General features: G+C 55.2%; 97 protein-coding genes and 2 riboswitches. Of the genes, 70 read left to right on the top strand and 27 right to left on the bottom strand.

Annotated features, from left to right (window positions below):
* Positions 1–232: 232 nt before the first annotated feature.
* From KA369_09190 to KA369_09175, 4 genes are all read right to left on the bottom strand, one after another.
* A complete protein-coding gene (locus KA369_09190) occupies positions 233–757 on the bottom strand; it encodes a hypothetical protein (GenBank protein ID MBP7736131.1) in 525 nt (174 codons plus the stop codon).
* 45 nt (positions 758–802) lie between these two features.
* Positions 803–2887, bottom strand: coding sequence for a TonB-dependent receptor (locus KA369_09185; protein ID MBP7736130.1), 2085 nt, complete (start codon positions 2885–2887; stop codon positions 803–805).
* 166 nt (positions 2888–3053) lie between these two features.
* A riboswitch (cobalamin riboswitch) is annotated at positions 3054–3178 on the bottom strand.
* 92 nt (positions 3179–3270) lie between these two features.
* Positions 3271–4128 carry a MerR family transcriptional regulator gene (locus KA369_09180; protein ID MBP7736129.1) on the bottom strand — a complete coding sequence of 286 codons (858 nt, stop codon included), beginning with the start codon at positions 4126–4128 and terminating at the stop codon, positions 3271–3273.
* Complete coding sequence (locus KA369_09175; GenBank protein MBP7736128.1) at positions 4128–4982, bottom strand: MerR family transcriptional regulator; 855 nt, start codon at positions 4980–4982, stop codon at positions 4128–4130. The genes KA369_09180 and KA369_09175 overlap by 1 nt, the downstream gene beginning before the upstream one ends.
* Before the next feature lie 387 nt (positions 4983–5369).
* Between KA369_09175 and KA369_09170 the strand changes: the two genes are divergently transcribed.
* From KA369_09170 to KA369_09060, 23 genes are all read left to right on the top strand, one after another.
* Positions 5370–6548, top strand: coding sequence for a thiolase family protein (locus KA369_09170; GenBank protein ID MBP7736127.1), 1179 nt, complete (start codon positions 5370–5372; stop codon positions 6546–6548).
* A gap of 2 nt (positions 6549–6550) precedes the next feature.
* Positions 6551–6964, top strand: coding sequence for a Zn-ribbon domain-containing OB-fold protein (locus tag KA369_09165; GenBank protein ID MBP7736126.1), 414 nt, complete (start codon positions 6551–6553; stop codon positions 6962–6964).
* A gap of 10 nt (positions 6965–6974) precedes the next feature.
* The gene (locus tag KA369_09160; GenBank protein MBP7736125.1) at positions 6975–7802 is read left to right on the top strand and encodes an enoyl-CoA hydratase/isomerase family protein; all 828 of its coding nucleotides are present in this window, start codon (positions 6975–6977) and stop codon (positions 7800–7802) included.
* A 155-nt stretch (positions 7803–7957) separates the two neighbouring features.
* Positions 7958–9121 (top strand): acyl-CoA/acyl-ACP dehydrogenase, encoded by a 1164-nt coding sequence (locus tag KA369_09155; protein MBP7736124.1) that lies wholly within the window; start codon positions 7958–7960, stop codon positions 9119–9121.
* A gap of 17 nt (positions 9122–9138) precedes the next feature.
* A complete protein-coding gene (locus KA369_09150; protein ID MBP7736123.1) occupies positions 9139–10701 on the top strand; it encodes a long-chain-fatty-acid--CoA ligase in 1563 nt (520 codons plus the stop codon).
* 119 nt (positions 10702–10820) lie between these two features.
* On the top strand, positions 10821–12221 hold the full coding sequence (locus tag KA369_09145; protein ID MBP7736122.1) for an NADH:flavin oxidoreductase: 1401 nt from the start codon (positions 10821–10823) through the stop codon (positions 12219–12221).
* Positions 12222–12259: 38 nt separating this feature from the next.
* The gene (locus tag KA369_09140) at positions 12260–13270 is read left to right on the top strand and encodes an amidohydrolase (protein MBP7736121.1); all 1011 of its coding nucleotides are present in this window, start codon (positions 12260–12262) and stop codon (positions 13268–13270) included.
* An 86-nt stretch (positions 13271–13356) separates the two neighbouring features.
* Positions 13357–14370: a CoA transferase subunit A gene (locus KA369_09135; protein ID MBP7736120.1), complete on the top strand. Its 1014-nt coding sequence runs from the start codon at positions 13357–13359 to the stop codon at positions 14368–14370.
* Positions 14371–14380: 10 nt separating this feature from the next.
* Positions 14381–15151, top strand: a complete 771-nt coding sequence (locus tag KA369_09130; protein ID MBP7736119.1) for a 3-oxoacid CoA-transferase — start codon at positions 14381–14383, stop codon at positions 15149–15151.
* 132 nt (positions 15152–15283) lie between these two features.
* Positions 15284–16132, top strand: coding sequence for a 3-oxoacyl-ACP reductase FabG (locus KA369_09125; GenBank protein ID MBP7736118.1), 849 nt, complete (start codon positions 15284–15286; stop codon positions 16130–16132).
* 96 nt (positions 16133–16228) lie between these two features.
* Positions 16229–17056, top strand: coding sequence for an SDR family oxidoreductase (locus KA369_09120; GenBank protein MBP7736117.1), 828 nt, complete (start codon positions 16229–16231; stop codon positions 17054–17056).
* Positions 17057–17111: 55 nt separating this feature from the next.
* Positions 17112–17945 (top strand): MBL fold metallo-hydrolase, encoded by an 834-nt coding sequence (locus KA369_09115; protein ID MBP7736116.1) that lies wholly within the window; start codon positions 17112–17114, stop codon positions 17943–17945.
* A 66-nt stretch (positions 17946–18011) separates the two neighbouring features.
* On the top strand, positions 18012–18161 hold the full coding sequence (locus KA369_09110) for a hypothetical protein (GenBank protein ID MBP7736115.1): 150 nt from the start codon (positions 18012–18014) through the stop codon (positions 18159–18161).
* Between the two features lie 81 nt (positions 18162–18242).
* Positions 18243–18441: riboswitch (cobalamin riboswitch) on the top strand.
* Between the two features lie 94 nt (positions 18442–18535).
* Entirely contained in the window at positions 18536–19093 is a 558-nt protein-coding gene (gene cobU, locus KA369_09105; protein ID MBP7736114.1) for a bifunctional adenosylcobinamide kinase/adenosylcobinamide-phosphate guanylyltransferase, read from the top strand.
* A 29-nt stretch (positions 19094–19122) separates the two neighbouring features.
* Positions 19123–19911 (top strand): adenosylcobinamide-GDP ribazoletransferase, encoded by a 789-nt coding sequence (cobS, locus tag KA369_09100; GenBank protein MBP7736113.1) that lies wholly within the window; start codon positions 19123–19125, stop codon positions 19909–19911.
* A gap of 204 nt (positions 19912–20115) precedes the next feature.
* A complete protein-coding gene (gene cobT / locus KA369_09095) occupies positions 20116–21156 on the top strand; it encodes a nicotinate-nucleotide--dimethylbenzimidazole phosphoribosyltransferase (protein ID MBP7736112.1) in 1041 nt (346 codons plus the stop codon).
* Positions 21157–21359: 203 nt separating this feature from the next.
* The gene (locus KA369_09090; protein ID MBP7736111.1) at positions 21360–25907 is read left to right on the top strand and encodes a PAS domain S-box protein; all 4548 of its coding nucleotides are present in this window, start codon (positions 21360–21362) and stop codon (positions 25905–25907) included.
* A 47-nt stretch (positions 25908–25954) separates the two neighbouring features.
* Positions 25955–30958, top strand: a complete 5004-nt coding sequence (locus KA369_09085; protein MBP7736110.1) for a PAS domain S-box protein — start codon at positions 25955–25957, stop codon at positions 30956–30958.
* Positions 30951–31610, top strand: a complete 660-nt coding sequence (locus tag KA369_09080) for a response regulator transcription factor (protein MBP7736109.1) — start codon at positions 30951–30953, stop codon at positions 31608–31610. Before KA369_09085 ends, KA369_09080 begins: the two co-directional genes overlap by 8 nt.
* 18 nt (positions 31611–31628) lie before the next feature.
* Positions 31629–31835: a hypothetical protein gene (locus tag KA369_09075; protein ID MBP7736108.1), complete on the top strand. Its 207-nt coding sequence runs from the start codon at positions 31629–31631 to the stop codon at positions 31833–31835.
* Positions 31836–32156: 321 nt separating this feature from the next.
* Positions 32157–33902 carry an MCP four helix bundle domain-containing protein gene (locus tag KA369_09070; GenBank protein MBP7736107.1) on the top strand — a complete coding sequence of 582 codons (1746 nt, stop codon included), beginning with the start codon at positions 32157–32159 and terminating at the stop codon, positions 33900–33902.
* A 296-nt stretch (positions 33903–34198) separates the two neighbouring features.
* Complete coding sequence (locus KA369_09065) at positions 34199–34405, top strand: hypothetical protein (protein MBP7736106.1); 207 nt, start codon at positions 34199–34201, stop codon at positions 34403–34405.
* A 44-nt stretch (positions 34406–34449) separates the two neighbouring features.
* A complete protein-coding gene (locus tag KA369_09060; GenBank protein ID MBP7736105.1) occupies positions 34450–35403 on the top strand; it encodes a sensor histidine kinase in 954 nt (317 codons plus the stop codon).
* Here the strand turns inward: KA369_09060 and KA369_09055 are convergent.
* The 7 genes from KA369_09055 to KA369_09025 form a co-directional block, all read right to left on the bottom strand.
* The gene (locus KA369_09055; protein MBP7736104.1) at positions 35390–36865 is read right to left on the bottom strand and encodes an SH3 domain-containing protein; all 1476 of its coding nucleotides are present in this window, start codon (positions 36863–36865) and stop codon (positions 35390–35392) included. The two genes, KA369_09060 and KA369_09055, sit on opposite strands and share 14 nt — an antisense overlap.
* A 325-nt stretch (positions 36866–37190) precedes the next feature.
* A complete protein-coding gene (locus KA369_09050) occupies positions 37191–38423 on the bottom strand; it encodes a cofactor-independent phosphoglycerate mutase (protein MBP7736103.1) in 1233 nt (410 codons plus the stop codon).
* Positions 38410–38826: a molybdenum cofactor biosynthesis protein MoaE gene (locus KA369_09045; GenBank protein MBP7736102.1), complete on the bottom strand. Its 417-nt coding sequence runs from the start codon at positions 38824–38826 to the stop codon at positions 38410–38412. Before KA369_09045 ends, KA369_09050 begins: the two co-directional genes overlap by 14 nt.
* Before the next feature lie 9 nt (positions 38827–38835).
* Entirely contained in the window at positions 38836–39081 is a 246-nt protein-coding gene (moaD, locus tag KA369_09040) for a molybdopterin converting factor subunit 1 (protein MBP7736101.1), read from the bottom strand.
* An 83-nt stretch (positions 39082–39164) separates the two neighbouring features.
* The gene (locus KA369_09035) at positions 39165–39503 is read right to left on the bottom strand and encodes a hypothetical protein (GenBank protein ID MBP7736100.1); all 339 of its coding nucleotides are present in this window, start codon (positions 39501–39503) and stop codon (positions 39165–39167) included.
* A 364-nt stretch (positions 39504–39867) separates the two neighbouring features.
* The gene (locus tag KA369_09030) at positions 39868–40074 is read right to left on the bottom strand and encodes a hypothetical protein (protein MBP7736099.1); all 207 of its coding nucleotides are present in this window, start codon (positions 40072–40074) and stop codon (positions 39868–39870) included.
* The gene (locus KA369_09025; protein ID MBP7736098.1) at positions 40068–40784 is read right to left on the bottom strand and encodes a hypothetical protein; all 717 of its coding nucleotides are present in this window, start codon (positions 40782–40784) and stop codon (positions 40068–40070) included. The genes KA369_09030 and KA369_09025 overlap by 7 nt, the downstream gene beginning before the upstream one ends.
* Before the next feature lie 231 nt (positions 40785–41015).
* Here KA369_09025 and KA369_09020 point away from each other — a divergent pair, with 231 nt between their 5' ends.
* Positions 41016–41399 (top strand): PilZ domain-containing protein, encoded by a 384-nt coding sequence (locus KA369_09020; GenBank protein ID MBP7736097.1) that lies wholly within the window; start codon positions 41016–41018, stop codon positions 41397–41399.
* 157 nt (positions 41400–41556) lie between these two features.
* Here KA369_09020 and KA369_09015 read toward each other — a convergent pair whose 3' ends face one another.
* The 4 genes from KA369_09015 to KA369_09000 form a co-directional block, all read right to left on the bottom strand.
* Entirely contained in the window at positions 41557–42144 is a 588-nt protein-coding gene (locus tag KA369_09015; protein MBP7736096.1) for a TetR/AcrR family transcriptional regulator, read from the bottom strand.
* Between the two features lie 402 nt (positions 42145–42546).
* Positions 42547–44415 (bottom strand): cache domain-containing protein, encoded by a 1869-nt coding sequence (locus KA369_09010; protein MBP7736095.1) that lies wholly within the window; start codon positions 44413–44415, stop codon positions 42547–42549.
* 65 nt (positions 44416–44480) lie between these two features.
* Positions 44481–45422, bottom strand: coding sequence for a hypothetical protein (locus tag KA369_09005; GenBank protein MBP7736094.1), 942 nt, complete (start codon positions 45420–45422; stop codon positions 44481–44483).
* A 393-nt stretch (positions 45423–45815) separates the two neighbouring features.
* Positions 45816–46493: a response regulator transcription factor gene (locus KA369_09000; protein ID MBP7736093.1), complete on the bottom strand. Its 678-nt coding sequence runs from the start codon at positions 46491–46493 to the stop codon at positions 45816–45818.
* 337 nt (positions 46494–46830) lie between these two features.
* Between KA369_09000 and carB the strand changes: the two genes are divergently transcribed.
* Positions 46831–50154: a carbamoyl-phosphate synthase large subunit gene (gene carB / locus KA369_08995; GenBank protein ID MBP7736092.1), complete on the top strand. Its 3324-nt coding sequence runs from the start codon at positions 46831–46833 to the stop codon at positions 50152–50154.
* A 3-nt stretch (positions 50155–50157) separates the two neighbouring features.
* Positions 50158–50697: a bifunctional pyr operon transcriptional regulator/uracil phosphoribosyltransferase PyrR gene (gene pyrR, locus KA369_08990; GenBank protein ID MBP7736091.1), complete on the top strand. Its 540-nt coding sequence runs from the start codon at positions 50158–50160 to the stop codon at positions 50695–50697.
* Between the two features lie 39 nt (positions 50698–50736).
* On the opposite strand, the gene KA369_08985 is transcribed toward pyrR, so the two are convergent.
* Entirely contained in the window at positions 50737–51927 is a 1191-nt protein-coding gene (locus KA369_08985) for a hypothetical protein (protein ID MBP7736090.1), read from the bottom strand.
* A gap of 257 nt (positions 51928–52184) precedes the next feature.
* Here KA369_08985 and KA369_08980 point away from each other — a divergent pair, with 257 nt between their 5' ends.
* Genes KA369_08980 through KA369_08970 form a run of 3 tightly spaced genes read left to right on the top strand, consistent with a single transcriptional unit; the run spans position 52185 to position 59359 of the window.
* Positions 52185–55607 (top strand): PAS domain S-box protein, encoded by a 3423-nt coding sequence (locus KA369_08980; protein MBP7736089.1) that lies wholly within the window; start codon positions 52185–52187, stop codon positions 55605–55607.
* A gap of 37 nt (positions 55608–55644) precedes the next feature.
* The gene (locus KA369_08975; GenBank protein ID MBP7736088.1) at positions 55645–58902 is read left to right on the top strand and encodes a PAS domain S-box protein; all 3258 of its coding nucleotides are present in this window, start codon (positions 55645–55647) and stop codon (positions 58900–58902) included.
* A 49-nt stretch (positions 58903–58951) separates the two neighbouring features.
* On the top strand, positions 58952–59359 hold the full coding sequence (locus KA369_08970) for a hemerythrin family protein (protein MBP7736087.1): 408 nt from the start codon (positions 58952–58954) through the stop codon (positions 59357–59359).
* A gap of 28 nt (positions 59360–59387) precedes the next feature.
* Here the strand turns inward: KA369_08970 and KA369_08965 are convergent, their stop codons facing one another.
* Positions 59388–60092, bottom strand: coding sequence for a DNA alkylation repair protein (locus KA369_08965; protein ID MBP7736086.1), 705 nt, complete (start codon positions 60090–60092; stop codon positions 59388–59390).
* 490 nt (positions 60093–60582) lie between these two features.
* Here KA369_08965 and KA369_08960 point away from each other — a divergent pair, with 490 nt between their 5' ends.
* Together KA369_08960 and KA369_08955 are read left to right on the top strand one after the other, a co-directional pair.
* Positions 60583–61245 (top strand): hypothetical protein, encoded by a 663-nt coding sequence (locus tag KA369_08960; GenBank protein MBP7736085.1) that lies wholly within the window; start codon positions 60583–60585, stop codon positions 61243–61245.
* Between the two features lie 100 nt (positions 61246–61345).
* Positions 61346–61840 (top strand): NUDIX domain-containing protein, encoded by a 495-nt coding sequence (locus KA369_08955; GenBank protein ID MBP7736084.1) that lies wholly within the window; start codon positions 61346–61348, stop codon positions 61838–61840.
* A 13-nt stretch (positions 61841–61853) separates the two neighbouring features.
* On the opposite strand, the gene KA369_08950 is transcribed toward KA369_08955, so the two are convergent.
* Positions 61854–62291, bottom strand: a complete 438-nt coding sequence (locus KA369_08950) for a hypothetical protein (protein MBP7736083.1) — start codon at positions 62289–62291, stop codon at positions 61854–61856.
* A gap of 190 nt (positions 62292–62481) precedes the next feature.
* Between KA369_08950 and KA369_08945 the strand changes: the two genes are divergently transcribed.
* From KA369_08945 to KA369_08925, 5 genes are all read left to right on the top strand, one after another.
* Entirely contained in the window at positions 62482–63018 is a 537-nt protein-coding gene (locus KA369_08945) for a hypothetical protein (protein ID MBP7736082.1), read from the top strand.
* Between the two features lie 367 nt (positions 63019–63385).
* A complete protein-coding gene (locus KA369_08940; GenBank protein MBP7736081.1) occupies positions 63386–65314 on the top strand; it encodes an N-6 DNA methylase in 1929 nt (642 codons plus the stop codon).
* 291 nt (positions 65315–65605) lie between these two features.
* Complete coding sequence (locus tag KA369_08935) at positions 65606–65950, top strand: STAS domain-containing protein (protein MBP7736080.1); 345 nt, start codon at positions 65606–65608, stop codon at positions 65948–65950.
* 24 nt (positions 65951–65974) lie between these two features.
* Positions 65975–69235, top strand: coding sequence for a PAS domain S-box protein (locus KA369_08930; protein MBP7736079.1), 3261 nt, complete (start codon positions 65975–65977; stop codon positions 69233–69235).
* A 186-nt stretch (positions 69236–69421) separates the two neighbouring features.
* Complete coding sequence (locus KA369_08925; GenBank protein ID MBP7736078.1) at positions 69422–70114, top strand: alpha/beta hydrolase; 693 nt, start codon at positions 69422–69424, stop codon at positions 70112–70114.
* Positions 70115–70212: 98 nt separating this feature from the next.
* Here KA369_08925 and KA369_08920 read toward each other — a convergent pair whose 3' ends face one another.
* Complete coding sequence (locus tag KA369_08920) at positions 70213–71511, bottom strand: aminotransferase class I/II-fold pyridoxal phosphate-dependent enzyme (GenBank protein ID MBP7736077.1); 1299 nt, start codon at positions 71509–71511, stop codon at positions 70213–70215.
* A gap of 562 nt (positions 71512–72073) precedes the next feature.
* Between KA369_08920 and KA369_08915 the strand changes: the two genes are divergently transcribed.
* The 8 genes from KA369_08915 (at position 72074) to KA369_08880 (ending at position 82752) form a co-directional block, all read left to right on the top strand.
* On the top strand, positions 72074–72676 hold the full coding sequence (locus tag KA369_08915) for a TetR/AcrR family transcriptional regulator (GenBank protein ID MBP7736076.1): 603 nt from the start codon (positions 72074–72076) through the stop codon (positions 72674–72676).
* A 142-nt stretch (positions 72677–72818) separates the two neighbouring features.
* Positions 72819–74012: an acyl-CoA dehydrogenase gene (locus KA369_08910; protein MBP7736075.1), complete on the top strand. Its 1194-nt coding sequence runs from the start codon at positions 72819–72821 to the stop codon at positions 74010–74012.
* The gene (locus tag KA369_08905; GenBank protein MBP7736074.1) at positions 74009–75358 is read left to right on the top strand and encodes an acyl-CoA/acyl-ACP dehydrogenase; all 1350 of its coding nucleotides are present in this window, start codon (positions 74009–74011) and stop codon (positions 75356–75358) included. Before KA369_08910 ends, KA369_08905 begins: the two co-directional genes overlap by 4 nt.
* A gap of 16 nt (positions 75359–75374) precedes the next feature.
* Positions 75375–76973, top strand: coding sequence for an AMP-binding protein (locus tag KA369_08900; GenBank protein MBP7736073.1), 1599 nt, complete (start codon positions 75375–75377; stop codon positions 76971–76973).
* A gap of 36 nt (positions 76974–77009) precedes the next feature.
* The gene (locus KA369_08895) at positions 77010–79445 is read left to right on the top strand and encodes a nitroreductase family protein (protein ID MBP7736072.1); all 2436 of its coding nucleotides are present in this window, start codon (positions 77010–77012) and stop codon (positions 79443–79445) included.
* A 37-nt stretch (positions 79446–79482) separates the two neighbouring features.
* Positions 79483–80733, top strand: a complete 1251-nt coding sequence (locus KA369_08890) for a thiolase family protein (GenBank protein ID MBP7736071.1) — start codon at positions 79483–79485, stop codon at positions 80731–80733.
* A 219-nt stretch (positions 80734–80952) separates the two neighbouring features.
* Positions 80953–81765, top strand: a complete 813-nt coding sequence (locus KA369_08885) for an SDR family NAD(P)-dependent oxidoreductase (GenBank protein ID MBP7736070.1) — start codon at positions 80953–80955, stop codon at positions 81763–81765.
* Positions 81766–81801: 36 nt separating this feature from the next.
* Entirely contained in the window at positions 81802–82752 is a 951-nt protein-coding gene (locus KA369_08880) for an NAD-dependent epimerase/dehydratase family protein (GenBank protein ID MBP7736069.1), read from the top strand.
* A gap of 12 nt (positions 82753–82764) precedes the next feature.
* Here the strand turns inward: KA369_08880 and KA369_08875 are convergent, their stop codons facing one another.
* Together KA369_08875 and KA369_08870 are read right to left on the bottom strand one after the other, a co-directional pair.
* Positions 82765–84789 carry a hypothetical protein gene (locus KA369_08875; protein ID MBP7736068.1) on the bottom strand — a complete coding sequence of 675 codons (2025 nt, stop codon included), beginning with the start codon at positions 84787–84789 and terminating at the stop codon, positions 82765–82767.
* 255 nt (positions 84790–85044) lie between these two features.
* Positions 85045–85500 carry a hypothetical protein gene (locus tag KA369_08870; GenBank protein MBP7736067.1) on the bottom strand — a complete coding sequence of 152 codons (456 nt, stop codon included), beginning with the start codon at positions 85498–85500 and terminating at the stop codon, positions 85045–85047.
* 132 nt (positions 85501–85632) lie between these two features.
* Here KA369_08870 and mobB point away from each other — a divergent pair, with 132 nt between their 5' ends.
* Together mobB and KA369_08860 are read left to right on the top strand one after the other, a co-directional pair.
* Positions 85633–86133, top strand: coding sequence for a molybdopterin-guanine dinucleotide biosynthesis protein B (mobB, locus tag KA369_08865; protein ID MBP7736066.1), 501 nt, complete (start codon positions 85633–85635; stop codon positions 86131–86133).
* 22 nt (positions 86134–86155) lie between these two features.
* Entirely contained in the window at positions 86156–86791 is a 636-nt protein-coding gene (locus KA369_08860) for a dephospho-CoA kinase (GenBank protein MBP7736065.1), read from the top strand.
* A gap of 119 nt (positions 86792–86910) precedes the next feature.
* On the opposite strand, the gene KA369_08855 is transcribed toward KA369_08860, so the two are convergent.
* From KA369_08855 to KA369_08840, 4 genes are all read right to left on the bottom strand, one after another.
* Entirely contained in the window at positions 86911–87126 is a 216-nt protein-coding gene (locus tag KA369_08855; GenBank protein MBP7736064.1) for a hypothetical protein, read from the bottom strand.
* A 256-nt stretch (positions 87127–87382) separates the two neighbouring features.
* Entirely contained in the window at positions 87383–88051 is a 669-nt protein-coding gene (locus KA369_08850) for a hypothetical protein (protein MBP7736063.1), read from the bottom strand.
* Between the two features lie 38 nt (positions 88052–88089).
* Positions 88090–88899, bottom strand: coding sequence for an SDR family oxidoreductase (locus KA369_08845; protein ID MBP7736062.1), 810 nt, complete (start codon positions 88897–88899; stop codon positions 88090–88092).
* Positions 88900–89080: 181 nt separating this feature from the next.
* Positions 89081–89518, bottom strand: a complete 438-nt coding sequence (locus KA369_08840) for a MarR family transcriptional regulator (protein ID MBP7736061.1) — start codon at positions 89516–89518, stop codon at positions 89081–89083.
* A gap of 233 nt (positions 89519–89751) precedes the next feature.
* Between KA369_08840 and KA369_08835 the strand changes: the two genes are divergently transcribed.
* The 5 genes from KA369_08835 (at position 89752) to KA369_08815 (ending at position 94214) form a co-directional block, all read left to right on the top strand.
* On the top strand, positions 89752–90438 hold the full coding sequence (locus KA369_08835) for a CPBP family intramembrane metalloprotease (GenBank protein MBP7736060.1): 687 nt from the start codon (positions 89752–89754) through the stop codon (positions 90436–90438).
* A gap of 7 nt (positions 90439–90445) precedes the next feature.
* Positions 90446–91549, top strand: a complete 1104-nt coding sequence (locus tag KA369_08830) for an AraC family transcriptional regulator (GenBank protein MBP7736059.1) — start codon at positions 90446–90448, stop codon at positions 91547–91549.
* Positions 91550–91664: 115 nt separating this feature from the next.
* Positions 91665–92075 (top strand): hypothetical protein, encoded by a 411-nt coding sequence (locus KA369_08825; GenBank protein MBP7736058.1) that lies wholly within the window; start codon positions 91665–91667, stop codon positions 92073–92075.
* Positions 92076–92239: 164 nt separating this feature from the next.
* On the top strand, positions 92240–92644 hold the full coding sequence (locus KA369_08820; GenBank protein MBP7736057.1) for a hypothetical protein: 405 nt from the start codon (positions 92240–92242) through the stop codon (positions 92642–92644).
* A 55-nt stretch (positions 92645–92699) separates the two neighbouring features.
* Entirely contained in the window at positions 92700–94214 is a 1515-nt protein-coding gene (locus KA369_08815; protein ID MBP7736056.1) for a GMC family oxidoreductase, read from the top strand.
* Between the two features lie 30 nt (positions 94215–94244).
* Here the strand turns inward: KA369_08815 and KA369_08810 are convergent, their stop codons facing one another.
* Together KA369_08810 and KA369_08805 are read right to left on the bottom strand one after the other, a co-directional pair.
* Positions 94245–95096 carry a type IV pili methyl-accepting chemotaxis transducer N-terminal domain-containing protein gene (locus KA369_08810; protein ID MBP7736055.1) on the bottom strand — a complete coding sequence of 284 codons (852 nt, stop codon included), beginning with the start codon at positions 95094–95096 and terminating at the stop codon, positions 94245–94247.
* A 65-nt stretch (positions 95097–95161) separates the two neighbouring features.
* Positions 95162–96016 carry an SH3 domain-containing protein gene (locus KA369_08805; GenBank protein MBP7736054.1) on the bottom strand — a complete coding sequence of 285 codons (855 nt, stop codon included), beginning with the start codon at positions 96014–96016 and terminating at the stop codon, positions 95162–95164.
* A 151-nt stretch (positions 96017–96167) separates the two neighbouring features.
* Here KA369_08805 and KA369_08800 point away from each other — a divergent pair, with 151 nt between their 5' ends.
* From KA369_08800 to KA369_08710, 19 genes are all read left to right on the top strand, one after another.
* Entirely contained in the window at positions 96168–96728 is a 561-nt protein-coding gene (locus KA369_08800) for a flavin reductase family protein (GenBank protein ID MBP7736053.1), read from the top strand.
* A gap of 158 nt (positions 96729–96886) precedes the next feature.
* On the top strand, positions 96887–97528 hold the full coding sequence (locus KA369_08795; protein MBP7736052.1) for a hypothetical protein: 642 nt from the start codon (positions 96887–96889) through the stop codon (positions 97526–97528).
* Positions 97529–97860: 332 nt separating this feature from the next.
* Entirely contained in the window at positions 97861–98409 is a 549-nt protein-coding gene (locus tag KA369_08790; GenBank protein MBP7736051.1) for a hypothetical protein, read from the top strand.
* Positions 98410–98626: 217 nt separating this feature from the next.
* A complete protein-coding gene (locus KA369_08785) occupies positions 98627–99772 on the top strand; it encodes a thiolase family protein (protein MBP7736050.1) in 1146 nt (381 codons plus the stop codon).
* Positions 99773–99784: 12 nt separating this feature from the next.
* On the top strand, positions 99785–100984 hold the full coding sequence (locus KA369_08780; GenBank protein MBP7736049.1) for a thiolase family protein: 1200 nt from the start codon (positions 99785–99787) through the stop codon (positions 100982–100984).
* A gap of 10 nt (positions 100985–100994) precedes the next feature.
* Positions 100995–102185 (top strand): SCP2 sterol-binding domain-containing protein, encoded by a 1191-nt coding sequence (locus KA369_08775; protein ID MBP7736048.1) that lies wholly within the window; start codon positions 100995–100997, stop codon positions 102183–102185.
* Positions 102186–102196: 11 nt separating this feature from the next.
* The gene (locus tag KA369_08770) at positions 102197–103624 is read left to right on the top strand and encodes a 3-keto-5-aminohexanoate cleavage protein (protein ID MBP7736047.1); all 1428 of its coding nucleotides are present in this window, start codon (positions 102197–102199) and stop codon (positions 103622–103624) included.
* A gap of 127 nt (positions 103625–103751) precedes the next feature.
* The gene (locus KA369_08765) at positions 103752–104531 is read left to right on the top strand and encodes an enoyl-CoA hydratase/isomerase family protein (protein MBP7736046.1); all 780 of its coding nucleotides are present in this window, start codon (positions 103752–103754) and stop codon (positions 104529–104531) included.
* 121 nt (positions 104532–104652) lie between these two features.
* Positions 104653–106500, top strand: a complete 1848-nt coding sequence (locus KA369_08760; protein ID MBP7736045.1) for a long-chain fatty acid--CoA ligase — start codon at positions 104653–104655, stop codon at positions 106498–106500.
* Between the two features lie 63 nt (positions 106501–106563).
* A complete protein-coding gene (locus KA369_08755) occupies positions 106564–107559 on the top strand; it encodes a CoA transferase subunit A (GenBank protein ID MBP7736044.1) in 996 nt (331 codons plus the stop codon).
* Positions 107560–107570: 11 nt separating this feature from the next.
* Positions 107571–108341 (top strand): 3-oxoacid CoA-transferase, encoded by a 771-nt coding sequence (locus KA369_08750; GenBank protein MBP7736043.1) that lies wholly within the window; start codon positions 107571–107573, stop codon positions 108339–108341.
* 221 nt (positions 108342–108562) lie between these two features.
* Positions 108563–109030, top strand: a complete 468-nt coding sequence (locus tag KA369_08745) for a Zn-ribbon domain-containing OB-fold protein (protein ID MBP7736042.1) — start codon at positions 108563–108565, stop codon at positions 109028–109030.
* Between the two features lie 15 nt (positions 109031–109045).
* The gene (locus KA369_08740; protein MBP7736041.1) at positions 109046–110191 is read left to right on the top strand and encodes a thiolase family protein; all 1146 of its coding nucleotides are present in this window, start codon (positions 109046–109048) and stop codon (positions 110189–110191) included.
* 10 nt (positions 110192–110201) lie between these two features.
* A complete protein-coding gene (locus KA369_08735) occupies positions 110202–111359 on the top strand; it encodes a thiolase family protein (GenBank protein MBP7736040.1) in 1158 nt (385 codons plus the stop codon).
* Between the two features lie 137 nt (positions 111360–111496).
* Positions 111497–111937: a Zn-ribbon domain-containing OB-fold protein gene (locus KA369_08730; protein ID MBP7736039.1), complete on the top strand. Its 441-nt coding sequence runs from the start codon at positions 111497–111499 to the stop codon at positions 111935–111937.
* Between the two features lie 107 nt (positions 111938–112044).
* Positions 112045–112902, top strand: a complete 858-nt coding sequence (locus tag KA369_08725; GenBank protein MBP7736038.1) for a hypothetical protein — start codon at positions 112045–112047, stop codon at positions 112900–112902.
* A gap of 67 nt (positions 112903–112969) precedes the next feature.
* Positions 112970–113578: a TetR/AcrR family transcriptional regulator gene (locus KA369_08720; GenBank protein MBP7736037.1), complete on the top strand. Its 609-nt coding sequence runs from the start codon at positions 112970–112972 to the stop codon at positions 113576–113578.
* Positions 113579–113735: 157 nt separating this feature from the next.
* Positions 113736–114887, top strand: coding sequence for an acyl-CoA dehydrogenase family protein (locus tag KA369_08715; protein ID MBP7736036.1), 1152 nt, complete (start codon positions 113736–113738; stop codon positions 114885–114887).
* Between the two features lie 50 nt (positions 114888–114937).
* Positions 114938–115343: acyl-CoA dehydrogenase family protein (locus KA369_08710; protein MBP7736035.1), on the top strand; the 406-nt coding region annotated here is incomplete at its 3' end.

The raw sequence follows: 115343 nt of genomic DNA, 5'->3' as shown, positions 1-115343 counted from the left end.
TGTGCCGAGGAATGTAGAATGCCGGAAAAAAAGATACTCATCGTGGAATCATTACGATAAGCTATCATGCAGGCCCCGCACTTGTTTGAATGAACCATGATGACAAATCAAACAACGGTGATAGGGCAATGGGCCCCGATATTAATTTGTTTTAAGATGATAAATGCGACTTTTCGCCAATCCATGCTGATCGGCGTGAATGAACACGGCTAAACGACAAAATTATTGCAGATCATCCGGCGGCCTTTTTTATTTGCTCGAGGATGCCCGGGGGGATGGGGATCGTCAGCATCCGCTCCTTGGCCCTGGCGCCGTAGACGAGATTGATCAGGCCCACCGTAACGGTTTTTCTTTTCATGAGCGATTGCAGTATCTCGCGGCTTTGGGAGATGGCCGCGTCAATGACCAGCCGTATCCAGTTGATGGTTCCTCCGGTCTTGAACAGCACGGATATGAGGGTCCTCCCGTCTTCTTCGGCTACGTGGACAGTGGGAACACCGGCCAGTATCTCCTGGATGACATCGTCGTTTTCAATATGAAAAAAAACATGGCCGTCTCTGGTTTTCAGCGGTATTGTTTCGCCGGCGTAGGTGAAATGGTCGTAGAAAAATGCGCATGCCCCCTCGTTGGGGATGGTTTCACCATCGGGAATCCTGGCGAATTCCCTGGCGATTTTCGTGTAGTCCTTTGAGTCGTCTTTGTTCCTGCTGAAAATGCCCATGGGACAGCATATTCCGGGGTATATGATTTTTGTCAAGATATGTTCGCGTTGCCGCGGCAGGCAACGCGAACATGGTGTTTCTCAGAATTCAGCTTTCAAACCGCCGTAGACCGAGCAGGGAGCCGCCCTGTATCCCCGGACCTCGTCGTATTTTTTGTTGAGGGCGTTCTCGACACGGACAAAGGCCTGGAGTTGGTCGATAATCCACCAGGACGCGGCGGCATCGACCTTGTAATAGGGATTCATATAACTGAAATGAGGGAATCTGTAATAATCCCTGCGCTTTCCCACGTAGGTGAATCCGATATTTATGTTTCCCTTTTTCAGGAAGGTGTAATTCACGGAGACGCCTCCCTGGTGGCGCGGACGGCGGATCATGTCGCCGGTGCGCAGAAACCTGTCATAGGAGCGGGTATAGGTGTAATATCCCTTGATAGCCAGGTCGTCGATGGGCTTCAACGATCCGATGCATTCCACGCCCCGGGCAAGGGCGTCGCTGTTCCAGTACCTGCCGCTGTTGTCGATGAAGGTGTCATAGACGACCAGGTTCTTGTAATCGATGCTGAAGTAGTTGATCTCCAGCACGATCCTGTCCTTCCACAGTGGCTGCTCGATGCCGGCGTCATAGCTGACGGTACGCTCCGGCTTCAGGTAGGCCCAGGTGAACTGGTAATACCGGTCGAATTTATTATAAAGCTGGTACAGGGACGGGATCTTGTAGCCGGTGCCCATGCTGCCTTTAAGCCTGGTTTCGGTAACCGGGATGATGAATGACCCGGACAATCCGTAATCAACGCTGTCTTGAAAATGATCGGGCCTGGTGTAGCGGACCCCGGCAATGACGAATATCCGCTTCAGCAGCTTCAGGTGGTTCTGCCCGTAGACAGCCCAGGTTCCGGCTTTTTTATCAATGGGGTCGGTGTGATCCATGGCGCCGGTGTAGAATTCGCTATAGGAAAACCAGTAGGGCATGGTGGAGGCCCATTCTTTTTCATAGGTCACGCCGCAGACGATCTCGTCATATTCCAGGATGGAGAACCTGTTTTTGAATTCTCCGGACATCATCTTGCCTTTGAAGGACATGTTGGAGTAGTTGAACGATGGATAACCGCCGCTTGTCGCATAGGAGGTCGCGTATTCATAGGCGTCGGGCCTGTTCTTGTCCCGCTGATTCTGGAACATGTATGAATAGAGGAGGGTGGATTCCCACCACTCGAACAGGGGAATGCTGTACTTGATGTTCATGGCCAGGTTCTGGTTTTCGAACGTATGGTTGATGTCTTCCTCGAAGGCTCCATTGGCGATTTTCATTTTTGAGTCGGTAAACCGGAGCGCCATTGAAAGCCAGCTGTCATGGATGGTCTTCAGGCCCAGCTGCGTGGATACCGCCGTGGTCTCGTAGCCGTCGCGACGGTTCTTCAGAAGGGATTTGCGCAGGCCCCGCCATGTGGAAGTCCGCGAGAACCCCTCCGAATCGGTCCGGGACACGCCGAAGGAATAGTAGGCCCAATCGGTGCCCCCGCTGATGCCGGCGGATTCCTTGAAGGTTTTAAAGGACCCGCCCTCGGCCTGGATGTTCACCTTCGGTTTTCCCGCGCCCTTTTTTGTGATGATGTTGATGACGCCGCCGATGGCGTCGGAGCCGTACATGACGCTCTGGGACCCGCGAACGATCTCAATCCGCTCGATATTGTCCGTGGTGAGATGGGCGAAATCGAAGCCATGACCAGGAGAGGATGGTTCATTGACTTTAACTCCATCTATAAGGACCGTCGTATGATTTGACGCGGTGCCGCGCATGTACAGGTCCGCCAACCCTCCCATGGGCGAGCTCTGTGAGACGGATATGCCCGGCGTGTTCTTGAGGATGTCCACGACTTTCATTTTTTTCGTCCGGTCGATCTCCTCAGCTGTAATAACGGTGATGGATGATCCGGTTTCTTTTTTGTTGATACCGGTCTTTGTCGCGGTGATAACGATTTCCCCGCTGGTTTTACCGTGTTTTTCTTCTTTCTCCTTGTCGTCGGGCGGGGCTTGTTCCGATTCTTTTGCGGTATCTTTCTTTGTGATGTCCGGGTCTTTTCCGGCAGGCTGACTTGACGCCTGATTGTAAAGGAAAAGAACAGCCAACAGGGTAGTAAAAAGATTTTTCCAGGTATGTTGCATGAAACGGCCTCCAGTAGTTATAGAATATTTAATTCTTTACTGCTGGATATCCGAAAGTCTGAAGAGCAATAATGATTTGTGCGAACAAAAAACGCGCCCGAGGGCGCGTTTTTTGTGTCAGACATGAACTTCTTGAAAGAAGTATGACCAACTGGCTCCCGTTCCTCGAGGATATCACAGTTATGGAAGTTCTGACTTATCCGCCGTGGCGGAATTACAGTTGCGGGACAGCGCGGGATTTGCACCCGACTTCCTCCAGGTTGTTAAAGAACAACAGGTGACATTAGAATTGCAAGGAATAATCTGTCAATAAGAATTATGGTATTGCTGGCGGAAGATGTTTTTCCTTGTCGGGTGGGACCGGCGGTTACTATAGGTTCGATTTACTGTTTTTTCCCTATACCATTGTTAATTAAGTCCCGCAATGTCATGGATATCTCTTCTGTATTGCAATCACCGTTATACGCGAGCCAGGCGGCATATTCCGTCATGCCCATGAGCATGTACGCGGCGCCGAGGCAGTCCAGATCTTTTTCTATTTTTCCTTCCACCTTTAAAGCTTCGATATCCCGCGCGATTGGCTTGATTATCTGGTCAAGGATAGCTTTAAATTTATCTTTATAAAAAGGGTTGCTGCCGATCGATGCGCGCCGGACCTGGTTCATCATATCTATCCATTTCGGATATGACTCGAAAAACGCGTCGCCTCGCTTGAACAGGTGCCTGGTCATATCGCGTTCGTCTTTGATTTCCTGCCAGACATGACTGTACATTTTATAAAATATGGAATCGGCGCACTGGAAGAACAGGTCATCCTTGTCCTTGAAGTACTTGTAGAAAGTGCCTTTTCCAATGCTTGCTTTATTTACAATATCATCAATGCTGGTTTCTCCCAGCCCATTATTGAGAAAAAGATCCACGGCAGCCGCGACGATGGCGTTTCTTTTTTCGCTGGACGCGATAACCGTATCGCCGTCGGGGGCGGACGCGTAAGGCCTTCGGTCGAGCTCCTCTTTTATCAATGCAAGGGGTTTTTGTTCATCCGTCTGCATTTTTTTAATAATCTTTAAACGTTCCAGGTGGTCGTCTGTATAATACCCCGCCGTTTTGCTTGTTTTGATGGCGGGGGGAAGAAGCCCCTCCTTTATATAAAACCGGATCGTGGGTATCGGTGTTGATGAGATCCGTGAAAGCTCTGACATCTTATAATAATTGATCGAATTCATCGCTGTTGCAGCCATTACTCATTCCGGTTAATTTCTTGATTCTGCATGATGCCATTGAGTACTACCCTTATTCCCCTATTTATAAATTGATCAATCTCATCACTGCTTTTCCCATCGCAAAAATAAATCCCGTATTCGGCAACTCCCATGAGCAGGTGGGCCACTATATGCGTGTTCATTTCCTTGAAAAAGCCCTGCCGTATGCCATCGTTCAGATCGGTGGCGATAGGGCCGGCAAGGTTTGCGATAATCCGGTTGAGCTTCAGCCTGTTTTTAGCCTCTAACCCCGAAGAAGTCCCCCGCACGAGTTGAAGCATATCTATCATGTGCCGGTGGGTTTTAATAAATAGGGAACCCCGCAAGCTCAATCGCTTGATAACGTCTTTTTCGTTGAGGAGCTCATTGAATTCCCTGTCAATATCATAGAACACTCTGTCGGCGCATTCATAAAAAAGCTCTTCCTTATCTGAAAAATGTTTATAAAAGGTGGCTTTGCTTATGCTTGATTTCTCGGCGATGTCGTTGATGCTTATATCGTCGTATCCCTTGCTTCTGAACAACTCTATTGCGGCCGTGATAATATCGTCCTTTCTGTCTAATGATTGGGATTGTCCGATAACACTATCTGCCGTGTTCAATGAGATAGAGTGATTTCTTTTAATTTCTTCAATTGATAGCTTATCTTTACTGCGCAGCTGTTTGAGCGTTTTTAACTGTTTAATATGGCCATTGTTATAATAAGCCCTGGTCTTTCCTTTTTTTTGAGGTGGTGAGATAAGACCTTCCCGCAGGTAAAACCGGATTGTTGATGTCGGGATCCCACATAAACGGGAAAGCTCTGATATGGTTATATTTTCTTTGATACTCATTTGTATTTTTATATTAACAAAAATAAATTATTGTATAGTTTGTTAATGTAGATTTTCCTATCTTTGCAATAATGGTGTCAGAGTAGGTTCATTTCCATGTCTTTTTAGTTATTTTAAGCAAAATTATGTCATTATGATAAGAATGCAACTTAAATATGGCACTGTGGGGTCTTTTTAAGGGGCTCCGCCCCATAAACCCGAAAACAACGAATTCTATAATAGACCTCTTCACTTCTTTTCTGATTTTTCCCTAAAACAAAAAAATTTAATTAATTCACTTGACGATATCAACCAGTACTTATTAGTATTGTATTGTAAAGCAATAATATGATACGGTACGGTATCGTCAATAATAATTCGATAAGTGCCGTGGAGGAGGAAATAAAAATGAGTAAAGGAAAGATAGCGATTATCGGCATTGGGGAAGTTCCCACGCGCACCATGCCGGAGCGCACACGATGGGACATCCTCTATGAAGTCTGTATGCAAGCGGTAAAGGATTCGGGTCTTCATAAGAATGATATCGAAGGCACCGTGATCGTATCGCCCCAGGCGCAGGAGCGGCTCACCGGGGAGCTCTCTTTCGGGAAGCTGCCGGAGGAACTGGGCCTCAAGGGGGTCAAGGACAGCGTGGTAATAAACGCCGGCGGCGCGTCCACTTCCAATTGCATCAGGATGGCGGAACAGTGGATAGAGAGCGGTATTGCAAAAGCCGTGCTGATTCCACACGTTACGGTCCATTCGACCATACCGCTCCCCGATGTGGTGAATTTCTTCGCCCGGGCCGGCGTCGACCTCCAGTGGGAATATCCCTACGGATCCACGTACAACATCATCATGGGAATGATGGCGAACCATTTTATGCATGAAACAGGATGCACTGAAGAGGAAATGGCCTCGGTCGTGACCGCCCTCCGCAGCTGGGCGTCAAAAGACCCGAATTCGATATTTTACGGTAAAGAAGTTCCGTCAGTCAAGAAGGTGCTGGAATCGGATCTTCTCAACACTCCTCTTCACAAACGGGAAAGCAACATCACCGCTGACGGCGGATGCGCCATGGTGGTCGTCTCCGCCGAGGACGCGAAAAAAATGAAGAGGCCCGCGGCGTACAAGCTGGGCGAATCGGTACGATACTTCAGCGGCAGTCCCATTCTCCGCGATTTCAACGGGGTTGCCGAAGGCTTCAAGGTTACCGCAAAGGAAGCCATGGCGCAGGCCGGCATCAGGAAAGAAGATGTCAGCATCTGGAACTGCTACCTGGCCTATCCCCTCGGCCATCCCATCATGGCGGAAGCGCTGGAAGTGGCTCCCAAGGGCCAGGCGGGTAAATACTTTTTACAGGGACGCATGTCCTTCGGCGGCGACATTCCCTGGTCTACGATCGGCGACGCGCCGGGAAGGGGCCATACCGGGTCCGGTGTGAGCGCGGCTACCTATGTCGAAACCGCGCGGCAGCTCATGGGCAAGGCCGGCGAGCGCCAGGTAAAGAACTGCAAATACGTATATCAGAACACGGCCGGCGGGTCCGGGTTCAACAACATAGCCACCATCTGGGGGAGGGAATAACCATGAGCTTTGACATGACAAAACCATTACCGGAAGTACAGCCCTGGTCTCAAAAATTCTGGGAAGGGACCAAACAGGGAAAGCTTCTCATACAGGTCTGCAAGGATTGCAGTTCGAAGATCTTTTATCCGCGCAAATACTGCCCCGAGTGCTGGTCGGATAAGCTGGACTGGATCGAGGCAAGCGGCAAGGGGAAGATTTTTACATTTTCCACCGCCTACAGCATGGTGGAGCCCCGGTTCATGGACGAGCTTCCCTACACGGTCGCCTATGTAGACCTGGAGGAGGGGATCAGGATGATGACCAGGATCGTCGATTGCGATCCGAAGGATATAAAGATCGGTATGGATGTGGAAGTCACCTTTTCCCAGCGGGAGAACTTCTACATGCCTTACTTCAAACCGGTGAAGAAATAAGGAGGCGGTCATGGAATCGTACACAACGATCACCTATGAAATCAAGGGTACCGTTTGTCACATCACCCTGAACCGGGTGGATAAGAAGAACGCCATCAACCGGGAAATGGCTGCTGAGCTCCTCCATGCGTTCAGGCGCGTGAGGGAAGAGAGCGGAGTCGCCGTCGTGGTCCTGTCGGGCGAGGGAAAATCCTTCTGCACCGGCGGGGACCTTTCAGTGTTCCCATCGCTCTGCGAGCACCAGAGCTCTATCAACTGGCTGGCCCATGACGGGTACGACATCAACAAGGCCATCGAGCAGTGCGAGAAAGTCGTAGTCGCCAAGATCAAAGGTTACTGCCTCGCCGGCGGCCTGGAGCTCGCCCTCATGTGTGATCTGATCTACGCGTGCGAGTCCGCGAAGCTTGGCACTACCGAGATAAATATGGGAATACTCCCGGGCTGGGGCGGCACCGTGCGCATCGCCCGCTCCATGCCGATATTCAGGGCGCGGGAGATCATCTACAGCGGCAGGAAGGACTATCCGGCCAGGGAGATGTACGAGATGGGCTTCCTCACCCGCGTGTTTCCCGATGAGACCTTTGAAAAGGATTTTGAGGCGGTGGTGGCGAACCTGGCTGCAAAAAAACCGATCGCCATCAGGATGGGCAAGGAGGTCATGGCGAAGTCCCTCGAATGCGGGAGCATCGATGCGGCCCTTGCCCTGGAGCGGAATGCGATCCAGTGGCTGGTGTATGCCCCTGACATCCAGGCGGTCATGGACAACTTCAGGAAAAAGCCCGAGGACCTGGTCAACGCCCAGAAGGCGGCGAACGTGGCGTCGGATGTTAAGAAGTAATGCCCTCACCCCCCCCCAGCCCCCTCTCCCATTTAGAAATGATGAAAGGAGAGGGGGAGTAGAGTGAGGTCCGAACTCCCCTCTCCTTTTTCCAGAGTTTAATGGGAGAGGGGCCGGGGGTGAGGGGTTTATAAGGTAAATATAGGAGAACTATCATGGATTTCGGATTAACTGAAGAACAACGGATCATTCAGGATACATTCAAGGCCTTTTGCGAAAAGGAGCTGAACTGGGAGTACGTGCGCTGGATGGACGAGAATGTTGATTTCCCCCCTGATGAACTCTGGCAAAAATTTGTTGAGATGGGTCTCTTCAGCGCCGCGATACCCGAAGAGTATGGCGGGCAGGGGCTCGGCCAGGTTGATATAATGCTCGCCTTCGAGCAGATTTGTAAAAAGTCGATGTCGATAGCGTTGGCGACCGGCGTCACCAGCGGCTTCGGCGTGCGGTTTATCGCCGAGCTCGGAACAAAGGAGCAGAAGGAGAAGTACCTGCCCCTCATAGCAGAGGGCAAGTACAAGACCTGCATGGCATTGACCGAACCGGCGGGGGGCACGGACATCCTCGGCGCCCTGTCAACAACGGCGGAAGAGAAGAGCGACCGTTTCGTGATCAACGGCCAGAAAGTGTTCATCACCGGCGCCCATGTGGCGGACGGTCTCATGACCATCTGCAAGACCGAGAAGGACGCGAAGAAAGCTAAGTCCTGGACCACCTTTATCGTGCCGGGAAAGTCAAAGGGAATAACCATCAATAAAATCGGCAAGATAAGCTGCCATCACTGCGAATCGGTGGAGATATTCTTCGATAACGTCGAGGTGCCCAAGGAGAACATGCTGGGCACCCGGGGAAATGCTTTCTACGAGATCATGACGGTGCTCAACCCGGAGCGCATCGGCGTAGCCATGATGGGCGTGGGAATCATAGCGGCCATCTACGAGGCGTGCATGAGATACGTTCAGGAGCGCGCCGCCTTCGGCGGGCCCATAGGCCGGTTCCAGATCCTGCAGAACTATATGGCGGACATGTACATCAACCTGGAGAATTCCCGGAACCTCACATACAAATCCGCCTGGCTTTGCGACAACAAGAAGCCGTATCACCTTGAAGCAACCATGGCGAAGCTTGTCGCCGCCGAGGGGGCGAGGCACGCGGGCACATTCGGTTCCGAGATATTCGGCGGATACGGCATCTGCAGCGAATACCCGGTATCCATGTTTTTGCGGGACGCATACCAGATCCAGTTCTCACCCATATCAAACGAGATGAGCCGCAATATGCTGATGCAGTTCCAGGGACTGCCCAAGTCCTGGGCATAATAACAAGGAGGCAATGTATGTATACACTAGGAGATCTTCCCAGGAATGGGGCCATATTTTTCCCTGATAGAATTGCCGTTGTATATGAAGATACGAGGCTGACGTATCGCGAATTCAACAATCGGGTCAGCCGGTTTTCTAATGCGTTGATAAAATTGGGATACGGAAAGGGCGATCGACTCTGCGTTATGGCGGATAACTGCTCGAAGTATCTGGAGGTGTATTTTGGCGCGGCCAAGATAGGGATGTGCGTGACGCCCATCAATCTCAGGCTGGGAGACCATGAGCTGGTATATATCATCAATCACTGCGAGGCGACACTCTTCGTGGTGGGCGACAGTTTCGAGGATCGCGTTGGCGGGATGAAAGGCGAGCTGAAGGGCATCAAACAGTGGATAACTCTGGATAATCCCGTCGGAGGATTTCTTAATTATGAAGAGCTTCTTGAAAAATCTTCAGATGCGGAGCCGGACCAAGACCTCTTTAACGTGCAGGAAGATGACCTGGCGGTTCTCATGTACACCGGCGGTACGACAGGCCTTCCCAAGGGTGTCATGTTGAATCACAGAAGTTGTGTATTGTCGGGTTTAACCGCGGCCATTGCCATGGCATTAACCAGACATGATTCAACCTGCTACGTGCTTCCCATATTCCATGTATCCTGGTGGCCGATCCTCGCGATATTCCTGGTTTATGGGAAGGTGTGCATCAACAGGAAGCCTAACCTGGCCAGAATTTTTGAGCTCATACAGAATGAGAAATGCACACATATAAACCTGGTCCCAACCATTTACGGGTGGATGGTTGATAACCCCGATGTGTCGAAATACGATCTTTCCAGCCTCAGGGTCTGCTCCTACGCGGGGAGTCCCTTCCCGACGGAGGTCCTCAAAAAATGCATTAAGAAATTCGGAAATAAGTTCTGCCAGGGATACGGCGCCACGGAAACTGCCGGCGCAGCCATCAGTATGCTTGATGATAAAGACCATTATCTGGAAGGGCCAAAATCAAAATATCTGACAAGCGCGGGCAATCCTTCCCCCTGCTCACGGGTGAAAATCGTGGACGATAAGGACAATACGCTGAAGCCGGGTGAGATGGGGGAGATCTGCGCAAAGGGAAAGCATATCATGATGGGGTACTGGAAGAACCCCGAGGCGAACAAGGCCGCCCTGATCGACGGCTGGTACCACACGGGGGATATCGGGTACATGGATGAGGACGGATTCATCTACATGACGGACCGGAAGGCTGACATGATCATCTCCGGCGGAGAGAACGTGTATCCGGCGGAGGTGGAGAACGTGATCTATCAGCACCCGGCAGTGTTCGAATGCTCGGTTGTATCCGCTCCCGATGAGAAATGGGGCGAGATCGTGCAGGCCGTGGTGGTGCTGAGGCCCGGAGAAAAAGCCACGGAGGAAGAGATTATCGAGCATTGCAAAAAGAGCCTCGCGGGGTATAAGTGCCCCAAGGCCGTGGCCTTCTGGGATTCGATCCCGAAGACCATTGTCGGCAAGATAATTAAGAAGGACATCAAAGCGAAGTTTTGGGAAGGAAAAGAAAAAATGATCGGCTGAAACATTCCCCTCCCTTGATGGGAGAGGTAAGGGGAGGGTGTTCCAGTATTTGATCACCCCAACCCGGCCCTCCCCCGTCGAAAGGTAGGGGGTAAAAAATATAAGGGAGGATAGACATTATGAATTTCGACAAGCTTTTTGAGCCTATTAAAATCGGATCCCTGGAATTAAAAAACCGTATCGCCATGGCGCCCATGAACATGGGGTATACCGATCCGCTGGGGTACCCGGGAGACCAGGTGCTTGCACATTACGCAACGCGCGCGCGGGGCGGGTTCGGCTTGCTCATCACCGAGGCGGTCATGATCAATCCCCATGAATGGTATGGCGGAGACACCATGAACGTTTCGCACCTGACCGATTATCGTTATTACCGGTTCTGGAGCAAGGTAGTTGAGACAGTTCATTCCTATGATAAATGTAAAATATGCATCCAGCTCAGCCCGGGCTGGGGAAGGCAGGGACATCCGCCGGTCAGCAATCCGAGCGTATACCCGGCCGCCCCTTCGGCGGTACCGCTCCATATCGATTTGAGAAACGTACTGGGGAACAAGGGATGGATGAGCCAGATAAAGAAAAATATAAAGGAAACGACAGGCGCGGATGCGAATTTTGACGAGTTATTAAAGATCCCCGATGAAGTTTATTTCTCCGAGGAATTCCAGAACAATATCAAAAAAATGGTCATGGGAACATCCGATTTTCTCTATCACAACATCTGGCGCGAGGCTCCGCGTGAAATTACCGTTGAAGAGATCAAGGAGCTGGAAGGCCGAATGGCCGCCCAGGCCGAGGCCGCATTCAGCATTGGATTTGACGCAGTGGAAATTCACAGCCCCCACGGTTATCTGATACATCAGTTTTTATCTCCAATGATGAACAAGCGGGTTGATGAATATGGCGGCACCGTGGAAAACAGGGCCCGTTTCCTCACCAATATCATACGGAAGATCCGCGCAAAGGTCGGCAATGACAGACCGGTCTGGTGCAGGCTAAGCGGCGACGATCTCCAGCCGGGAGGGGTTTCCCATGAAGACCAGTGCAAGGTTGCGGCTCTGTGCAAGGAGGCGGGGGTCGATGCCATCGACGTTTCCCAGGGTAGTTATCAGACTTCCGGAAGCACCTTCGCGTACTACGGGGAAGGCGATTTCACCCGCTGGGCAAAGGGGTTCAAGGACGCGACAGGTTTGCCGACCATCGTTCCCAATTTCGTTACACCCCATGAATGTATTAAGGCCATTACGGAACAGTCAGTGGACATCGTGTCCCTCGGCCGCCAGTCCATAGCGGACCCCTTCTGGCCGGTGAAAGTCAAGGAAGGAAGGGTCGAGGATATCGTGAAATGCAGCCGCTGCCAGCAATGCTATATGCACTTCATGCTCAATAAATGGATCACCTGTTCGGTGAACCCGACCGCGGGCAGGGAGCGTCAGTTCCCCGAGTTGTGGCTGAACGGATCGAAGCTTGAATCAAGGGTCGAAAAGTTTAAGAAAAAAGCGGCAGGCCTTCCGCAGATATAAAGGGGCCCCTTAAAATCCAGACCAGGAGGATACTATAGATGAAAGATAACTATTTCAAAATTGATCCTGAATGTCATCTCATCGGCGATATCGGCCCGGTGAACCATTTTCCCGGCGTGCAGATGTGGTGGCGGGCCATAGACAATATAAAGAGGCCCTTGATGACAGGGGCGCCGCCGAAGCTTCTCGGCAAATTTGCAGGCGGTATAGAAGCATGGGAGATGGAGAAAAATGCCACGCCGGAGAACATACTCAAAGCAATGGATAAGTACGGGGTTGATATTGCCTGTTTGCTGCCCGAGTCCATGATGGACACCACCGGGTTCACCAGCCGGTGGTGCACCAACGGCGACATGGCGAAGATCGTTGAAACGAACCCCGACCGGTTCATGTACCAGCCCAACATATCCCCGATCAAACAGCGTGGCGTGAAAAACGCCATCTGGGAGCTTGAGTACTGGGTGAAGGAGCGGGGCGCGAAGATATTCAAGTACTATTCGCCTGAAGACACGTACATGAACGACCCGGACCTCTGGCCGTTCTACGAGAAGGCGCAGGAGTTGGGAATTGTCCTCGACTTTCACACCGGCATGGTGTGGGTGCCGCCCGGAAAGAGCAAGTACTGCCACCCTGAGCAGCTCGATGATGTGGCACGGGACTTCCCGGATCTGAAGATCAACGCCTTTCACATGGGATATCCCTATGCTGACGTGCTCAACATGGTGGCCCTGGGACATCCCAATGTCTATATCTGCCTGAGCCTCCTGGTGCCCTGGGCAATAACCGCGCCACGCAAATTTGCTCGTCTCCTGGGAGAGGCGATCCGTTTCGTCGGCCCGGATAAGATTACCTGGGGTACCGATTACGCCGGCTTCGGCGCGCAGGTAATGGGAGCGGTCAAGGGCCTCCAGGAGTTCCAGATACCGGAGGATATGCAGGACGATTACGGGTATCAGCCCATCACGGATGAAGATCGCGCCAAAATTTTCGGCGGTAACCTGGGGCGGCTCATGGGGATCGATACGACGAAGCGGCGGATCAAGTCATAGATGACGCCTGCCATGCCGGCGATGCCGGATAAACAATGCCGGCATAGCAGGTATTTCTTGATAAAGGTCTGGAAGTGAGTATATAAATGAATCAAAAATTAGCGCAAGAAAATGATGTAATTCTCAAATCGGGATCCAATGAATTGTTTTCCGATCCTGATCCGGATACGGCAAGAGAGTTTTTCAGGGGGAAAACCCGCGCCATGGTGAATAAAGTAACTACGGCACGGGAGGCGGTAAAGACCCTTCTGAACGACGGCGACTATCTTGTCATAGGCGGATTCGGAGCCAATAGGATACCCACGGCAATTTTACATGAGATATGCCGCCAGGAAAAGAAGAACCTGGCCTTCGCCGGCCATACGGCGACGCACGACATGCAGATACTGGTGGGCGGCGGCTGCATAGACCGGCTCGATATCGCCTATATCATCGGCCTCGAGGCGCGGGGCCTTTCGCCAAGCTCGCGGCGCGCCGTCGAAAGCGGTGCCATCAAGCTTACCGAATGGACCAATGCCACCCTGTCATGGCGGATCAAGGCCGCAGCCATGGGTCTTTCATTTATTCCGGCCAGGAATATCATGGGCACGGATACCTTCACGTTCAGCGCCTCAAAGGAAATCCTGTGCCCCTTTACCGGGAAAAAATATGCGGCGCACCCGGCCCTGTATCCGGACTTTGCCGCGATCCATGTGCACGAATGCGACGTGTACGGCAATGCCCGGGTCTATGGCGCTTCGGTCTCAGACCAGGACCTTGCAAAAGCTGCGAAGCGAGTGGTCATTACCACCGAGCGTATTGTTCCCAACGAGGAGATCAGGCGCCAGCCGCACGCAACTTTCATCCCCTTCTGGAGCGTGGACGCGGTCATCGAGGTGCCCTATGGAAGCTACCCGGGCAACATGCCCTACGAGTATTTTTCTGACGAAGAATATCTTAAACAATGGCTTGCCATCGAAAAGGACCCTGTCGCATTCAAGGATTTCTTTAAGAAACAGATTATGGAAACATGCGACTTCTATGAATATCTCAGTCTGAACGGAGGCATTGAGAAAATGATGAAGCTGCGGGCAGTTGAAAATCTGATCGATAGTAAATAGGAAAATAATCATGGCAGATTACAATCCGATGGAACTCATGATATGCATTGCGGCCCGGAACCTTGAAGACGGCGCGACCGTCGTTGTGGGCACCGGCGCTCCCTGCGCGGCGGCCATGGTGGCGCAGAAGACCCATTCCCCGAACCTTACCATTATGTTTGAGGCCGGCGGCGTGGCGCCGATACTACCGGCGATGCCGATATCGGTGGGCGACTCCCGGACATTTCATAAGGCTATCCTGGCCAGCTCCATGCCTGACGTCATGGAGACATGCCAGCGGGGAATGGTGGACTATACCTTCCTGGGCGGAGCGCAAATCGACATGTACGGAAATATCAATTCCACCATGATCGGGGATAACCACTCGAAGCCGAAGGTGCGTTTTCCGGGGTCCGGGGGCGCCAATGACCTGGCATCCCTCTGCTGGCGTACCATGATGATGACGCCGCAGGACAACAAGCGTTTTACCGGGAAGCTGGATTTCATTACTTCGCCGGGATACCTCACCGGCGGCACATCCCGATACGATGCCGGCCTTCCCCGGGGGACCGGTCCCTACAGGATCATCACCAACATGGCAATCATGGGTTTCGATGATGAGACCAGGCGAATGAAGGTTTTGTCCGTTAACCCGGGGTATGGCAGGAAAGATATCCGGGATAATTGCGGATTCGAGCTCCTCTGGGCGGAGACGATTGCCGATACGGAACCGCCGCAAGATGAAGAGCTGCGGATTTTGAGGGAAGAGGTGGATCCGAATCGTTATATCATTGGTAGATGAGGAGGGAATATGATATTTCCGAAAGATCTGGGATTGGTGATGCCTGTTTATGCAGATTTGAATCTCATTGCAAACATGCGGAGGAATGCACTCGGAAAGATGGCTGGATAACACAAACGAGGAGTTATTATCATGCAAGGACAAAATGGATCGAGAATCCTTAATGGCAAAATAGCCCTTGTCACCGGCGCTTCAAGAGGCCTTGGCCGCGAAATATCACTTTGCCTGGGCAGGGCCGGCGCAACCGTGGTCGTAACGGACCTGCTGATCGAGGATCATAATAATGATCCGGATAAACTTGCCGAGTACAGCCCCCTCGCGGGTCATTTTGCCAGGACCAACGCCGTCAAAACAAAGCAGACTGCTCGTGAAATCTGCGAAATGTATGGCCATGCGATTGCCATGAAACTTGATGTTACTGCTACGGACAATATACAAAGTGTTGTCGAAAAAGCGGAACGGGAATACGGAGGGATAGACATCTTTGTGAGCAACGCGGCGGTGATGGACAATTTTGGAAAGCTTGAAGACCAGACGATCGAGAAATGGGAGCGGGACCTGCGCGTCAACCTCACCGGAGCCTTTAACTGCACCAAAGCGGTATGGCCCGCGATGAAGGAAAAAGGCTGGGGCAGGATCATATATATTTCTTCAATAGCCGGCCTCATGGGCGCCTGGCTCCAGCCATCCTACGGTGCCACCAAGGCGGGCCTTATCGGTCTGGCTAAATCGCTGGCCATCGAGGGCGGCAAATTCGGCATTACGGTCAACGCCGTCTGTCCCGGCTTTATCGAGACTGAAGCCGTTAAACTGCAGCCTCCTGAAACAACTGAAAGAATCAAAAAAGGAACGCCGTTGAACCGTCTCGGGCAGCCGGAAGAGATAGGGCAGATGGTTGTTTTTCTCGCCTCAGAGGCTTCATCATTCATTACCGGGGCGGCACTGCCGGTCACGGGCGGACTGGATCTGTTGAAGTTTTGAAACCAGGTGCATCGCTGGTGGAGGCTTGCTACGGGTCAGGATAACAATGAACGATCATATTGATTGTCAGATATAAGCATCAAGGTAGGAGGAGTAATGACAACTGCAAGAAAATGGGTCCTCGTGACCGGGGCGGCTTCAGGAATCGGCAAAGCGATCACTGAACATCTTTCCGGGAACGGGTGGGGCGTTTACGCGACGGATGTCGATGAAAAGGGATTGTCGCAATTCGGGAAAAACGATAATGTTAGAACGATTAAAATCGATACTACCAATGACGCTGATGTTATTATGGCGGTTGCGTTCATACAAAAACAGCAAACCGGCTTGTATGCGCTCATTAACAATGCAGGCGTTTTCTTTCCCGGACCCCTGATGGATTTCCCCCAGGTGCGATTTGAACAGCAATTCGGGATAAACTTGTTCGGGACACAGAGGATGACACGGCACTTTTTTCCCTTATTGCTGGAGTCAAAAGGAAGAATTATCAATATCTCAAGCGCGGCCGGCTTCCTGGCTATGCAGTTTTCAGGACCTTACGCGGCGAGCAAGCATGCCATTGAAGGGTGGTCCGATTCCCTGCGCAGGGAGTTGATACCCCATGGGGTGAAGGTAATTGTTATTGAACCGGGATTGATAAAAACACCCCTCTGGCAGAAAGACACCGATGAAAGAATCAAACAGTTCGAGGGATCGGTCTTCTATGATGCGAACAAGAAAAAGATCGAGCACGAGATCATTGCAGCGAAAGAGAAGGGGATAGGGCCTGAAGAGGTGGCGGTAAAAGTATTTGAAGCGATCACCTCTGAAAAACCCAGGACCCGGTATCTTGTTACTGAAAATCAGCTGCAATACAGGTTTATTCAACTGCTTAAACTATTCTCCGATTCAGCGCTGGATAGTATCATCATGAAAAAAATGTAGGTGTATCGAATAAATAGCATGGAATGTTTATTTGCTAAATCTTAAGGAGTAATATATGAAACTGTATCTTCTCTCAACCGCTTATGGTTCGGTTCCCAGGGGTCTCTTTGTCTCGGGGGCGCCCTGGAAATCGGTCCGTTTCCCCATTCTCGGTTTCCTGATTGAGAGAAAGGGAGAGCTGGTGCTATTCGATACCGGTTTGGGCGAGAGGATTCATGATGAAATGAAGCCCATGAAGTATCGTCAAAACTGGATTTTCAGTAAATTTATCATGAAAACAAAATTCGACCCGGCAAGCGATCCGATCGCGCGTCAGCTTCCCGGGCTCGGATTTGATCCGCAATCCGTGAAGCATGTAATCCTGTCCCACCTACACTGGGACCATGCCGGTGGAATGCTCGATTTCCCTCACGCGGAATTCATTATCGGAAAAAGGGAATGGGAGTCCGCCACTGCCCCGGACTCTCATCGCCATGCCTATATTCGGGAGCAGTATGACAGGCCTGAATTGCGTAAACGGCTGGTATCCGCGGATCCCGGCAAGCCGTTCCTCGGATTCCCGGCGTCCTATGATGTATTCGGTGACGGCAATTTCACGCTGGTTGACCTTCCGGGCCATACCAATGGTCTTATGGGTTTGATTCTTACCATGCCTTCCGGGAGAAAATTTCTGCTGGGTGGTGACTCTTTCTATTTTCCCGAGAACCTGGAAAACAGGGCGCCGAAATCGAAATTGATGAAAAAGCTCGTCCATGAAAAAGACCAGGCTGACATAACGATCGGCAAGCTCCATGATCTCATGACGCAGGAACCGTCAATTGAAATGATCGGGTGCCATGACCACCGGATCCCGGGGAGATATAATCTCGCTCCCCAGTGGTATGATTGACCAGTGTGGTCTCAGCCGACTTCAGCCGCAATCCAGGGTGTCTTTTCAATAAGAGCGCAAAAGCCTATGGACCTCCATCTTATCATCGATAATCCACATATTGTGAAAGCCCTGATGGGAACCCTGGTCAATACCTGCTATGTGTGGCGCGAAAATGGCCCGGAACACCGGAGAGTGCTGGGTTTGCTGGAACAGGCGCGCAGGGAGCCTGTTTGATGTTAATTTAAGAGCTGAATACTCTGAATATTTTTCACCTTTTCTTCTTGTCAAAACACCGCTACTATATTCCTCTGGAGTATCATATTTGAATGCACCGGTACCCCGGCCGGAAAATCGATCCGTTCCGGGGATAATAGGGAAACCCGTGTGAATCGGGTGCGGGCCCGCCGCTGTATCCGGGGACGAAGACCGCATTGAGCCACTGCCGAAAGGCGGGAAGGCGCGGTTGTAGGATGATCCGGGAGCCAGAAGACCTGCCTGTGCGAATCGCCGCCCCGCTCGCGTGTTACCGGGGCAGCGCGACTCCTCGAGGAAACAAGGGAATCCCCGGGCCGCTGGTCCGGGGATTTTTGTTAAACAGAGACAATAACATGGGAAGAATCATATTCATAACCGGGGGCGCCCGCAGCGGCAAGAGCAGCTTTGCCGAGTCCCTGCTGGCCGGAAAGGACAATGTCCTGTATGTCGCCACGGGCATCGGCTTTGACGACGAAATGAAGGACCGCATCGCCCGTCACCGGTCCCGGCGCAATCCGGCGTGGAAGACCGTGGAATGCTACCGCGACCTGGTCCGGACCCTGGGCAAGGAACTGCCGGCCCGGGACCATATCCTTCTTGACTGCGTCACCATCATGGTGTCCAATTTCATGGTCCTCGACGCCGGCGTGGATTGGGACAGAGCCGGCATTGAAGCGGCGGACGCCATCGAGGATGTTATTCGAAAGGAAATAACGGCATTTCTCGAAATGGCGAAGGGCTTACGGGGAGATGCCCTCTTGGTATCCAACGAAGTAGGCCTGGGTCTGGTGCCGCCGGCACCGCTGGGCAGATATTACCGCGATATCGCGGGCAAGATGAACCAGATGATAGCCAGGTTCGCCGACGAGGCGTATTTCCTGGTGTCAGGCATTCCGATGAAGATAAAATAAATCGCAGCCCGATTATATGGTAACGATGTATGATTAAGGATTATGTGAACGGTTTTGTTCTTAACCTGCAGTTCCTGACCCGGATACCGGTGCCGGTGAAGATCGAATATTCCGATCGGGCCTTTGCCGCCGGCTCGGTTTTCGCTCCCGCGATAGGCCTTCTTATCGGCCTGGTATCGGTCTGCGTCTATCTCCTTTTCGGGTTCATGGACAAGCGGCCGCTGGCCCTGCTTCTCGCCATGGCGGCGGAAATTACCGTAACCGGCGGCCTTCACCTTGACGGCCTTGCCGATACCTTCGATGGCATTTTCAGCTACCGCGACAGGAGCCGGGTGCTGGAAATCATGAAGGATTCCCGACTGGGCACCGGCGGCGCCATCGGCCTGGTCCTGGCGCTGATGCTGAAATATGTCATGCTGGCATCGCTCCCGGATCGATACATCGTACCATGCCTTGCGGCCATGCCTGTCCTGTCGCGGATGACCATCGCGTGGAGCGCCGGCCTCTCACCGTACGCGCGCAAGGATGATAAAACCATGGCCGCGGGCTTGGTTCGGAACACCGGTCTCATCGAGATCATAATTTCAACGACCCTGGCCGTTGTCATCGGGGTCCTGCTGCTGAAGCTGGCCATTGTGCCCCTGGCGCTGATAGTCATAGCTTTCACGTTGATACTGGTCCTGTATATGAAGTTCCGGATCGGCGGCGTCACCGGCGATGTTATCGGCGCCGTCATCGAGCTTTCTGAATTGATGTTTCTTTTTTCGGTAATCATCCTGGATAAATTATATTCCCTCCAGCATATGAAATTATTGTAATCATTAAAATTATCACAAATTACTTCAAGCCCCCTGTCCCCCAGGGGGGGCATGAATCAGAAAATCAATGGATAATAGCATTACTTTCAATCGAAATATATCGAATATCAAAGGCAAGGCATTTCCCTCGTGCCCCCTACGGGGGACAGGGGGGGTATAATCTATAGTTGCTGGGATCCGTTAAACTAAATCCAAGGAATAACAATGTCATTACTAGAATCGACCCTTAAAAAGATCAGTCCCCCTGACATCGACGCGATGCGGATGGCCAGGGAGCGCCTTGACAGCCTGCTCAAGCCTCCCGGGAGCCTGGGCTGTCTTGAGGATATCGCAATAAAGCTCGCCGGAATCACCGGGACCGTCGGTGCTCCCATAGGAAAAAAGACCATACTGGTCATGGCCGGAGATAACGGCATAACCGAGGAGAAGGTCAGCTCCTTCCCGAGGGAGATCAGCACCCTCGTGGCGGAAACCATGGTAAAGGGGATTTCCGGCGTGTCAGTTCTTGCCCGCCACGCCGGCGCGGACCTGAAGGTCGTCGACCTCGGCCTGGAAGGCGATGTTAAGGACAGCCGCGTTATAAACAGGAAGATCCGCAGGATGACGTCGAACATGGCCAGGGGAGCGGCCATGGGCCATGACGAGGCACTGCGCGCCATCGAGACCGGCATCGAGATCGCGAACGCCGCCGTGGACGAAGGGGCGGACATACTGGGCACCGGCGAGATCGGCATCGGCAACACCACCACGGCCAGCGCGGTGCTCTACGCCTTCGGCGCCGGGGGCCTTGACGAGATCGTGGGCCGCGGCGCCGGCCTTACCGACGAGGGCCTCAGCCGAAAAAAGGAGATTATCCGCAGGGCCGTGGAGCTGAACCGGCCCGATCCGGCCGACCCGGTTGACGTGCTCTCCAAGGTGGGCGGTTTCGATATGGCGGGCCTTTGCGGGTGTTATCTCGCCGCCGCGGCCCGCCGCAGGCCCATCGTCATCGACGGCTTCATCGCCGGTGCGGCGGCAGTGGCCGCGGTGAAGATGCATCCCGGCGCCCGTGACTTCATGATCACCTCCCACGCCAGTGCGGAGCCGGGCGTGGCCGCCATCAGCCGTATCCTTGAGCTGCCGCCCATGCTGGCCCTGGACATGCGACTGGGCGAGGGGACCGGGGCGGCCCTGGCCTTCCATGTCATCGAGGCGGCGGTGAAGATCATCAACGAAATGGGCACCTTCAAAGACATCGGCATGTGAATCTTCGGTTTTTTACATTGACAGTCGTCATGTATTTTATTATTCTTCTTTTGTGTCAGAGAAAAAATGCCGTTTTTTCCGGAAAATGATAATATAAAAGTATAGTTCGGGGGATTGATTCTGATAAGCTCTACATAAAAAGTATAATGTACTAAAGTGGTATCGTTCCGGGTGTGTTTATTTATCAAAAAAAATGTAAAACCATGGAAGAGCGCAAACGAATCATCTATATCATCCTGATCATGTCCGCCCTTGTGTTGTGCGGCAGCATCTTTTCCAATATCCTCCTGTATAAAACATCCATTGAAGAAACAAGGATCCACCTTGCGGATGCCGCCAAGCTTCTGGCCCATCTTCTTGAGCCAAGGCCGTATCCGGGGCGTGATGGGGGCGCTGAAGCGTGGCCGGCCGGCCAGGTCATTCCTTCCACGGAAGGAATCGTGGACGCCATCCGGAACTATGAGCGCCATAAAAGAAAAATGGAGCTCACTATCGCGTTTCTGGATAAGGATAAGATCCGCTTTATTGCGGCGCTCAGGCATTATGGCCGTGCCGAGCATCCAAAAACAATAGGAATATATTCCGGCCTGGCGGAGCCGATGCGCCGGGCCCTGGAGGGGAAGTCCGGAACCATGACGGGAAAGGATTACCATGGCAGGACCGTGCTGGCAGCCTATGAGCATATAACAGGGCGGAACATGGGGGTGGTGGCAAAGATCGACATGGCCGAATTCCGCGCCCCCTACATCAGGAGCGGCATCATCATAGTCGCCGTTTCCCTGCTGATAATCCTTGCCGGCGTCATTGCCATCGGACGGATCAGCAATCCCATTATGAACAACCTGGAGAATCAGGTGGAGGCTCTTGCGGCCTCAAATGAAGAGCTCGACGCCGTGAACGAGGAGCTCCAGGCCTCCATGGAGGAAATGGAGAGAACGAACAATGACCTGTACCGGTCCCAGTTCGAGCTGGCCATGAGCGAAGCCAGGTTCAGGACCCTTATTGAGAATTCGTCCGTTGGTGTTATCGCCGCCGATCTTGAAAACCGGCGCTTCGTCTTCGCCAATCCGTCCGCCTGCGCCATGTTCGGATACGAATGCGAAGAAATGCTTGCCCGGGGTGTTGATGACATCCACCCGGCCGAAGATCTGGAAAGAATCCATGGCGAGTTCAGCGCCCTTATGGAAAAAAAATACCAGATCTCAAGGGAATTGCCCTGCCGCAGGAAGGACGGCTCTGTCTTCTATGCCGATATAGCCGCGATGCCGATCATCATCGACGACCTCAAATGCCTCCTGGGTCAATTCATCGACGTCACCGAGCGCAAGCGCGGTGAAGAGGCTCTCCGGGAGAGCGAGGAACGGTTTTCCAAGATCTTTCATCTTTCGCCCATGTCGATCGCGTTGTCCGGGGCCCATGACGGCAGGTATATCGATGTAAATGATGAGTTTCTTGCCCTGACGGGATATGCCCGGGAGGAGGTGATAGGACGCTCCTCCGATGACCTCGGCCTGTGGATTGAATCCGGGCAGGAGCGCAGGATCCACGAAGAGATCAACCGCGGGGCCACGGTGCATGATTGCCAGATCGAGATCCGCAATAAGGGCGGCGCTATCCTCACGGTTCTCTATTCCGCCGTGCCCGTTACCATCCGCGGTATGCCGTGCATTATCAAATCAGCCATTGACATAACGGACCGCAGGCGTGCCGAGGAAGCCTTGCGGGAGAGCGAGGAGCGATATAGGCGCATAACGGAATCCATAACGGATTATATTTTCACGGTAGCCATCGAGGGAGGCAGGCCGGTCGGGACTGTCCACGGGAGCGCCTGTCTGGCCGTGACAGGCTACACCGCCCGCGAGCTCAACGATGATCCCTATCTATGGATCAACATGGTCCATGCCGATGACCGTCAGGCCGTGCGGGAACAGGTTGAGGATCTGTTGAAGGAGAACCGCCCGTGGCCCATTGAACATCGAATTTACCGGAAGGACGGCGCCGTCCGTTGGGTGAGGAACACCCCGGTGCCCTATCATGACGCCGCCGGCAGGCTCTATGCCTATGACGGAATTATCGTGGATATCACGGAACGCAGGGAAGCCGTGGAGGCCCTGCGGGAGAGCGAGGAAAAGTTCGCCAAGGCCTTCATGAACGCCCCCGTTCTGATGAGCATAACCAGCGTCGAGGACGGCACCATCATCGATGTGAACAGCCAGTTTGTTGAACAGTCGGGTTTCACCCGTGAGGAGCTGATAGGGAGAAAAACCCTGGACACGGGGTATGTGCGTCTCGAGGACCGGGAGCATTACACGGAAATCGTCAGAAAATACGGCATAGCCAGCGGTGTGGACCTTACGGTCTATCCCAGGGAGGGAGGCCCCCGGCAGGTCATCTTTTGCGGCGATCATATCACTATCGGCGGTAAAAAGCGGCTCCTTTCGATCGCCGTGGACATTACCGACTGGAAAAAAGCCGAGAAGGACCTTCGGGATAGCGAGGATAAGTACCGCCGGCTCTTCACGGAGATATCCAGCGGCTTTGCCCTCCACGAAATGATATTAGATGACCGGGGCAACCCCGTGGATTACCGGTTCATCGAGGTTAACCCCGCATTCGAGAATCTCACCGGCCTCAGGGATGTCATCGGCAAAACGGTCCGGGAAGTCATACCCGGCATCGATTCATTCTGGATCGAGTCCTATGGCAGGGTGGTCAGGTCAGGAACAGCTGAAGTGTTTGAGAACTATGTGGAGCAGCTGGACCGCTGGTATGAAACACGGGCCTATCCCCGGGGCGGCAACATGTTTGTCGCTATCTTCAACGATATAACCGACCGCAAGCGGGCCGAGAAGGCCCTTCTGGAAAAAACGGAAGAGCTGAATCGCTATTTCAACGTCAACCTCGATCTGCTCTGCATTGCCAATACGGAAGGGTATTTCCTGCGGATCAACCCGGAATGGGAAAATGCCCTCGGGTACCGCCTGGAGGACCTTGAAGGCAGGCGGTTCCTCGATTTCGTCCATCCCGATGACCTGGCGGGAACCCTGGCTGCGACAGCGGATCTGTCCCGGAAAAAGGATGTCCTGAATTTCATAAACAGGTACCGGAGAATCGACGGAACCTACCGCTGGATCGAATGGCGCTCCGCTTCTCCCGACGGTATCCATATCTATGCCGCCGCCCGGGACATCACGGAGCAGTATCGTGTTTCCGGGGAACTGCGTAGAGAAAAGGAAACCGCCCAGAAGTACCTTGATATCGCCGGGGTCATGTTCGTTGCCATCGATGACGATCAGAGAGTCTCCCTTATCAACCGCAAGGGATGCGAGATCCTCGGGTATTCCTATGAGGAGATCATGGGTAAAAAGTGGTTTGATACGTTCGTTCATGAAAGAATCAGGGAAGAGATGAAGGACGTTTTTAATCGATTGATCAAGGGCGATATCTCACCGGTTGAATATTATGAAAATTCCGTGGTGACCGCCTCCGGAGAAGAGCGCCTGATCGCCTGGCACAATACCGTAATCAAGGATGCCTCCGGCGCGATCACCGGCACCCTGAGCTCGGGGGAGGACATCACGGAGAAGAAAAAATCGGAGGACGACCTCCACGGCCAGCTGGCCATCAACATGGCCCTGGCAGGCATTTCAGGCTCCATCATATCACGGTCCTACTCCATTTCGGAAACCGCCTACATGGTCCTGGAATACGCCCGCCTCCTTTCCGACAGCGACCACGGTTTTGTCTCGGAGATCGATCCGGACACCGGCGACGGTATCGGCATTGCCCTGACGGGGATGTTCGGCCCGCCTCCTATCAATGGAGTGCAGAGGCCCGTCCTCGTAAAAAGGGGAGCCGATGGCCGGTATCCCGGGCTCATTGGACATTCCCTCAATACAAGGCGCGAATTCTTCACGAACGATCCCGGGAGCCATCCCGCATCCGGGGAGGATGCCGGCGGCATTCCCCGGTTTTCGCGCTTATTGTCGGTGCCGGTTGTCTACGGGGGCGACCTCGTCGGGCAGATCGCCCTCGCCGATTCGGCGAGGGATTACACCGAGGATGACCTGAAGATGGCCCGCCGCCTCGGGAGCATCTACGCAATGGCCGTGGTCCGCCTCAGGAACGACGCGATGCTCCTGAAGTCGCTGGAGGAAAAGACAGTGCTCATCAAGGAGCTGCACCACCGGGTGAAGAACAACATGCAGGTCGTTTCCAGCCTCATATCGCTCCAGGCGCGCAAGATAGACGACGACAGGTATCGCGGCATATTCATGGAAAGCAGCAACCGCATCCAGGCCATGGCCATGGTGCACGAAAAGATCTATCACTCCGACGACCTGGCCAGGGTCGATTTTTCCCGTTATGTCCGTGAGATTGCCGAGCGCCTTCTCTATTCCTTCAGCCTGGAGCGGCAGCAGGTCGCCCTCGAATTCGACGTGCGGGATGTGTATCTCGGCATCGACCAGGCCATTCCCTGCGGGATCATCCTCAACGAGCTCATCACCAATTCTTTCAAGCACGCTTTTCCCAAAGGCAGGCGCGGCACGCTTTCAATAAGCTTTGTCGCGGAAGGCGATGGAAGGCACAGGCTTGTGGTCCAGGACGATGGTCCCGGCATCCCCGATGACCTGATCAGCTCTGCGGAAAAATCGCTGGGGATGCAGATCGTGACGGCCCTGACCCGGCAACTCAACGGGACCATTGCCGCCGGCAACGCGGGCGGGGCCAGGATCGAGATTGTTTTTTGATGAAGATGGCAGGTGCAGGATGAGAGGGAGATCAGAGGAGGCGCCCCATGGCCGGTGAATTGATCATGGTTGTCGAAGACGATGAAATCATCGCCCTTGAAATAGCGAGCATCGTTTCCCGGTGGGAATTCCGCACGGTGACCGCGCGCACCGGCGCCGAGGCCCTGATGCTCTCCGATCGGGAACCGCCCGTCCTGGCGCTCATGGACATCAAGCTCAAGGGCCCCATGGATGGCATCGAAACCGCGATACAGCTCCGGGAAAACCACGGTACCGCGATCATTTTCGTGAGCGCCTACTCCGAAACAGGGACTATAGACAGGGCCAAGCAGGCCATGCCCTTTGGCTATCTGGTGAAGCCGGTCCAGGACCAGGAGCTGCGCGCGTCAATCGAAACGGCCCTCTACATGCACAGGATCGACAGGGAACGGAAACGCGCCGAGGCTGAACTGCGGGCCGCTCACGATATGCTTGAACAGCGTGTAGAGGAGCGCACCGGGGAGCTGCGGAGGGCCAACAAGGAGCTGGCTGAGAGCGAGGAGCGGTATCGCGCTCTCTATGAAAATACCCGTGTTGGTATCGGCATTGCCACGCTCGACGGTGACATTCTGGATTGTAATCCGGCCCTAACCGCCATCCTGGGGTATTCACTGGACGAAATGAAGGCTTTAAAGACGAAGGATCTATATGCCGATCCCGAAGACCGCGAACGAGTTTTAGCCCAACTGCATGATACGGGATATCTCAGGGATTTCGAGACGGTTCTTGTCGGCAAGAACGGTGTACTTATCGACATGAACCTCAATTCCACCTCCTATGTGTGGAAGGATCAAGTGATCCTGTACACCATGATGGAAGATATCACCGAGCGGAAGCAGGCCCTGGACGCCATCATCCTGGCCCACGCCGAGCTGGAGCGGCGCGTTGAGGAACGGACCGCTGAGCTCGCCGCGGCAAACCGGAAGCTTGAGAATGAAATCGCTGAACGCGTACAGGCTGAAAAATCATTGAGGAAAAGTGAAGCCAGGTTCCGGGCCGTGGTCGAGAACAGCTATGATGGCATCATTTTCACTGACGCGCATGCGAAGGTTTTATACCGGAGCCCCTCCTATACGGCAATCAACGGCTATACGGACGAAGATCGGATCGGCCAGGTCGCCTTTGAAATGGTCCATCCCGACTATCAGGATGAAGTGTGGCGCACATGGAAGGAAGTGATAAAACATCCGGAAATTGTATTTAAAATGGAGCTGCAGATCCGGCATAAAGACGGCGCGTGGCGCTGGATCGATTCAACGGCGAAGAACATGCTGGCAAATCCCGATGTCCGGGCCGTGGTTATCGTGAGCCGCGACGTCACCGGGCGCAAGAAGAACGAGCTTGACCTCCGTGAGATGAATGAGCGCCTGGAGCTTACCATGAACGCGTCCGGCGCCGGCTCCTGGGACTGGGACATTCCCACGGGGATGCTTGTCTGGTCGTCGAAGATGTTTGAAATCTTCGGCCTTGATGAATCAGTGACCGAGGCGTCCTTTGATGTGTGGCGTTCTACGGTCCACCCGGAGGACCTCGAAGCCGCGGAGGCGAAGATAAGCAGGACCCTGGAGGAGCGGAAGGATCTCTATAACGAGTACCGCGTCATCCTGCCGGGCGGGGTAGTCAGATGGATAATCGCCCTGGGAAGGGGCGTGTACGACGAACATGGAGCGGCGGTGCGCATGGGCGGCATATGCATCGACATAACCAAGCGCAAGCAGATGGAGGACCGGCTCAAGCTGTCGGAAGAAAAATTTTCCAAGGCCTTCATGGCCACTCCGGAAGCCGTAACCATCCAGACGATCGACGAGGGAATCTTCATCGATGTCAATGAATCATTCCTCACGGTAAGCGGCTTTGACAGGGATGAGGTCGTAGGCCGCAGTTCCATTGACGTCGATGTGTGGATCGATACACGGGAACGGGACCGTTATATAAAAGAACTTATCACGCGGGGCAGGGTGAGGAATTTTGAAGCCCGATACCGCATGAAAAAAGGCGAGATTCGGGATTGTATCGTTTCCAGTGAAATAATTCAAATCTTAACTAAACGATGCAGCCTGAACTTCATCCTTGATATCACCGAGCGCAAGCGAGCCGAGGCCGTGCTCAAGCAGGAGCATGAGAATTTCCTGAAGATCTTCTCCATGGCGCCGGTGGGGCTGCTCCTTCTCGACGCCGACCTGGTCATAACCCAGGCCAATACCACGGCGGGGGCCATCGTCCTGCGGGATCCCGCCGAAATCATAGGCCGGCGCGCCGGCGGCGGCATCGGCTGCATCCACAGCCAGGAGGACCCCCGGGGATGCGGATATTCCACCTCATGCCCCCAGTGCCCATTGCGGCACAGCATCGAGAGCGTGCTGGCCGGCGGCGTGCCTGTGACCAACAGGGAGGTGGAAGCCGACCTTCTGATAAACGGCGCTCTTCAGAAGCGCTGGCTCAGCATCAACGCGGAGCTGGTCGCCATCGAAGGGCGGGACAATATAATACTGGCGGTGGGAGACATTACGGACCTGAAGATCGCCGAAGAGACGACCACTATCGAGCGGGAGCTCCTCCGCCGGTGCAACCGGGCCGAAAGCGTCAAGGAGCTGATCCAGGGCCTCACCCTGTACCTCAAAAATATCGTCGGGTGCGAGGCCGTGGGCGTGCGTCTCCGGGACGGCGAAGACTTCCCCTATTATGAAACGAAAGGCTTTGCCGAGGAGTTCGTCCTGGCGGAGAACAGCCTCTGCGCCCGCGACCTGGACGGCCGGGCGCGTCGCGATGAGTCCGGAAACCCGGTCCTGGACTGCATGTGCGGCAACATCATCTGCGGCCGCTTCGACCCGTCGAAGCCCTTCTTCACTCCCGGCGGGAGCTTCTGGTCAAGCTGCACCACTGAGCTCCTGGCCACCACCACGGAGGAGGACCGCCAGGCGCGAACCCGGAACCGCTGCAACGGCGAGGGATACGAGTCGGTGGCGCTGATCCCGATCCGCGTGAAGGACACTGTGCTGGGTCTCTTCCAATTCAACGACCGGCGGAAGGGCCTCTATACGGCCGAGAAAATAGCGTGGCTGGAGCGTCTGGTCGATTTCATCGCCATCAGCATGGCCAAGCTCATGGCCGACGATGACCTGCGCCGGCAGAAGGAGATACTCCAGACCATCCTCGATAATATTCCGGTCATGATAGCCTATTTCAATGAGAGGGGAGAATTCATATGGATGAATCAATACTTTACGAAGACGCTGGGCTGGTCCTATGGCGAAATGAAAAAAAATAATCTCCTCGAGTTGTGCTATCCAGATCATGAGTACAGGTCAGGGGTGATGCAATTCATGCTGAATGGAAAGGGAACCTGGGGTGAATTCATGACCCGAACAAAATACGACACGGTCCTCTACACCGCGTGGGCCAATGTGGCGCTCACCAACGGAAGTTTCATCGGCATAGGCCAGGATATCACCGAGCGAAAGCTCGCCGAGGAGTCCCGCAGCAGGCTCATACGCAACCTGGAGGCCCTCTGGGGCCTGTCGAAGCAGCAGGACCGGGACCTCCAGATCCTGGCGGATTATATTCTCGAGGAAATGATGAAATTGACCGGCAGCGCCTTCGCTTTCTACGGTTTCATCAACGACGATGAGAGTGAAATGAGCGTCTACTCATGGTCCCGTGCCGCCATGGCCCGGTGCGCCATGGGGAACAAGCCCCTGGTTTTCAACATCGCCGAATCGGGCATATGGGCGGAGGCGGTGCGGGGCCGCCGGGCGGTGGTGATTAACGATTACAGGGTGGATTTCGCGGGCAAGCGCGGCCTCCCGGAGGGGCATGTTCCGCTGACCAGGCTCGCTTCGGTGCCGGTTTTCAGGAGCGGCAGGATCGTGGCCTTGGGGGCCGTGGCCAACAAGGAATCGGAGTATTCCGGCGAGGACATAAAAACCATTGCAGAGTTTCTCACCAACGCCAATATCATCATTGAGCGGAAGCGGGCCGAATACCTGGTGCGGCTGAGCGAGGAGCGGTATCGCACCGTGGCCGATTTCACCTTCGACTGGGAATTCTGGTTCGGCTCGGACGGCGGCATCCTCTACATGTCCCCCTCCTGCGAGCGGATCACCGGGTACGCACCGGCTGAGTTCATCGCGAACCCGGACCTGATGCTGTCCGTGGTGCATCCCGAAGACGCGGACCGCGTCCGGGACCATTTCGCCAATCCCGGCGACATATCCTGTGAAACACAGGGTTTTGATTTCCGCATCGTGCGCAGGGACGGCGCTGTCAGATGGATAGGGCACCGCTGCCAGATGGTGTACGGCCGGGAGGGCCGCGCCCTGGGCCGCCGCGGGAGCCACCGCGATATCACGGACCGTAAGAACGCGGAAGAGGAGATCCTCCGGCTGAACCGTCACATCATCACCCTCCAGGAACAGGAGCGGCAGCGGGTGGCCAAGGACCTCCACGACGGCGTGAGCCAGATGATGAACGCCGCGAAGCTCAATTTCGCCGCCTTCAACCAGGACCCGGAGAAGAACATGGACCGCTTCGATACCGCCATGGAGTTCATCGACCTGGCCAGCAGGGAGCTCCGGGAGGTGTATTCGAACCTCTACCCCGCGGTCCTGGAAGACCTGGGACTCGCGGCGGCGGTGCGCCTCTACACGAAAAATTTTCTGGCGAACCGGGGCATTGATGCCGACGTTACTATTGACGAGGAGCTGCAATTGTCCATCGAGGTGCAGATGGACCTGTACCGCATCATCCAGGAATCCTGCTCGAACATCGCGCGGCATTCCGGCGCAGGCCGGGCCAGGGTGGACCTGCGCCGGCGGGACGGGGCCTTCGTCCTGGAGATAGCCGATGACGGCAGCGGGTTCGAGCCCGGAGCGCCGAGAAGCGCCGAGGGCGGCTTCGGTATCATCAACATGAAGCAGCGCGTCAAGCATCTGAACGGCTCCTTCGAGCTCGATACGGGCCGCTCCGGCACCAGGATCAGCATAACAATTCCGGCGGAGGGTGGACATGGATAGCGTGAACATTTATCTGGTTGATGATCATGCCGTGCTCAGGGACGGCCTGAAGGTCATCCTGGGGGCCGTGCCCGGCTACCGGGTCGTCGGCGAGGCCGGTGACGGCAGGACCGCCCTGGACGAGATCGAGCGGATCAAGCCCCACGTGGTCATCCTCGACATCTCGCTCCCGGTGATGACCGGCATCGACGTGGCCCGGCAGCTCAAGAAGTATCACCCCGGGATCAAGATCATCATCCTGTCCCAGCACGGCAACGAGGAGTACGTGAACAAGCTCCTCGGCTTCGGTGTCGAGGGCTACCTGTTCAAGGAGAGCGCCAGCCAGTACCTGGTGCGGGCCATCGACGAGGTGTCCCGGGGTAACATTCACCTTGACCCGAACATCACCAAGATGCTTGTTGACGGCATGACCGGGGCGCGCCCCGTACCGGCAGAAGCGAAGGAGGGCGTCCTCCCGTCCCTGTCGGAGCGGGAAAAGGAGGTCATCAAGCTCGTCGCCGAGGGTTACACGGGAAAGGAGATCGGCGCCATGCTGCGTATTTCCGAGCAGACCGTGAAGGTCCACCGGGCCAACATCATGCGCAAGATTAAGGCCGACAGCACCGCCGACCTGGTGCGCTACGCCGTGCGGGAGGGGCTCATACAGGTATGATATCCCCGTGTAAATTATATGGATGCCAATATTGAATACCTGGCCGATCTGGCCAGCCGGCTCGATGAGCTGAAGCAGAAGATCGCCGACGGGAACCTCGGGGGCATGACCGGCGGGGAGATGCAGCTCTTTCTCGAACAGCTCCGGGACGTCTATGCCCTCCTGGAGTCGGAGCTGCAAAAGCTGGCCGATGAAATCGAGAAAAACGGGGGAACAAAAGGATAAAGTGACCCGCCGCCCCGAGCCGTCCCCATCGGTTTAACCCTTTTGGTTAGACAATCACTACCACCTTCAGGGTAAATCCTTCATAAACTGTGTAATACTTTTTAACTCTTCATTTATAATCGTTTTAAAAAAATATACATCAAACTCTTCATTTTTACCCTCTTGAGATTATTTACAAGCTCTTCTCGGCATGGTAGCTTAATCATAAGACGGCTCCATTGCAATCCGCGTAGAACAGAACAGCCTGTAATGTGTCCGTGCTTAAACGATTCCTGGAGAAATATGATCAATCCAAAGATACTTATGAGGAGGTAACGGGCAATGAAATGGTTTAATAATTTACGAGTGAGTTTGAAGGTCTTTCTGTCATGCCTTGTATTCCTGGTCATCATAGCAGCCATCTCAATTCAGGGGATCTACGCCATAAGAACGGCCGATGCCGATTTCGGCATTTTTTACAATGACCGTTTCACCCCCGTGCGCCAGCTTAACCACATCATGCGGAACCTTCTGCAGATTCGCGTCAACATGGTGCAGGAAATGCTCAGCGCGGAAAATAACGATTGGGGCGAGGTGGCGAAGCGCAAGGAAGACTCCAAAAAGCTGTCCGGTGAATACATGGAGCTCTGGAAGAAGTTCACCTCCACCGCGATGACCGCGGAGGAGAAGAAACTGGCTGATGAATGGGAAAAACTGGCGGAGAAGCCGAAGGCTTTCAGGGCATCCTTCGCCAGGGCCCTGGACGCCCGGGACCTCGCCCTCAGCAAGAAGTACCTTGAGGAATGGAAGGTGGAATACCAGGCTCTCCGGGACCAGACGGACAGGCTCATCGAGGTCCAGCAGAAAGAGGCTGAGAAGCTCCTTGCGGAGCAGTCCGCCAGCGCCCGTAACACGACCATCATGGCCGTGGCGTTCCTCGTCGTGGCCATAGCCATGGGGATGGTCATAACCGCCATACTCTCAGGGGCCGTGTCGCGGCCGGTGGGGAAGGGCCTTGACTTCGCCCGGAAGATCGCCGACGGCGACCTGACCCAGCGTATCGACCTTGACCAGAAAGACGAGCTGGGACAGCTGGCTGTGGCGCTGAACCGGGCCGCCGACAGCCTGGAGTCGCTCATCTCCAATGTGACGGTGGCGTCCCAGAACCTGTCCCAGGCGGTGGAGCAGATCTCCAGCGGCAACCAGAACCTGTCACAGCGCTCCAGCGAGCAGGCGTCGTCGCTGGAGGAGATCGCCTCCACCATCGAGGAGGCCACGGCCACCATCAACCAGAACGCGGAGAACGCCATCAGGGCGAAGGACCTCACCGAGGGTGGTTCCGTGAAGTCCCTTGAAGGGAACAAGGTCGCCGTTGAGGCGGTGAACGCCATCGTGGAGATGAACGAGTCGAGCAAGAAGGTGGCGGACATCATCTCCACCATAAACGAGATCGCCTTCCAGACGAACCTGCTGGCGCTGAATGCGGCGGTCGAGGCGGCCCGGGCCGGCGAGCAGGGGCGGGGCTTCGCGGTAGTGGCCGGCGAGGTGCGGAACCTGGCCCAGCGCTCCGGGAACGCGGCCAAGGAGATCGAGAGCCTCATCCGGGATGCCCTGAGCAAGGTGGATAAGAGCACCGAGCTGGTGAACCAGACCGGCAGCTCTCTGAACGAGATATCCGAGGCGGCGAAGACCACGTCGCAGATAATCAACGAGATCGCCGCCGCCTCCCAGGAGCAGAAGCAGGGGATAAACCAGATCAACACGGCCATATCGGAGATGGACAACATGACGCAGCAGAACGCGTCGCTGGTGGAAGAGACGGCGTCGGCCAGCGAGGAGATGGCGAACCAGGCCCAGGAGCTGCTTGACATGGTGCGGAAGTTCAAGATCAGGGAGCAGATGCAGAATGACGCGTACAAGAAGAAGCATCATGAGCTTCATCTGAGGGCCGCCGAAAATTCCAAGAAGGCCCTCGCCGACGGAAACGGCAATGGCCGCGGAAAAGGCGCTGATGCGGTAGCTGCAAGGGCCTTGCCGGGCGACCAGATGAAAGACCTATTGCATAAGGAAGGCTTCGAGGAATTCTGATATAATTATTGATTGTTGTTCCCACAGCACTCACCCCCCCCCGGAGGGGGCCTTGTATGACCGTTCAGGGAAATATGAGGCCCCCTCTCACCCTCCTCTTAATGGGGGGATGTGTTGATAGCCGCAGCAGCAGGCAGGCAGTATGGCCGGAAAGGTATGAACCATGGATCAAATGCTCTCGACGCGCACGAATACCGCTGTTTACATAATTGATGCACACGCTGTTATGCGGGATGGCCTTGCGTCGATCCTTTACCCGGTGTCATAAATGCAGTAATGCGGAGGTTGAATTAAAGATGGAACCGAACATGAAATATCTGAACGAACTGACCAGGCAGCTCGATGACCTAAAGACCACCATGGTTGAGGGCGGTCTTGAGTCTATGAACGCCGGGGAGATTGAACGGCTTCTGGCGAATATCCGCGATTTCTACGGCGTCATGGAGAAGGGGTTCGATGCTATAGCCGATTTGCTGGAAAGCAGGGATAGCGTTTCTCATTGATATAATAAAAAATAAATCCGGGTTATGTCATGGAAGGAGAACGAATGACCATCTACAGATACGACCGGGAGATGAAGAGGCTCTTCGTGAGCGGCATGCAATCGATGGAGGAGGATGGCGTCGGATCCGGCGCCGCAAAGAGCGATGAGGCCATCGAGCTGATGTTCCAGGAAGTGCTCCGGGACGGCGTGCCGGCGGTGCGCACCGTGATCCGGGAAAATGCCGGCGGGGCAAGCACGGTGGAATTCAGCTTCATGCCGGAGTATGGTCCCGACGGCACAGTGAAGTCGGTCATCGGGGTGGCCCGGGAAAAGGCCGATGAAAACGGCGCCGGAAAGAGCAGCATTGAAATGCTGGAAGATGAGAAGCAGGCCCTTCTCAAAGAGGTGCATCACCGTGTGAACAACAACTTGCAGATCATCGAGAGTCTCCTCCGGCTCCAGGCGGACCGCTTCGGGGACCCGAATTACCTGGACATGCTGGGCGGCTTTATAGACCGCATCCACGCCATATCGTTGATCCAGAAGCGCCTGTACCGGGGAAACCGGCTGCAGTCGCTGAACTTCGGGGAATTCGTGGAGGAGTATACGTACTATATCCGCTCCCAGTATCCCGATGTCGCCGGCCGTGTCGAGATTGTCCGTTCGGTGGCGGATATCGGCCTGACCATCGAGACGGCGGTTCCCTGCGCCCTTATTCTGAACGAGTTGGTGGATAATTCATTGAAGCACGCCTTTCCTGACGGCCGGCGGGGCCGCATCGACATCATTTTCAGGCTCTACGGCCAGTACTGCGTGCTGGAAGTGCTGGATAACGGCGTCGGCTTCGACGCCAGACCGCCTGACGCCAAAAAGGGGTTCGGCCTGGAACTGGTGAACATCCTCACGGGACAGCTCCGCGGCTCGGCGGTTTACAATACTCCCGTCGGGGCCTGCTGCACCATCGCCTTCCGGATACGGACGGCGCCCATCCCGGATGACGACGCTACCTCACCTTGATGAATTCCATCTCGCCCCGGGAGTTCTCATTCTTTGCCGAAAAGAGACAGTATATTCCCCGCGTGGGGAAGCTGCCGCTTTTTACCGGCTCGATCTTGGTCGACACCATCTCGCCGTCAATGGTGAGCTTTGCGAACCGGCCGTCCTCGCTGGAGAGGAGGAAATCGTGCCAGTCGAGGGTGCGTAGGGGGATCGTCCTGCCGCAGAACTCGACCTGGTCCGCCGTCAGCCTCACGTAATACGCGGCGTCTCCCCCCGGCGAATAGGCGAAGATGGTGAGGCCGTCGCCCCCGGTGAAGCGGGCCCGCGACTGTATGGAAAAGGCCCGGGAGGCGCTGAAGCGGCTGAAGAGCCCCGACGTCGATCCCTTGGCGGAGTTGAGCTCCGCGATTTTCCTGCCGCCCTTGTTGGAAAAGTTGATGCCCGCGCTCTCTCCGCCGGGAACGTGGGTCCAGTTGGCGGGCGTGTGGGAATCGCTCCATTCCGCGAAGCGCTCGTCCAGGGTCCAGGTTTCCTCGGTTTCCGTTTCCTTGTATTTCGTGAGGTCGATGGGGGCGAGGAACTTCCCGAAGATCCATCCCTTGGGGCCCTTGAGGCTGGCGACGCGGTACCAGTAGTCGCGCACGTCCCCCACCTGGGTCGTGTCCATCGATTTTTCAAGCTGTATGAGGATCTCATCGTGGGCGATCTTGCCCACCAGCTTTCCGCCGACGCCCGGCGAGTTGCGCAGGTTCACGTTGTCGCCGGTGCAGGAATAGAGCTTGTTGGTCTCCGGGCTCGTGGGGTAGCGCTTCACGTAGGCGATGATCATTTCCCAGAGGATCTCCTCGTTGCCGGAGGCCGTGAGCCTGCCCGACTGGAGACCGTCAAAGAGTATCTTCACGATGCTGGCTATGTAATCGGTGTTGGGATACTTGTTGTAGAAGTTGATCATGGCCGGGACGAGGCGGTCCGGATCGGTCTTGCCCAGGTTCTGCACCTCCTCAAACTGGAGGTCCTCGATGAGGCCGCTGCCCCGGTAGCGTGCCATGAACTCCTCGTAGAATTTCCCCCGGGGGACGATGCGGCTCTTTTTCATCGCCGGGACCAGGGCCAGGTCCCCCTCGATCTTCCTGTTGAGACCGGCCAGGTATTCCTCGATCTCCTTTTTCGACTCGCGATAGCTCTCGGTGCTTTTCTTTTCCTGGGCGGCTTCGACGAGCTCGTCGCTGAATTTCTCCTCCAGCTTCGAGGCCAGGCGGTTGATGGCGCGGCACCGGTAATAATAGACCTTTTCGCCCCTATCGTAATCGGCAGTTTTGGCGAGGCGGTTCAGCATCAGGATCGATTCCTTGTAGTCTCCGTCCTCGAACTCGTCGATGGCTTTTTCTATGTCGTTCTTGGCGAACACGAAGAACCCCGTTACGGCCAGCGCTATGGCGATCACGGTGACGATGATTCCTATTATTGCACCCTTCTTCATGGTTCCTTCCTCTATTCTTTCATTGTTGTGCCCGGCGCCCCGCGGGCGATATACGGCATAGATGGGCAGCTGTTTGAGAATTTCAAATAAAAAATAATTTTGTAAAATGATTTTAAAATATATTTGATTTGAATCGGGCGAAATATGCCTGTTTATTGCTCTGTTTGTTTGCAGGCAAATACCGATTGTTGTTTTGCTGCGGAAGGTTCATCGTGAACCATCCTCGCTTGACGCAAAACATCCTGTTTTGCTCGTTTTAGAGTTGATTGATTGTTTGTTGCTTAGTTCCACAACGCACTAAGCAGGCATATTTCGCCTTTAGAAACTATAATTTCTTATACAGCATGAGCTCTATGAGGCGGTGGCCCTCGGCGACGAAGAGGCCGGTGGAGGAGGCGTTTTTCTCGCTGAAGGCGGCGCCGCTCATCCCCTCGTAGGGGGTGCCTTTCCATCCCGTGGAGGAATAGATGGCGAAGGGGACCGGGTCGCTGCTGTGGGTGCGGATGCTGACGGGGGTCGGGTGGTCCGGCATCACGAGCACGGTATGTTCGGGATACGACGAGATGCCGTCCATCACCGGCCCCACGATCTTGCGGTCGAAGTCCTTGATGGACCGGAGTTTGTGCTCCAGGTTCCCTTCGTGGCCTGATTCGTCCGGCGATTCCACGTGGAGAAAGATGAAGTTCGCATCCGGGAGAGCCCGGAGGAGCGCCGCGGCCTTGCCCTCGTAATTGGTGTCGATGTAGCCCGTGGCGCCCGGCACGGAAAGGGGCGTCAGGCCCGCCGCCCTGCCCAGGCCGTGGACCAGGTCCACCGCGGATATGGTATGGCCCCGCAGGCCGAAGCGCTTGCCCAGGGTCTCCATGGCAGGCTTTTTACCGCAGCCCCAGAGCCACACCGACGTGGGCGTGCCTTTATATGCCGACGCCGCGTCCCGGACCGCTCTCGATGAGGCGATGACAGCCGCCGACTCTTTCATGATCCGGTTCAGCATGTCCGCGCCGTCCCCGCGGGGAAGGTGCGCCCCGACGGCCCGGCCCTGGATATCGTGGGGCGGCGTCGTAACCGGCAGGCCCCCGTGGGGATAGCCCCTCCATACCACGATGTTCCGGTAGGACACCCCGGGATGGAATTCCATGGCGGCGAGGCCAAGGCTCCCGGCAAGCTCTTTCATGATGACGGCGGAGAATTCCGAAGAGATGTGGCCGGCGCTGAAATCCTCCATGACGCCGTCACGTATGTCCACCATGTTACAGCGGACGGCGAGGTCCCGCGGGCCCAGGTCGATGCCCATGTTGAGCGCCTCCAGGGGGGCGCGGCCGGAGAAGAAGCTCCGGGGATCGTAGCCGAGGATGGACAGGTTCGCGATGTCGCTGCCGGGCTGCATCCCGTCCGGCACGGTGCGGGCCATTCCGGTTATGCCGCCGGCGGCCAGCCGGTCCATGTTGGGAGTGCTTGCGTATTCCAGGGGGGTCCTGCCGTCCAGGGACTGGATGGGCAGGTCGGCCATGCCGTCTCCCAGGAGGATGATATATTTCGGTTCGCTATTCTTTTCCATCGATCCAGCTGGAACCGTCCGAGTAGAATTCTTTTTTCCAGATGGGAACATCGACCTTGATGGCGTCGATTATATAACGCACCGCCTGAAACGCGGCGTCGCGGTGAGGGGTCGACGCGGCGATGACAATGCTGGCCTCGCCGATGCCGACCCGGCCGAAGCGGTGCACCACCGAGCAGCAGCTCAGGGACCACCGCGCCACGGCTTCGTCCACTATCTTGCGGAGCTGCTTGCGCGCCATCTCGCCGTATGCCTCGTACTCGATGTGGATCACGGTCTTTCCGCGGGAGTTGTCGCGCACGCGGCCGATAAAGCTTACCACGGCGCCGTCCGCGGATGTTCCCGCCTCGGCCAGGATCCGGTCGGTGTCGATCGGCTCCTGCTGGAGTATGATGGAAATCATGGGCGTGTATTATCCTCCGCTCACCGGCGGAAAGATGGCCAGCGTGTCCTCTTCCGAAAGCGAAGCGGTTTCCCGGCAGTATTCCTCGTTTATGGCGAAGAGCAGGGATCCGTTGAAATCGTTAAGGGGGGGATAGCTTTTTTTCAACTGCTGGATGATGTCCTTCACGGTAATGCCCTCGGAAACGGTAAGCTCCTTTTCCTCGAAGCCGAACATCTCTTTGACGCTGGCGAATGCCTTGATTTTTATCTTCATATTAAAATCGTCGGTTGTTTTATTGTCGGCGGCCCGGGGCCATGTCGTTGAGGAAATGAAAACGACCCCGCGCCTTTGTCAGCCTATACTTTTTTGGCTCTCTTGTTTCTCTTTAACAGAAAAAGATAATGCTTGATATACGGCTGCAGGCTGTCGCCAAAATCGGAAACGGTCACGTTCTTCGGCTCCTTGAGAATAAGGAGCAGGCTTTTTTTCGTAATATCATCTTCTATGGTGTCAATGATGATCTTGAAGCGTTTTATGACTTCCTTGTCCACGGCGTCGTTGGACAGCTTGTTCATTTCCGAGTAAAGCTTGAGAAGGTTAACTTTTTTTGTTTTAACCCTGGAAGGCCTGATTTCGGTTTTGCGGTGCTCGGTTTTATTCTTGGATGCAGCTCCGCTTTTGGGTTTTGATGGCATAGATTCCCTCTGGAAAAAATAAAAACAAGTGTTAAAATTATATCAACGGCGATGTTAGAATATCACTTATTACTGTAAACACAAATTTTAAAAAATTTCTGTAAGAACTACGCCGAATGTAAAGGAATTATTCGGCTTGGACGATAACCAGCAATAAGATATTTCATTAATAGATCGGCCGACCGGTGCCGATAATTCTAACAGACTTGTTTCCGGTCACATGCCCCGTCGGTTTTAGCTCCGGCCGATGAACCGTGGAGAGGGGAGCGGCGTGGTGCGGGCCGGTTGCTGATTCTCATTAATGCGAGGGAAGCATTATGAAATGTTCACGGTGCGGCAAAGAAATCAATAACTTGAACCATTTCTACATACCGCGGAAAAACCGCAGGGAAGGATTGAGGTACTGTATCGCCTGCGCGCGCGAAGAGCATATTGTCACTCTCATATGAATAGCATCCCGCACCGGGCCGCGCATCAGCGGCGCCGGGATATGTTGCATAACAATAAAAAAAGCGGCGATCAAAACCGCCGCTTTTTTCCCACAGCGCCCTGGGTGCGCCGTTTTTACCATTCGTCGCTCTGCTTGTCGTCGTAGCGCTCCCGCACCGTCGCGGTGAAGTCATCGAGATATATGAATTCCCATTCCGAGGGTTTTGTCTTGTTGCCGACCGTCTTGTATTGAAAGTTGATGATCTTCATGAACTTTTTCTGGTTCAGGAAATCGTCTTCCTGCTGGATCTTGCCGGTCAGGAGCACCGTGAACTGCTTCCATCCGAGGAAATTGACCACGGGCACGATAACGATCTTGTGATTGTTCTTTTTCGTGTCCTGGATCATGAAGGAAAGCTCGCCGTAGGTTTTCTTGCCGTAAACCCATAACGATATGGACTTGCAGTATTTATCGATGATGATATCCTTGGCGGGCTTGATGGTGATGATGTCGCCGCCCCGCGTCTTCACCTTGAGGCCCAGGTATTTTTTGGATTTGGCGTTTGACGGCTGCTGGTCGCGGATGGAGAGCTTCGCGTCCTGGTCCGAGGTCACGTTGAAGGTGAGATTTTTATTCGTGTACGGGGTCGTTTCAAAATCTTCCAGGGTTATTTCCTGCCATACCGTCACTTTCTGCTTGTCGGCGGTCGCTTTTTTCGCGTCGGCCCCTTTATCGTCGGCGGTTTTCTTGTCCTCCGCGGCCTTTTCTTCCGCCGCCTTGTTTTTATCCTGCGCGTACAATGGCATGATAAACGCCAGAGCCATGAGGGCTATTGTCATTTTTTTAAACATTCCGGGATCCTCCAAAGTTGATTTGCCACCAAAGCAATGTGTCAGATTATGAATGATATGATAACAGGATTCGCGGGGAGTGTCAATAAATTCTTTTGATGCCTGTTAAAAAGTTGCCGTCAAAAAAGGGGGGAGCTCCAAGTAATTTACTTGAAAAATTATCAGCGCTGTTATAGTACGAGGCAGGCATACTACCGGTTTAAAAAGACATCAAACCACGGGGCCAATTCAATGGATAACGCACGACGGGTTGACAGGTGTCCCATCAGGGAAGAAACCGGCCGGCAAGCCGCGACCGGCATGGCACGATGCTGTTTTGATTTTGACAATACTCTCATGGGCATGCTTGTCGATCTGAGTCCCAAGGGCTTCGGCATCGAGATCCCTTACATTTCCGGATCCCAGGTTGAAAAAATAAAATCCATGGATAATTATATGATAACCGTGGATTTCGGCGATGAAAAGATCATGGTCTCGGTGAAAAACAAGTGGAATACGGTCCGATTCGAAGATAGTGAGATGATCTACCGGTGCGGCGTCGAGATCGACGTGATCTCGCCGGAAGACAGGCTGACACTGTCGAATATCATTGAAAAGATCAGGTCCAACCGATAGACGACGCGCGCTGAACATCATGCGGTAAAAGACCCCGCACTCCCGATGTATCGGGAGGGGGTATTTTGTCCTTTAAGGGGCGTGCCCGGGGGGTCAGGATGTCCCCCTGCCGGCATGAAACAGGATGTTTCTGTAAAGCCGGCCTTAATCTCCCTCCCTAGTCGTGTTTATACAATGTGAGGATGAATTCGATCAGCTTCGGGGTGTCCACGTTGATGGGATCGATGTATTCCAGGATGCCTGCGAAGAGGAGAATGACCTGGGTGATCCTGCCGATGAACTGCGCCTCCGGTTCGGCGACCTCGACACCGCTTTTCAGCTCCCTGATGGTGGTGGAGTAGAGGTTCAGGTGGTTCCTGATGAACTTCTTTATGATCTCGCGTATCTTTTCGTCTTCAAAGCCGTAGAGGATGATGTTGATCAGGATCCGCATGTTCTTCTTGTCGAGGAGAAATTTCTCGATTCCGAAGAGGGTCGTGATCAGGGCCTTGTCGTTCTTGTCCAGGTCGAGGCCCTGGACGACGCCGATCTGGTCCCTCTGGATCTGGTTGAAGAAGTTCTCGATGAGGGCCACGTAGAGCTCTTCCCTCGTGGGGAAATAGTGGCGGAGTCCTCCCTTGGAAAAGCCCGCTTCCTTCGCGACGTCTTCGAGGGATACCTGCGAGTATACGTCCTGCTCGAGACACCGCTTGAGCGCTTCAATGATGTGCTTCTTTTTCTTTATGACCTTGAGTTCTTTTTTCATGCTGGATAACTATTGTTCCCTCGTTCTGATTGTCGCTGATAATCAGACGTACTATGATTCTTTTCAGCATCGGACTGCCGTTTTCTATCCTATTAAATTAAGTGATGATAGTAATTGGACTGAATACAGCCCGACTGGATGGAAATTATATATCTTGAGGATTTTTTGTAAATAAAAATTTTTGTTTTATTATGCCCTACCGTGTGTGGCAGTATGTTTTTAGGGGTATGGAGTCATCCCGGCGAGTAGGCGACACGGACGTCGCCGATTCCGCCGAGTCAACAGGATGTTATACGAGGCGGACGAGCGGGATGGCTCCATACCCCCAATTTACGACTGTGGCCTCACCCTCAAAGCATGGTGAAATGCAGGGACACGGCATGCCATGCCCCTGCATTTCACCTAAAATTCGCTGAAACCTTCTTTTCTCATGATCTCGCTGATCGGCTTTTTTTCAGTCCCTTTGATCGCCCCCAGGTCCACCTTTGCGCGGTTCCTGCCGTTCCCGTTCCCGCTATGGTGCGCGGATGAGCTCCGGTCCTCGATGCGCTTCAGCTCTTCCATGTGGAGCGCATGCTTCTTTTCCTCTTCCGAGCGATAAACATCCTCCTCGTTGATTACGAATTTCTGGACCAGGTTCATCAGATCCTTGGCCTGGTTCACCAGCATTTCGCTGGCCGACGCGGTCTCCTCGACCAGCGAGGCGTTCTTCTGCGTCGTGGTGTCGATCTCGTTTATGGCCGTGTTGATCTGCTCGATCCCCTGCCGCTGCTCCACGCCGGCCGCCGCGATCTCCGAGATAAGCTGTCCCACCATGCCCACCGACACGATGATGCGCTCCAGCGCCTCGCCGTTCTTTTTCGCCGATTCAATGATCCCGACCAGTGAATCGCCGCTCTGTGAAACCAGCTCGGTCCCCATCTCCACCTTGTTGATGGAATCGGTGATCATTTCGTTGATCTCGTTGGCGGCGCCGGCGGACCGCTGCGCCAGGTTTCGCACCTCGCCGGCGACCACCGCGAAGCCCCGACCCTGGTCGCCGGCCCGGGCCGCCTCGACGGCCGCGTTCAGGGCAAGCAGGTTGGTCTGGAAGGCGATATCGTTGATGACCTTCAGTATCTCGGCGATCCTCTTGCTCGATTTGTTCGCCTCGTTGATGGAGTCGACGGCTTTTGACACCACGACGCCGCCGGATTCCGCGAGCTGGATCGATTTGATCGAAAGGTCCTTGGCTTCCTGCACGACCTGGGCGGTTTCCTCGGCCTTCCGGTTCGCCTCCTCGGAGTTCTCCGAGTTCTGCTTGATGGTGGCGACCGCTTCCTCTATGATGGTGGCGATCTCTTCCAGAGCCGATGCCTGCTCCGAGGTGCGCTGCGAGAGGTTCTGGTTGCCGCTCGAGATCTGCTCGACCGTCTGGGCCAGGTGCGTCGCGTTGATTGACACCTGGGCGACGATGTCGTGTATGTCGTTGATGAATGTGTTGATCCACGTACCCAGCTCGCCGATCTCGTCCGTGGAAGCCACCTGGATGCGCTTGGTCAGGTCGCCGTTCTTCTCGGCGATGTCCCTCATCATATCGGTGATGCCGTTTATGGGCGTCGTGATGGTCCTTGAGATCCCGTAGAATATGGAGAACATCAGCACGATTACGCCCGCGAACACCCCGATAACAACGAAGAGTATGGACCAGATCTCGTCATTGACGTCATTGATGTACATGCCGGTGCCGATGATCCATCCCCACTGGTTAAAGGATTGCACATAGGAGATCTTCGGCACGATCTTGTCCTTCTGGTCCTTCCACTGCCACATGTAGTCTACATATCCCTTCCCCTTTTCCTTGCAAATCTTCGCGAATTCGACGAAGATGGCCTTGCCGTGGGGGTCCTTGTAATCCGTAAGGTCTTTCCCTTCGAGGTTCTTGGCGAAGGGGTGCACGATCATGGTGGGGCTGAAGTCGTTGATCCAGAGATAGTCCTTTCCTTCGGGACCGTATCTCAGGGTGTTGATCGTGGCCATCGCCTGTGCCTGGGCTTCCTCTTCGGTTATCTCGCCGTTTTTGGACTTGTTGTAGAGGTCCTGGACGACGCTTATGCCGATCTCCGTAATTTCTTTGAGCTTCAGCTTTTTCTGGTCGATGATGCTTGTTCTCATCTTTGGAATCAGGAACAGCCCGAAGGCGCTGATGAACAGTACAATGATAATTGCGCTTGATAGGAAGAGCCTTGTTTTTATTTTGAGATTTCCGAGAAAGGCTATTTTGGTTTTCATGTCTGATGCCCCCTTTTTGATTTACTGTGTCTGAGCGGAGAATGTATGTATAAACGGGTGTCTCCCTAGAACCGTATGCTGTAGTGAGTCCCGTTGTTGCGTGATATGGAGATGGTTCCCTTCAACTGGCGGACCAGGGCGTTCACCAGCTCAAGACCCATCGTTGCCGGATTGTAGCAGTCCACGTGTTCCGGAATCCCTATGCCGTCATCCGATACTTCGAGGGCGTGGGCCATCTCGAGAAAATCCCACGAGAAGCTGATGGTTATGGAGCCCTTCGTGCCGGGCGGGAACGCGTGCTGCAATGAGTTGATGACGAGCTCGTTGATTATCAAGGCGCATGGTACGGCGACCTTTAATTCGAGCTTGTCGTTCTCCACGGTGTGGTTGATCCGGACCTCCTTTGAATCAAGGGTCCTGTTTTTCTGCAATGATTCAATAAAGTCCCCGATGTATTCGCCGAGATTGACGACCTCCAGGTTGTTCTCCTGGTAGAACTTGTTCTGGATCAGGGCGATGGCGTGGATCCGGTTGATGTAATTTTCATACAGGGAGTAGTAATTGAAATCGTTGATCCGGTCGGCCTGCAGGCGGAGAAGGCTTTCGACGATCTGGAGGTTGTTCTTCACCCGGTCGTGCAGCTCCTGGAGCATCGTTTCCTTCTCTTTCTGGAGCGTGCAGATCGTGTCTATGATCTTCATAATCTCGGTGATGTCCTGGGATATGCATATGATGGAGATTATGTTGCCGGCGGAGTCGTGCTCGGGGAAGAGGTGGCACTTGTATATTTTCGCCCCCGTCTCGTCGTAGAACATGATGGGGCTTTCGAGGCGGCCATCGACGCTTGTCAGCTCGCGGAAAACCGATTCCCAACGCTCGTAATGGCCGGATATGCCGTATTCCTCCTGGATTGCGTGAACATGCCGCTCGAACTCGATACGGTTTTTCCTGTCATCGGTTTCGCTGAAGAATATCTTGTCCCTTTCGTTGTCGTATCGAAATATCATCTTCCCCGTTCTCCGGTGACGTCATGAATAGGAATGGCGGTATCATGGAACTGTTCGAGAATGGAAACAGCCTCTGGTGTTTTCCCGAAGTGTTATGAAGATGTCTCCCTTCTATGTGTGTATTGTGTCGTTGCCATGTGCTGAACGCCGCATCCCCTTTTTTTTATCCCTGACAGCATCCCTGCGCATCATGTGGAGGGATGATCTTGATAATGTTATCTTGCAATATCACTACGCATGACAATGAATGTGTTATCCTGAAACGATCACTATACATGAAAAGTACTATTATAAGAAGGATGTCGTCAATTAGGAGGGTTGCCTATTTTTTAATAGGAATATTCCTAGTGATGTGTGAGCAGTTTGTCCTACAACAAAAAGCCGGGGGTGATGTCAGTGCGTCGGCTGCGAGGCGCTGCGGCCGTGCATGGACCATTCCCGCGCGAAGCGGTTCAGGTCGTCGTTGGTGGTCAGCATAAGCTTTTTCCGGATGTTGTCGCGGTGCGCCTCCACGGTCTTGATGCTGATGTTGAGCTTTTTCGCGATGATGCCGCTCTTCATTTCCTGGCCGATGAGCTGGAATATTTCAAGCTCACGGTTGGAAAGCTTGTTAAGAGGGAGCTCGTATTCGTCAAGCCCGATATTGACGAATTTCCCCAGTATCTTCATGGTGACGTCTTCGCTGAAATAGAGCTTGCCGTCCAGGATCTTGCGGATTGCGTCAACCAGCGCCTCCACGGGAAGGTCCTTCATGACATATCCCTTGGCGCCGGCCCGAAGGGCGCGCTCGGCGTACACGGATTCGTCGTGCATGGAGAACACGAGGGAAGGGGTATCGGGATGGCGCGACCGCATCGCCTTGACAAGGTCGAGGCCGTTCGAGTTTTTCAGCTCGATGTCGATCACCACGAGGTGCGGCTGCAGGGCGGAGATTTTGTCGAGGGCCGAGCCTATATCGTCGGCGTCTCCACATACCTCCAGGTCGGGCGCCCTTTTCGTGATCATCAGGGCCAGCCCCTGGCAGATCATCGGATGATCATCGACAATGAAAATACGTTTGCTGTCGTCCATAGTCATATCATTTATCAGTCACGCTGACGCGGCGGCCGCGCGGGAATTGGGCCGAAAACTATGGTGTGCCATCATCGTGTCTGATTGCAGGCAGTATTTCCTCTGCCCGATGACATTCTTTATATATAGACTATATATGAGCCCGCCGGGCCATGAAAGTCAAATATTATTTTTTTCGGCCCATGGCATTCCCGGAATGTTCAGCCATTTCCGGGGCCGCCATGAAGGTTAAGCCGCACTATATCTTCCATGTAAATTTAGTGATAATTTGATACTATTTTAATTGACAAATATTCTATACAAAAATTGTAATTCGTAGGTTGATCCATGGAGAGTTATGCCCAAACGAATAGATATCAGAAAAATACTAATCATCGGCTCCGGCCCGATTGTTATCGGCCAGGCCTGCGAGTTCGATTATTCCGGTTCCCAGGCCTGCAAGGCCCTCAAAGAGGAAGGCTATGAGGTCGTGCTCATCAATTCCAACCCGGCCACCATCATGACCGACCCGGACCTGGCCGACCGCACCTATATCGAGCCGATCACCCCGGACGTCGTGGAGAAGATCATCGCCATTGAAAAGCCCGACGCGGTGCTGCCCACCGTCGGCGGCCAGACAGCGCTGAACGTGACCCTGGCCCTGGGAGAGCGGGGCGTGTTCAAGCGCCACCGCATCGAGCTCATCGGCGCGAACATAGAGTCGATCAAGAAGGCCGAGGACCGCGACCTTTTCAAGCAGGCCATGGTCGACATCGGCCTGTCGGTGCCGAAGTCGGGACTGGCCTCGTCGATCGAGGAGGCCCTGACGGTTTTGGAGCGGATAAGCCTTCCCATCATCATCCGCCCCGCCTTCACATTGGGCGGCACCGGCGGAAACATCGTGTACAACCGCGAGGACTTCATCGACCTGGTGGCCCGGGGTCTCGACGAGTCCCCCATCAACCAGGTGCTCCTGGAGGAGTCGGTGATCGGGTGGAAGGAATTCGAGCTCGAGGTGATGCGCGACCGGATGGACAACGTGGTCATCATCTGCTCCATCGAAAATATAGACCCCATGGGGATCCATACCGGCGACTCCATCACCGTGGCGCCGCAGCAGACCCTCTCCGACCGGGAATACCAGAATCTGCGGAACATGGCGATCAAGATCATCCGCGAGATCGGCGTCGATACCGGCGGCTCCAATATACAGTTCGCGATAAATCCCGAGGACGGGCGGGTGATGATCATCGAGATGAACCCCCGCGTGAGCCGCTCCAGCGCCCTCGCGTCCAAGGCAACGGGGTTCCCCATCGCGAAGATCGCGGCCAAGCTCGCCGTGGGCCTCACCCTGGACGAGATACCGAACGACATCACCAGGGAAACGCCGGCCTCCTTCGAGCCGACCATCGACTATGTCGTGGTCAAGGCCCCGCGGTGGGCCTTCGAGAAATTCGAAGGCGCCGATTCGCGCCTGGGCACGCAGATGAAGTCCGTCGGCGAGGCAATGGCCATCGGCCGCACCTTCAAGGAGGCCTTCCAGAAGGCCCTTCGCTCCCTTGAGATCAACCGCTACGGCTTCGGCTCAGACGGCGTCGTCAAGATAGTCGAGATGCTGAAGCGCCTTCCCGAGCGCCACAAGCGCGACATCATTGAGAAGGAGCTCGTCAACACCCGGGAGGACCGGATGTTCTTCCTCAACGTCGCCTTCAAGATGGGATGGACGGTGGAACGGGTCCACACCCTCACGAAGATCGACCGCTGGTTCCTGGGCCAGTTGAAGGAGATAACCGACGCGGCGCAGGATTTCGCCGAGGATCGCAAGACAAAGGACCTGGACGAGGAGACCGTCCGGCGCATGAAGCGCCTCGGCTTTTCCGACCGCCAGCTCGGCTACCTGTCGCACCGCGACGAGCTGGTCCGCCTGTACGAGCGCGGCCCCGATTTCCAGAAGGACTACGCGAAGGCCATCAAGGCCCGGGAGGACGAGGTGCGGAAGTTCCGCCTGGAGAAGGGCATCGTCCCCGGCTTCCGCCTGGTGGACACCTGCGGCGGGGAGTTCGCGGCCTTCACGCCCTATTATTATTCTTCCTATGACGACGCCGACGAGACGGCCGTCTCCGACAGGAAGAAGATCATGATCCTCGGCGGCGGTCCCAACCGGATCGGCCAGGGGATAGAGTTCGATTACTGCTGCTGCCACGCCTCTTTCGCGCTTCGCGAGGAGGGGATCGAGTCGATCATGGTGAACTCCAACCCGGAAACGGTATCCACCGACTATGACACATCGGACCGGCTCTACTTCGAGCCGCTGACCCTGGAGGACGTCCTCCACATATACAACAAGGAAAAACCGGACGGCGTCATCGTCCAGTTCGGCGGCCAGACGCCGCTGCGCCTGGCCCGCGCCCTCGAGGAGAACGGCGTGAAAATCATCGGCACGTCCCCCGATTCGATCGACCGCGCCGAGGACCGTGAGCGCTTCGCCGAGGTCGTGCGCAAGCTTGGCCTGCTGCAGCCGGAGAACGGCATCGCCTTCGCCGAGGAGGAGGCGATCCGCATCGCCGGGTCGATCGGCTACCCGGTGCTGGCGCGGCCCAGCTACGTGCTGGGCGGCCGCGCCATGGCCATCATTTACGACGAGGACAGCCTTCGGGATTACATCGCCACGGCTGTGGAGCTCTCGCCGGAGCACCCGATCCTGGTGGACGACTTCCTGGAGGATGCCATAGAGATCGACGTCGATGCCCTCTCCGACGGAACTGCCGTGTACATCGGCGCCATCATGGAGCACGTGGAGGAGGCGGGGATCCACTCGGGGGATTCGGCCTGCATTATACCGCCCCTTTCCCTTTCCGAGACGATGATCCGGACCATATCCGAGACCACGGAGGCCCTGGCGCGGGAGCTCGCGGTGGTGGGCCTGCTGAACATACAGTTCGCCATCAAGGACGAGAAGCTCTACGTCATCGAGGTGAACCCGCGGGCGTCGCGAACCGTGCCCTTCGTGTCAAAGACCACCGGCGTGCCCCTGGCGAAGATGGCGGTGCGCGTGATGCTGGGCAAAAAGCTCTCGGAGTACGGCCTCACCAGGATGAAGAAGATCCCCTTCGTCAGCGTCAAGGAGGCGGTGCTTCCCTTTAACAAGTTTCCCGGCGTGGACACGCTCCTGTCGCCGGAGATGAAATCGACGGGCGAGGTGATGGGCATCTCGGACAATTTCGGCGAGTCCTTCTACAAGGCGACCCTGGCGGCCGGTGATTCCCTGCCCCTGTCCGGTACGGTGCTCCTTTCTGTCAGCAGCCGCTACCGCGACGAGCTTCTCCCGGAGGTGCGCAGCCTCCACGAGAACGGCTTCCGCTTCATCGCCACGGAGGGGACGGCGCAGTATTACAACGACCTGGGCATTCCCTGCGGCCAGGTGCACAAGGTGAGCGAGGGCCGCCCCAACATCATCGACCTGATGAAGAACAAGGAGATCGACATGATCATAAACACGCCCTCCGGGAAGGTCTCGAAGGACGACTCCTACCTGATCCGGCAGGCCGGTGTGCGGTACCATATCCCCTATATGACCACCGTGCAGTCGGCGCGGGCCGCCATCCGGGGCCTCCTGGAAATCAAAAAGAACAAGAACTATTTCGTCAGGCCTATCCAGGAATATCACAAAGAGGTTGTGTGAGCTATGGGAACGACAGTGCTGCTCCAGAGCAAGGATATCGCTGAAATCATCGACCGCCTATCCGGTCAGATTTTTAACGATCTCGATGATAATGAGAAGTTCGCCGTGGTGGGACTGCAGACCGGCGGGGTGGAGCTCGCCCGCCGCATCCGGAGCCGCATCGAGGAGCTCTCCGGCAAGCCGGTGAAGAGCGGCACCCTTGACATAACCTTCTACCGCGACGACCTCGCCACCAGGGGCGTTCTCCCGTCCATCAAGGAGACTTCCATAGCATTTGACATTTCCGCCATGACCATACTCCTGGTGGATGACGTGATCTTCACCGGCCGCACCACCAAGGCGGCCCTGGAGACGCTGACGTCGTTCGGAAGGCCCAAGGCCATACGGCTTTTCGTCATGGTCGACCGGGGGAACCGCGAGCTGCCGATACAGCCCGACTATTGCGGTTACCGCATCAAGACCGGCATCAAGGATGCGATTGAAGTCATTCTTTCCGGCGAGACGCCTTCCGGGGACAGCGTGGTGATCCATAAGGATGAGTGAATATATCCTGAAGGCGCGGTTGCGCAACCGCGCCTTCACTCATCCCATCCCTTCCATTATCTTCTTCAGGTAGCCCTCTATTATCTTCCCGTTCTCGATGTTCCGCTCCGATCCTTCGATGGGGTACTTGGTCGCTTCGGTCATGCTCTGCACTTCCTGCCTGATCCGCTCGAAGTATTCCAGTTCTGTCCTGGTGAGGTCTACGGATTTTTTCTCGATATCGGCGTTCAGGCTGATGCTGTCGGTCATGTCGAAGTTGAGATTCGACACGAAGAGAATGTCCCTGCAGGCGATGGCGGCGTAGGAAACGAGGTTGTCGGCGAGGCGGCGGATGCCGGCCGGGAGGTCCGTTTCCGAGCACACCTTGTTCGCCAGCTCCCCGGCGGGGAGGTAATCCTTGATCTCGAGGGAGAGTATGACCGTCAGCTCCCTGGCCAGTTCACGGTTGCGGGAAAAGAGACCGTGCTTGTCCACCACCAGGTCGCGGATCGCCTCCGAGTCTTCATGGAGCCTGGCCGTGAACTCGCCCACCTGTTCGGCGAAGAGCACCTGGGTGGCGGAGCTCCGGTTCACCGCGGCCGCGATGTTCCATCCAGTGTTGGCCTCGCCGATGAGCCTGCTCAGCTCTTCCCGGTTTTTATCGGACAGGTGTCGCTCCACCCCGGCAAGGCCCTCCGCCAGCTGAAGGCCGCGCTTGAGGTTCGACGAGGAACCGCGGATGGCGCTCTCGGCGTCTTCCAGGGTCCGGAAGGCCAGCTTCTTGAGCCGGTCTATGGAGTCCCTCTGGAACTTCTTCCGGCTAATGATGAGATTGTCCATCAGGATGATCTCGTTATCGTTCTCGATGATCATGTGGAGGAGGATGATCGCCTTGTGCAGCGAATCGGAGAGGCTCCGGACCATCTCTTCCACCTGGCCCAGCGTATCATGGCTGACGAAGGCATTGTCCTTAAGGGCGCCGAAGATCTCCTTCTGGCGGGCCGTGTTGGAATCGAGGACGTTGCAGTAGTTCAGTATGGCGCTGTGCTGGTCCCGCATGGTTTTATTCGCCCGCGATATGATCTCGAATTCGTGGTTCAGGATATCGCCGATCTCGAGGGACTGTTTGATCAGGGAGATCGACTCCTCGGAATGCTTTTTCCGGAGCTTCGACGACTCGCTGACGAGCCTCTCGATCGATCCGAAATCCTCGGCCTTGTTGTGCAGATCTATGAATATGCTTTCGTCCATGAACATCCTGCCGGTAAATGTCTATGATCGATTTTACCATAGCCGGATAACCTCAATTTTCAAATCATTTTTGCAATGTGTCGTTCAATTTTTTGAAAAACCGTCATGTCTCTTGTTATATTATATAGAGGAATCCCAGGATCGGGAGAGCGTGAAAATTGTTATTGACTGATGTTCCGATCCGGTGCTGAATTATTAATGCCTTTTTCTGTTTCACTATACCGGGAGGACTATTGCAATTCGCCAATCATGGCCCTATGACACAGACAAGGATACTGATCGTTGAAGACGAGGCAATCGTCGGGATGCACATACAGAGTACCCTGCTGAAGCTGGGGTACGAGGTATGCGGCAGCGCCAAGACGGGGGAAGACGCCGTGAGTATGGCGGCCGAGCTCCATCCCGACCTGATTCTCATGGATATCGTTCTCGCGGGCTCCATGGACGGTATCGAGGCCGCGAAGGTAATCAAGCAAACCCTCTCCATCCCCGTGGTCTACATGACCGGCAACGCCGATGTCGCGACGATTTCCCGCGCCCGCGACACGGACCCCCACGGGTATATCCTGAAGCCGGTCAATATCCTGCACCTCTATTCCATGATCGACACGGCCCTCCACCGTCACAAGCTGGAGAGGCGCCTCGTGGAAAGCGAGGAGAAGTACCGCTTTATCACGGACAAGATGAGCGACATGGTCTGGACCATGGACCTGAACATGCGGACGACCTTCGCCGGCCCGTCCATCGTCAACACCCTCGGCTTTACCCCCGAGGAGCGGTACGCCCAGAAGGTGGAGGAGCAGCTCACGCCGGAGTCGCTGACGATGATCATGAAGAGGTTCGCCGTGGAGCTGAAGCGGGACTCGGAGATGGGTATAGATCCGGAGCGGACCATAACCATGGAAGTGGAATACTACCATAAAAATGGATCGACCGTATGGGTTGAAAACAAGATGCGGGCGATCCGCGACCGCGAGGGACGCATCATCGGCATCCATGGCGTGTCCAGGGATATTTCCGAGAGGCGCCGGGCCGAGGAGGCCCTGCGAAACAGCGAGTGTCGATTCCGCGCCCTGGTGGACAATCTCGAGGATTTCGTTCTCATCATGGACCAGGCGGGCGTTGTTACCTTCGAGAATCCCATTACCGCAGCCAGTCTCGGCTTTTCGATCATGGGTAAGAATGCCTTTGAGTTCATTCATCCCGATGACAGGGAGCGGGTGCTCAAGGACTTCAAGGATGTTATAACGAGAACGAATCCCCATCTGCCGACGCTGTTCAGGGTGCGGAAGCTGGATAATACGTGGATTCACCTGGAGGCCCTCGCCACGAATATGACCGATGACCCGGGCATCCGGGGGCTCCTGGTGATGTGCCATGACGTCACCCAGCGCGTCGAGGCTCAGCAGGCCCTCCACGAGAGCGAGAAGCGCTTCCGCGCGCTTATCCAGAACCTGCAGGAAATGGTCGTGATCATGGACGCCGAGGGTGTCGTGCTATTCGAAAACCCGTCCACGATGAAAATCCTGGGACAATCCCTTTTTGGGAAGTCGGTCTTTGATTATATACACCCCGATGATGTCGAATCGACAAGAATGGCCTACCTCCAGGTCCTCGATAGAACCAATGACGAGAACCCCCACCTGTTTCGTGTCCGTCACGCCAACGGTTCGTGGCTTTACATGGATGCTATCGCGGAGAATCTCATCGACGATGAGAGTATCCGGGGCAACCTGGTGGTCTGCCGCGACGTCACGCGGCGGGTGAAGGCTGAAAAAGACCTCCGCGACAGCCGGCAGCGGTACCATGCCCTGTTCCACCAGTCCCCGGCCGGCGTTTTCATGTTCAGCAAGGATCTTGTTTTGACCGAGTGCAATGCCCGCCTCGCGGAAATTATGGGATCAAAGCGGGAGAGTATTATCGGTATCGACCTGAAGAACCTCAGGAATGAATCGCTGGTGAGGCAGCTGCAGGACACAATCAATGGGAATAACAATACCTATGAGGGGCCCTACCAGGCCATCACGAGCGATACCAGCTTGTGGATCTCGGTAACCGCAAGCCCCGTGCGGGATGACCTGGGGATCGTGGTCGGCGGCATGGCCGTTGTCAGCGATCTCACCGACCGGAAACGGGCCGAGGAAAGCCTGTCGATATCGGAGGAGCGCAACCGCCTCCTCGTCGACAACGCAAATGAGGGGATCGTGGTCCTTCAGGATTGGCGCTTCGTGTTCGTGAATCCCCGCTTTATTGACATTACCGGTTACACCCGGGAGCACCTTTATTCCAGGGCGTTCACGGAATTTATCCATCCCGACGACCGCGCCATGATATCGGAGCGGTACCGGAAGAGGCTGGGGGGAGATATGACCCCCTTTACATACGAGGCGCGCCTGATCGGCCGCGAGGGCGCCATCAAGTGGATTGAGCTCAACTCTGTCCTCTTCAACTGGGAAGGGAACCCCGCCGTGCTTCTGTTCGTGCGCGACATCGGCGAGCGGAAGAAGGCCGAGGAGGAGCGGCGCAAGATCGAAGCCCAGATCCAGCAGACGCAGAAGCTGGAGAGTCTGGGCGTCCTCGCCGGGGGCATCGCCCACGATTTCAACAATCTCCTCATGGCGATCCTGGGGAACATCGACCTGGCCCTCCTTGACATGTCCCCCGTGTCGCCCTCGCGGAGCAATCTGCAGGAGGCGGCCAAGGCGTCCCAGCGCGCCGCCGACCTCTGCCGGCAGATGCTCGCGTATTCCGGCAAGGGGCGTTTCCTCAGCGAGATCCTCGACCTGAACGACGTCGTGGAGGACATGAAGCACATGCTGGACCTGTCGGTCTCAAAGAAGGCCATGCTGCGGTACCATTTCGCGCCGGGGCTTCCCTCGATCGAGGCCGACGCGACGCAGATGCGGCAGATCATCATGAACCTGGTCATAAACGCATCGGACGCCATCAGCGAAAAGAGCGGCATCATATCCATTTCCACGGGCGCGATGGAATGCGACCGGGAGTTCCTGGCGGGGTCCTGGCTGAACGAGGAGCTGCCAGCGGGCACCTACGTCTATATCGAGGTGGCCGACACCGGCTGCGGCATGGACAGGGCGATGCTGCCGAAGATCTTCGACCCCTTTTTCACAACCAAGTTCACGGGGCGCGGCCTCGGCCTCGCGGCCGTCCTCGGCATTGTCCGCAGCCACAAGGGGGCCATCAGGCTCCACAGCGAGAGGGGCCGGGGCACCGCCTTCAAGATATTCCTCCCGGCGGTCGAAGCGCCGGCGGAGCGTCAGCCTGGCGGACGCGGCACCGAAGATGGCTGGCGCGGGAGCGGCACGGTCCTCCTGGTGGATGACGAGGAAACAATACGCTCCCTGGGGAAACGCATGCTTGAGAGGTTCGGCCTGACGGTCCTGACCGCGTCGAACGGGAAGGAGGCCCTGGACATATTCAGGGAGCGCCCCGATGAAATCGCCTGTGTCATACTTGACCTGACCATGCCGCAGATGGACGGCGAGGAAGCCTTCCATGAGCTCCGCAAGCTCAGGAACGGCGTGCCCGTGATCATGTCAAGCGGATACAACGAGCAGGAAATAACACACCGGTTCACCGGAAAGGGTCCGGATGGATTCATACAGAAGCCGTACCAGATGGATATACTTGCCGGTAAATTGAAAGAGATCCTGGGATAGCGTCTTCAGGGATGATTGGCTTCAACAAGGAGCTGAGATGACGAAAAAGCGCGTTCTCATCGTTGAGGATGAGGCCATAATAGCAATGCATTTGAAAAATTCACTTGCCGGCATGGGGTTCGAAGTGGCCGGCGCGGCGCAAACGGCGCAGGAGGCCATAGCCAAATGCGGCGAGGTCCGGCCGGATCTCATTCTCATGGATATCGTGCTGCCGGGGGGGATGGACGGGATCGAGGCCTCCACGGTCATAGCGTCTTCCTATGATATCCCCGTAGTGTACATCACCGGGAACGCGGACATGGCCACGGTCAAGCGGGCGCGGGAGACCAACCCCTACGGCTATGTCATCAAGCCGATCAACGCCCAGGACCTGTTTTCCACCATCGATACAGCCCTGCACCGCCGCGGCCTTGAGATGAAGCTGCGGGAAAGCGAGGCGCGGCACCGCCTCGTTACCGACATGATAAGCGATGTCGTATGGACAACCGACGCGAATTTCAATGTCACGTATATAAGCCCCTCGGTCGAAAAGGTGATGGGTTTTACCGTCGAGGAACGGATGTCCCACAAGCTTGGCGAAATGATTCCCTTAGGCACGTACACGCGGATGATGGACCGGTTTGCCGAGGAAATGCGGATCGAGGAATCGGGCGGCGCAGACCCGGACAGGACCGTGACGGTGGAATTTGAGCACATCCGGAAGGATGGCTCGGTGATCATGATGGAAAACACGGTCAAGGCCATCCGTGACGACGGCGGCCGCATCATCGGCCTCCATGGCGTTTCCCGCGATGTGACCCAGCGTAATCGGGCCATTGAGGCCCTGAAGGAAACCGAGGAGAAATTCCACGCCGCCTTTCACTCCAGTCCCATCGGGCTGTCGATCCTGTCACTTCCCGAAGGCAGCTATGCCGATGTGAACGATGAGTTTCTGAAGCTTTCCGGCCGCTCCCGCGAAGAGGTCATAGGCCATACGTCCCTCGATCTCCATACCCTGGTCCAGCCGGAGATCCGGCAGCGGATTTTCAAGTCATTTTCGGAAAAGGGTTCCATCCGCGACATTCCCATCGACATGCAGTCGGCAACGGGGATCAGGAATGTTATCTGGTCCGGCGTGAAAATCCATTCCGGCGGCAAGGATTATGTGCTCGCGTCGGCCTATGATGTGACCGAGCACCGCCGCACCCTTGAGGCACTGAAGCAGAGCGAGGAGAGGTTCCGCGCCCTCTTCGAACAGTCTTCGGCCGGCGTGTTCATGTACGACCGCAGTCTCATGGTGCTTGACTGCAACCAGCAGTTTGCCGATATGATCAAGGCGCCCCGGGACCGGATAGTCGGCCTGAACCTGAGCATCCTCAAGGAAAAGGGGATCATTTCCGCCATACGGGGAGTCCTCGACGGGAAGCCGAACTATTACGAAGGCCCCTATCTTTCAACCCTTACGGGGAAGGTGCCATGGATTTCCGCCACGGTCAGCCCCCTGCGGGGCCCCGACGGCGATGTTGTCGGCGGGATCGGCGTGGTCATTGATCTGACCGAGCGCAAGCTGACCGAAGTGGCCCTGAAGGAGCAGGAGGCCAACTTCCGGGCGATCTTCGAGCAGACATCGGTGGGCATCGTCCTCTATTCGAATGATTTGAAGGTCACGGACTGCAACAAGCGGTTCGCCGATATGCTGGGGTCGCTGCGGGAGTCGATCATCGGCTTTGACATCGCCAAGCTGAGGGACCAGGCGATCATCCCCAACCTCAAGGAAGCGCTCGAAGGGAAGATGTCATACTACGAAGGCCCCTACCAGGCGACAACGTCCGACGCCTTCCTCTGGGTCTCCAGCAGCATCAGTCCCATCAGGGGAATCGACGGGACCGTGAAGGGCGGGCTCCTTGTTGTCATCGATCTTTCCGAAAAGCATGAGGCGGAAAAGATCCAGCGCGAGCGGGAAGAGATGTTCCACGCGGTCTTTGACCAGTCCCCGGCCGGGATAGTTATTTTTTCCAGGGATCTCATCGTTGTCGACTGCAACAGGCGTTACGAGGAGATCATGCGGTCATCAAGGGAAAAGATCATCGGTTTCGACATCAAGAACCTGCGCGACAAGACCGTGACGCCCGCCATCATGGAGGCCCTGGGCGGCAAGACCTCTTATTATGAGGGTCCCTACATGGCCACCACCAGCGACGCCAGGCTCTGGATTTCCTTCAGCGCGAGCCCGATCCGCGACATCAACAATGCAGTCGCCGGCGCGATGGTTGTCGTCATTGATGTTACCGAGCGCTGGAAGGCGGAACAGGCCATGCACGAGAGCGAAGAGCAGTACAGCTACCTCTTCGACAACGCCAATGATTTCATTTTCACGCTTGATCTTAACGGCAAGTATACCTCCTTCAATAAGCAGGCCCTGGATAAGACGGGATATTCCCATGATGAGGCGATTAACCTGACCATATCCGATATCGTGGCGCCCGAATACCGGGAGCTCGCGCTGGCAATGCTGAAAAAAAAGCTGGAGAAGGGAGAGTCGACGACGTACGAGGTGGAGCTCCAGACAAAAAACGGCGGGCGGATACCCCTTGAAGTCATAACCCAGCTCATGATCAGGGACGGCAGGCCCGTCGGCATACAGGGTATCGGGCGCGACATCACCGAGCGCAGGCAGATGGAGGAGCAGATCAGGCAATCCCTCAGGGAAAAGGAGACGCTCCTGAAAGAGGTGCACCACCGGGTCAAGAACAACTTCCAGGTCATCCTGAGCCTCATCAACCTCCAGTCCTCGAACATCGAGAACCATGACCTGCAGAAATACTTCACCGACGCCCAGAGCCGCATCAGGTCGATGGCGCTGGTCCACGAGCTCCTGTACCAGTCGGAGGACATCTCGCGGCTGGATATATCGACCTATATCACCACCATCGTCAACGAGCTCTTCTCCAGCTATCACCGCGCGGCGCGGATGCGGGAGCCCCGGATCATGGCGGGCAGGATCGATCTGACGATAGACCAGGCGATACCCTGCGGCCTGATCATCAACGAGCTTGTGACGAATGCCCTGAAATACGCCTTCCCGGCGGGGTGGCGGAGAGATCCCGATATCGTGATCACCGTGGCCGAGAGGGACGGCATGGTGGAGCTTGCCGTCGGCGATAACGGCGTGGGGCTGCCGGAATCGATCGATTTCAACGCGACGAAGACCCTGGGCCTCTCACTGGTGCCGGTGCTGGCGCGGCAGCTCACGGGCGCCGTCGAGGTGGATCGCTCCGGCGGGACCAAAATAACCGTCAGGTTCCCGAAAAAGTAGGCGATTTCCCGGACAGGGAATTATCATATTATCACGAGAGGTGTTTGACATGGCCTTTGTCACTTGGGACGAAACGCTCGATGTCGGTGTTTCCGCGTTCAATGATGATCACCGCCGCCTGGTCGGCTTTATCAACGATCTCCACGGGGGGATCGTGTCGGGCATCGGGATCTCGCAGATGACCTACATCCTGAACGGGTTGATCGATTACACGAAGGAGCACTTCGGCCGCGAGGAGGATCTGATGTCGAAGCATGACTACCAGGACATAAAATCCCACCGGAAGGAGCACTATGAGCTGATGAAGAAGGTGTCCGAATTCAGCGACCGTCTCAAGGAGGGGCAGGCTTCTTTTACGCTGGAGCTGATGGCCTTCCTGAAGGATTGGCTGGTCAACCATATCAAGGGATCGGACATGAAATACCGCGATTTTTTTCTCGCCAGGGGGATAAACTGAAAGGTTTCTCCGGGCCCTTGGCGGCCCTTCATTTTCCCGATCGCATGTATGATCGGCGCAGCTTATCCGGGAACCGCTCAACGGCGTAGCGGAGCATGGTCCGCGGCATCGACCCGGCGTACCGGTCGAGGAACGCCCGCTCCGCGGCCAGGTCCCTTTTCCCCACCTCGCGGAGCATCCACCCCGCGGCCTTGTGGATCAGGTCATGGCCGTCGCCGAGGAGGAGCTCCGCCAGCTCCAGGGTCATGGCATGGTCGCCTTTTTTTATGAAATAGAACGTCGACAGTACGGCTATCCTCTTCTCCCAGAGGCTGGAGGAGCGCGCCAGCCTCCTGAGGAGATCCATGTCCCCGCCGAAGAGGTGCCTCCCCAGGAGCTGCGGCGCTGACAGGTCCACCAGGTCCCAGTTGTTGATATTATGCGTGTTGGCCAGGTACAGCTCGATTATGTCGTTCCGCTCGGCATCACCGGCCCTGTTGTACTTCTCGATGAGTATCAGGAGCGATACCAGGCGCTCTTCATGGATGGGCGATTTGATAAGCTTATCGATGGCGCCCAGGGGAAGGTCCCGGTATTTCTTCGCGATGGACCTCTGGACCGGCACCTTGATCCCGAGGAACCGGTCACCCTCGCCATACTGTCCCGGCCCGGTTTTAAAGAATCTTATGAGGATCTCCGCCTGGCCCGGATCGGCGAGGTCGCGAAGTTCTTTTTTGAGATCTTGCAGGGACATGTCCGGTTTCCTGATTCGTGATTTCAGGTATTTCCCGGCGTAATAGGGGAAATTGCAATCATTTTTAACAAGGGCGATCATGGGAGGGGAAAATAGAAAAGGAATATCTCTCGCAGAGGCGCAGGGACGCAGAGTTTTATTGGTATTTACTAATGATGTTTCAAGGTCATGGTTGTAAAGAGAGATAATTGAGCGAAGTATGATAATCTATATTTTCTCCGCGACTCAGCGGCTCTGCGAGAAACATTATGTATGTTTATATGGAATTTAGATTCAAAAAATACTTGCAAAATGCAAATAAATAGTTGATTTTCGCAAGTATATTTAGTATCTATAAATAATTGCCTTGTTGCGAAATTGCGTTTCGCACTCGCAGGGAACCCCCTGCGGGGGGAGGGTAAGGGGCTTCGCCCCTTAGACCCCTAAAAATACTTAATTTTATAACAACTCTAATATTTTATTAATGACGTCAGTACCAAGGAGACCACTTATGAAACAGAAAACAAAGAAAGTCCCGGCGCCGTGGAACCTTACCGGCAACGGCTACATATTCCTGTACAAGTTCCCGAAGAAATTCAAGGAGAGTCCCTTCTTTCATATCAGCCTGAGCGACAAGCCGTCCAGCGGCTTCGGCACCATCATGCTGGTCGATTACGTGAAATCAGACGCGGGCCCCTACAAGGAGCTGCTCTTTATCCCCGGGGAGTTCGATTATCTCTACAAGAAATTTTACTCCATCACCAAGATCTACGTTTCCACCATGGAGAGCGTCGACAACGGCAGGGCGAACTGGGGCATTCCCAAGGAGCTTGCCGACTTCGAAACGAAAAAGATCGACGCCAAGAGGGAGCGCATCATCGTCAAGAAAGACGGCATCGTTGTTTTTGACGCGATTTTAAGAAAAAGGAGTATCCCCTTCAGGGTCAGCACGAAGTATTTTTCCCATGCCCTGGTGCAGAAGCTCGGGGGAAAGACTATTTTCTTCACGGAGTTCAACGGGAGCGGTCGCGGAAGGCTGGCCGTGCTGGAGTCGCTCTACTGCAATCCTGCCTATTTCCCGGAGGTTTGCTCCCTGAAACCGATCGCCGTCACCGCGGTCGAGGATTTCCGCATAACCTTTCCCGTGGCGGCCACGCTGAGAGAGGAGGGGTGAATTAGTATTGACAGGGGCCTTTTCCGGTGCTAGACAGGGAGGTGTCGGCGCGGCTTTTTTACAATACCGGAGCGCCTCATATCACCTCAAGGACGACCCTATGGCACAAATGCAATTCTGCCCATGGTGCGGCAACAGGCTCGGAAACAGGGAAATAGAGGGAAAACAGTACGCCGCCTGCGCGGACGAAGGGTGCGGATATGTTTTCTGGGACAATCCCCTCACGGTCGTGGCCGCCATCGTGGAGCACGAGGGGGCTGTCATCCTCGCCCGCGGAAAGGGGTGGCCCGCCGGCATGTTCGGCCTGGTGACCGGCTTTCTTGAAAAGGGAGAGAGCCCCGAGGATGCCGTTGTCCGCGAGGTCCGGGAGGAACTGGGCCTGAATGCTTCGATACGGGGACTGGTGGGCATCTATCCCTTCTACCAGAAGAACCAGCTGATACTGGCATACGATCTGAAGGCCGAAGGCGAGATCACCCTGAACGATGAGCTCGAGGAGATCCGCCATGTCGGTCCGGACAAGCTTAAGGCCTGGACCTTCGGCACGGGCCTGGCGGTACAGGGCTGGCTCGATAAAAGGAAAGCGGGAAGCTGAGGGAATGGCGGCCTTATCCGAGCTTGAAACGGGCCATGTCCACGGGGACCAGGTATTCCCTGGTGTTTAGTATGTCGGCGACCCATTCCGCGGTGTCCGGGCTATCCAGGTTGTCGAGGATGTCAGGTATGATGAAATCCCTGGCGAATTCCGTATCCACTGACCCGTCGGCGAGGATGGCGGTATAACGCCGGGTCAGGTACGACCGGGACTTCGCCTGGTCGTCGCTCTCCCACCGGTGGCTGTTCTGCAGGCCTCGTCCGTTGATCCATTCCACGGTGCCGTGTGTATCAGATGAGAAGAAGATCCTGGAGATGACGCCGGAGCCGTCCAGGTAAATGACCAGGGATTTTGCCACGTAGTCTTTCCTGAGGAATGACGCGAAGGCAATTTTTTTCCCGTCGTCGGTATTTTCAAGATTGACCAGTTTTATTTTATCCACATCGTCCATGTTTTTCCCGGCAGTCTCCCGAAAGAATCCTTCAGCGCTGTTTTCAGCAAACTGCCAATAGTATCGCCCAGTCTCGGCGGACGGTCAAGTATTAAAACGACACCGGCCCCAATAATTGTTTTTTCACACCAATAATTATTGACGGATTATACAATTACATTACCTTATAAACAGGGGGATGGATAATTCCATGGGATCTCGGGACGATGAGAAGCTTTTCAATCTGGAGTGCAGGGGGAAGAAGCCCTGTTACGTGCATATCAACGAGGCCGTCGTCAAGGACGAAGGCCATGTGATCCACGTGGACCTCGGGTCATGCGCCTCGGTGATCCTGTGCGGCATCGATGACGCGGGAAAGGTCTGGTTCGGCGTGAACCATCTTTTCAAGTCCCGCGAGGAGAACAGCGACATGGCCCTGAAGCAGATCGCCCAGCTCCATTCGCGCATGACCGGCCTCAACGTAAAGAAGATCTGCTGCCTGGGACTCTTCGGCGCCGCGTACCGGGAAAAGAGCCTGGCGCGGCAGGTGGCGCAGCGGAACGTCCTGTCCCTCGTGGAGGCCCTGAGCCTCCTTGACCTGGAGGTGCAGATATTCCAGACCGGTTACAGCCAGACGATCATCGTGCTCAAATCGGACGCGCGGGAAAGTTTTCTCATTCTGCAAAAAGAGCTTAAAACAATGGAATCCCATCTCCTGGAGATTCCCCTCATACAGCTGTTCAGGTGAACCCTTTTTTACCCCTCACCCCCGGGCCCCCTCTCCCATGAAAAAATGAAAAAAGGAGAGGGGGGGTGTTCCATATCAACTATTTTCAAAAGAAACCCTCTCCTTTTTTTCGTGCTTAATGGGAGAGGGTGCCCCGGAGGGGCGGGTGAGGGGTTGAATTTCCCTGACGATTCGACCTCAAGACCGTGTCTTCATGCGACACATAATTCCTCCCACGCGACATAACCTCCACAAAAGTATTAATGCAATCCTTTCGTACCGGTCGATTTTATTACCGTGACAGCGGCGGGCGGGAGATTGTCATATCCGCTCCCCGGCGCCGCTTCTCATTCAATTCATTGTGCCGAATGCGTGGAGGAACTGATCCATGGTCCCGGAACACCGGTATGTCACCCTTGATGAAACAGCGTCGATCCTGGCGGTTTCATCCGCCACCGTGCGCAACTGGATAAAGCACGAGTACCTTCGTCCCGCGGGACGCACCCAGGGCATCCGGTTCCGATACGATGAAGTGCGCCGCCTCCATGAAAGGATCCTGGACGGCTCCATCCCGCGCCTCGCCAGCCGGGCCAACAAGGTCAAGGCGCAGCGTTCCTTCATACCGGAGGAGTACCTTGGCGAAAAGAGGGGCCGGGGGGCCGTCGAGGAGGTCGTCGCCTATATCGCGGAATCGGGCATCGACATCGACCGGGCGTTTTTTGTCCTGGCCCTGAGCAGGGTCTGCGCCGAGGGAATGTGCGGCGACCATGACCTGGGGCGTCTCATCGGCAGGGGGTTCCGCATCAGGGGCAGGAGCTTCCTGGGAAGCGAGCTCCGCTCATGGCACGAGGAGCTCGGAAGTTTCGATGTTACGAAAGAATATAATCCCCTGTTCAGCATGGATCTGCCTCGGCAGCGGGACGCGCTGGGCCTGGTGTACCAGTCCCTCATCCGTGAAGGGGACAAGGCGCGGAGCGGCTCCTATTACACGCCGGACAGCATTGTCGATGAAATCGCGGAATCCGTGCCTGGACGCCGGGCGAAGATACTGGATCCCTGCTGCGGCACGGGCCAGTTCCTTCTCGCCTTTGCCGATAAGACCGGCGATCCCCGGTCGCTCCACGGATGCGACATCGACGGCCTCGCGGTCCGCATAGCCCGCATCAACCTGATGCTGCGGTTCCCGGACGGGGATTTTGAGCCTCGCATCTACCGGGGCGATTATATGCTGGACGGAAGGTTCGGCCGGGGATCCCTCGGCGGCTTTGACATGATCGCCACGAACCCGCCTTGGGGGCTCCATTATTCCAGCGCCGAGCTGGGGGCGCTCAAAAAGCTGTACCCGGACATAAGGTCCCTTGAATCATTTTCATACATTCTCCGGAGAAGCATCGATCTCCTGAAAGAAGGCGGACGCATTTCGTTCATACTGCCCGAGTCGCTGCTCCACGTGAAGACCCATCGCGACATCAGGACCTGTATCCTGAAGCACACCCGCATAGAGCGCATTGAGCTCCTCGGGCGCGTGTTTAAGAATGTCTTCACGCCGGCGATCCGCCTCGATTGCTCCCGGCGGTCCGGGAGCGGCCGGTTTGCCTGCATATCGGGCAGGCAGGCGCGCGACGTGGACCAGGGGCGGTTCGGGAAAAACCCCGATTGCGTCTTCGACATCAATGTGGGCGCCGCCGATGGCCGCATCATCGGCAAGGTCTACGGCCGGGACCATGTCACCCTCTCCGGCAACGCGGAGTGGGCCCTCGGCATCGTGACGGGGGACAATGGAAAATATCTCCGCGAAACGATGGAAACCAAGGGCCATGAGCCCGTATTCAAGGGGAGGGACGTCAATCCCTATGTTCTCGGCGATCCCACCAGCTTCATCAGATTCCAGCCGGATAAGTTCCAGCAGGCGGCGCCGGAATATAAATACCGGGCCCCGGAAAAGCTGGTGTACCGCTTCATTTCCAAGAACCTCGTCGTCGCCTATGACGACCGGCGGTGCCTTACGCTGAACAGCGCCAACGCGCTGATCCCCCGGGCGGACTTTTACCCTATCATGGCTGTGCTGGCCCTGTTCAACTCCTCACTGTACCAGTTCATCTTTCAGAAAAAGTTTTCATCGATAAAAGTGCTTCGCAGCCACCTGGAGGCCCTGCCGCTGCCGCTCTGGCGCGCCGCGGTCTTGGATGAGCTCGTATCCCTGGCCGAGGGCGTCCTCGGGGGGGTCCGTTCCCCCGCGGAAGTTGATGACTTTATCATGGACCATTATGGATTGACCGCCGCCGAGATAAAGCATGTCCGTGGCTCCCTGCGCTAGGCCCTGCCGGGCGTCACCATGACGGCTGAATGCTTGCCGCAGTTCCTTCCATGATCCCCGGTGAATAGTTTTTCACCGCCGCCATATTAAACCTATTGACAGCACCGATGATTATTGGCAATTTATATTATATACCATGGGGATAGGATTATAATATGAACACATTCGCGATATCGCCGGGTATATTGTCGGTACAATTGGCTATCCGGGTGTTGTATAACCTGGCGGAACATGTTTCGTCTGACTCACCAACAGCTTAAATAACCGGGTTTTTATAAAGGATAGTTGGATATGATAGATATCATTACCGAGAGATACGGTCCAGTTATCGTGATGCAATTCCGCGGCACCCTTACAAGGGAAGTGCTGAAAATAGTGGAAGAGGCGTGGAGCGATGAGATCGATACTTCGCCGGAACCGGAAGTGATCGCCCTTGACTTCAAGGCCGTCACGCAAATAGATTCCATATGCATCAATCATATATTCAAAATGGCGCGGATCGCTGAGAATAAACATGTTACATTGATCATTTATGATGTTTTTGAATCGCTGAAAAAAATTTTCGAGGTAATTAAACTGGACAAAGTCATTCCCATCTTGACGAAACAACAATTCGAATCACAATACCTGAAATGACAGAGTGCGGAGTGTACACCTGTTTTGTTCACTGCGGTCAACCATAACCTGCGAAAACGTGTCCTGAGCCTCATCGTTGCGGCGGGAATAGGGGTTTCCATCCTCTATGCTGCCGCCGTCTTGCCAGTCTCGGGAAAAGAGAGCGCCCCGGGGCCTCTGCAGTCCGGGACCCGTACCACACCTGATCCCGGCGCTGCTCCGGCCGGTGAAAGGACCATTAACCTTGAGGACCCCGTGGAGGCCAGATCAATAGGTCCCGTTGTTGATTATCTCGAAGATCCCGGTTCGAACCTTTCCATCGGCACTGTATCCTCCCCGGCATGGGACCGGAGGTTCAAGCATCATATCGACGACAGCCCCAACTTCGGCCTGACCAATTCAGCCTACTGGATACGGTTCACCCTCAGGAATCCCCTCGCCAAACCCATTCCCTTTGACCTGGTCGTCGATTATCCCCTCCTTGACGACATCAGGCTGTTTGTCCCGGAAGAGGGTGGAACGTTCACGATGAAGAAGAGCGGCGACACGATTCCCTTCAGCGAAAGGGAATTCAAGCATCCCGGGTTTGTCTTTCCCCTTGTGATAGGGCCGGGGAAGAAGACCTGCTATATCAGGGTCAAGACGTCTTCAGCCATGACCATTCCCATTTCGGTGATGTCACGGGAGGGGTTATACAAGAGCATGATGCTTGATAACTGGCTGTACGGGTTATATTATGGAATGATGCTCATCATGCTGGTATATAACCTGTTCCTGTTTTTTTCGGTGCGGAGCAGGGACTACCTGTTCTATTCTTTGTATATCCTGGCCTTTCTCCTGGCCACCCTGGCCATCAGGGGCCATGGCACCCAGTTTCTCTGGCCCGCTACCCCGTTTTTATCCGATACGAGCCTGTACAATTTCATATTTATCGCGACGTACATGCTCTTCGCCAGGGAGTTCATGAACACATGGTCGCTCTCTTCCCTGCTGGACAGGCTTTCCCTCGTGACCGCAGGCCTGAGCTTGGCCGGGTTCGTCCTGAACCTGGTATTCCTGAACAGGCTGGCGATGATGTTTCTATCGATCACCCTGGCCATTGTCGCCATTATCCTGACTTTTTTCATATCCGGTATTGCCCTGCGCCGCAAGGTGAGGCAGGCGAATTTTTACGCTGCCTCCTGGGCCATCATCGTCATCGCGATACTTCTCTACGCGCTCAGGGGCATGGGAATCATCCCCCTTACTATTGTAACGCATCTCTTTTTCAGGTTCGCCATGGTGGGGCAGATACTTATCTTTTCGTTCGGCCTGGCTGACAAGATTAACGTGATGAAGAAGAAGCTCGAGATACTCAACGCGAACATCGTCCGGGAAATGTCGGACCATATCCGGGACAAGGAGGCCCTGAGGAGGAGCGAAGAGCGCTTCCGCGGCGTCGTGGAGAGGAATTTCGACATCATATTCATGATGGATACGGAAGGACGCATAACATACATGTCGCCGTCCATCACGGCCATGTCCGGTTTCAGGGCCGATGAACTGGTCGGGAAAATGTTCGGCAATTATCTGGACGATGACGTGGCCGGCATCGGGAGGCTGATTTTCGGCGACCTGCTGAAGGGAAAGGAGATTATCGGGTACGAAACATCATTCAAGAAAAAGGACGGCACCAGGCTCAGCGTCGAGATCAATCTTTCCCCGATCATGAAGAATGACGCGGTAATGGGCGTCCAGGGCATAGCCCGGGACGTATCCGAGCGGAAGATGGCCGAGGAGGCGCTCCTCGAGGAAAAGGAGCGCCTGGCCATTACCCTGCGCTCCATAGGGGAGGGCGTCATAGCCATGGACATCAAGTGGCGCGTTCATCTCATAAACAAGGCCGCGGAGGAGCTGACAGGATGGCGCCAGGATGAGGTCATGGGGAAGACGATCAGCGATGTCCTTGTCCTGATAGACCAGAAGACGGGAATCGTCAAGGACCCTGTCAAAACGGGTTTGATCCAGGATGTATCGGTGGGGTTCCGCTCCAATACCGTCCTGGTCAGGAGGGACCGGACGGAGCGGATCGTGTCGGAGCATTGCGCCCCGATTTTTGACCGCTCCGGAAGAGTATCCGGCTATGTCATCGTCGTCAGGGACATCTCGGACGAGGTGAAATTCCACGGTGAGCTCCTCAAGATTGAAAAGCTCGAATCGATCGGCATCCTGGCCGGGGGGATCGCCCACGACTTCAATAATATTCTCACCGCCATCATGGGCAATATCAACCTGGCGAAACTGATGGTGAGCGGAAACGTCCGGCTCATGGACATCCTTGAGGACGCGGAAAAAGCCTCCGTACGGGCCCAGGAGCTCACCCACCAGTTTCTCACCTTCTCCAAGGGAGGCGCCCCGGTGCGGCGCATAGCCTCGATCGAGGAGATCATCCGCGATTCCTCGCGCTTCATACTGCGCGGCTCCAACGTGCGCTGCGTCTACAATTTCCAGGACGACCTCTGGCCCGTCAACGTGGACGTCGGCCAGTTCAGCCAGGTGATCCAGAACCTTGTCATCAACGCGGACCAGGCCATGCCTGACGGCGGCGACATCACCATAACGACGGAGAATATCATACTGTCTGCGGACAGCGGCCTTCCGGTCTCCCCGGGACGGTATGTGAAGATCATCGTTTCCGATACCGGCATCGGGATACCGCTGGAAAACCAGTCAAAGATATTCGATCCCTACTTCACCACCAAGGGGTCCGGGAACGGCCTCGGCCTCACCAGCACTTACTCGATCATAAAGCGCCATGACGGCTATATATTCGTGGATTCCCATATCGGCGCGGGCACGACCTTCTTTATCTATCTTCCCTCCTCGGATACCGCGGGCGAGGCGGAGGAGCTGCAGAACCGATCGCTGCCTACCGGATCGGGAAGGATCCTTTTTATGGATGACGATGAAGCGGTGACATCAACGGCCTCGAAGATACTGAAGCACCTCGGGTATACCGTTGACATCGCCGTGGACGGGGACATGGCGGTGGCGTTGTATGAGCAGTCGATGAAAGACGGTCTCCCCTACGACCTGGTCATCCTTGACCTGACGATACCCGGAGGCATGGGCGGCAGGAAAACCATTGAAAAGCTCCTGGCCCTGAACGGCAATATCAAGGCCATCGTGTCGAGTGGCTATTCCAACGACCCGATCATGGCCAATTACCGTGATTACGGTTTCAGCGGTGTCATAGCCAAGCCGTACCGGATCGACGAGCTTGCCGGCGTGGTCGGCGAGGTGCTGAAGGACAAGAACCGCAGCTGACGGATTTATTTTTGACCCCCATCCCCCTGACCCCCTTCTCCCATGGGGAAAAGGGGGCATGGGTAATATATTTATCATTGAGCCCTCCCCTGAGGGGCGGGGCATTTGCCGGTATATCCGTGTATGCTGCTGCATTGCGATATCCATCAGCTCGGGGCACGACAAAAGAGTGACGAGGTCTGAACCATGAAACTAGTATTCATCCACGGCGCCGGCGGCTGCGGCGCCCTCTGGCATTACCAGACAAAACGCTTCCGGGAGAGCGATGCCGTAACCCTGCCGGGACATCCCGACGGGAATCCCCGCGGCAGCGTCGACGAATACCGGCAGTGGCTTCGCGCCTATGTCCTGGACGCGCGGTACGGCAGGTTGGTCCTGGCGGGCCAGAGCATGGGGGGCGCCGTCGCCCTGTCCTACGCCCTGGCCCATCCGACCGATGTCGCCGGCCTGGTACTGATCGGCACCGGCGCGCGGCTCAGGGTGAATCCCGGTTTTTTGCAGACCCTGAACGATAATACGGACAAGCCTCCTTCCTGGTACCGCGGCATCGTCTCGGTCATGTACAGCGGCGTTGAACCAGCGGTGCGGGACCGGGTCCTCGACGCGATATGCTCCTTCCCCGTGAGCACGCACCTCAATGACTTCCTCTGCTGCGACCGTTTTGATATTATGGAAAGGATAGGGGAGATCGCGATGCCGGTCCTGGTCATCTGCGGCGACAGGGATGTCATGACGCCGGTCAAGTATTCGCGGTTCCTGGCTGACAGGATTCCCGGCTCCCGGTTCGTCGTAATCCCCGAGGCGGGCCACATGGTTTTTCTAGAAAAGCCGGATGAGATTAACGGGGAGATCGAGGGCTTTCTCGGCGGATTGCAGTGATTCCTGTAAAAAGGGGCGTTTTGCCGATGGTGGCCGTGATGTCCTTATTTATTCCGCTAATGGTTTGACTCCTGGTTTTGCCTTTGTGTTCTACGCCGTCATCCCGCGGCCCCGGCAAGGGCCTGGTCGATATCGGCGATGATGTCGTCGATGTGCTCGATGCCGATGGACAGCCTGATGTAGTCGGGCAATACGCCGGTGGCGAGCTGTTCCTCCGGCGAGAGCTGCTGGTGAGTGGTGCTCGCCGGGTGGATCGCCAGGGTCTTGGCGTCGCCGATGTTGGCCAGGTGCGATATCATCCGCAGTGAATTTATGAATTTCTTGCCAGCGGCGACGCCTCCCTTGATGCCGAATCCCACCAGGGCCCCGGCTCCCCGGGCCAGGTATTTCCCGACCCGCCCCTGCTCCGGGCTCGAGTCGAGGCCCGGATAGTTCACCCAGCTGACGGCCCGGTGCTTCTCCAGGTGCCGCGCCACGGCCAGGGCGTTCAGGGAGTGGCAGGGCATGCGCAGGTGGAGGGTCTCCAGCCCCTGCAGGAAGAGAAAGGAATTGAAAGGCGACAGGGACGGCCCCATGTCGCGGAGCAGGGTGACCCGGGCCTTGGTAATATAGGCGATGTTGCCCACCGGCCTCAGCGCCTCCACGAAGGGAATGCCGTGGTAACTCGGTTCCGGGTCCGCGATGAGGGGAAACCTGCCGCCGGTCCAGTCGAAGGCGCCCGAATCGACGATGACGCCGCCGACGGAGGTGCCGTGGCCGCCGATGAACTTGGTGGCGGAATAGACAATGATGTCCACGCCGTGGTCAAAGGGCCGGAGGAGATAGGGCGAAACCGTGTTGTCCAGGATGAAGGGGATCCCGGCGCCATGGGCGATTTTCGAGATGCCTTCGAGATCGGCCACGTCAAGCTTTGGATTGCCGATCGATTCGGCGTAGATCGCTTTCGTTCCCGGCGTGATCGCCCTACGGATCGCGTCCAGGTCGTTTGATTTCACGAAATGCACCTTAATGCCCATCCGCGGCAGGGTGTAATGAAACAGGGTATAGGTGCCGCCGTAGAGATTGTCGGCGGATACGATCTCATCGCCGGCCCTGGCGATATTGAGAATCGACAGCGTGATGGCTGATTGGCCGCTGGCCACGGCAAGGGCGCCGACACCGCCGTCCAGGGCCGCCATGCGCTTTTCAAAGACATCCGTGGTGGGATTCATGATCCTCGTGTATATGTTGCCCGACTCCTTCAGGGCAAAGAGATTGGCCGCGTGATCGGCGTCATTGAATTGATAGGATGTTGTCTGGTAAATGGGAACGGCCCTGGCGCCAGTGGCTGGATCCGGTTCCTGGCCTCCGTGTAGCAACAAAGATTCTACTTTCAGTTGAGAATCAATTCTGCTCATGGTTATCCCCCGACGAAATTTCTGATAATAAGGTGGTTTTATTTGTAATTCATGAATCAGCAATTTGTCAAGAGAATAGGATTATATTTATTTTTAATGTTGGTTCCTAGCAGTTTCCTGAAAAACTCCTTACTTGGAGTTTTTCAGGGTCGGTTTTACGAAGTGAATTCGTAAAACCTCACATTTTTCTCGTCTAACGCCTCGAAAAATGGCGATACATTCATGTATCGCTTAGCAGTTTGCTGTTTTTCAGCAAACTGCTTGATTAAAAACTATTCATTTTTATAATAGTGTTATATTTTATTGGATATAAGTTTTGCTCTGACCCCTAAAAAATCGGTTATGAATATAAATTACCGATAGTTATCGGTAATCAGGCTCAAAAAATAATTTACTCTGACCCCTTGGTTCTTCAACCGGTGTATTTTTATCATTAATTTAATAAAATATTAATAATATTATTGACATAATGTAATACATTCTGAATAATCCGTCCATCCGGTTAATAATTTGAACAGTCGGATTTTTGGATATATATCCAAAAATCAAAATACAATAACCTATGAATAAAAAAGTAACTCTAGAACAGATAAGGAAGGCCCAGATTATCGAGGCCACTTTCAAGAAAATCACAGAAATAGGCATTCAGAATATCACCCTTGATGATATCGCGGAAGAGGCTCAATTATCCAAAGGCGGCATAGCGTATTATTATGCGTCGAAAGATAACCTGATAAAAGAAGCATTCAAAGAGTTCTTTAATAATATTTTTTTGCGAAGCAAAACCGTAATGGATCAGTGCGCGGATCCGATTGATAAGCTTCTATCTTTTACATGGTTGTATAATTGGGATGATCCGCTGGTGGAAATCGGTTATTCAATTCTTTTTGACGCCATGTCGCTGGCGAGCCATGATAAGGATTTCCGCGATATTTTTCATGAATGGTTCAATGAGTGGATTTCACTTCTGGGGCTCGCGATAGAGGAGTGCAATGCCCGGGGATTGTTGTCGATTGCCGATATAAAGGGCACGGCAAAGGCTATCTCGTCGATATATCAGGGAGTGGCAACGCGGTGGTATCTTGACAGGGATAATCATTCATCTGAATGGGCGGTATCGTTTTCACGTAAGGCAATCACCGGTCTTCTGAACAGACCGGAGTAAATAACATTAAAATCGCTGAGGAGGTTTTTATATTCAAGGACCCTCGTTTGAGGGAGGGCATACTTATAATCTCATAACATATTAAAACGTCAACTGTTACTTTAGAGGCGCATTTTCCTAAACATTATAACGGAGGATGACCATGGGGGAAGTTCTAGTTAATAACGTTACTACTGCATTGTCTTCAGAAGAGCTGGGTCATTTTATGGACCTGGCGCGTCAATTCACCAAGAAGCAGGTTGAGCCCATGTTCGAGGGCGAGTTCCCTGACGGGAATCCGGACCTCGTGGGTAAAATCATCGATACTGCCTTCATCACCGGGCTTGCCAGCTCGCCCGACAAGACCTCTGCCGGATGCGAATACGGCATATGGGGCTGCGCGTCGGATACGGCGGGGCTGAACTACTCGATATCGATCCTGTCCATCGTCGGGAGCGTGTGCGGCGGCGTCGCCATGATGCTCCACGCCCAGGGCGTGGCGTCGCATATCGCCCTGATGGGGAATCCGGCCGCGGCCCTGGGGGGAGAGCGGCTGGGCCTCTGTGTCCAGGAAGGCGTGTCTCTACCGCACTACGGCACCATCAAGTCGCCGGACCTCGACCTGCCGGCCCGCGTGACGACCGAGGCCCGCAAGGTTCCCGAAGGCTATGCGATCAACGGGGAGAAATCCTTTGTGTGGTCCATACCGCGGCCTGACGCCTATGTGGTTTTCGCCCGCATCGACGGGCATTGGGGCTGCTTCGTCGTTCCCGCCGGCTCAGACGGGCTTATCGAGGCGGACGTGGGCTGGCGTTCCGGTCTGCGTCTTTGCGGCCTTCGCAATCTCAAATTCAACAATGTCACCGTGCCGGCGGGCAACCGCATAGACGACGGCAACGCCACCGCCCTGCTGGCGCGTGCCATGTCCCTTAACTGGGTCGGCATGAGCGCCATCGCCGTGGGTATAGCCAGGGGCGCCCTTGCCGCCGCCGAGGAATACTCGTCCCAGCGATACCAGGGGGGCACCATCATTGAGAACCACCCGGCCGTGAAGCTCCTCCTGGGAGATTCGGAATCGAAGGTAGCCGTGGCGGAGGCCGCGGTGCAGGGGATCTCCGTTCCCTGTGAAAGCTTCGACCGCGATTTCACCAGGGCGGCCAAGACCAAGCTTGCGATCATGGAACTCTGCGCGAAATCCGTCACGGACTGCATGCAGTCCATGGGCGGCTACGGCTACATGGAGGATTTCAAGATCGAGAAGCGTTTGCGCGATGTCGCGACCCTCAAGTCCGCGGGCGGATCGCCCACGTATCTCAAACAGCTCATATTCGACATCGACAGGGAGGAGCGGCAATGAAACAATCACTGGAAGAACGCATAGAGCAGCTCAAGCTGCGCAATGCCTCGCAGAAGCTCAACTTCCTGGGCCGCATTCTCGTGGACAACAGGGAAATCACGATGTGGGAGCACGACACCAAAATGCTTCCCCGGGGCGCCAGGAAATGGAGAAGGCGGGCCCTGCAGTTCTCCCGCGAGCATATTCGGCCTGCGGCGCTTGAGGCTGACCGGGACCCCCATGGTTTTGATACAAAGCCGATTCTAAAAAAGGCCATCAAGGCCGGGTTCCAGACTCTCCTATTGCCGACACCCCTGGGAAACGCCAGTTTCGTCGACTACCTGAAAAAACCTTCCTTCCAGGTCGTCCTTGCGGCCGAGGAGTTCATGACCGAGGACGGCGGCCTGGGACTGATGCTCCTGGCCCATAACCTGGGCCTCGCGCCGGTGTTCCTGTCCGGACACCTGCGGACCTATTTCCGGCATTTCATTCCCTACTACTTGAAGGCGCGATATTTTGGCGACGATTCCACCTGGGCATTCGCTATAACCGAGCCAGAGGCCGGTTCCGATGTTGAGGACCCGGTGGGCGCGGCGAGCGCGCGACTTGTCACCGTGGCCAAACCTGCCCCGGGAGGCTATATCCTGAACGGCCGCAAGTGCTTTATCTCCGGCGGCGCGGGCGCGGCCAAGGTTACGGTATACGCCAAGATCGAGGGAGAGGACATTGAGTCGTGGACCTGCTTCATCGTGGAGCGCGGTATGAAGGGCTTCTCCGTGGGACGCCGCGAGAAGAAGATGGGACAGCGTGCCTCGGACGCGTCGGAGCTCATTTTCGAGGACGTGTTCGTGCCGGATCGCAACGTCGTGGGCGTCAAGCGCGGCGGCTGGGCCAACAACAAGAACGTGCTTAATTACTCGCGGCCGGCGGTAGGGGCCATGGCCCTGGGCATCGGCCGGGGCGCCTTCGAGCGCTGCCTCGACTTCTGCCGGAAGACGAACCTGGGGCCGAAGCCCCTTATCGAGTATCAGGACGTGCAGATCGAGCTGGCGGACATGATGCTCCAGATATGGATGTGCCGCAGCATGGTGTGGCACTCCTGCCGGCTCTTCAGGTCCGGCCAGGGGCTGGCGGCAGCTTGCAAGGTGGCCGTCTCCGACACCGCCAACCGGGTGTGCGGCCAGGCCATGGAGCTCATGGGAGACCACGGTTACATCCATTCCTACGGCGTGGAGAAGGCGTGGAGGGATTCTCGGCTCAACCAGATCTACGAGGGGACCAACCAGCTCAATCGTCTGGCGCTCCTCGAGCATTACTGGGACGCCGAGATCAGCACCAGCAAATCAACTGAGCAAATTCTTATATAATAGAGAGGTGTAGTTTATGATTAAAAACATTGAAGACCTTCCCATTTTCAAGGCGGTGGGGCTGAAAAATGTCAAGACTGATCGCGACGCGTTTATTTTCAGCAACTCCGACGGATCGGATGAGCGCGTGACCTATCAGATGCTATTCGATAACTGCAACAGGGTGGCGCGCGCCCTTGTAAAGGCGGGCGTCGCCAAGGGCGACACCTTCAGCATTCTCATGCGGAATCACCCGGAGTTCCTCTATGCGCTCTTCGCGGGACTCACCATCGGCGCGATTGCCGTTCCCATCGACCCGCGGTCGAAGGAGCGGAAGCTGTCCTTCCAGATCCTCAACACAAAGTCGAAGGGGATCATCCTGGCCGGCGACATGCTGGAGAGCGTTGAAGAGATAAAATCGGACATTGCCTCGGTGCCCGTCATCGGCATTACCTATAAAAAGCACCACGGCGTTCCGGACAAGGGGAAATATCCGTCCCTGAACGATATACTCGCGAACGAGAACCCGGAGCCGCCCGACCAGGCCCTTGACCTGGATTTCGGCCTGCCGACCCAGATCATACATACGTCGGGAACTACGGGCGATCCCAAGGGCGTGGTCCTGAAGGCGAACCGGTACATGCTCTACAGCCTGCTGGGCAACGGCGTGTGGCAGTACAAGGACGACGACATTCCCTACACGGGCCTGTCCATGACCCACGGCAACGCCCAGTCCGTCACCATCATTCCGACCATCGCCAAGGGCATCACCGCCGTGGTCGGCGAGAAATTCACCAAGAGCCGCATCTGGGACATCTGCCGCAAGTACGGCTGCACCACCTGGTCGTCCCTGGGAGGCATGCTCAGCGGCATCTACAACGAGCCGGTGAAGCCGAACGACGGCGATAACCCGGTCCGTGTTGTCATCAGCGCCGGGACTCCCCGAGCCATCTGGGAGACCTTCGAGAAGCGCTTCAACGTGAAGGTGCACGAGTGGTATGGCGCGGTCGAGGGCGGCTTCGCCCACAATCCTCCGGGCGGCCCCATCGGCGCGTTCGGCAAGCCCCTGGAGCAGTTCATGGAGATGAAGGTCGTGGACGAGAACGACAACGACTGCGCCCCCGGAGAGCTGGGCGAGCTCATAAGCAAGATGAAGATGGGCAACACGGAAGTCAACTACCTGGGCAAGAAGAAGGAGTCCGAGGAAAAGACCCGGGGCGGCTGGCTGCGGAGCGGCGACATATGCCACCGGGACGAGAACGGCTTCTTCTATTTTGATTTCCGCAAGGGCGGCGGTCTGCGGCGCCAGGGAGATTTCATACAGCCGGACCTGATCGAGAAGATCATCGGCGAGCATGACAGCGTTTCCGAGGTCTGCGTATACGGCATTCCCACTTCCTCGGGCGCGCCGGGCGAAAGCGATATCGTCGCAGCCATCATGCCCTTCGAAGGCAAGGATCCGGACATCGCATCGCTCAAGTCTCTCTGCCTGGCCACCCTGGAGAGGAACAGCGTGCCCAGCTTTTTCCAGATCGTAGACGAGATCCCTAAGACCGTCACGGAGAAACCCCTGGAGCGTGTGCTCAGGGAGAATTTCAAGCCTGACGCGAAGAATGTCATAAGGATCCAGGTATAGCGAGACCATTAAACCAGCAATGTTGGAGGAAACGCCATGAGCGATACCTTTACGCAGAAATACCGGGTGCTGAGCGACCCCCCGGTCGTGAAAGTGCCTTTTTCAATTAACCTGGACGACGACAAGTGTATCGGCTGCGGCCTTTGCATACAACAGTGTCCCTGCCAGACCCTCACGCTGGTGGAGCGGCCCTATTCGCAGGTGCAGGAGGCGGCGTGCCAGTACAACTGCCCGGCCGGAATCGATGTCCGAAAGTACATGGAAGTCCTGGCGAAGGGCGGGTCCAACCGCGAGGCATGGGATATCATCACAGAGGCCAATCCCTTTCCCGCGATAACCGGCCTGGTGTGCCCGCACCCCTGCGAGGGCGGATGCAACCGTCAGTATCTCGACGGCTCCGTCAATATCAACGAGGTGGAGCGGTTCATCGGCGCCTGGGGGGTGAAGGAGAACATGGCCTTTACCGCGCCTGCGGCGAAGAGCGGCAAGCGCATCGCCGTGGTGGGGTCGGGCCCCTCGGGCATGGCCTGCGCCTATCACCTGGCCCGATTGGGCCACGAGGTAACGGTGTACGAGTCCGCGGCGAAGCCGGGCGGCATGCTCCGGTACGCGATACCCTCCTACCGGCTGCCGGCGGAGGTGATCGACGCGGAATACGATCGTGTCCTCGCCATGGGCGTTGTCCTCAAGACCGGCGTCACCGTGGGCAAGGACGTGTCCGTGGCGGACCTGGCGAAGCAGTATGACGCCGTGTACGCCGCCATCAGCGCGGCGAAGAGCAAGGACCCGGACTTCGGGACCTCGGGCCGCATCTTTTCCGGCCTCGAGTTTCTCCGGTCCGTGAACGAAGGCGGGAGCGTGACCGTCGGCAAGAATGTCCTGGTCGTCGGCGGGGGCAACACCGCCATCGATGCGGCCCGGACGGCGCGGCGCCTCGGCGCGGAAGTGACGATCCTGTACCGGCGCACCCGCAAGGAAATGCCGGCCCATGACGACGAGATCCGGGACGCACTGGACGAAGGCGTGAAGATAGAATATCTGGCGGCGCCGATAAACGTGGCCTGCGCCGACGACGGACGCGCCGCGGTCAAATGCACGCGCATGCGCCTGTGCGAAGAGGACGAGTCGGGCCGGTGCCGGCCCGAGCCGGTCGAAGGGAGCGGCTATGATCTGTATGTCGATTCCGTGATCTACGCCCTGGGCCAGGAGGCGGACCTTGCCGGCTTCGACGATCTGGCTGAAAAGGGTTGGATCGCCGCGGACGGCCTTGGCGTCACCAGGATGCCCAACGTGTACGCCGGCGGCGATGCCGTGTCCGGACCCGAGACGGTTACGGCCGCCATCGGCGCCGGAAAGCGCGCCGCCCTGGCGATCGACGCGCGCCTCTCCGGTAAAAACTTTTCCGGCAACGGCAAAAAGGAGATCACCTTCCGCAACGTGCCGATCTACGGTTACCCGAAGGCGAACCGGACCTGCGCGAAGGCGCCCGCTCCGGAGGCGCGGCTCGCGGGGCTGAAGGTCCCCGCGGCCGGGCACCTGTCCGCCGAAGAGGTAAAGGCCGAGGCGGGCCGCTGCTTCTCCTGCGGCAAGTACAAGTCGGACTTCACCAGCGTGCAGTATTTCGGCAGGGTCTGTATCGCCTGCCATAACTGCGAGGCCATCTGCCCCCACGGCGCCCTCGAATTCCCCAATTTCTACAAGGTGGATAAGGGACGCTGGGCCACGGGACTGGCATTGCCCGAGGATGGCGCAGGCTACCCGAATCCTTTCATGGAGAAGAAGCCGCCCCGGTTCGAGGAGATCGAGGGCAGGATAACCGGCATGGAGCGCGTCATCTACCGGCGGCGGTCCAACCGCGTCTTCAAGAAGGAACAGGTGCCGAAGGAGATGATCCACCGCATCCTCGAGGCGGGGCGTTTCGCGCCCTCGGCAGGGAACGGCCAGCCCTGGAAGTTCCTGGTGATAAGGGACCGGGCGCTCCTGGATGAGGTCAGCGCTGCCTGCAGCAAGACCCTTGGCATGGTGACGAAGCTTTACCAGGGGAAGGGGCCGATGCGGAAGCTGTTGAAGAACAGCCTGGCGTTTTTCAAGCCGGACTCGATCGACCAGCGTCCCATGGTGGCCATACAGGCCCTGGTGAAGCCGCAGTTCGTCGAGGGCCACATGGACGTGTTCTTCGGCGCATCCACGGTCATCTACGTGTTGGTGCACCACATGGGCATATCGACGCCGATATTCAGCACCGGCATGTGCTGCCAGAACATCGCCCTGGCAGCGCATTCCATCGGCCTCGGTACCTGCTTCTCCGGCTTCGCCGGTGAGCCGGTGAATCTCAGCGGTAAACTAAAGAAGAAGCTGGGCATAGCCTGGCCCTATGACCATGTCGCAACGGCCATAGCGGTGGGGTTCCCGGCCGTGCAAATAGACAACCCGGTCAAGCGGGAGTTCCCGCAGGTTGACTGGATTGAATGAGAAAAGATGAAATTTGAGAGGAGGATCAAGCAGCACAATGAACAGCGACGTATACATAATTGGCTCGGGAATGATACGCTTCAACAAGTATCCAGACAAAAGCGTGAAGAACATGGCGGAAGAGGCCATCAAGCTGGCCCTGGACGATGCGGGCCTTGCGGGTAAGGACATCCAGGCGGCGTTTTTTTCAAACACCTTCTGGGGCATGTATGATAATCAGCATTCGATCAGGGGCCAGGTGGTGTTCCGCGGCATGGGCATCGACAAGATACCCATTACCAACGTGGAGAACGCCTGCGCCGGCGCGTCCACGGCGCTTCACCTTTCCTATATGGGGATAAAGGCCGGGATGTGGGATGTGGCCATGGCGGTCGGCTCGGAGAAGATAACCAGTCCCAACAAGGCCCAGGCCCTTGGGGCCTATGCCTCCTGTATGGACGTGGGCAATCTGCAAAAGCACATAGCCATGATCATGGAGGTGGGGAAGTCCTTCAAGAACCTTAAGATACCGGGCCATGATGAATCGAAGCCGGGAGAGGGGCGCAGCATCTTCATGGACGCCTATGCCATGGGCGCCCGGTGGCACATGGACCGGTTCAACTCGACGCAGAAGCAGCTCGCCGTGATCTGCTCCAAGAACCACCTGCACGGCTCGTTGAACCCGCTGTCGCAGTACCAGCAGCTGATGTCGGTGGAGGAGGTGCTGGCGGACAAGGAAGTGGCATGGCCGCTGACGCGCGCCATGTGCGCTCCCGTGGGCGACGGCGCCGCGGCGTGCATCATCTGCTCCGAGGCGTTTTTAAAGAAGCTAAACGGCGCGAGGCCGGTCAGGGTCATGGCTTCGGTGTGCGGCCAGGGGAGCGACCGGCCCCTTGACGGCGAGGATATCGGCGAGCGCCTGTCGAAGCAGGCCTACAACATGGCCGGCGTGGGTCCGAAGGACATCAGCATGGCGGAGCTCCACGACGCCACGTCATGGGGCGAGCTGCACCAGTCGGAAGTAATGGGTTTCTGCCCGGTAGGGGAAGGGGGTCCCTACGCCGAGACCGGCGCGACCCGCCTCGGGGGCGAGCGGCCCATCAACACGAGCGGCGGCCTCGAGTGTCGGGGGCACCCCATCGGCGCTTCGGGTCTCGCCCAGATCCATGAGCTGGTGCTGCAGCTCCGGGGCGATGCGGGGAAACGCCAGGTGGAAGGCGCCCGCATCGGCCTGGCGGAGAACGGCGGCGGCAACATCGGCGTGGAAGAAGCTGCAATGTGCATTCACATACTGGGGCGATATAAGTAGTCTGGTGCGGGGGCTGCCTCCGGGCCGCCCCCGCACCGTCCATTCACATTTATATCATCATGACTTACATGAGGGAAGGCAGGACGTACCATCGCATTCAAGCATGATGTCGATTACGGTACGGCACGGCATTTTATCAATGCCGCAATTATTGAGACCGATATCGGCCTGCTGATCTGTGAAATCCCCGGGGGAAGGGAAAAAAACACGAGAGGCGTCATGAAACAATACAATCTGAAAGACAAGTATGTGCTCATAACCGGATCATCCTCGGGCATCGGAAAGGAGCTGGCTCGCTGCTTCGCCGGGGCCGGGGCCCACTGCGTGCTCCATTCCATCCCGGGGGAGCTCGACGCATTGGTGGCATGGGGTCGTGAATTAGAAAAGAGATACTCCGTCCGGACCTGGTGCATGACCGAGGATTTCACCGAAGACCAGGGCCCCGTCAACCTCTTTCGGAAAATAGCGAAGGAGGTTCCCCGCATAGACGTGCTGGTGAACAACGCGGGGATGATGGTATACGGCAATGTTCACGAGGCTCCCCTGAAAAGCCAGGCGAACCTGGTCCGGGTCAACATAGGCGGTTACCTTGCCCTTATGCATCTTTTTATCCCGGAGATGGTCAAGCGCGGTGAAGGCAGGATCCTGAATATAAGCTCGGTATCCGCGTTCCAGCCCTCTCCCCATCATGCGGTCTATGGCGCGTCGAAATCATTTATCCAGAGTCTATCCGAGGCCGTTAACCAGGAATTGCGGGGAACCGGTGTCAGGGTGACGGCTTTTTGCCCATCCTATACCAATACGCCCCTTCTTCAGGGTAACGGCTTTCCCAGGAAGGTGTGGTGGTACAGGATCAGCGGACTCAGCGATCCGGCGGATATCGCCCGAAAAGGAATGGAGGCCCTGGTGAAGGGCAAAGTCGTGGCAGTACCGGGGATCATGAGCAAGTTTGTGCATCTGTTCCTGAACCGCTTCATGCCGCGGAAGATCGTGGATGCGATTTCTTTTTTCGTGCTACGGCCCGCAGATTAGACGCGATCATCACAATCTCGAAGGGGGGCTATTATCATGAATCTGCTCATAACAGGGGCATCCGGATATATCGGCAGAAAACTGGCTCATTTCCTATCGGCAAAAAATGAAGTGAAAACCATGGTCGGACTCGACATCAAAGAGCCTGATATCACCCCGAAAAAATTCCTGTTCTATAAAAGGGATGTGCGGGAACCAATAGATGACATCATCAAAAAGCATTCCATTGACACGGTGATCCATGCGGCTTTCATATTACCTCCCAGCCATGATGTGCGGTTGATGGAGGACATCAATATCAACGGGACCCGTACTGTCCTTGATTCGTGCGTCAGGGCAGGGGTTAAGAGGATTATTTACACCAGCTCCACCACTGCGTACGGATTTCACCCTGATAATGACCGGCCCCTCCTGGAGGAGAGCCCTCTGCGGGGCAATGACGAAATCACCTATAGCAAGTCGAAAAAAATCATTGAGAGCATTTTCAAGGAATACGGGGAAAAGCATCCGAAGACGAGTTTCATTATCATCCGGCCCTGTTTCGTGGTCGGTCCCGGTTTCGACAATCCCCTGGCGCGCTTTCTACAATTGAAGATAGTACCCATTCCCTTCCGGACCGAACCGATGCAGTTCATCCACGAGGATGACCTGGTCGAGATCATGTGGATGCTCATGGTCCGGGGCAGAGGAGGCGTTTACAATGCGGCGGGCGATGATGTCATGACGATACGGGAGATGGCGACCGCGCTGGGAAACATCACCATCCTCCTCCCGTATCCCCTGCTCTATTTTCTTAACAACATCGCATGGCTGTTGCGGTTTACCTTTGTCAGCGAATTTCCCAGCCCTTATTTGAAGATGATACGACACAGCTGGGTCGCGTCAACCGGGAAGTTGAAGAGTGAGATCGGGTACGCATGCCGGTATGATACGCGGCAGGCCTTTGCTGATTTTGCGGAATATATCTTGTCCGGGAAGAATGGGTGAGCTTCTGACATTTTACGCCGGGGTTTCCTCGAGATTTTGAATGATGCCTTTCAGCTCGCCGGCCTTGTCGTTGAGTATTTTGATAAACTGCAGTATTTTTGTATTTGATACGGCGATATCGTTGGCCATGTTGGCCAGGTTCTGAATGGTGATGGCGCCTTCCATCATGCCGTTTTTCTGTTCCTTCGTCGCGACCGAAATAACCCGCGATTGCTCCTTAATCACATCAGCCTGATTGACCAGCACCTGGATGGCGCTCTCCTGGTTGCTCATGGCCGATTTTACGGAGTCGATCTGTACATTGACCTCTGTCACGAGCTTGGCGACGTCGCTGGTCGATTGCTTGGTCTGGTTCGCGATATCGATGCCCCTGCGGATGTCCACCGATATCTTTTCGATCTGGTTCGATATCTGCTTGGAGTTGTCGGAGGTAGCAGTGGCAAGCTTACCGATCTCGTCGGCAACGACGGCAAAGCCCCTCCCGTGCTCCCCGGCCCGCGCGGCCTCAATGGCGGCGTTGAGGGAAAGAAGATTTATCTTATCGGAGATGTCGTTGATCAGGGAAATGATGTTGGTAATGGCCTGGCCCCCTTCGTTGATGATCTGCATCATTTCCGTCATCCGGGTCAGGTCTATGTCGGTCTTTTCCGTGAAGCGGATGATATTTTTCATGCTGGCCATGACCGTCTGGCTGGTGTTCTGCACTTCCTGCTGCGAGGAGGTGAGGATACCGGCCATGTCGCGTATCTTTTCCCCTTCCAGGGCGAGTCGGGTCATCGATTGGTCGATCGAGTCGGTCGATGATGTAAGCTCTTCGTACGACGCGGCCATCTCTTCCGCATGGGAGGCCTGGTTCTGGGCGACAAGGGTGAAGGTATCGACGATTTCCGAATGCTCGGTGCTCACCCTGTAGAGGTCGTCGGACATGGATTCCGCCTTTTCGAAGATCGAGAGCAGCGATTCGGTGCGATGCTCAAGATTATTTTTCACAACGCGGAGGGATTCGTTCATCACCTTGATGCGGTCAGCCATGGCAAGGGAAAGAAGTATGGCCTGGAACGCGGCTCCGAGGAGCACACCATATTTTGTTATCATCATTTCCGGAAGAAGGCCGAATGTCTTAAAGCCATACAGCAAAGTCCCGACACTCAGGCCGAACCATGAGATGAGGAAATATATCGCCGGCCTGTATCCTCTTCTCCACTGCATGAAGGCGAAGAAAATAAGGGCCGGGGCATAGAGCACGCAGAGGATCACGGCATAGATGATGGCAATAAAATAGCTTGGGCCCAGGGAAAGAACGAGCCCCATGATGCCAAGGCCTCCGAACCCGATTACGATCTTATCGATCCTGGGGCTCAATGACTTGGTTTGAAGGAATAAGCGTGCAAAGAAGGAGCTCCAGAGAGTTACCATGCTCACTGAAAAAGGAACGACGCGCTTTCCCCACCAGGGAAGACCAGGCCAGAGGTACTGATAGGAAATACCGTTTTCAGAAGTTATAAAAAGAGTGAATGAAATCAGGTAGAGTATGAGAAACAGATAACTCATATCCCTGGTCATAATGAAAATAAGCAGGTTGTACAGGATCATTACCATGATGAAACCATAGAAGATGCCGAGAAAGAGGCGAATCATCGTGCTCTGTTCGGTGAACGCCTGATTGGAGATGAGTTTCATCGGAACGGCTAATGAATCCTGCGCCTCGATCCTCATGTAATAGGTGCTGACGGTTTCGGGAGCAATATCTATATTAAAAACGAAATTCTCATTTTTAACTTCCCTCACGTTGAAGGGCAGCATCTGGCCTTGTTTTTTTTCCTTGTAACCGTTTTTATCCGGTATGAATAATGTCACGTGGTCCAGGAGGGCGTAGTTAATTACCAGCAGCCAGTTGCTGTCGGTATTGTCGCCTTTGATGCTGAATTTCAACCAGTATGCAGATGTAGAGTAACCGAAATTTGGAACATCTATAATGTCATGTTTGAATTTATCCCGGTATTCCTCTGAAGAAACCTGATCGATAGTCAATTTCATTTCACTGTCTTCGATGTATGACAGTTGCTGACCGGTGATATTGTATTCCTGGAGCTCTTTTTGTATAATAATGGTCTGTTGTGCGAATGAAGGTGCGCAAAGGAGTAAAAAAAGAAGGAATGTAAGAGGCAGTTTTGATTTCAAGATATTATGATAATTTTTGCAAATGTAAAAAAAATATTAACCCTACCGCGTGAGCACTATTTACCTTGCCATGTTATTTGTAAATAACAAATTTTGAATTTGTGATTATGATCAGGTGTTGGTGGTGTGTTTTTGCAGGTAGTCTGATATGTTTGGCGGATATCCCCATACTAATGTCCAACTGGGAATTGTATCAATATTATTTTTAATAATGATATAATTCTGGTAACGATAGTTATCGGTAATATTTTTAGATAAAAGCTTATGCAGGTATTTATTAACTGCGTAAGCAAGAATTAAGGAAACAGACATCTTAAGAAGTTTTCTCAAATCCAAGAAATACTCATAATCATCCGGACGCATCACAAAATGAAATCTATGCCATTCCTCCGGCTTTCTTTTTTGCTGATAATGCACCATTTTCCACAGGCAATCGGGATTTTTTGTCTCATTCATTACTTTTTTTAACAGAATTGAGATCATCGCTGATCGAGAGATCTCCTTAATCCTTGCAGCCTTGGTTATTTGCTGGAAGATGTCATTTTGAATATAAAGTGTCGTTTCCATATGAAGGCTCCTTTTCCCTGTAAAAAGGGCTATTTACTGTAGTGAACGAACGGTGAATAAAAATATAAGATTTTTTTATTGAATTTTTTACATGCTCATTTGTTATGGATGCCATCACTATGAGGAGTGACAATGATTCCAATCGTTTCTTTTGTGGGCTATTCCGGGATCGGCAAGACGACCTTGCTTGAAAAGCTTTTACCCGAGCTGGTCAGGCGCGGCTACCGCGTGGCTACGGTCAAACATGACGTATACGGTTTTTCCATGGACCATGAGGGAAAGGATACCTGGCGTCACAGAAAAGCCGGAGCTGCCTGCACAATTATTTCATCGCCGACGCAGCTCGCGATGATCCGTGACGTCGATCATGACGCCTCCCTGGATGAGATACGCGACAGGTATGCCGGTGATGTGGATATTATTATCACTGAAGGCTTTAAGAAGGAAAGAGCTCAAAAGATTGAAGTTTTCAGGGCCGGCGAGCATCAAGCGCCAATCTTTACCAAAGGCGGTGATCTGATCGCGTTGGTGACGGATACGCATTTTGATTTAGGCGTTCCCCGCTTCGGCCTTGACGATATAGATAAGCTTGCCGATTTTATTGAAGCTACATTTTTGAAAAAGCAGGGTTGAATGCCCTGAAGGATCATTGTATATGTCCGGATCCGGAGATTTTTTGAAAAATTGTTTTGCCCTTACCGGCGCCATATCGACCGGAAAATCCGTGGTGGCGTTGATGCTTGCGGATATGGGCGCCCATATCGTCGATACAGACCTCATTGCCCGTGAAGTGGTTCAACCGGGACAGCCTGCATTGCGTGAAATTGAAGAGTTCTTCGGGAAGGCTGTTATTAATCCTGACGGTACTCTGAACCGCGAAAAAGTCAGGGACCAGATTATCCGAGATTCTGAAAAGCGGAACAAGCTCAACAGCATGACCCATCCGCGTATCAACCAGATCGTGATGGAAAGGATAGGCTCATTCAACAGGATGAATGATGGGATGCCCATCATCATTGATGTCCCTTTGCTATATGAATCGGGATGGGACAAGTTCTTTCCGGATGCCATACTTGTTTATGTGCCGGTCACCGTGCAGATCGAGAGGCTCATGGCCCGGGATCGCCTTGACAGGCCAACTGCCGAGTTGACTGTAAAAGCACAGATGAGCATCGAAGATAAAAAAGACAAAGCGAGATTTCTTATTGATAACTCAGGTTCTTTGGATGATACCCGAAAACAGGTAGCAGCCCTTTTTGAAAAGCTTCGTGCCGGGATTTCTACACGATAAACTTGATGTGTATATGATTAAACCGATAACTATCTGTTTAATAATTACTCTGGCACCAGAATAATACTATCAGCATCATTTCTGAACACATGTTTACCGATAACTATCGGTCTACACATTCAGTATAAGCCCTTCCAGATATTCTTTTCCGGATCATCGTTGCATTTCCGGCAAAAAACGTGGGGATCGCCACTTCCGCAGCCGGTGCACCAGATGTCGAAGACCCTGCATTCCTGGCACAGGGGTTTGTCGCATCCGTCGCAGTAGACAACGGCCTCATGCCTGCCGCAGATTCCGCAGATTTCGCCTTTTTTTGCAAGTCGTATCTGATTCATGGTGTTGTGGCGCCGGTGCCCGGGATTACCGGGTCTCCGGCGTATCTCCTGTTGCTTTTCTTCGACTCCTAACCGGGGTGGACGGTATAAGGCTCATCGCGTATCACGCAGCGGCCCCTATGGCTGCCGCGGTCATGCCAGTAAAGGAAATGCACTATTGCTCGTGCGTATGTGAGGAGCCCCCCCGGCATCCCTCTTTTACTGATCAGAGGGATGCTTTGATATCAGGATGATATCAGGGGGGTGTAATTGTCTATTATTTTTCGTCCGGACCTACCCAGGGTGAGGCTTCGCCGTAGAGAATAAAGGGAGCGGGATTAATTGAACCGCCGCCAATTCCCATGTAGCCCAAGCAGATGAAGAGCGTGTCATTGACCTTCCTGACCTCATCCTGCATGGAATGAACGGTCCCGCCGTTGTAGGGGCTGTAGTCAAGGATATATGATTCTTTCCCGTCGATCGGGGATTTCCCTATTGACGTGTTCATACGGCGGGTGCGGGCGATAGCGTCTTTGCCGTCTTTATCTTTTATTTTAAAAAGATTGTAGCCGGTGCCTTTGCCCTTTTCATTTTCGTTGGGAGTGAAGGCCTTGCCTTCCCAGCGGCCGGGGCCGAAGACGTGGTGAGTGTAGAAGTCTGCGCTGGCTGCCTGGATGCCGACCGAGATCGTTTTCGCCTTGTATTCGCCTTTCATGCTTTCCATGTCGGGTGCCTTGGCCGCGTAGAAGAGCTGGAATAACTGCGCCTTGGAGAGCTTCTCAATGTCGGCCGGCGTTGCCTTTTCCGCAGGGACTCCCAGTATTTGAGTCATTGTCTGTCCCCCGTATGTGCTGGAGCCTTTCTGGAGAATGTTGATTACGGTGGTCAGCAGCTGTATCCCCACAAGGGCGCCGATAACTATCGCTATTATTTTGACCTTTTTCATGTTCATACCTCTTATATCTTATTGTTGATGCGTCTAATTTACTTTCTGCCTTTCCAGGTGTCGTTGGCGTCCCACATGCCCAGGACCTTGTTCATCCAGTCCATGGCGTGTATGGGCATGAGCACCTTGGTGAGGGGTGTAACGATCTTTACCGGCAGGGAGGGCACCGCCACCATGGCAGTGTTTTTCTTGATCCCCTTCAGTACCTTCTTGCAGACACTGTCGGCGGTGAGCATCTTCGTGCCGGCCACCATTTTCGAGCCGTTGAACATCCCCGTGTTGACCGTATTGGGGCAGACCATGGTAACGCCGATGTTCGTCTTTTGCTTCTTCATTTCCTGACGCAGGGCGTCCGTGAAACCGACGACGCCGAACTTGCTCGCGCAGTAGGCTGCGATGTTCGGTATGGCCAGGATGCCGCCGGCGGAGGCGAAGTTGACGATGTGGCCCTCTTTCTGCTTCATCATTGAAGGCAGGAAGGCTTTGACCGTCCAGAATTGGGAAGTGAGATTGATGTTGATGATCTTTTCGATGGTCTCAACCGGCATATCTGAAACCGGAGCCGCGTTCACGATGCCGGCATTGTTGACAAGGATCGAAACGGGACCCATGTCCTTTTCGATTTTTGCCGCCAGCTTGAAAATATCATCGCGGCTGGATATGTCGCAGACGTATGACCGGCATTCGCCGATCGTCGACAACTCCTTTTCGGTTTGTTCAAGGCCGGTTTTGTTGATGTCAACAAGGGCAACCTTGCATCCCTCGGCCAGGAGCAGTTGGGAAAGACTCTTCCCCATGCCCATGGCGGCGCCGGTAACAACCGCTAGTGTACCTTTTAATTGTTTCATTAAATTATCGCTCCTTTATAAGTATTCATGGGTCAGAATCGCCAGAGATATGTTCTTAACCCTCATGTCTAATGTATACAATTAGTTCCAAAACGCAAGTAAAATATTTCCAAAATGGAAGTATTTTTCCTGGCATATCCGGAACAAGGCTTAAATGTAGGGATTCGGAGTTGAATGATTGCTAAGAGCTGACGTCCAGGATCTTGTGCAGATTTATCGCGGTTTTATAAAATGATGTAATATCTTCATCGGTATAATTACTGAGGTTTTTCGATAGGATCTGGTATGTCTGGTTTTCGACCTTTGTCACTACATCCTTCCCTTTCTGTTCCAGTGTCACCAGGATATTTCTCTTGTCCCGGGGGTCCTTTTTTCGCGAAAGGAGCTTTTTTTCTTCGAGACGGTCCACCACGCGCGTGGCCGTGCTGATGGGAATCCCCATCTCGTCGGCGATTTCCCCCATGCGCTGCGGGGTGTGGTTCATGAGCAGTTGGAGCAGATATATATCCTCGTAGTCCAGGCCGAAAGCGGTCATCTTGGACTGCTGGAACCTGTAGATCGCCCTGAGGGCGTTAAAGAGTATCGGATCCAGCTGTTCACGCGGTATGTCGTCAAGCATGTGTTCATTCTCCCCTCTATTTTTGTAATGGCATAATACTATATGTATTTTAATGATACAAGTTATTTTTTATTCCGGGTTCAGCATAAATGTGGATGTTGTAACAAAAAGCGGCATCGGCTGTTTTCGATGTTATTTGATAGCGGTAATTTTTGGCTTGATAAAAATTGCCGAGGAGGACAACATTTGAGGAGTCGCCGGACAGGAGCGGAAACCCCGATGAGTGGATTACCATGATATATTATAAAGAAAAGATAACATCCATTATTTCGCCCGTCACGATAATAGTCTTCACCGCAATTATGGCGCAGCTCATAGGCACCTATCATGCCCGTTCGCTGATAGTGGGGAATTACTTTTACCTACTATGGGTCATCGTCAGGATCGTTCTTCCCCTGGGAGTGCTCCTTGCGCTGAAAGTTCCGCTCTCGAGGATCGGCCTTGGCATGCCGCGCTTTGATCCCCTCACGAGGAAGCTGGTCATCGGGGCGGCCATTATCCTTGTGGCCGCCTTCGGGGGGATATATTTCTTCAAGGGATATTTCACCTTCTATTCATCGGCTTTCGCGGAACCGGGCGACGGGACCGCGGGCCGCTTCGTCAATTTCATGATCTTCACCTCATCGACTCTGACGGGATGGGAATTCCTCCACCGCGGGTTCCTGCTCATGGGTCTCTATTACGTCCTGTCGGAGCGTGACGGGATACCGGCCGATGTCGCCGCCCGGATAGCCATAGCCGTGGCATGGGCTTTCGAGGTCGTGTTCCACTTCATTAAGCCGGAGCTCGAAGCGGTGGGCCTTCTGGTCGGTTCGCCACTCCTGTCGTGGCTGGCCCTCAGGATGGGGAGCATCTGGGTTCCCTTCCTGCTCCATTTCCTGGTGGAGCTTCTGTTTATCGCGACACTGATACTGCAGTGATGCCGCCATGGATATTCTCAGCATTGAGTTCATTTCAGCCGCCTTCATTTTTTTCTCGGCCGGCCTGTCCATTCTCATCTGCGTCGGACAGCTCAGCGGACGCGTGCGCTATTTCGAGAACTATGTCCTGGCCGCATACCTCACATCCCTGAGCATAATCCTGTTCCAGATCTGCCTTATCGTCAACGATCTTCATTACTCGCACCCGCGGCTTCTCTTCTTCCATGTCACGGCCCTGTACTTCATGGCGCCCATCATTTACTGCGCAGATTACCTGGTGATCCTTCCCGTGGAGGCCATGCCGCGGAAAATGGCGTTCCTCTTCCTTCCGGTTGCGATCGGTCTCGGCGCGGATATCGCCTTCATTGCCATGGCTGATGAGGCCAGGATCGCCCTGCTGAAAGACCTTTTCAGCGGCGCCGCCTCTTCCAGTGCCCTCCGGGCGAGGATGATCATCGCCGGGGCCGGCGTCCAGATGGTCGTCTGCCTCGGTTTTTTGCTGAGGAAATTCATCACGACCCGGCGCACCGGCGAAAACGTTGTCATATTCTATGTCATGACCCTGAGCATCGTGGTCATTGCAGGTATAACGGTCGTCACCATACTCGGCTATGTCATCGGCTCCTATTCCCTGCTGCGCTGGGGCGCGAACCTGACGGGTCTCCTGGTGATCTGCGCCTACCTGGTGAGTCTCCGCTATCCCAAGATACTGCAGCTCCTCATGTTCGAGGCGGAGAAGAAGTACTCCAACCGGTCGCTCCTTGAACAGGTGGATGTTCCCTCCCTTACAAAAAAACTGAACCGCCTGATGGATGGCGACAGGATCTATGCCGATGACCAGCTTACCCTCAGGGACCTGGCAGACGAGCTCTCCATCACCCCCCACCAGCTTTCCCAGCTCCTGAACGAGCGGCTCAACACGAATTTCAACACCTACGTGAACCAGTACCGGATACGGGACGCGAAGGATATGCTTATCAGCCAGCCTGAAAAAACGGTCCTGGCCATATCCCTGGAAGTGGGGTTCAACTCCAAGTCGGCGTTTTACGAGGCCTTTTCGCGCTTCACCGGAATGTCGCCGCAGAATTTCCGGAAGGGCGGGGGCCGATGATTCGATAAAATCGTTCCTGGTTTATCATTCCAGACGACGGGCTTTTTTTATAAGCATATACTGCGTTCATAAAGATGCGACAGCCGGTGCGCCGTGATATGGCGAGGGAGACGCGATGACACTGAAAGAAACATTCTCCAGGGGGATGACGCCTGACCCGTCGGAGCTGCGCGGCTATTATAATGTGCGTCTGGTGACGCCGGTCCTCCCGGAGATACGCTTCTTCGGACACAGGAAATTTTTCCCCGATGACGCCGCCGATGAGAATGGCGGGCCCGGAGGCTTCAATGAATTCATGGGCCGTATCCGCATCGGCAGTTTTAAGATCAGCGTCAGGGATTCCGCGCTGGGAGATGGCCAGCGGGTGCTCCATATCAATTACAATCGCCGGGGCAACAGCTTCATCCTGAGGGCCCTCAATGACGAGGTGAAGCGGGTGGGGGAGGGCCATTACCTGGGCCGCGGCGTCTTCAAGATATGCGGCCTGGTGTTCAATTCATTTTATTTTTCCGTGAGAAGGGCATAAACTTCATTGCGGAGAAGGGATTGGATCGGCATTCACCCTCGCCTTACTAAGGAGAGGGGGTTGGGGGGTGAGGTCTTACAATGTGAGAGCACGCGGCGTCGTCCCGAGTTTGCCGAAGGCAGCGCGGGTGAGGTCTGGGTGTGCTTTATTAACAGGAGAAATATATGAGTCAGTTAAAAGTTCTCAAGGGCAGGAATGGTATAATATTCAGTGCCGTGATGAACGTCATCATCCCGCAGGGAGGGGCCTTTAAGCCAGGGGCCGCTGATTTTGACCTGCTGCCGCGGGCTGACGAGGTGCTCATGAGCTACGACCCGGCCATACGCAAGCTTTTCCCACTGATGCTGAACTATATCCAGTTCAGCTCGATCCTCCGCAAGGGAAGGTGCTTCACGAGCCTCACCATGGACAAGGGGATCCATGTCCTTGAAGCAATGGAAACAAGCCCCTTCTTTTACCGGAGGATAATGATACTCCTCATGAAGCTTCTTACCATGCTCACGTTTTATGAAAGCGACGACAACGCGCGCCTCACGGGGTACGAGCACGGATGCCATTCGGCCCGATAGGCGCGCAAGCGCTTGCTCGACTATCGGGCCGGGACATTATCAAAAGGGAACGATCATGATAAAAAAAATACAGGACTATACCGGCGATATCAAAGAATCCTGCGACGTCTGCGTCATCGGCAGCGGTCCCGGCGGCGGCGTGGCCGCCAAGGAACTGGCGGAGAAGGGCCTGTACGTGGTGCTTCTCGAGGAGGGGGGGCATTATACCGCGAAGGAGTGGGACGGCAAGCCGGTGAAGGGCCTCATCGACATGTACCGCCACGGCGGCACCACCGGAACCATGGGAAACCCCTTCATATCCCTCACCCTGGGGAAGTGCATCGGCGGCACCAGCACCGTCAACTCCGCCACCTGTTTCCGGACGCCGGCCCCGGTGTTGAAGAAGTGGCGCGACGAGCTGGGCCTCGGCGCCATGACCGAGGAGACCCTGAATCCCTATTTCGACAGGGTCGAGAAAATCGTCAATGTCACGGACCTCCCCTGGGACCTGCTGGGGAACAACGCGAAGATCGTGAAGCGCGGCTGCGACAAGCTCGGCTACACCTGCAGGCCCCTGCGGCACAACGTGAAGGAGTGCAGGGGATGCGGGCCCTGCCAGTTCGGGTGCCAGGAGAACTCCAAGCAGAGCGTCAATGTGACCTATATCCCGAAGGCCGAAGCCGCCGGGGCTCGCATCTATGCCAATTGCCGTGCGGAAGGTGTCATCATTAATAACGGAGTTGCCGAAGGAGTGGAAGCCTCCGTTGTCGATCCGAAAACGGGCAGGCGCCTGTACGGCTGCACCGTCAAGGCCCGGGCCGTCGTGGTCTCCTGCGGCGCCATGATAACGCCTTCCTTCCTGAAGTGGAGCGGCCTGACGAACAGGCATATCGGCAGGCACCTGCAGATCCATCCGGCGGGCAGGGTCGTGGCCCTGATGAACGAAGAGGTCAGGGGATGGCAGGGCGTTTCCCAGGGCGCCTATATCAAGGATTTCGAGGACGAGGGTATCATGATGGAGGGCGTCATGGTCCATCCGTCCCTTCTCCTGGCGGCCCTCCCCGGCGTCGGGTTCAGCCACAAGGATATGGCGGTCAGGTACAACAACCTGGCGGTCTTCGGCGTCATGGTCCATGACGAGGGCGAGGGCCGCGTGCTCAAGGGCTTCAGTCCCAGGAGGAACAGGGGCATCATGGCGTCCTACATGATCACGCGCACCGATGCGGACAAGCTCAAGAGGGCCATCGCCTACCTGGCGAAGATATTTTTCGCCGCCGGGGCCCTGCGCGTGTACACGGCGATTTCAAAGATGCCTTATCTCGATTCCGTGGAAGACGCGGACCGGCTGCTGAAGCTGCGCGTCAGGCCGAACCAGATCGAGACCATGGCCTTTCATCCTCTCGGTTCGTGCCGCATGGCCTCCGGTCCGAAGCAGGGGGCGGTGGACGGCTGCGGCGAATCCTTCGAAGTGAAGAACCTCTTCGTGGCGGACGGCAGCGCCGTCCCCACGTCGCTGGGCGTAAACCCGCAGATCACCATCATGGCCCTGTCGAATTACGTGGCCGACGGGATTGCGAAACGCCTCTGCTGACGGCGGCCGCAGTGTCCCCGGGCCGTACCTTTAATCTTTCTTGTGCCCGTCATTGAACATGCCGGGGTAGAGCTTCATCATGCAGTCCGGGCAGATGCTGTGGGTGAAGACCATGTCCTTCTTGTCGCGGAGGTATTCGTCGATGGAGGTCCATGATCCCGGGTTTTCCGGGTGGTCATTGTCCGTGCGGATTTTTTTGCAGCCGGAGCAGATCGGGAGAAGCTGCTCGATCTCGGCAAGGCGCGTCTCGGCGCGGCGGTATCTCCTCACCTGGCGGACCATGGAAACGGCGATAGCCGCAGCGACCAGTAGAATGGCGGAGGCAATGATCATGCCCATTTCCCTCTGGTCGTTGTCGGCATAGCTATGGATGGCCGCCACCGCGTTTTCGATGGTATGCAGTAAATCTTCATTGTGGTCCAGAATATAGCGCAGTGAGTCCGGATCTTTTCGTTCGAGATATCGAAGAACGTGGTTCCTGAAGGGCTCCCACTCCTCCATTGCCCTGTTAAGGATGATTTGGCTGGAGCGGTGCTCCATGGCGCGTATCTTCATGGTAACGGTGCCGCTCTGTTCCATGGGCACGGCCCCTCCGCTGGCAATGCCGTTTATGGTCCCGTGAAAGAAATCAAGCGTATTCAGGACCTTGCTTTTTGTCATTGTACCGTCACGGTACAGAAGCACCTCTTTTGTTATCTGCTGCGACAACATGCGCAGGCGGCCGGATGCGTTTATTCTGAGGTTATCTTCAATCTGCAGACGTATATACGAGTAGATGGCGATGGAATAGGCGATTATAACCGCTCCTATGACGCAATACAGCAATATGAAACGCGGAGAGAGTGTTGCCGTTGTTGCCGTTTGTTTCGTTTTATCGTTCATGTTTGTATATGTGTACGGCAATGATCTTTTGTTACCGCTCCTCATGCATTGGTTTTGCGTTATTCTTATTTCATTTCCGTGAACCTTGTTCCTGTCCAGGCGCAACTACTTTGTTTAGTCTCTTTGAGGATGTATTTTTTCTTTGCATCATCGAACTCCTCATGGGTCATGATTTTCACCAGGCCGTTCTTTATCCCTTTTTTCTCATCCGGGAAGATAAAATTCTCAAAACTGTGAAACACGCCGCCCTCCACCATGTTCAACGAATGCGGGCCGCAGATGATCTCGGACCCGTTGTACACCAGCACGATGGTGCCGAAGGGGAAGCCGCAGGCCGGGTAATTGAAATCAAGGGTGATCACGTTGGATACTCCGGCGAATCCGCGATTGCCGTGGAGCTCCGCCGCTATGGTGTAGCTGAAGGCCCGGTCTCCATCGAGAATGCCGATGGCCTCCAGGGATGTCTTTGAGATTATTTTCCCTCCGCCGGCGATCATTGCCAGGACCGGGATCGTCCCGGTGTTCTTCGCGCTCTTTATGGCGAAGAGGATTATGGCCGGATTTCCTTTATATTGCACCGGCAGGGATGCCACTGACAGGAACCCGCCCCAGACGAATCCCCGGAGGAAACCCTTGGCGCCGTTGTAGCTGACCTGGTACCAGGACGCCTTCAGGCCGTCAACAGTGTAGGTCGCATCGCTCCGTTTTTCGACCTTGACCTGGTATCCGACGGGAAGGTTGTCGATGATATTGTTCCCTATGGCGGGAACGCTGCGGATGTTGACCGTGTCAGCCGCGAGGAAGACCAGGGCTCCTTCTTCAAAGGCCCCCATGGTGTACACCTGCATCTTGGTGCCCGCATTGGCGTATACTGTGAAGTGAATCAAGAAAAGGATCATGGCGGGTATTATTTTTTTCATGGTATGCTCCTGGTAATAGTATGGAGATATTGCTATACCATGAGGATAATATATCAATATTTTTTTGCTTGCATGTTCCGGTTTCCGCGTAATAATGCTGCCCTGGGTTTGTGCGATAAAACAAAAATTCATCCTGAACGAGGAGTATGCCATGGCTCATGTACAGATCAACACGAATACATTCATTCCGATGCCGATGAGCATCGTCGGCACCATGCTGAACGGCAAGGAAAACTTCATGGCGGTCGGATGGGTCGCCAGGGTCAACGCGAAGCCGCCCATGATAGCAGTCGGCATCGGCAACAGCCACGCGACCCGTGACGGCATCGTGGAGACAAAGGCCTTCAGCGTGAATATCCCGGGTGCCAGGCTGATGGAGAGGACCGATTACGTTGGGATTGTATCCGGTCATAATACCGACAAGTCGGCCGTCTTTGACGTCTTCTACGGCGCATTGAAGGGGGCGCCCCTTATCCGGGAGGCGGCCGTGTGCCTTGAATGCAGGCTCGTGCAAGCCGTTGACCTTGGTACCAATTCCCTCTTCATAGGGGAGATCACCGGCGCCTGGGGCGAGGAATCATGCCTGGCGGGAAAGAGCCCCGATTACCAAAAGGCGGGGGCGTTCTTCCTCACCATGCCGGACAATCGCTACTGGGCCTTTGGCGAGAGCATCGGCAAGGCCTGGTCCGACGGAAAGGGATACAGGAAGTGACCGGGTGGCATATATTATTATTGACAGATGATTCTTTCGTTATATTAAATTGCTTCATCGTCCCGATTGGATCGGGACTCCTCGCAATGACAGGTTGGATTGTCTGGCATTTTTAAATGGCTTCTAGTCAAAAAAACACGAAACAGAGGTGGAATCATATGAAAAAAATAATAAGTAACTGGCCGGGATTATTGCTGATCGCTTTTCTGGTGGCAGTCTTCATGTCATGTTCGACATCGAAGATCTCCATGAACAAGGCTGAAATGGCGAAGGTGGATACCGTTGCGGTAATGAACTTTGACTCGTCCGAGGGGATCCCCAAGGTGGTCGTGACCGAGTGCGAAGAGGCCTTCCGCGGCCATTTTGTCGACGTGGGCAAAAAGGTCGTCGAACGGTCCAAGCTGAAAACCATCTTGAAGGAGATCGAGCGCTCCCAATCCGGCGTGGTGAGCAATGCCGAGGAGATCGGGCGCCTGTCGGGCGCACAGGCTCTCCTCTTCGGCACCGTCACCCGTAACGGGGAGGAGGTGAAGTGGGTAGAGTACTATGAATACATAAAGAATAAGCAAACCAAGGAAACTGAAAAGATAAAGAAGACAAAAAGAATGAAATTTTTCATGTTCCAGGTCCAGGCCCGCCTTGTATCAACAACGAACGGCGCCACTATCTTGACAATCAAGAACGAATATCCCGAGCGATCCTACGAAATGACCGATACCATGACGCTGAACCGCTTCAGGGAAAACATCCTGAACCAGATGGGAAAGGATCTGAAAAAGGCACTGGAAGAGAAAAAATAAAGCCCGCCCGCCCATGCCGGTTCCTCCCCGGGGATGGAATCGGCATGGCCCCGTTTTTTTGGTATTAATTAATCTTTTTTTATTGACAACAATCGGCTGCGTCATTATTTTACATTCAGATTGGTTGGTCGTCCAATTTAAAAGTTGGACATTAATTTAAATAATCATTAAATTCAATTTATGCGGTTTTATGAATATGGTTTGCCCGTATTCATTTAATGATCCGCTTTAAGAAAAAAAATAAATTGGTTGGCTGTCCAATCAATAACTTGGCTGAATACTTGCGATACAATCAGCCAATGTTCTTTTGAATTATTTATCGGTTGGTATCTATGCTGCTTAAAGGATGTCTCCATACACATACCACCTGCTCGGACGGCAAGCTGACGCCGCAGGAAGCGGCCAATGCTTACGAGGCCAGGGGGTATGATTTTGTGGCTTTTACGGACCACGACTATCTGCTGAAGCCGAATTACCGGGAACTCTATGACCAGGTCAAAACTGACATGATCATTTTCCACGGCATCGAGATAACGGCGTTTGTCAGGGGCTACATTCATGTTAACAGGATCGAAGGGGACAGCGAGACGCTCCATATCTTCAACCATATCGGCGAGTACGATATGACGCCGGAACAGGTGCTGGAGCGGCTTGTCGAACTGGAGAAGATGTATCCGCTGGACGCGGTGGAGATAACGACCAAGGGCTTTCGCGATACGGTGTTTGAATCGCTGAACATCCGGTATCCGAAGATCGCCTCGGACGACTCCCACACGCTGGTGGGAATCGGACGGGCCTGGATAGAATTGGACGCAAAACGCGATAAGGATTCAATATTGCGCGCGGTCAAACAGGGAACGTTCTGGAACTGTTACGTGTAACGGTCCGGGACAGGGCAAACCTCACGACCGGCCCCTTTCCATCGTCCATCCTTACCCCTTCTTCATTATGTGGAGATGGGGCAAGGTCAAATAAGGAGAGTGCGGTGCCGGGCGCCGGTGAGGTTGTAGGGATTGAGAATGAAATGAAAAACAGAAAGATTACGCAGGAGGTTTATTGTGATCCTTTATCTTTTCAGTAAAAACAGGAGGATGGGTAATGGGTAAAAGAATAGCGATCTGCGCCGTCGCGCAGGTTAAAAACGAGCCGGCATACGATCACATGCGGTTCCAGAACATGCTTCTCGAATGCTTCGAGCCGATAATGGAGCAGACCAAGGTCACCTATGACATGGAAAAAGGCATCAGGACTATCATTTCCTGCTCAGATGACGTGTTTGACGCGCGGACCATATCCGACAACGGTATGACTGACGTGCTGGGAGCGCATTTCCGCGGCGAAGAAAAAATGGCACAGGAGAGCCTCAACGGCCTCGGCTACGCCATGGCCAGCATTCTCAGCGGCCATGATGACGTGATACTCTTCATGGGCCATTGCAAGGAATCCCAGGGAGAGAGCCGGCGGATGGCGACTAACCTCGCCTATGATCCCTTCTATTGCCGTCCCCTCGGCATGGATTTCCAGAACGTCGACGCCCTGCAGGCCAGGGCATACATGGAAAAATCAGGCGTCACGGACGCGCACCTCGCAAAGATTGTGGTCCGTTCAAGGAAAAACGCGAAAAAGAATCCCTTTGCGCGTGAAAATAAACTCGTTGATGAAAAAGAAGTCATGAATTCGCCGATGTACCTTGACCCGCTGAGGGAGATGCACGTGTATCCTGTCACCGACTGGGCCTACGGCATGCTTCTCTGCTGCGAAGAGAGGGCAAAAGAGTTCTGTAAGAACCCCGTATGGATCTCCGGGTACGGCAGCTGCATAGACCGTTACTTCCTCGGCGACAGGGACCTTGCCGGCAATTTTTCTCTTAAAAACGCGGCGCAGCGCGCCTATGAGAAGGCTGGCATCAAGGACCCGAGAAAAGAAATACAGGTGTTTGAATTGAGTGACCACGCCGCGCACCAGCTCCCGATGTGGGCCGAGGGCGTCGGCATTGCCGATGAAGGCAAGGGCGGCAAGTGGATCGACGACGGCGGCATGGACAAGTTCAACGTGAACCTGTCGGGCGGCCAGCTCAACGGCAACCCGCTCCTCCTCGGGGGCGCGGCACGGGCCATCGAATGCTACTATCAACTCGCCGGGCAGGCGGGGGACCGCCAGGTCAAGGGCGCCAAGAAGGCCCTCGCACAGGCCGCGACCGGCGGAGCCGGCCAGCACCAGGCCGTTATAGTAATGGAAGCGTAGGGAGGTTTGACAATGGCACACAGAAAGAAAAACAGAAACGTCGGCATTATCGGCATCGGGCAGACCAAACATTCCAGCCACCGCGAGGATGTCAACCAGCCTGAAATGATACATGAAGCGGTCAGCCTGGCCTTGAAAGACGCGGGCCTGACCATGAAAGACATAGATTGCGTCGTGCACGGCAACATGGAGCTCTTTGAAATGGTGCACCAGCCGGATATGTGGCACACCCTGGGCACAGGCGCTTTTGGCAAGGACTGTATCCGGATCACCACCGGCGGTACCGTCGGCGGGACGCTCAATATCGCGTCGGATAACCTGGTAGCTTCGGGCATGTATGATATAGTCATGGCCATCGGCTTCGAGAAGCAGCAGGAAGGCCATACCACTGGAGGTATCACCAACATGGCGGACCCCCTCTGGTTCCGGAAGATCCAGGCGGGCGCCCTCACCGGCTCCGCCGCATATGACGTCATAGACACGATAGGCCTGGAGCGCGCCAACAGGGCGTCGCTGACCTACCGCATCATCATGGACAAGCACGCTGGACTCAATCCCAACGCGCACCGATCCTTCGGCCTCGATTTCAGTCAGATAGACGACCTCGTCAAGACATCGCCGCGCCTCGTCGGCGACCTGAAGCTCATCGAGATGTGCTCCCAGTCCGACGGTGCCTGCTGCGTCATTTACGCCTGCGAGAAAAAGGCGAAAGAACTCAGCAAGAACCCGGTGTGGATACGGGACCATATCACGGTACACAAGGAAGAGACCTTCACTATATTCGGATACAACAAGAAGTATCCCTGGATGAGGACCCATAAATTCGCGGCTGAGCAGCTATTCAAGCGCAACGATATCAAGGTTCCCATCGAATACTTCGACGTGTTTGAGATGTACGATCCGGCGACCTGGTGGGCCATGGACTGGATTAAGGACTTCTTCGGCCTCGAGGGCGATGAGCATATTAAGCTTATCGAAGCCCATGAAATCATGATCGGCGGCAAAATGCCCATCAACCCGTCCGGCGGCGTTATCGGGTCGAACCCCATCGGCGCCACGGCACTGATCCGGGTGGCTGAAGCGGCGCTGCAGGTTCGCGGCAATGCGGGAGGCCACCAGATACCGACCCCGGTCAATCACGCGCTCGCTTCCGGCTTCGGCGGCACCATGTGGACGGTGCTCACGATGCTCGAGAAGGAACTTAACTGGTAGGAGGAGAATTATGGCAGAATACTGGGGAGTAAAAGTAGAAGATATATTCAACTCAATGAAGGAACGCTTCCGTCCCGAAGGCGCCAAGGATGTCGACGCCGTCTTCGGCTACGACATCAAGGACGAGGGTAAGTGGAAGCTGACGGTCAAGAACGGTGCGATGACCATCGAGAAGACCGATAACCTGTCCGGCGCCGTGGCGACCATGAAGGCCGACGGTGAGACTTTCGTGGGCGTCAACACCGGCAAGGTGGACGCGGCCAACGCCTTCATGGGCGGCAAGGTCAAGGTCGACGGCGACATGGGCGCCTTCGGCAAGACCGGCAAGCTCTTCCGCAAGTTCGTCATAGGGCCGAAGGCGATGACGACAAAGGAGTATCTCGCGGATATGTTCGCGACAATGGTGCCGCGCTTTAAAGCCGACGCCTCCGATGGTGTCGACGCCTCCTTCGCCTTTGACCTGGGCGGACCGGACGGCGGCAAGTGGACCGTATTTGTAAAGGATAAAAAGTGCTCGATCACGGAGACCATAGAAGGGAAACCGACGGTTACCCTGGAGTTCAACGACGCCAAGGACTATGTCGACTTCATCCTGGGAAAAATCGACGCCCAGAGCCTGATGGCATCCGGCAAGGCCGGGGCCAAGGGCGATATCAACATGATGGCCACGAAATGGCCGGTCCTTTTTGATAAATATAAGGACCCCGCGGGGGGCGCCGCTCCCGAGCAGGAGCTCCTGGCGATCAAGAGGACCATATCGGTCAACCAGAAGTTCGCTACCGGTCCCGTCATGGGCAAATTCCTCAAGGGGCTGAAAGACAAGAAGATCATCGCCAACAAATGCCCCAAGTGCGGCCGTCTGCAGCTGCCGCCCCGGGAAGTGTGCGCTGAGTGTCGTATCCGCGTCAATGAATACGTGGAAGTCGGTCCCAAGGGAGAGGTCCGCTACATGGACATCGTTTACTACGCAATGCCCGACCCGCTTACCGGCGTCGCACGGGAGACCCCGTATGGATCGATCAACATCCTCCTGGACGGCTGCAAGGGGAACGAGACCCTGCCGCATTTCATCCGGAGGGACCAGATAGAAAAGATACAGATGGGCTGGGACGATAAGAAGGGAACCCGGGTCCGCCCCGTCTGGGAGGAAAACCGGATCGGCGACATCTGGGACATCAAATATTTCGAAATAGATGAATAAGGAGCAGGGATATGACAACCAAGCCAATGAAAGGATTTGAAGATAGCTTTCTTGTTGAAGGTAAGATGGCGCTTCCTTACACCTACTTCGCAGGCCGGGTCGGCAGCAAGTTCATCACGACCATTCGGGACCAGAAGAAGATCATGGGAGTAAAATGCCCTACCTGCAACACCGTATACCTTCCCCCGCGGCAGGTATGCGACAAGGACTTCACCGATATCCGCGAGAACTGGGTCGAGGTGGGCAACAAGGGTTCGGTGACGAATTTCACGGTGGTGCGCTATGACGACAAACACCATCCGCGGAAGGCGCCCTTTGTCCTGGCCCTCATACACCTGGAAGGCGCAACGACGCCCTTCATGCACATTCTCGAGGAATGCAAAATCGAGGACGTGAAAATAGGGATGAAAGTGGAGGCCGTGTTCGCGAAAGAAACCACGAGCACGATCCTCGACATAGATCATTTCAAGCCCGCCGTTGAGACTCTGTCGGTTCATGAGCGCAATGCGGCGCGGAAACAGTGGGTTCCCGATGACGAACCCGATACTCAAGTAACTAAAAGAGGGGGAAAACCAGATATGTCAAAACCAGCAATTCTCACGGCGGCACTCACCGGCGCCGCAACCATGAAGAACCAGAACCCGAACGTGCCGTACACGCCGGCCGAGTTCGCGGAAGAAGCCTACAAGTGTTACAAGGCCGGGGCGGCCATGGTGCACGTCCACGCCCGCGAGGAAAACGGCATGGCAACCCATGATCATGGCCGGATCAAGGCGACCCACGACGCGATCAAGGACAAGTGCCCGGATCTCATCGTGAACCTGAGCTCCGCCGTCGGCATGGGCAAGACCCCGGAGCAGCGGATCAGCCAGATCGTGGCGATCAAGCCGGAAATGGCCTCCCTGAACACCAACACGATGAACTTCAGTATCATCGACCGGAAGACCGGCAAGATCTTCATCGACTTCGTGTTCGAGAACACCTTCACCATGCTGCAGGATTTCGGCAAGGCCATGGAAGAGAACGGCGTAAAGCCGGAGATAGAAGTGTACGACATGGGCGGCCTCGACAACACGATGCTTATCGCCAAGCAGGGCATCTTCAGCGACCCGATGAACTTCAACTTCGTCTGGGGCGTCGCCGGCGGGCAGTCCTTCAGGGCCGATTCCTTCATAGCCCTCATGAACGCCCTGCCGCCGAAGGCCACCTTCACCACCTGTGGCGTCGGAACGGACGAGTTCCCGGCCATCATGCAGTCCTGCCTCCTGGGCGGCAATATGAGGGTCGGCCTCGAGGATAACATCCGGATGCCCAACGGCGAGCTGGCCAAGGGCAGCTACGAGCTTGTTGAAGTGGCAGCAAGGATGTGCGAGTGCATTGGCAGACCGATAGCGACGCCGGCCGAAGCACGCGCGATGATGGGATTGAAGAAGAAGTAATCTTGCTGCACCCCTCCCTTGATGGGAGGGGCAGGGGGAGGGTGTAAATAAGAAACCCACCCCCACCTCGGTCCTCCCCCATCAAGGGGGAGGATGTGAGGCACATGTACTATTATGAGGTGTGTCAATGAGTGCGAAATGCAGTTATGAAGTCAATGAACGGGGCGTGGCTCTTTTGAAGATCAATAACCCGCCGATGAACGCCCTGGACGAGCAGACCATGCTGGAGCTGGAATTCTGCCTCCACAAGATTCAGGTTGATGATCCGGTCAAGGTCGTGGTGATAACCGGCGAAGGCGGTACCTTCGTCGTCGGCGCGGATATCAACAAGGTGCAGAATGTCAATACCAGGGAGGCGGGTGAGACGCTCACCGGCCGGGCCCATGAAATAATGAATCTTATAGAATTTTCACCGAAACCGATGATCGCCGCCATCAACGGTCTCTGCCTGGGCGGCGGCACCGAGCTTGCCCTGGCGTGCCATATCCGGTTCATCAGCGACCAGGCCCAGATGGGCCTTCCGGAAGTCATGCTGGGCGTCATGCCGGGCTTCGGCGGGACGCAGCGCGCGGCGCGCGTACTGGGCAAGGCGCGGGCCATGGAGATCATGCTCTCCGGCAAGTTCCTCCCCGCGGCTGAATGCGACAGGATCGGCCTGGTGAACCGGGTCATTCCCCACGCGAATCTTTTAGAAGAGGCGATGAAGTTCGCGAAAGATCTATCCTTCAAGGGAGGGGTGGTCATGGGGGCCATCATCGAGGCTGTCACGAAGGGAGTGGATCTTCCCCTCGAAGAAGGACTCAAGCTTGAAAGCAGTCTCTTCGGCAAATTGGCCGAGACTGAGGATAAGAAGGAGGGTATCGCGGCATTTTTGGAAAAGAGAAAGCCCGTTTTTAAAGGAAAATAATGGAGCAGGCGTCAACGCCGCTCGTTGGGTGTTATGAGATTCATGCGGCTTGCTGACCGGCGCGCATAATGACCTGAACAGTTTGGAAACAACGATTGTACTATAACATAGGGGGCTTGTGATGGATATGACAGAAAAGACTATTAATGATGTGTTTCGCAATCGGGTCAAGAAATATGGTGATAGGCTTGCGGTTGAGAAAAAACTTCGCGGCGTATGGGAAGGCGCGTCGTGGAACGAGTACTACGAACGGGCCCGCGCGGCGGGGCTCGGCCTGTATTCTCTCGGCATAAGGAAGGGGCAGATGGTGGCGTTGCTGGCTGATAACCGGCTGGAGTGGCTATACGCCGACCTGGGCACCCTGGGTATCGGCGCGGTCGTGATCCCGGTCTACCAGACCCTTGTTTCGGAAGAGATAGAATATATACTCAACAACTCCGAATCTAAAGTAATTATCGCGGAAAACAAGAGCCAGCTCAAGAAGGTCCTGGAAATAGAGAAAAAGTGCCCGGCACTCGAGAAGATAGTCGTCATGGAAGAGAAGGACGCTGATAAATCGCATCCCAAGATCATGACCTTCAACGAACTCCTGGAACTCGGTAGAAAGAAGCACGCCGAGGACCCGGCCCTTTTCGAAAAGCTCGCACAGGAAGTCACGCCGGACGATCTCGCGACCCTGGTCTATACTTCCGGGACAACGGGACTGCCCAAGGGCGCCATGATTTCACACGGCAATATTTTCTGGATCGTCCAGTCCCTCGATAAGATCGAGCCGCATTTCGCCTCCGACAAGGATGTCCTTGTCGCGTTTCTGCCGCTGTCGCACGTGTTCCAGCGGATAGCCGGCCACTTCTACGCCATGTACTGCGGCATCTGGACATCCTACGCGGAAAGCATCGATACGCTCCTCGACGACTTCGCGGAGAAGCGCCCCACCATGATCCTCGCGGTGCCCCGCGTATGCGAAAAGGTGTACCAGAAGATCATGGCACAGGTGCAGGAACAGTCGGCCTTCAAGCAGAAAGTGTTCAGGTGGGGCCAGAAGGTGGGCAACCGCATCAGCGAATACCGCGAAAAGCACAAGAGCATACCCATTACGCTCAAGCTGAAATACAAGATCGCCTACGCGATCATCTTCAAGAAGCTCCAGGAAAAGCTGGGCGGTCGCGTCTCCTGGATGACGGCATCGGGCGCCCCCACGGCCGAGGAGATCATACGGTTCTTCAACGCCGCCGGTATCACCGTCATATCGGGATACGGCATGACGGAAACCACGGCTCCCGCCACCATGCAGTCCCTGGCCGATTACAAGATCGGAACCGCGGGCAAACCGATGCCCGGCCAGGATATGAAGATCGCCGACGACGGCGAGATACTGCTCAAGGGCGGCAACGTCATCAAGGGTTACTGGAAATTGCCTGAGGAGACGGCGGAAGCCTTCACGCCGGACGGTTATTTCATGTCGGGTGACATCGGGATGTTCGACGAAGAGGGTAACCTTCTCATCACGGACCGCAAGAAGGACCTCATCATCACCTCCGGCGGGAAGAACGTCGCGCCGCAGAAGATCGAGGGCCTCTTCAAGTCCGATCCTCTCTTCACCCAGTTCATCGTCATCGGCGAGAAGAAGAAATACCTCTCCGGCCTGTGCAATATCAACCTGGAAGAGGTTGAGCGGTTCGCCAAGCAGGAAGGCATATCCTACGACAAGCCGGCCGAACTGCTGGACAACCAGAAGGTGCTCGATATGATCCAGAAGCACGTCGACGAGCGCAACACCCACCTGGCCAAGTACGAATCGATCAAGCAGTACCGGATCGTGAAGACGGATTTTTCCCAGGAAGGCGGCGAGCTGACACCGTCGCTCAAGGTCAAGCGGAAGGTCGTGCAGGAGAAGTACAAGGACCTCATCGCGGACATGTACGGCAAGGAAGCGGTCGACGAATTGTACGCGCAAAAATCTAACTAAGGAAACAGCGGTAGCGTTACACGTTACGGCAATATAAATCCGGGAGGATTAAGGAGATACAATATGAACAAGGCAGTTGAACTGAAACAGGGCCAAAACCAACTGTTTTCCGATCCTGATGCCGACAAGGCTCGGGAGTTCTTCAGGCACAAATCCCGCGCCATGGTCAACAAGGTCACCACCGCGGAAGATGCGGTTAAGAGACTATTGAAAGACGGCGATTATCTGACCATAGGCGGGTTTGGCGCGAACAGGATCCCCACGGCTATCCTGCATGAGATATGCCGGCAGGGAAAGAAAAACCTGGCCTTTGCGGGCCATACGGCGACCCATGACATGCAGATACTGGTCGCGGGCGATTGCATTGACCGGCTGGATATAGCTTATATCATAGGTCTCGAAGCGCGGGGCCTTTCCCCCAGCTCGCGCCGCGCGGTCGAAAGCGGCAAGATCAAACTCACTGAATGGACCAACGCGACGCTTTCCTGGCGGATCAAGGCCGCGGCCATGGGCCTGTCGTTCATCCCCGCGCGCAACATCATGGGGACCGACACATTCAAGTACAGCGCGGACAAGGAGATCCTGTGCCCCTTCACCGGGCAGAAGTACGTGGCTCACCCTGCGCTCTATCCGGACTTTGCCGCCATCCACGTCCATGAGTGCGACGTATATGGAAATGCCCACGTATTCGGCTCCTCGGTGTCCGACCAGGACCTGGCCAAGGCGGCCAAGCGGGTCGTGCTCACGACGGAAAGGATCATCCCCAATGAAGAGATCAGGCGCCAGCCCCACGCGACCTTCATTCCCTTCTGGTGCGTTGACGCCGTCGTGGAGGTCCCCTATGGCAGCTATCCCGGCAACATGCCCTACGAGTATTTCTCGGACGAGGCATATCTGAAAGAATGGCTGAACATCGAGAAGGACCCCGAGGAATTCAAGAAGTTCTTCAAGAAGCAGGTTCTCGATACGAAGAACTTCAACGAGTACCTGGAATTGAACGGCGGCATCGAGAAGATGGTCAAGCTGCGCGCCATCGAGCATCTGACTGACAAGATATAAGGAGAATTACCATGGCAGATTATAATCCAATGGAATTAATGATATGTGTTGCGGCGCGTAACCTCGAGGACGGCGCGACCGTCGTCGTGGGTACCGGCGCACCCTGCGCGGCGGCCATGCTGGCGCAAAAGACCTATTCGCCCAACCTCTGCATCATGTTCGAGGCGGGCGGCATAGCGCCGATACTGCCCTCGATGCCGATTTCGGTAGGGGACTCGCGGACCTTCCACAGGGCGATCCTGGCCAGCTCCATGCCTGACGTCATGGAGACCTGCCAGCGCGGAATGGTGGACTATACCTTCCTTGGCGGGGCCCAGATCGACATGTACGGAAACATCAACTCCACCATGATCGGCGACGATCACGCGAAGCCGAAAGTTCGTTTCCCGGGATCGGGCGGCGCCAATGACCTGGCTTCCCTCTGCTGGCGGACCATGATGATGACGCCCCAGGACGCGAAGCGCTTCACTGACAAGATCAACTTCATCACGTCGCCCGGCTATCTCCATGGCGGAACCTCCCGGTACGATGCGGGACTTCCCAAAGGGACCGGCCCCTACCGGATCATCACCAACATGGCTATCATGGGCTTCGACGAGGAGACCAAGTGGATGAAGGTGCTCAACGTCAACCCGGGTTACAGCCGGAAAGACATACAGGACAACTGCGGGTTCGAGTTGAAGTGGGCCGAAAAGCTGACCGATACCGATCCTCCCAAGCCGGAAGAATTACGCATTCTCCGTGAAGAGGTCGATCCGCACCGGTATATAATAGGAAGATAGAAGATTCTTTACCCTCACCCCCGGCCCCTCTCCCATTAAGAATTGATAAAAAGGAGAGGGGAGGGAGCCGGGCAGGTGATGAAGAAACCCTCTCCTTTGTTCCAATCTTCATGGGAGAGGTGCCAAACAGGATGTTTCAATGCCGAACGCGGACAGGACGTCCAAAAAGCGTTCGGCGTGCCCGGAGGGCGGTGATGGTAAAACATACAAGGAGAGCAATCATGTCCGATCAATTCAAAGGCATTGAGCCGATGGTGTACAACAGCAAGATCAATGTCCCCTACTCATGGTGGGCCGGCGATACGGCCAGCAAGTTCTATATCTCATTGAGGGACGAAAAAAAGATTATCGGGACAAAATGCAAGGCATGCAATAAGGTTTTCATTCCTCCCCGCAAAGTGTGTCCGACCTGCTTCACGGAAAATGCCGAGTGGGTGAACGTGTCCGACGAGGGGACGGTCATTACCTATACGGTGGCGCGGCGCCAGTTCGCCGCCATTCCCAACGACAAGAAGGTCCCGGTCATATGGGGGCTGATAAAGCTGGACGGGGCCGATACCGCCATGCTGCATTACCTCGGCGATGTGAAGCCTGAGGACGTGACTATCGGCATGCGCGTGAAGGCGGTGTTCTCGGACGAGCGCAAGGGAACGATCCGCGACATCTCGCATTTCAAACCGGTGAAATAAGGAAGGAGCGCAGATATGGATAGAGCAGCGATAATCGGCGTCGGAATGACGAAAATAGAGAAGGCCAAGGTCGGCGAGACCTTCGCCGACATGGCGTGGGAGGCGGTGAACAAGGCGCTGGCCGATGCGGGAATGACCATCGATGATATCGACAACGTCGTGACCACCTCCAGCGACTTCTGGGATGGCAGGACCATATCCTGCATGGCCGTGGGAGACGCCAGCGGCGCGGCGCACAAGAACGTTTCCTGCGTCGAGGGTGACGGCACCTATGGCGCGTTTTACGGCATGACCAGGAGCCTTTCCGGGTCGTACAAAACGACCCTGGTGACGGGGCATTCCAAGGGCTCCCAGAGCGTATCGAGCCTCATTACGAATTGCTCCTTTGACCCCATCTACGAGCGGGGCCTGGGCATGGACATGGTGACGGCCTGCGCCATGCAGGCGAAATCCTATATGCACCGCACCAAGACCGCGCCGGAACAGCTGGCCATGGTTTCGGTGAAGAACCACGGCAACGCGCAGAAGAATCCCGTGGCGCAGCTTCCGATGAAGCTGACCGTGAATGACGTGCTGAAATCGGAAATGGTGGCCGATCCTCTCCACAAGCTTGACTGCTCCCCCGTATCCGACGGGTGCGCGGCGGTCATCATCGCCCACGAGTCGGTGGCGACGAAGTTCAAGCAGAAGCCGGTCTGGATCAAGGGCGTATCCTTTTGCGCCGACACCTTCTTCTTCGGCGACCGGGACCTGTCCCGGGCGAAGTCCCTCGTCGAAGCGGCGAAGAAAGCCTACGCGATGGCGGGCATAAAGGACCCGAAAAAAGAGATTGATCTCGCTGAAGTATATGACGCATTCACCTATCAGGAGCTGATGTGGCTCGAGGAAATGGGCCTCGCCGATGATGCGACCGCGGGAAAGCTCCTTGAAAAGGGAGAGTACAATATCGACGGCAGGCTGCCGGTAAACGCGTCCGGCGGGCTCCTGTCAGGACATCCCGTTATCGCCGCCGGCCTCTATAGCATGGCCGCGGTGGTGAAGCAGCTCAGGGGAGACGCCGGCGGCTTCCAGGTCAAAAAGGCGAAGACCGGCCTGGTGCACGGCGTGAACGGCCTCGGCGGCCAGTCCCACTGCGTGTGGATTCTTGACAAGGACAAGTAGGAGGAAGACCATGGCTAAACGAGTTGCAATTGTAGGAACCGGGCAGACTTTCCATAAGAGCCATCGCCCCGATGTGAACGGACAGGAGCTGATCAACGAGGCCGTCATGCGGGCGCTCAATGACGCGAATCTCAAAATGAAGGACATAGACGCGATAGTTATCGGCAACATGGACCATTTCGAGGGGGTCAACTACGTCGACTGCTGGAGTGTTGACGGCTCCGGCGGAACCATGAAGCCGATCATAAAGCTGACCACCGGCGGCACCACCGGGTGCACCGTCGCCATCGGCGGCTACCACCTGGTAGGATCGGGCATGTTCGAAAAGGTCCTGGTCATAGGCTGGGAGAAGAACTCCGAGTCGGACACCACCGGCGCCATCACCACCGCTTTTGATCCCATATGGGACCGGCTGGTGTTCGCAGGCGCCATTTCGGGCCTCGCGGCTGAAGCCCAGGGGTACATGGCACGCTACGGCGCATCAGACCGGGACGGCGCCCGCGTATCCGTGCGCGACCGGAAGCACGCGATGAACAATCCCCACGCGCAGCTCCGGAAGGAAGTGACCCTCGAGGAGGTCCTGGCCTCGCCGATGCTGGCGGACCCAATACATCTCCTGGACGTGTGTCCGCGGACCGACGGCGCCTGCGCGGTCATCATGGCGAGCGAAGACGTCGCCGAGAAGATATGCCCGAAGCCGGACTGGATCTGGGCCACGGCGGTGCGCCACAGCTACTCGTACCTGGGCGACGCCGATTACGGGCGCCTCACCAGCATGCGCGAAGGCTCCCAGGAAATGTTTAAAAAGGCGGGCATCAAGGAGCCCCGAAAGGAGCTTGATGTCATAGAACTGTATCAGCCCTATTCATTCGGCGGGCTCATCTGGATCGAGGACATGGGCATCGTCGGTCCCGGCGAGGCGCCCCAGTATATCTGGGACGGCAACACCGACATGGGCGGCGAGCTTCCCATCAACCCGTCGGGCGGCGTCATAGCGACGAATCCGATCGGCGCGACCGGCCTCATCCGCTGCGCAGAGGCGGCGATGCAGGTGATGGGCAAGGCCGAGGGCCGGCAGGTGCCGGATGTCAATTTTGCCTTCAGCAGCGGCTTCGGCGGCTGCTGGTGGACCGATATGATCCTGCACGGCAAGAAAAAGCCGAAGTGACGGATGCCTAGTCCCCCTCCCTTGATGGGAGGGGATAGGGGAGGGTGGTTATCATGAGACACCCCCACCCGGCCTCCCCCATCAAGGGGGAGGGGATACAGAGGAGGAAATTTATGGCTGAGAAAGAACATATTATCATTGAATCAGGCGACGCGGTGCAGCCCTTCAAATATTCGGTGGGCATGCATGGGAGCAAGTTTTTCACCGAGATACGGGACAACAAGCGCTTCATGGGCCTCAAGTGCCCCAAGTGCGGTAAGGTGTACATTCCGCCTCGCGGCGTATGCGGCGAGTGCTTCGTCGAGATGAAGGACTGGGTCGAAGTGGGACCGAAGGGCGTTATCGGCACTTTCACCATTCTTCGCTTCGCCTTCATCGACCCGGAAACGGGCCATCAGAAGCCGGTACCGTACGGGTACGGATTTATTAAGTTTGACGGCGCGGATACCCTGTTCCAGCATTACATCAGCGTCGAGGATGAGAAGAAAATCAAGGTCGGCGCCCGGGTCGAGCCCGTTTTTTCGAAGAATCCGAAGGGGAGCATCCGGGACATCGAGTATTTTAAAGTTATTGATTGATTGCGGCTGCGGCCATCCCGCCGCCTGCCGCGAGGAGATGGCCGTTGTCTGATTTCATGGAGGAATTACCGCAAGTTGAAATAAATCCTTCAAAGAGGATTTTAAGAATGCAGGGGACGGTGTGCGGCGGCATAAGCACCGGCACCGAGAAGATCAGAAGCGGCTATGGTAACGGCGACTGCCTTTATTTCGATTTCGACCATATGGTCTTCGCCGTTGCCGACGCCACGGAGCGTTTCCCCTGGGCGTCCCGGGATCTTTTAAATCGATTATCGGAAAGCCTGCTCAAATCAGGAGTGCCGGATACGCCTGAAGGCTGGAAGGAAATGATCAACTCCGAGGTCTATGCTGATCAGAAATTCCAGCACAAGACGACATTCAGCTGCATAGCCATACGGCAGGACCCGGACGGGGTCTCGCTGATTATAGCGCACGGCGGAGACAGCGCCGTGACCGTGATGGACAGCGTCACCGGCGCCATCTGCCACCAGACCCCGCGCGACATGTATTTCGCGGGGAGGAGCAAGGAGATCGCCGACGTGAGGGAGTACCGGATGAATGATCCCAACGGAAGGATCCTCGTTTCGTCGGATGGTTTTGACGATATATGGCGGTTCTGCATGCGCCGGTCGCTCCTCGGCGGCGCCCGGGAGGTATTCAGTCAGCACCCTCTGGATCGCATATGCGAAATGATCCTCGGGATACTGGACGAAAACAGGGGCGTGTTTGAGCATGATGATATCGGTTTTATGATCATAGATCCTTTCAGGATGAAGCGGATTGACGGCGCGGCGGTGCTCATGGGCGGGACAAAGCCCCATGAGGAACACCGGTACCTGTCGGAGTACGCAGCCGAGTCTCATGACCGGTGGGTGTCAGGCGAAGAATGGAGCGATAGCGTTGATGAGCTTGATGGTGCCGGGATACGGGCGTTGTTACGTCAGCGGCGGACCGAAGGGCAGTAGCAAGGTATTGTATAACAGTCTAAGGCCTTGAGGGCATATAAAAAATTTTGGGGGATACGGCGCAGTTATGAATGAACGGAGTAAGAGCGATATAATTAACCTGAGACGGAACCAGCTGACCAGGGCCGCCTATAAGGTCGTGGGCCAGAAGGGTTATTACGATTTCACGATACGCGATATTGCCCGTGAAGCGGGATTGTCAACCGGATTGGTCCATTATTATTTCAAGAATAAAGAGGACCTCCTGCTGAATCTGCTGAAGGAGATCAACAGGAACATGCTGGTCGGTCTCAACCGGGCCATCACCAAAACCGATGATCCGCGTGAAAAGCTCACCATTTTCATGCAACAGGCCTTCGGGTTGGTCGAGAGTGAAAAGGACTATTTCTATATCGTCATCGACTTCTGGTCGCAGGTCAATAAGAACGACCGCATGAAGCGCGCGAACATCAAGCTTTTCAAGAGCTATCGCGAGGAAGTATCCAAGATACTGAAAGAGGGCTACGATCAGGGATATTTCGTGAAGATGGACATTGATTTCACCGCGGCAGTCGTCATATCGATCCTGCAGGGGCTGATAATCCAGTACGTGATCGACAACAACGCCTTCAATTTCGAGGAAATCACAAAAAGGGTCATGAAGCAGGTTAATGACTTGGTATACAAGAAGAAATAAGGCGGCGGGCCCGAAATGGTTCGCCCCAAAGCCAATTTGGTTGAATGATCAACCGAAAAATTGGATGATTCGCAAGCAAGGGATAATGCATAGAGCCGAGACTATGGGAAAGAGGGACTACCCTTTCAAGATTTTACATGTTTAACAGGAGGAAGCAATGGAGTTTGGATTTACTGAAGAACAATTGATGTTTCGAGAGACGGTGTATCGTTTCGCCAAGAAAGAAATCGCGCCGCTCGTCGAGCAGGCCGATCTTAAGTCTGAGTTCTCGAAAGAAATATGGTCGAAGCTGGGCGGCATGGGCCTCCTCGGACTGCCGTTCCCGGAAGAACTGGGCGGCTCCGGCGCCGATGTCGTGACCTGCTGCCTTTCGGGCGAGGCCCTGGGCCACGCCGGCGTGGACCAGGGGCACCTGCTTGCCCTGGGCGCGCACACGTACCTCTGCACGGACACGCTGTTCAAGAACGGGAATGACGCCCAGAGGAAGAAATACATACCCAAACTCGCCAGCGGCGAGTGGATCGGCTGCATGGGCCTCACCGAGCCGGGCGCGGGATCGGACGCCGGATCGCTGCAGACCTCGGCAGTGAAGAAGGGCGACAAGTGGATCCTCAACGGGTCCAAGACCTTCATCACCAACGCGCCGGTTTGCGAAGTCTGCGTGGTCTACGCCACGGTGGACAAAAAGCTGAAGCAGAACGGCATCACCGCCTTCATCGTGGAGAAAGGCTTCAAGGGCTTTTCCACGGGCGAGCCCTTTCATAAAATGGGAGTGCGTGCGTCCACCACGTCCGAAGTTTTCCTGGACAACTGCGAGGTTCCGGAAGAGAACCTTCTCGGCGAGGTCGGCAAGGGGATGGCATACACCCACGAGACCCTGTCCTGGGACCGCAGCGCCCTGCTGGCCCCCTTCATAGGCGGCATGCAGTTCGCCATCGAGGAGTGCACCAAGTACTCCCAGGAGCGGAAACAGTTTGAGAAGTCGATCAACCAATTCCAGGCGATCCAGCACAAGCTGGCCGACCTGAAGATAATAAAGGAAGCGGCGAAGATGGTGGTGTACCGGGTGGCCCACGACAAGGACACGAAAAAGCCCCTCAATCACATGCACACTTCCATCGCGAAGGCGGTCGTGGGAGACTGGGGCCTGAAGGCCGCGAGCGAAGCTGTACAGGTATACGGCGGGTACGGCTTCATCCACGATTACCCGATAGAGAAGTTTCTGCGGGATGCCAAGCTGGCGCAGATCGGCGGCGGTACCTCTGAGGTACAACGGTTTATCATTTCCCGCATCCTGAGCATGTTTTAGCTCGGGGAACGGAAACCGGACAACCATACACAAGACAGGAGAATGACAATATGAACTACGATATGACACCGGAACAACTATCGATAAAGGAGAACTTCGGGAAGTTCTGCTCTAAGGAGATCGAGCCCCGCGCCCAGCTCCTTGACCAGGCCTCCCACGCGGAAGTTGATAAGCTTATAAAAGAGAATATAAAGAAACTGGCCGACCTGGGCTACCTGGGCATGGGCCACGAGGAAGCCTACGGCGGGACGAACCTGGACCTGATCAGCCAGGCCATAGCGGGCGAGGAAGTGGCCAAGGCCTGCGCCTCCACCTTCCTTTCCTGCGGGGCCTCCTGCGGCCTCTTCGGCGTGCCGGTGAAGCTCTTCGGCACCGAGGCGCAGAAGAAGAAATACCTGCCCGGCATCATCAAGGGCGAGCTCATCGGCTGCTTCGGCCTCACCGAGCCGGAAGCGG

The sequence above is a fragment of the Spirochaetota bacterium genome (assembly GCA_017999915.1).
Lineage (GTDB): Bacteria > Spirochaetota > UBA4802 > UBA4802 > UBA5550 > RBG-16-49-21.
This window is presented reverse-complemented; position numbering and strand designations above follow the sequence as displayed.

Bases quoted from the DNA above. Each gene is read 5' to 3' on its own strand.
- KA369_09185 (MBP7736130.1), bottom strand. From the start codon at position 2,887: ATGCAACATACCTGGAAAAATCTTTTTACTACCCTGTTGGCTGTTCTT.
- KA369_09180 (MBP7736129.1), bottom strand. From the start codon at position 4,128: ATGGCTGCAACAGCGATGAATTCGATCAATTATTATAAGATGTCAGAG.
- KA369_09175 (MBP7736128.1), bottom strand. From the start codon at position 4,982: ATGAGTATCAAAGAAAATATAACCATATCAGAGCTTTCCCGTTTATGT.
- KA369_09170 (MBP7736127.1), top strand. From the start codon at position 5,370: ATGAGTAAAGGAAAGATAGCGATTATCGGCATTGGGGAAGTTCCCACG.
- KA369_09165 (MBP7736126.1), top strand. From the start codon at position 6,551: ATGAGCTTTGACATGACAAAACCATTACCGGAAGTACAGCCCTGGTCT.
- KA369_09160 (MBP7736125.1), top strand. From the start codon at position 6,975: ATGGAATCGTACACAACGATCACCTATGAAATCAAGGGTACCGTTTGT.
- KA369_09155 (MBP7736124.1), top strand. From the start codon at position 7,958: ATGGATTTCGGATTAACTGAAGAACAACGGATCATTCAGGATACATTC.
- KA369_09150 (MBP7736123.1), top strand. From the start codon at position 9,139: ATGTATACACTAGGAGATCTTCCCAGGAATGGGGCCATATTTTTCCCT.
- KA369_09145 (MBP7736122.1), top strand. From the start codon at position 10,821: ATGAATTTCGACAAGCTTTTTGAGCCTATTAAAATCGGATCCCTGGAA.
- KA369_09140 (MBP7736121.1), top strand. From the start codon at position 12,260: ATGAAAGATAACTATTTCAAAATTGATCCTGAATGTCATCTCATCGGC.
- KA369_09135 (MBP7736120.1), top strand. From the start codon at position 13,357: ATGAATCAAAAATTAGCGCAAGAAAATGATGTAATTCTCAAATCGGGA.
- KA369_09130 (MBP7736119.1), top strand. From the start codon at position 14,381: ATGGCAGATTACAATCCGATGGAACTCATGATATGCATTGCGGCCCGG.
- KA369_09125 (MBP7736118.1), top strand. From the start codon at position 15,284: ATGCAAGGACAAAATGGATCGAGAATCCTTAATGGCAAAATAGCCCTT.
- KA369_09120 (MBP7736117.1), top strand. From the start codon at position 16,229: ATGACAACTGCAAGAAAATGGGTCCTCGTGACCGGGGCGGCTTCAGGA.
- KA369_09115 (MBP7736116.1), top strand. From the start codon at position 17,112: ATGAAACTGTATCTTCTCTCAACCGCTTATGGTTCGGTTCCCAGGGGT.
- KA369_09110 (MBP7736115.1), top strand. From the start codon at position 18,012: ATGGACCTCCATCTTATCATCGATAATCCACATATTGTGAAAGCCCTG.
- cobU (MBP7736114.1), top strand. From the start codon at position 18,536: ATGGGAAGAATCATATTCATAACCGGGGGCGCCCGCAGCGGCAAGAGC.
- cobS (MBP7736113.1), top strand. From the start codon at position 19,123: ATGATTAAGGATTATGTGAACGGTTTTGTTCTTAACCTGCAGTTCCTG.
- cobT (MBP7736112.1), top strand. From the start codon at position 20,116: ATGTCATTACTAGAATCGACCCTTAAAAAGATCAGTCCCCCTGACATC.
- KA369_09090 (MBP7736111.1), top strand. From the start codon at position 21,360: ATGGAAGAGCGCAAACGAATCATCTATATCATCCTGATCATGTCCGCC.
- KA369_09085 (MBP7736110.1), top strand. From the start codon at position 25,955: ATGGCCGGTGAATTGATCATGGTTGTCGAAGACGATGAAATCATCGCC.
- KA369_09080 (MBP7736109.1), top strand. From the start codon at position 30,951: ATGGATAGCGTGAACATTTATCTGGTTGATGATCATGCCGTGCTCAGG.
- KA369_09075 (MBP7736108.1), top strand. From the start codon at position 31,629: ATGGATGCCAATATTGAATACCTGGCCGATCTGGCCAGCCGGCTCGAT.
- KA369_09070 (MBP7736107.1), top strand. From the start codon at position 32,157: ATGAAATGGTTTAATAATTTACGAGTGAGTTTGAAGGTCTTTCTGTCA.
- KA369_09065 (MBP7736106.1), top strand. From the start codon at position 34,199: ATGGAACCGAACATGAAATATCTGAACGAACTGACCAGGCAGCTCGAT.
- KA369_09060 (MBP7736105.1), top strand. From the start codon at position 34,450: ATGACCATCTACAGATACGACCGGGAGATGAAGAGGCTCTTCGTGAGC.
- KA369_09055 (MBP7736104.1), bottom strand. From the start codon at position 36,865: ATGAAGAAGGGTGCAATAATAGGAATCATCGTCACCGTGATCGCCATA.
- KA369_09050 (MBP7736103.1), bottom strand. From the start codon at position 38,423: ATGGAAAAGAATAGCGAACCGAAATATATCATCCTCCTGGGAGACGGC.
- KA369_09045 (MBP7736102.1), bottom strand. From the start codon at position 38,826: ATGATTTCCATCATACTCCAGCAGGAGCCGATCGACACCGACCGGATC.
- moaD (MBP7736101.1), bottom strand. From the start codon at position 39,081: ATGAAGATAAAAATCAAGGCATTCGCCAGCGTCAAAGAGATGTTCGGC.
- KA369_09035 (MBP7736100.1), bottom strand. From the start codon at position 39,503: ATGCCATCAAAACCCAAAAGCGGAGCTGCATCCAAGAATAAAACCGAG.
- KA369_09030 (MBP7736099.1), bottom strand. From the start codon at position 40,074: ATGGTAAAAACGGCGCACCCAGGGCGCTGTGGGAAAAAAGCGGCGGTT.
- KA369_09025 (MBP7736098.1), bottom strand. From the start codon at position 40,784: ATGTTTAAAAAAATGACAATAGCCCTCATGGCTCTGGCGTTTATCATG.
- KA369_09020 (MBP7736097.1), top strand. From the start codon at position 41,016: ATGGATAACGCACGACGGGTTGACAGGTGTCCCATCAGGGAAGAAACC.
- KA369_09015 (MBP7736096.1), bottom strand. From the start codon at position 42,144: ATGAAAAAAGAACTCAAGGTCATAAAGAAAAAGAAGCACATCATTGAA.
- KA369_09010 (MBP7736095.1), bottom strand. From the start codon at position 44,415: ATGAAAACCAAAATAGCCTTTCTCGGAAATCTCAAAATAAAAACAAGG.
- KA369_09005 (MBP7736094.1), bottom strand. From the start codon at position 45,422: ATGATATTTCGATACGACAACGAAAGGGACAAGATATTCTTCAGCGAA.
- KA369_09000 (MBP7736093.1), bottom strand. From the start codon at position 46,493: ATGGACGACAGCAAACGTATTTTCATTGTCGATGATCATCCGATGATC.
- carB (MBP7736092.1), top strand. From the start codon at position 46,831: ATGCCCAAACGAATAGATATCAGAAAAATACTAATCATCGGCTCCGGC.
- pyrR (MBP7736091.1), top strand. From the start codon at position 50,158: ATGGGAACGACAGTGCTGCTCCAGAGCAAGGATATCGCTGAAATCATC.
- KA369_08985 (MBP7736090.1), bottom strand. From the start codon at position 51,927: ATGGACGAAAGCATATTCATAGATCTGCACAACAAGGCCGAGGATTTC.
- KA369_08980 (MBP7736089.1), top strand. From the start codon at position 52,185: ATGACACAGACAAGGATACTGATCGTTGAAGACGAGGCAATCGTCGGG.
- KA369_08975 (MBP7736088.1), top strand. From the start codon at position 55,645: ATGACGAAAAAGCGCGTTCTCATCGTTGAGGATGAGGCCATAATAGCA.
- KA369_08970 (MBP7736087.1), top strand. From the start codon at position 58,952: ATGGCCTTTGTCACTTGGGACGAAACGCTCGATGTCGGTGTTTCCGCG.
- KA369_08965 (MBP7736086.1), bottom strand. From the start codon at position 60,092: ATGTCCCTGCAAGATCTCAAAAAAGAACTTCGCGACCTCGCCGATCCG.
- KA369_08960 (MBP7736085.1), top strand. From the start codon at position 60,583: ATGAAACAGAAAACAAAGAAAGTCCCGGCGCCGTGGAACCTTACCGGC.
- KA369_08955 (MBP7736084.1), top strand. From the start codon at position 61,346: ATGGCACAAATGCAATTCTGCCCATGGTGCGGCAACAGGCTCGGAAAC.
- KA369_08950 (MBP7736083.1), bottom strand. From the start codon at position 62,291: ATGGACGATGTGGATAAAATAAAACTGGTCAATCTTGAAAATACCGAC.
- KA369_08945 (MBP7736082.1), top strand. From the start codon at position 62,482: ATGGGATCTCGGGACGATGAGAAGCTTTTCAATCTGGAGTGCAGGGGG.
- KA369_08940 (MBP7736081.1), top strand. From the start codon at position 63,386: ATGGTCCCGGAACACCGGTATGTCACCCTTGATGAAACAGCGTCGATC.
- KA369_08935 (MBP7736080.1), top strand. From the start codon at position 65,606: ATGATAGATATCATTACCGAGAGATACGGTCCAGTTATCGTGATGCAA.
- KA369_08925 (MBP7736078.1), top strand. From the start codon at position 69,422: ATGAAACTAGTATTCATCCACGGCGCCGGCGGCTGCGGCGCCCTCTGG.
- KA369_08920 (MBP7736077.1), bottom strand. From the start codon at position 71,511: ATGAGCAGAATTGATTCTCAACTGAAAGTAGAATCTTTGTTGCTACAC.
- KA369_08915 (MBP7736076.1), top strand. From the start codon at position 72,074: ATGAATAAAAAAGTAACTCTAGAACAGATAAGGAAGGCCCAGATTATC.
- KA369_08910 (MBP7736075.1), top strand. From the start codon at position 72,819: ATGGGGGAAGTTCTAGTTAATAACGTTACTACTGCATTGTCTTCAGAA.
- KA369_08905 (MBP7736074.1), top strand. From the start codon at position 74,009: ATGAAACAATCACTGGAAGAACGCATAGAGCAGCTCAAGCTGCGCAAT.
- KA369_08900 (MBP7736073.1), top strand. From the start codon at position 75,375: ATGATTAAAAACATTGAAGACCTTCCCATTTTCAAGGCGGTGGGGCTG.
- KA369_08895 (MBP7736072.1), top strand. From the start codon at position 77,010: ATGAGCGATACCTTTACGCAGAAATACCGGGTGCTGAGCGACCCCCCG.
- KA369_08890 (MBP7736071.1), top strand. From the start codon at position 79,483: ATGAACAGCGACGTATACATAATTGGCTCGGGAATGATACGCTTCAAC.
- KA369_08885 (MBP7736070.1), top strand. From the start codon at position 80,953: ATGAAACAATACAATCTGAAAGACAAGTATGTGCTCATAACCGGATCA.
- KA369_08880 (MBP7736069.1), top strand. From the start codon at position 81,802: ATGAATCTGCTCATAACAGGGGCATCCGGATATATCGGCAGAAAACTG.
- KA369_08875 (MBP7736068.1), bottom strand. From the start codon at position 84,789: ATGAAATTGACTATCGATCAGGTTTCTTCAGAGGAATACCGGGATAAA.
- KA369_08870 (MBP7736067.1), bottom strand. From the start codon at position 85,500: ATGGAAACGACACTTTATATTCAAAATGACATCTTCCAGCAAATAACC.
- mobB (MBP7736066.1), top strand. From the start codon at position 85,633: ATGATTCCAATCGTTTCTTTTGTGGGCTATTCCGGGATCGGCAAGACG.
- KA369_08860 (MBP7736065.1), top strand. From the start codon at position 86,156: ATGTCCGGATCCGGAGATTTTTTGAAAAATTGTTTTGCCCTTACCGGC.
- KA369_08855 (MBP7736064.1), bottom strand. From the start codon at position 87,126: ATGAATCAGATACGACTTGCAAAAAAAGGCGAAATCTGCGGAATCTGC.
- KA369_08850 (MBP7736063.1), bottom strand. From the start codon at position 88,051: ATGAAAAAGGTCAAAATAATAGCGATAGTTATCGGCGCCCTTGTGGGG.
- KA369_08845 (MBP7736062.1), bottom strand. From the start codon at position 88,899: ATGAAACAATTAAAAGGTACACTAGCGGTTGTTACCGGCGCCGCCATG.
- KA369_08840 (MBP7736061.1), bottom strand. From the start codon at position 89,518: ATGCTTGACGACATACCGCGTGAACAGCTGGATCCGATACTCTTTAAC.
- KA369_08835 (MBP7736060.1), top strand. From the start codon at position 89,752: ATGATATATTATAAAGAAAAGATAACATCCATTATTTCGCCCGTCACG.
- KA369_08830 (MBP7736059.1), top strand. From the start codon at position 90,446: ATGGATATTCTCAGCATTGAGTTCATTTCAGCCGCCTTCATTTTTTTC.
- KA369_08825 (MBP7736058.1), top strand. From the start codon at position 91,665: ATGACACTGAAAGAAACATTCTCCAGGGGGATGACGCCTGACCCGTCG.
- KA369_08820 (MBP7736057.1), top strand. From the start codon at position 92,240: ATGAGTCAGTTAAAAGTTCTCAAGGGCAGGAATGGTATAATATTCAGT.
- KA369_08815 (MBP7736056.1), top strand. From the start codon at position 92,700: ATGATAAAAAAAATACAGGACTATACCGGCGATATCAAAGAATCCTGC.
- KA369_08810 (MBP7736055.1), bottom strand. From the start codon at position 95,096: ATGAACGATAAAACGAAACAAACGGCAACAACGGCAACACTCTCTCCG.
- KA369_08805 (MBP7736054.1), bottom strand. From the start codon at position 96,016: ATGAAAAAAATAATACCCGCCATGATCCTTTTCTTGATTCACTTCACA.
- KA369_08800 (MBP7736053.1), top strand. From the start codon at position 96,168: ATGGCTCATGTACAGATCAACACGAATACATTCATTCCGATGCCGATG.
- KA369_08795 (MBP7736052.1), top strand. From the start codon at position 96,887: ATGAAAAAAATAATAAGTAACTGGCCGGGATTATTGCTGATCGCTTTT.
- KA369_08790 (MBP7736051.1), top strand. From the start codon at position 97,861: ATGCTGCTTAAAGGATGTCTCCATACACATACCACCTGCTCGGACGGC.
- KA369_08785 (MBP7736050.1), top strand. From the start codon at position 98,627: ATGGGTAAAAGAATAGCGATCTGCGCCGTCGCGCAGGTTAAAAACGAG.
- KA369_08780 (MBP7736049.1), top strand. From the start codon at position 99,785: ATGGCACACAGAAAGAAAAACAGAAACGTCGGCATTATCGGCATCGGG.
- KA369_08775 (MBP7736048.1), top strand. From the start codon at position 100,995: ATGGCAGAATACTGGGGAGTAAAAGTAGAAGATATATTCAACTCAATG.
- KA369_08770 (MBP7736047.1), top strand. From the start codon at position 102,197: ATGACAACCAAGCCAATGAAAGGATTTGAAGATAGCTTTCTTGTTGAA.
- KA369_08765 (MBP7736046.1), top strand. From the start codon at position 103,752: ATGAGTGCGAAATGCAGTTATGAAGTCAATGAACGGGGCGTGGCTCTT.
- KA369_08760 (MBP7736045.1), top strand. From the start codon at position 104,653: ATGGATATGACAGAAAAGACTATTAATGATGTGTTTCGCAATCGGGTC.
- KA369_08755 (MBP7736044.1), top strand. From the start codon at position 106,564: ATGAACAAGGCAGTTGAACTGAAACAGGGCCAAAACCAACTGTTTTCC.
- KA369_08750 (MBP7736043.1), top strand. From the start codon at position 107,571: ATGGCAGATTATAATCCAATGGAATTAATGATATGTGTTGCGGCGCGT.
- KA369_08745 (MBP7736042.1), top strand. From the start codon at position 108,563: ATGTCCGATCAATTCAAAGGCATTGAGCCGATGGTGTACAACAGCAAG.
- KA369_08740 (MBP7736041.1), top strand. From the start codon at position 109,046: ATGGATAGAGCAGCGATAATCGGCGTCGGAATGACGAAAATAGAGAAG.
- KA369_08735 (MBP7736040.1), top strand. From the start codon at position 110,202: ATGGCTAAACGAGTTGCAATTGTAGGAACCGGGCAGACTTTCCATAAG.
- KA369_08725 (MBP7736038.1), top strand. From the start codon at position 112,045: ATGCAGGGGACGGTGTGCGGCGGCATAAGCACCGGCACCGAGAAGATC.
- KA369_08720 (MBP7736037.1), top strand. From the start codon at position 112,970: ATGAATGAACGGAGTAAGAGCGATATAATTAACCTGAGACGGAACCAG.
- KA369_08715 (MBP7736036.1), top strand. From the start codon at position 113,736: ATGGAGTTTGGATTTACTGAAGAACAATTGATGTTTCGAGAGACGGTG.